Below are 111,000 nucleotides of genomic sequence, written 5' to 3'. Positions count from 1 at the left end.
GTACGGGGCCGCCAGGGATGGGGCCGCCAGGGATGGGGCCGCCAGGGATGGGGCCGCCAGGGATGGGGCCGCCAGGGATGGGGCCGCCAGGGATGGGGCCGCCAGGGATGGGGCCACCAGCGATGGGGCCACCAGAGACGGGGCCACCAGAGACGAGACCACCAAGGACGAGACCACCGAGATTCTCGCCACCGCCGTCGCCGGGGTGATCGCCGCCGTGATCGCCCTCGCCGATCCTCAGGAGCTAGTGATCGGCGGCTCCTGGGGCCTGGCCCTGGCCGACGCCATCCGCACAGCGGCCGCCCGCCTGCCCCGCCAAGTCTCCCTCCGCACCGCCGCCGTGACCGAGGACCCGGTCCTCGCAGGAGTCCGAGCCGAGGCCCTCACCCGCCTGCGCACCCAAATAGCCGCCACCGACTGAGACCCGACAAAGGAGGCCACGAATTGACAAAACTCCCCCAATAAAACAAAAGTGACCAAAAGGCTAACCGGGCGAGGTGGCCAGCGCCGCCACCATCTCGTACATCCGCTCCGACTCAGCCGCGGACGGCAACGCCACCGGCCGTCCCCGTCGCAGCGCCGTGACCGGCGCGTCAGGCGGCGACTCGACCAGGCTCACCAACGGAGCCGCTGCCCGAGCCGTCGAATGCCCGAACAGCGCCGCCGCAGCCCCGATCACCGCCCGCCGGGGCTGCGGAAAGTTCCGGTGCATCCCGCTGTTCACGAGCAGTGGGTTGTACAGCACATAGCGAACCGGACTCCCCGGATACCGAGCCGGATATCCCACTCCCAACAGGTCGACGGCCCGCGCACCCTGCATCGTCGCGGCGAACAGCGAATAACCCCGCTCCAGCGACGGATCCTCCCAGTGGATCCGCCCCGCCCTGATCCCGCCCACACCGCAGAGATTGAGGACCACCGGCGACGCCGACCGCTCCAGCGCGGGGCGCAACCCGTCGACGAGTAGATGCCGCGCCAGCACATTCACCGCGAACGATCGCTCCAGTCCGTCCGGGGTCATCACCCGGCGGTGCGAGAACCAGCCCGCCGACAGCACCAGCGCGTCGATCGACGACGGGAGCCGGGAGATTAGAGCGGTGGTGGCGGGCACCGAACTGAGATCACCGTCCGCGCTGCCGAGCGCCACGACGCGCCAGCCACGAGCTTCCAGCAGTGAGGCCAGGGCGCCACCGATGCCCCGCGTACCTCCTGCGATCACCACGGTTCGCATGGTTTCATCGTGGTCACCGTCCGGCGCCGGCCGAAAGAAGGCACATTCATGTCACCGGTGATCCCGCTGCCCGTCACCGCGGCCGATCGCGAGTCGTGCACGGCGTCCGAGATCCTCGCCCGGGTGGGGGAGAAGTGGAGCGTGCTGATCCTCGTGATCCTTCGCGACGGCCCGCGCGGTTTCAACGAGATCGACCGGACAGTGCACGGACTGAGTCGGCGCATTCTTACCCGTACGCTGCGAATTTTGGCATCTGACGGACTGATCAGCCGGCGGCGGACCGCTCAGCGGGTGGAATACGCCCTGACCGATCTCGGCAGCTCCTTGCTGCCGCTCGTCATCGCCCTAGGCGAATGGGCCGTGGCGCACGAGTCCGAGATCGCCGAGGCCCGCCGGAGATCCTAAGGTTCGCCTCCTTCCGACCGACAAGCTTGCTCAGCAGACGGAGGCAGGCAGAGGCAGGCGGAGGCGGACGGAGGGGACGGAGGGTGACCGCGTTGGACGAGCACGACAACGGCGATCATTCCGCCACCCGCTGGATGCGGGGAGCCTTCGCCGCGTTCTACGTGGCGCTGTCGATCACGAACTTCCTGACGCTGACCGGTTTCGCCCGCCCCGTGATGACGCTGCTCACCACGGTCACCGCGGCGCTGCTCGCCCTGGCCGCCGTGCGCCCGTGCTCGCGCAGCGGGAGCGCGGTCGCCTTCCTTCCGGTGATCGACGCCGTGACGCAGGTCGCGATGACCGGCCGGCTGCACTTCACCACGCTGCTGATGCTCGCCCTGGTCGGCATCGGCGCCGTGGTTCCCTCGCGGCGCATCGCCGCGGCCGCCGGCCTCCTCGGCTGTACCGGATGGCTGGCCACCGTCCTCGCCCGGGACGAGCTGCGCACCGCGGAGCTGAGCCACTACGCCGGCCAGCTGATCATCTCCGCCGCGCTCGGCGCGATCCTGCACGAGGCCGTCCGGCGCAGGCAGACCCAGCTCCGGGTGGCCCGCGACGAGGTCGCCGCCGTCGCCGAGCGCTTCACCAGCCTCTTCGAGGCCTCGCCCTCCGGTGTCGCCATCGCCGACCGCGACGGCGTGTTCGTCGCGGTCAACGCCGCCTTCGTCGAGCTGGTCGGCCTGACCGAAAGCGATCTCATCGGTTCCTCCAGCGGCGAGTTCCTGGGCGCCGGTGACGGCGACGAGCGCCGCATCACGCGCCCCGACGGCACCGAACGTTGGGTCTGGCTCACCGTCGGCCACAGCCGCTCCTCGTGGACGTTGCTGCAGCTGCAGGACATCACCGACCGTCACCTGGCCGAGGCCGCCGTCCGCGAGTCCGACCGGCTCCTGGCCGCGGTCTCCGCCGCCGCCCGCCGCATCCGCACCGGCGAGGACGCCCGCAACACGATTATCGACGCGATCCGCGACCTGGCCGAGGCGGACAACGTCACCCTCCTGGAACCGTCCGGCCCCACCGAACTGGTCGCCACCGGGGTGGCCGGCGCCGAGGTTCTCGGCACCCGCGTACCGCTCGACGGCACATCGATGATCGCGACCGTCTATCGCAGCGGCGATCCGATCTTCCTGTCCGATCCTGCCCAGGACCCGCGCGTCTCCCCGGCATTGCTCAAGCTCGTCGAGGGCCGTTCCATGCTGTGGCAGCCGGTGGTCGTCGACGGCCGCGCCATCGCCGTCCTCGTGGTCGGCTGGAAGCGCCGCGTCACCTCGGTCAGCGACCATCGCGCCCGGGCCGTGGCCCTGCTCGGCGACGAGACCGCCCTGGCCCTGGAACACGAGCGCCTGCTGCGCCGCCTCGAACAAATGGCATTCACCGATTCGCTGACCGGCCTGCCCAATCGCCGCGCCTGGCAGACTCAGCTGGCCGAACTGATGTCACGCGCGCCGCGCCTCACCGTGGCCATCGTCGACCTCGACCATTTCAAACGCTACAACGACACCTATGGCCATCCCGCCGGCGACGATTTGCTGAGCCGTTCCGCAACCGCCTTCTTCAACGAACTCGCCGACGGCGATCTGATCGCCCGATGGGGCGGCGAGGAATTCGTCATCGCACTTCCGGGCCGCACTCCCGCCGAGGCCGCGGCGCTTCTGGACCGCATTCGCCAGGCCACCCCCGACAGTGAGACGTGCAGCATCGGTTACGCCGAGTGGGACACGATCGAGAGCGCGGAGGCATTGCTGGAACGCGCCGACAACGCGCTTTACACCGCGAAGCAGGACCGGGATTCGATTGCTGCGGCGGAGAGCGTCATTCTCTTTTAAAGGGTACGCGACTCGCGCTCTACCGTTCCGAGACCCGCGACCACCTGCCACCCAAGGCCGCAACGCGCCTGACGCGCCACGTCGAACTCACGCGAAGAGCCGGCTCACTGGGTGACGAACGCCGTGAAGTAGACGTCGACGACCGCGTCCTGGTACGCCTGCACGATGTCCTCGCGGAGCTTCTCCTTGGCCGAGATCCGGCCCTGCTCGGTGGAGAGCTCGGCGATCGACCGCCCGGTGTAGTTCTCCACCGCCAGGTTGGTCGCGGTGCTCGTGTCCAGCTGCGCGGGCTGCCCGGGTGCCAGCTGGAGCGCGAGTCCCAGCTTCAGGTAGTGGTCGTCGGCGAGGTTCACGGTCAGCGTGTTCTCCAGCGGGACCACGGGACCTCTGGCAGCCGGGTCCTCGACCTGCTCGGATGTCCGGGAGGAGAGCGACGAGACCGGCGTCATCAGGGCGCCGATCCCGCCCACGATCATGATCACCGCGATGATCACGGCCGGGACGAGGCCCAGTACGAGGCCGGCGATCGCCATGCCCCGGCCGCTGCGGGTGCCGTCGCGGGTCTGGCTCAGTCCGACGCAGCCGAAGATGATCGCGAGGACGCAGGGCACGGCGAACGTGCACCAGCCGCCCAGGACGCCGACGATGCCGAGTACGAGCGCCGCCACCGCCATCCCGGAGGTCGGCGGTCGCACCGAGACGAGGAGCGGCTGCGGCGCACCGTACGGGTTCTGGCTCACCCCAGTCTGTTCGGCATGCCCGGCCCGGGCGCTTAGCGCCGCATACGACCGACCGGCCCCGGCGATCACCGCCGGAGCCGGTCCGTGAGAAACCGGAGAATCAGCCGCCGAGGCTGGTGGCCGCCGAGCGGATCGCCGACGAGAAGTAGCTGACCTGGGTGTACACGCCCGGCTTGTTCGGGCGGGCGCATCCGTCACCCCAGCTGACGATGCCGACCTGGATCCAGGCGTTGCTGGCGTCCCGGCGGAACATCGGGCCGCCGGAGTCACCCTGGCAGGTGTCCACCCCACCGGACGTGTAACCCGCGCAGATCTCCTCGGCCGCGATGACCTGGCCCGCGTACATGCTGCTGGAGTTGCAGGTGGAGTCGCTGACGAACGGCACGGTGGCCTTCAGCAGGTAGCGCTGCTGCGATCCGCCCTCGCTCGCCGCGCCCCAGCCGGCGATCGTGAACGTGCCCGAGTCGTACGCCGTCGACGTCGCGATGGGCAGCGTGGCGATGCCGGTCACCGCGCTGGCGAGGCGGATGAACGCCCAGTCGTCACCGTTGCCGTTGTATCCGGGTGCCCGGTATACGTAGTTGGAGCGGCGGGTGACGCGGCTGCTGGACTGCAGGTCGACGACGCCGAAGGTGGCGGTGATCGACGTGTTGGAGCCGGTCCGGCTCACGCAGTGCGCGGCGGTGAGCACGAGGGTGGGGCTGTAGAGGGCGCCGCCGCAGCCCATCGAGAGGCGCACCATCCAGGGGAATTCACCGAGGGCGGCGCGGGTGCCGCCTACGACGTACGGGGTGACCGGCTCGTCGGCCGACGCCGCGGCCGGTGCGATCAGCACGCCCATTGTCGCCGCGGTGATGGCCGCGGCGGCGGTCGCCAGAAGGGATCGCCATCTGCGCATTCTGGGTCCTCCTCAGTCGGGGCGTGCCCGGTGGGGAACGCCTCTCTGAGGAGGAGCTTGGCATTAACAGATTGAAATATGTATATCTCAGGTCGCTCATACCGTGCACAGGTGCCGCCGGTAACTTGCTCGTCATGAGCACCGACTTCTCGCCGGTTCCGGAACTGAACCAGCTCAAGGAGTTCCAGGACCGCACCGGCTACGAGCAGTACGCCGACGGCTTCGGCCTGGACGCATGGAACGACACATCCGGCCTGGAGGCCGGCTGGTCGAAGGATCCCGAATTCCTCTCCCGCCTGCTGCCGTTCGCCCGCGCCACCGGCGGCGGCTCCTTCTACGCCCTGTGGCGCGTCGACGACCGCGACGACCTGTCCACGCTGCCGGTGGCCGCCTTCGGCGACGAGGGCGGCGAGTACGTCGTCGCCCGCGACGTCCGTGAACTGTTCCAGCTGTTGGCCTTCGACAGCGAGATCAGCGTCTCCTGGGACAGCGTCTACTTCTACCGTGACGAAGAGGACGAGCACTCGGCGTACCACGACGAGTTCGTGGCCTGGCTCGACGAGCAGTTCGGCCTGGCACCCGCCGACGACCCCGACGCGGTGCTGGAAGCGGCCCGGGACGAGTTCGGCGAGCGGTTCGAGACGTTCAAGAACGCGTTCCTGAACGCGTAGGGGAGAGGATGCGCGACAGGGTGCGGCGCCCGATCCGGCTCATCACCGGGTTGCTGGTCTCGTAGTACCAGACCAGGCCGAGCGACTGCTCGAGGGCCCACGCCCTGCCGCGCTCCCATTCGAGGTCGTCGCAGCCGAGTTCCGCGCGCAGCACGCGCCGCGGACCGGGTTCGAGCAGGTGCCAGGCGCAGGTGAGGTCCAGCGCCGGGTCGGCCGGTCCGTAGCCGCCGACGTCGAGCACGCCGGTCAGGCGGCCTCCGGCCACCAGGAGATTGCCCGGCATGAGGTCACCGTGGGTCATCACGTCCGGGTCACTGCCGCGGGGCAACTCACGCATGCGGTCCCAGAGCTTTTCCAGCAACGGTACGGGCAAAAGCCGCTCGCTCTTACGCAGGCACGTCCGCACCCACTCGTCGTGGCTCGCGATCACACCGCCACGGCCGCGCCCGTCGAACGTCCGCCCGCCGGTGCCGGCCGATCGCATCCCGGCGATCAGCTCGGCGAGGTCGCGGGCGAACGCGTCGGACTCGCCGGGATCGTCGTCGGTGGCGATCGTGCCGGGCAGCCACGTCTGCACCGACCAGGGCAGGGGGAAGCCCTCGCCGGGTTCACCGATCGCGATCGGCTCAGGCGTCGGGAAACGGGTCAGCCCGAACAGCAGGCGCGCCGCGTACATCTCCTTGTGAAGTTGAATTTCACCGTCGGCGAGCGGAAAGCGCGCCGCCATGCCGGACCCGATCCGGAAGATCGCGTTGACGGTGCCGGCGGAGCGGACCTGTCGCACGGACAGGTCCGCCCACTGCGGGAACTGAGCCGCCACCAGCTCCCGAACCGCCTGCTCGGTGATGCGCACGCGGCAGAGTATCGCTCAGCAGTACTGCGCCTGCTTTCCAATTACCTTGTAGGGGCAGTCGGCCACCTCGGCCAGCAACAGCGCGGCCTCACGGTTGCGCGAGGTCTCGCGGGTGATGACGCTGCCCGGCGGGTAGAAGCCGCCGCCCGACGCGCTGCCGGGGTAGAGCTCGAAGGTGTAGGCGAAGATCTTGTACGTGCCCCACAGCCAGTCGAGCGAGTCGCCGTCGGTGATGTAGAGGTCGCTGGACTGCTGCGGCGTGTAGCCGTTGGTCGCGGCCATCTGCCGGCCGAACGTGGCGAGCGCGTTCGCGTCGTCCGCGGTCATGCCGGTGCTGGTGTTCGCGGTGGTGTGCCCGTACGGCCAGAGCACCAGCTGCGAGTACGAGTGGAAGTCGATCGCGGCCTTGATCTGCTGGACGCCGCCGACGACCCGGCTGTTGACGAAGTCGCGGATGACGCGGGTCTCCGGAGCGGAGAACGCCGACGGGCCGCGGTACGTCGCCGAGGACGTGCTGCCGGACGAGCCGCCGCAGCAGCCCCACCGGTATCCGTAGTTGCGGTTGAGGTCGGTGCCGACGTAGCTGGATCCGCTGTTGGGCTGGCGGTTCTTGCGCCACGACCGGTAGCTGCCGGAGGCGATGTCGTACTCGACACCGTCCGGGTTGACCATCGGGATGATCCAGATCTCGCGGCTGTTGACGATGTTGCGCACCCGGGTGTCGCCGGCGTACCCGCTGGTGAACTGGTTGAGCAGGTAGAGCGCCTGCTCCACGGTCAGGTGCTCGCGGGCGTGGTGGTTGGCGTCGAACAGGACCTCCGGCTCGGCCTCGTCGGTGGCGACGTTGTCGGAGATCTTGACGGCGGCGATGTCGCGTCCCTCGTACGACCTGCCGAGGACCCGCTTGCTCGCGATCGCCGGGTACGCGGCGACCACGCGGTTGATCTCGGCGATCGTCTCCGCATAGTTGTGGTACGCCGCGTCGGCGGACGGGAAGTCGAGTGTTCCGACGAGGGCCTCGACGGTGAAGCCCAGCTTACGAAGACGGCTGACCTCGGCCCCGGTGGCCGTGACGGTCGCGACGCCGTGCTCGATGTCCTCGATCGCCACACCGGTACGCGTGATCAGATTGCGCTGTGCGGATGTGCGTACGTCGTAGATCTCGTATTCCGCCGCGGGATCCGGCGTTGGTCCCGCTCCGGCGGGTGACGATGCCGCGAAAGCCGAGGTCACGCAGAGCGCGACCGCGGTGAACACGGCGAGGGAACGTCGTCTCATGAACGACCTCCGGCTGTCGGGGAATGGTCCCCTCACCCCACCACCGCAAATCGAAGAACAGCAATGCACCGGAGCATGTCAATACACCCCTGATGCCGGTGTGATGACGCCGGTCAGAAGACCGGCGGCCACGTATGCCGCGGGCTGCCGCGCCGTGCGGCGACGGCGGCCCGTAGTGCCGGCCACAACCGCAGTCTGCGGCTGCTGTCCGCCGCCGCGAGCAGCATTGCCAGCTCGCGGCGCTCGGCGTGCGGCACCAAAGTGATCACGATGATCAAAGGAAGGGTCGCCGTGATCAGTTCGACCACCAGGAAGAAGGCGACCAGCATGGCTACCAGGCCGACGATGGCGAGGGTGGACACGGGTTACCTCCTCCGTCAGTGATTGATCATGGCGGCCAGCACCAGGACGAGGGCTGTACCGAGTGTAGGGAACGGCGGGCCGACCGATTCACCGATCGCACCAATTGGTCCGAGGTTGATCACTGGGGAGCGGCAACTCCGAAAGCGACTTTCGACCATGAGAACCACCAAGGGCGTGATGGACTTGTCCCTGCATAGTCATATGCGCCCGGCGTGAATTTCCATGTCTATTCACAGGATGCGAATTTTTCGCGGATAACCCCTGATCAGCCACCTGGCACTCGGCTAGGCTGCAGTTCGCTCGGTGGCTTCGATGAGAGGGGTTTTGTCAGGGAATATCCAGACTTGGGACTTGCGAATGCGGCGTGAGTGAATAGTATGCACGCGTGACTTCAGACACTCTAGAGCTGCGCCCGATAGCCAACCAGTGCGCCGCCGGTTCTTGTCCCACGGTCTACGAGTTCGACGCCGACTCCGGCCGGCTCATCATTCAGGGCTTCACCGTGACCGCCGCGCGGGCGGGCATCGACGTGCCCGCCGGTGAGGCCCTGGTCGAAGTGCCCATCGAGCTCCTCAAAGAAGCTTTGCAAAAACTGTCCTGACCGACCGACGATGGGGGGGTGCCGATCATCGTGAATGGCGGGACCCCCTCCGACCAGGAGCCGGTCGGCGCCGTCCTGGCGCGCATGCGACGTGCCAAGGGATACACCGGCGCGGCCCTCGCCGAGATCGTCGGCATGTCTCAGCCCAAGATCTCGAGGATCGAGCGCGGCCGCGGGCTCGCCGATCCCGAGGACATCGCGATCATCGCCCGGGCACTCGGCGCCGATGAGCCTCTCGTGCGGTCGCTGATGGAGCGCGCCGAGCGCTCCCACGACCGGATGACCGACTGGCGGCCCACCTCCACCGGCCTCGCCAGCCGCCAGGAGAGCCTGGCCGACTGGGAGCGGGCCGCGCAGACCATCCGTGACTTCCAGCCCGCCGTCCTCAACGGACTGCTGCAGACCAGTGAGTATGCGAGGGCCGCCCTGCTCTCCTTCCAGCAGCTGGCGAACACGCCCACCGACGACAGTGCCGAGACCGCCATCCTGAGTGCCGTCACCGCCCGGATCCGCCGTCAGGAGATCCTCGCCGACCCGGCCAAGTCGTTCCGGTTCGTCATCACCGAGGCCGTGCTGCGCAACCAGATCTGTTCACCGGCGGAGATGCTCGCCCAGATGGGGAAGCTGCGCAATCTCGCCCTGCGCCCCAACGTGGAGCTCAGCGTGATCCCGGAGGACCGTCCGCTCGTCATGCCGCCGCTGCACGGCTTCATGCTGCTCGACGACTCGCTCGTGGTCATCGACGTCTACAACACCGGGCTCACCACCCGGGGCCGCAACGACGTGGACCGCTACCGCCAGGTGTTCGAACTGTTCCGGGACGCCGCCTCCGACGACGTGGGCCCGCTGCTGGACAGGTATCAGACCCTCTACAAGGACCGGCTCTGAGGGGTGCCGGCGAAGCCGCGCACCAGGGGCAGGAACACCTCGTCAACGATCTCCACCAGTACCTCGTCGTGGACCGACGGGACGCCGCGCATCGCGTACTCGGCACGCAGCAGCATCATCGGCGTCGTCGCGACCCGGTGACGCGCGGCCGCCGCCGGCGCCTCGCCCCGGCCGGCCGCCCGTTCGAGCATGGTGAGCCAGGCGTTGTCCATGGTGTCCGCCCCGGACCGCTCCCGCATGAGCGTGAGCAGTTCCGGGTCGTCGGCCGCGGCGGCGAGCAGCCCGCGCAGCACAGCACCGTACGGCGAGGACCACGTCTCGTTCGCCCGCCGCAGCATCTCCAGCGCGTCGCCGCGCAGCGTGCCGGTGTCCGGGTCGGGCATCGCGGCGTCGGACAGCCGCCGGTACGCCGCGATGCCCAGTGCCGCTCGGTTGGGCCATCGGCGGTAGATGGCGTTCTTGTTGGTCCCGGCCCGGGCGGCGACGCGGTCCATGGTCATCCCCGGGTAGCCCGACTCGCGCAGCTCCTCCGCCGCCGCGTGCAGGATCGCCTGTTCCAGCTCCGCGCCCCGGCGCCTCGTGCTCATTCGTTGTAGGGTACGCGTCGTACCTTAATGGGAGGGGGGCCTTCATGCGCGTCTTCGGCATGAACTACGACACCGGCTTCGTGAGCGCCGGCTCCACGACACACGAGCCGTTCGACCCGGAGACCGTGCGGCGTGACATGCGCGTCATCCGCGAGGAGCTGCACTGCGACGCGGTGCGGATCACCGGCGGGATCCAGGACCGGCTGGAGCAGGCCTCGCGGTTCGCCGCCGAGATCGGGCTCGAGGTCTGGTACTGCCCGTTCACCAACGGCCTCGACCGCGACCAGCTCATGGCTTTCGTGCTCGACGGCGCCGAACGGGCCGAGCGCCTGCGGCTCGACGGCGCCTCGGTCGTCTACCTCACCGGCTCCGAGATCTCGATGTTCACCGACGGCTTCCTGCCCGGCCGGGACCTGGCCGAGCGGATGGCGCTGTTCAGCGACCCGATGCGGATGCGGGAGGCGATCCCGGCCGCCCGCGCCGCGGTGCGCGACTTCCTCGCCGAGGCGGTGCCCGCGGTGCGCGAGCGGTTCGGCGGGCCCGTCGGTTACGCCTCGATCCCCCTGGAGGACGTCGACTGGGCGCCGTTCGACATCATCGCCAGCGATGCCGGATACCGCGACGCCACCAACGCCGCGGCGTTCCCGCAGACCCTCGCGGCGGCCGTCGGGCAGGGCAGGCCGTACGCCGCGACCGAGTTCGGCTGCTGCACCTACCGCGGCGCGGCCGACGTCGCGGGCGGGGCGGAGCCGGTGACGTACGACGAGCACGGCCGCGCCGAGAAGCTCACCGCGGTGCTGGAGCGCGACGAGCCGGGCCAGGCCCGCTACCTGATCGATCTGCTGCGCGACTACGAGGCCGGCGGGGTGGAGGCGGCGTTCGTCTACACGTTCGCGAACCGCCACCTGCCCACCACCGGCGACCCGGAGCGCGACTTCGACCTGGCCGCGCGCGGAATCGTCCGGGTTCTGCCGGACGGCTCATGGACACCGAAGGCCGCGTTCCACGCCCTCGCCGAGTACGGCCGCGCCCGAGCGTCTAGGTGAGATCCTTGCGCATCTGCTGGGTGGTGACCCGGTACCCGGACGTCTCGTAGAGGTGCACGGCCGTCCGGTTCGCGCCGAAGACGTTGAGTTCGAGCGCGGTGGCCCCGTGCGCGCGGGCCGCCTCCTCGGCCGCCGCGAGCAGCGCCCGGCCCAGCCCTCGGCCACGATGGCCGGGGAAGACCTCGATGTCGTTGAGCCAGGCGCAGCCGGGCACCCCGCGCGGATGGGTCAGCCCGATCCACAGCCGGCCGACCGGGGTGCCGTCCGGCGTCTCGCCGATCAAAAAGAGCATGGCGGACGTCGCCAGCAGCGCCTCCTGTTGTTCGCGAGCCTTCGCGAACGCGCCCTCGCCGGCCCAGGTGCCCGCCGCGACCTGTTCCCGGGCGAACTCCGCGGCCGCCTCGTCCAGCCATCGGCGGACCTCGTCGTCGCGTGCCGGCCGCACCGTCATCTCGGTCACGCCCGACATTCTGCCCGGCGTGGAATCATCGGGCCATGATCGCGCATCCGGGGCTGCGGTTCGCCGACCACACCGTCACCGTCCCGCTCGACCACCGGCGGCCGGACGGGCCCACCATCGAGGTGTTCGCGCGGGAGGTGGTGGCCGCGGACCGGGCCGGCGACGACCTGCCGTGGCTGCTGTTCCTGCAGGGCGGGCCGGGTGGCAAGTCGCCGCGGCCGCTGCGCTCGGAGAGCTGGATCGGCTACGCCGTGCGTACCCATCGGGTGTTGTTGCTCGACCAGCGCGGCACCGGCCGCAGCACGCCGATCACCGCGCGCACCGTGCGTGGCATGCCCGCCGGCCAGCTCGCCGGATACCTCAAGCTGTTCCGCGCGGACAGCATCGTTGCCGACGCCGAGGTGCTGCGTTCACGGCTGGCAGGTGGCGACCGATGGGACACGCTCGGGCAGAGCTACGGCGGTTTCGTGACGCTGACCTATCTGTCGCTGGCGCCGCGGGGTCTGCGGAACTGCTTCATCACCGGCGGGCTGCCGGGTCTCACCGCGACCGCCGACGACGTCTACGCGCGGACCTATCCGCGGGTGGCGGCGAAGAACGCCGCGTTCTACCGGGCCTTTCCGGGTGACGCCGCGATCGTGCGCGGCATCGCCGACCATCTGTCGGCCGAGGACGTCCGGCTCCCGGACGGGGACCGGCTCACCGCGCGCAGGCTGCGCCTGCTGGGCAACGGATTCGGGATGAGCACGGGGTACGCCCAGACGCACTGGCTCCTCGATGAGGCCTGGCACGGCGCCGAGCTGTCCGACACGTTCCGGCACGAGGTGATGCGCCTGACCGCGTTCACCGACATGCCGCTGTTCGCGCTGCAGGAGTACACGTACGGGCAGGGTCACCGCCCCACCGCCTGGGCCGCCGCCCGCGCGATCGGCCGGCACCCGGGTTTCGCCGAGGACGCCGACCCGCTGCTGTTCACCGGCGAGATGATGTACCCCTGGATGTTCTCCGAGATCGCCGCGCTGCGCCCGTTCGCCGGTGCCGCCGACATCCTCGCCGCCACCGACGACTGGCCGGTGCTGTTCGACCTCGACCGGCTCGCCGCCAACGAGGTCCCGGTCTCCGCCGTGGTCTACGCCGACGACATGTACGTGGACGCCGGCCTGTCGATGGAGACGGCCGCCGCGGTCGGGAACGTACGGGTGTGGCTGACCAACGAGTACGAGCACGACGGTCTGCGCGTCGGCGGCCCGGCCGTGCTGGACCGGCTGATGGGCATGGCGGCCGGCCTCACATGACGACAACCGGCTTGCCGACCGTGTGTTCGCGCGCGATCGACGCACCGCCACCGGCGGCCGGTGCTTGCCTCCCGCATTGACCGCATTGTTTCGACAGTCGATTGCGCTATCGTTAGCCCGCCTCTGTCCGTCTGCACCCGATGTGACCGCGAGGAGTGGCTTGTTGGCCGCTAATACATCGATCAGCATCGAGGTGTTCGGGCCGCTTCGCGCCTCTGTCGGCGGCATCGAGGTGGATCTGGGGCCGCCCAAGCAACGGGCGGTCTTCGCGGTGCTCGCGCTCTGCACGGAGTCGACCGTCACCCGGGACGAGATGATCGAGCGGGTGTGGGGGGAGTTGGCGCCGGCCACCGCGGCGGGGAGTCTGCACACCTACGTCAGCGGGCTGCGCAGATCGCTCGGACCGGTGCTGGAGCGCCTCACCAGCGATCGATCCGGTTACCGCCTGCGGCTCGACCGGGAGATGATCGACGTGGCCCGGGCCGAGGACCTGGCCGCGCGGGCCCGAGCCGGCAAAGACCTTGATGTGTACGAGCAGGCGATCGCCCTGTGGCCGTCGGGAACCCTCTTTCCGGGGCTGCCCGGCCCCTTCCTGGCGCAGGCCCGCGAGCGCTTCGTGGCGCTGCGCCTCCGGCTGCTGATCGAGCAGGCCGAGCTCGCCGGTCCCGGCCGGCTCACCGGCGCCGCCGAGCGCCTGCTGGCCGAGGTGCCCGCGCATCCGATCGACGAGCGGCTGCGTGGCGTGCTGATGCGTGTGCTGCACCGCGACGGGCGGACCGCCGAAGCCCTCGCCCAGTACGCGGACCTTCGTCACGAACTCGCCTCCGATCTGGGCATCAGCCCGTCCGCGGCGGTGCAGGCGATTCACGCCGAGATCCTCGCCGACGACCGCCGTTCGGGGGAGCAGGCCCCGCCCGAGGTGGTCCGTCCCGCGCAGCTGCCCTACGACAACGACTCGTTCGTCGGGCGCGGCGGTGAACTGCTCACGCTCATGAACAGCGCCGGCGGAGGTGGCCGTCGGCACATCGTCACGATCGTCGGGGCCGGGGGGATCGGTAAGACCACGCTGGCGGTCCGGGCCGGGCACCTGCTGCGCGACCGTCATCCGGACGGGCAGATCTATCTCAACCTGCGCGGGTTCGACCCGTCGCACGCCGAGCTGACCCCGGATGTCGCACTGCATCGCCTGCTGACCTCGGTCGGCGCCCGGCACGTGCCGAGTGGCCATGAGGACCGGATCGCGCTGTGGCGCAGCATGCTGGCCGACAAGCGGATGCTCATCATCCTGGACAACGCCGCCTCGGCCGAGCAGGTCGGTGATCTGCTGCCCGGCGGCGGCGCCTGCTTCGTCATCGTGACCAGCCGGAACCTGCTCTCCGGGCTGACCGTCCGGCACGCCGCCCGCCGGATCACGCTCGGCAGGCTGACCGAGCGGGAGTCGCTGCGCCTGCTCGGCGCCACGGTCGGCGCTGACCGGGTCGTCGCCGAGCCGGAGTCGGCGCGGCGCCTCGCCGAACTCTGCGACCGCTCACCACTGGCCTTGCAGATCGCTGCCGAGCAGGTGGTGTCGACGGCGAGCTCGCGGATCGGTGACCTGGTCGGACAGCTCGAGGACGTACGCCACCGGCTGGACGCGCTGCAACTGCCGGACGATCCGCTCTGCTCGGTCCGCGGCGTCCTGTCGTGGTCGTTCGCCGCACTGGGGCCCGGCGAGGCGCGCGCCTTCCGGTTGCTCGGCGTCTTCCCCGGCACGAGCCTCACACGGCACTCCGCCGCCGCGCTGTTCGGCGCCGACCCCGCCCGCGCCGACGGACTGCTCGCCGGGCTCTCCGCGCTCTCGCTGGTGAACCGCTCCGGCGACCGGATCACCCTGCACGACCTGGTCCGGTTGTACGCCACCGAGCTTGCCGGCGAGCTGGATCATGGCGAGCGCCACGCCGCGCTGGCCCGGGTCCTGGACTGGTACCGCCTGACGCTCTCCCGGTCCGGCACCGGCATGACAGGCCGGGGCTGGCCGATCGAACCGGCCCGCAGCGACGTCCCGCCGGTGGCACTCGACGGGCAGCGGGACCGTCTGCTGTGGTGCATCGGCGAGTCGGAGAACATCTCCGCGCTCATCCCGGCGGCGGGCCCGGCCGGGGAACACGGTCCGGGCTGGCACCTGGCGTGCCTGATGTTCGACTACTTCTACACCTCCGGCCACCCGCGGCAGTGGCTGGAGCTGCTGGGTGTCGCGATGCGTGACGCCGAGGCCGAGGGCAACCGGCTGGCCCGCGCGATCCTGCACAACCACACGAGCGTCGCCTGGTCCCGGCTCGGGCTGAACGGAACCGCCGTGCGGCACCTGCGACAGGGCCTGGCCCTGCTGCACGAGCCGGACGACTGGCGGTACCGCATCAGCCTGCTCGGCAATCTGGCGTCCACCCTGCGCGAGGCCAAGCTGTACGGCGCCGCGCTCAACCCCGCCCTGGAGGCGCTGGAACTGGCGCGGCGGGAGGGCATCGACTACTACCTGGCGACCACCCACGACGTGCTCTGCGAGCTCCACGCCGAACTCGGGCAATGGGCGGAGGCGATGCGGCAGGGCCTGCCGGGACTGGAGTACGCCCGGCGGTCACACAGTCATATCGTCGAGGCCAACCTGCTGATCAACATCGGTCTGGCCCGGCACGGGCTCGGGAACCGTGAGGACGCCGAGGTGACGTTCGGCGAGGCGCTGCGGATCAGCGCCGAGGCCGGCGACCGGTACCACGAGGCGCTCGCGTTGTTCGGCCTCGCCAGGGTTCGGGCGGCGGGTGGCGTACCCGAGGAGGCCGCCGCCGCGCTGGCCCGGCGGGCCCTGGCCCACCTGGAGGAACTGAACGCCGAAGACGCCGGCGAGGTCCGCGCTTTTCTGGCCGGTGCCTGACCCCGATCAGGTCACCGCGGTGCGGGTCCGCTGCCAGATCAGCACCGCCTCGACGCGGCTGCCCGCGCCGAGCTTGGTGAAAATGCGGTTGACGTGGTTCTTCACGGTCTTCGGCCGGACCTGGAGCAGGTCGGCGATGTCGGCGTTGCGCATGCCGCGGCAGATCGAGTCCATCACCTCGGCCTCGCGGGGCGACAGCGGCTGATGCTCGGCCTGGCCCGCTCCGGCGTCCGGGACCAGCCTCGGCCGGCTGTGCGGCACGAGCGCGAGCCGGTACCGGGCGGTGGCCGGGTCCCGGTGGCGCGTGTGCGGTCCGGCCAGGCCGCTGAGGGCGTCGGCGAGCGCGCTGCCGGCCGGCCGGGCGCCGGTCGTCCCCGGAGTGACGGTCACGTCGACGGCGGGCAGGCCGTCGATCATCACGTCCAGGCCCTTGCTCGCGAACTCGTGACGGATGTGGGCGAGGATCTCGGGACTGGAGATCGCGATGCGCACCCGCCCGCCGGAAACCGTGGACATGGCGGACAGTGTGCAAGGGCGCGCTTCAGACTCCCTTCACGAACGCTTCATGCCCGGCCGATCAGGCACGCAGGTGCACCGGCTCGGCGAACAGCCCGGTGTCGACCGTGCCGTCCAGCCGTAGCGTGAACCGCCACGCCGCGTTCTCCGCGCCGACGGCCACCACCGACCAGCGCCGGACCGGCTCGGCCAGCAGGCGGTCGACCTGGTAGAGGTCGCGTCCCTGCGGCCGGCCGGCGAAGAGCAGCACCCCGCCGTCCGGCGCGTCCAGCACCGGCGCTGCCTCGGCGAGCCGGGAGACGTCCCATCCGCTGAAGTCCGGGTCGGGCTCGAAGCCCACCCGGACCACCCGTGTCGCGGACCCCCACGGCGCGCTGGTCAGCCGGCGAGACCACGATCGGGCCATCCCGTATGCCAGGGCGTCGTCGCCCTCCAGGCTGATCATCCCGTCCGCCCGCGCGAGGTTCAGCAACACGCGCCCGTCGCCGGTCGCGCCGAGCGAGACGAGCAGGGGGAAGGGATCCGGGAGCCGGTCGTTGACCGGTGCGGTGCTCAGCCACTGCAGCGGCGCCCGCCAGGCGCGGCCGGACTGCTCGGCGGTCCAGCCCGGCAGGGCCGTCACATCCGGTGTGGTCAGCCGCAGGACCACCGAGGCGGGCTCCAGGATCACCGCGCCTACCTCGGAAGTCGCGCGCCGCGACTCGAAGCATCCTGTGGTCAGGACGCGGACGGCGTGGTCGACGGCCCAGGCGCCGGATCGCTCGTGGGAAACCTGCACCTGGCTGTTCATCGCACGATCGTCCGCACCGGCGCCGACGGCTGTCAACGAGGGCCTTGGGCCTCTGGGCCCAGGAACGGGCCCGGCGATCTGGACCAATTCAGGACGCACTTCCTACGTTGGTCGACGTTGCCGATCGCCGGGCCGGGCGTGCAGCACGGCTCGCAGCCGGGCGTGCAGAGCGCGGCTCGCACATTCGAAAGGGACGACCCGATGGCGAACCTCAACATCACCTACACGGAGATGTCGGACAGCGCGACCCGGATGCGCAACAACAAGAACGAGATCGACTCCCGGCTGACCGAGTGCAAGTCGATCGTGGACAACCTGACCGGGTCCGGCTTCGTGACCGACCAGGCGTCCGGCAAGTTCGACGAGGTGCACACCGAGTTCGTGAACGCGGCGAACGAGCTGATGGAGAACCTCGACCTGCTCTCCGAGTGGCTGGACAAGGCCGTTCAGGCGCTGCGCGACATGGACACCCAGCTCGCCGGATCGCTGAACAAGTAACCAGGGGAACGCCGTGCGCATGCTGATCACCCTGGCATCGCCGCAGGCGTGGTCGGCGGACGTGGTCGTCGACGCCGATCCCGCCACTCCGGTGCGGGACATCGTCAAGAACCTGCTCGACTCCCTCGCGCACGGCCGGCTCCCGGCATCCGACCGGGTCTACCTCGACCATCGGCCGCTCGACCTCGGCCTGCCGCTGTCCGCCAGCGGGATCCACGACGGTTCGGTGCTCTGGGTCGGCGGCCCGGGCCCGGTTCCGTCCGTCCCGGCCGGCGGCCTGGTCACGGTTCGGGCGGTGACCGGCGCCGGCGCCGGCCGGATCTGGTCGCTCGGTCCGGGCGAGCACCGGATCGGATCGGTCGAGGGCAGCCCGGTGCGGCTGGACGGCGTGCCCCCGGTGGCCGCGGTCGTCCGGGTCACCTTCGACGCCGAGGTGCACGTCCGTGGCGTCGCGGGCGCCCTGCTGCTCGACCGTGAACAACTGCCCGCCGACGAGGTCCACTGGCGGGAGACGGCGCAGCTGACCGTGGGGGAGACCACCCTGGAGGCCCATCCGGTGCTGTGCCCGGACGCGGTGGTCGAGCCGTCGCCGGAGAGCGAGTATCTCGACTACAACCGCCCTCCGCGGCTGCTGCCGCCGGTCCGGCCGGACCGGTTCAAGATCCCGGCGGCGCCCAGGCCACCCGCGCCCAACGCCCTGCCGTGGCTGGCCGCCGCGCTGCCGGCCGTCTTCGGCGCCGTCATGGCCACGCTGCTGCGCAACCCGATCTATCTGATGTTCGCGGCGATGTCGCCGATCATGGTGCTGGCCAACTGGTGGACCGGGCGGCGCCAGGGCAAGACCAGCCACCGTACGCAGGTCGCCGAGCACGAGGCGCGGGTCGCCGCCATCGAGGACGACATCGCCGAGACGCTGGTCCTGGAGCGGCACGACCGCCGGGTCGCCGCCCCCGACCCGGCCGAGCTGCTGATCGTCGCGACCGGGCCGAGGGCCCGGCTGTGGGAGCGGCGCCGCACGGACCCGGACCATCTGGTGGTCCGGATCGGCATCGCCGACCAGCCCAGCAAGATCACCGTGGAGGCAGCCGGCCAGGACCGGCAGACCGACCGCCGGCTCTACGACGTGCCGGTCTCGTTCTCGATCGTGCACGCGGGAGTTGTCGGCGTCGCGGGCCGCGGCGAGTGGCCACGCCGCCTGGCACGCTGGATGACCGGTCAGCTCGCCGTCGCGCAGAGCCCCCGCGACCTCCAGCTCTACGTGCTCACCGACCCGGCGGGCGGCCCGCTGTGGGAGTGGGCCGCCTGGCTGCCGCACACCCGCCCGCTGCTCGGGCAGCAGACCCTGACCCTGCTCGGCACCGACACCGAGACCATCGCCCGCCGGATCGCCGAGCTGATCGAGCTGATCGAGGCACGCCGGCAGGCCCGCATCAACGCCGGTTCGGGCGCGGCGTTCGCCGATCCGGACGTGGTCGTCGTGCTGGACGGTGCCCGGCGGCTGCGCGCGCTGCCGGGTGTGGTCTCCATCCTGCTCGGCGGCCCGGCCGTCGGCGTCTACTTCATCTGTGTCGACAGCGACGAGCTCACGCTGCCGGAGGAGTGCACGACCGTCGTCTCCGGCGGCGACGGCCTGCCCACGACCCTGCGCCGCCAGCGGTCCGCCGAGGTCGAGGGCATCCGCGTCGACGAGGTGATCGACGACTGGTTCCCGGCCACCGGGCGGCGGCTGGCACCGATCCGCGACGTCAGCGACACCCACGGCGACGCCGCGCTCCCGGCCGCCGCCCGCCTGCTCGAGGTGATCGGGATGGAGGATCCCTCGGTCGCCGCGATCACCGCCCGGTGGAACGCGTCGCCGCGGAGCACCCGGGCGGTCGTCGGGTACAGCCTCGACGGCCCGTTCGCGCTGGACCTGGTCCGGCACGGCCCGCACGGCCTGGTCGCGGGCACCACCGGTTCCGGCAAGTCGGAGTTCCTCCAGACGGTGGTGGCCTCGCTCGCGGTGGCGAACCGGCCGGACGCGATGAATTTCGTGCTCGTGGACTACAAGGGCGGAGCCGCGTTCAAGGACTGCGTCGATCTGCCGCACACCGTCGGCATGGTCACCGACCTGGACACCCACCTCGTCGAGCGCGCCCTCACCTCGCTCGGCGCCGAACTGACCCACCGGGAGCACCTGCTCGCCGCGGTCGGCGCGAAGGATCTCGAGGACTACGTCGACTACGCGACCAGGAGGCCGGTACCGGCGCCGATACCGCGGCTGTTGATCGTCATCGACGAGTTCGCCTCGATGGCCCGTGAGCTGCCGGACTTCGTCACCGGCCTGGTCAACATCGCCCAGCGGGGCCGGTCGCTCGGCATCCACCTGATCCTCGCCACCCAGCGCCCGAACGGCGTGGTCTCCGCCGAGATCCGGGCCAACACCAACCTCCGGGTCGCGTTGCGGGTCACCGACGCCGCGGAGAGCGCCGACGTGATCGACGCCCGGGAGGCGGCGAACATCTCGGCGGTCAACCCGGGACGCGCCTACGCCCGGCTCGGCCACAGTTCGCTCATCCCGTTCCAGACCGGCCGGGTCGGCGGCCGGCGTCCGCAGCAGAACGCCGCCGCCGCGGTGGCCGAGCCGTTCCTGCATCCGGTCGGCTGGCTGGATCTGGGCCGTCCGGTGCCGCAGCGGCCCCGCGCGGCCTCCGAGGTCGAGGAGGCCACCGACCTGTCGGTGCTGGTGTCGGCGATCCGGCGGGCCAACGACATGCTGGGCGTGCCCGAGCAGCGCCGTCCCTGGCTGCCCGCGCTGCCGACCGTCTCGGTGGTGGACCTGCCCGCCGACCCGGCCCGCGACGAGCGCGGCGAGCCGTCGTTCGCCTGGGCCGTGCAGGACCTGCCGCGCAGCCAGCGGCAGGTGCCGATGACCATCGACCTGCACACCTTCGGGCACCTGCACATCATCGGCGCGCCCCGGTCGGGCCGATCGCAGGCGCTGCGCACGATCGCGACCGCAGCGGCGTCCGCCGCGAGCGTGGCGGACCTGCATCTGTACGGCCTGGACTGCGGCAACGGCGCGCTCCTGCCGATCACCCGGTTCCCGCACTGCGGTGCGGTCGCCCAGCGCACCGAGGTTGAGCGTGCCGAGCGACTGCTGCGCCGGCTGTACGAGCAGGTGCAGCACCGTCAGCGGATCCTCGGCCAGGGCGGGTTCGCCGACGTCACCGAGCAGCGCTCAGCCGTCCCGGCAGCCGAGCGCCTGCCGCACATCCTGCTGTTGCTCGACCGCTGGGAGGGCTTCCTCGGCACCCTCGGCGAGCACGACAACGGAGCGCTGACCGACCTGGTGCACACGCTCATGCGGGAGGGTGCCAGTGCGGGTGTGCACCTGATCGTCGCCGGTGACCACAGCCTGCTCAGCGGCCGGATGGCCGGGCTCTGCGAGGAGAAACTCGTGTTGCGGCTCTCGGACCGCAGCGACGCCACGCTGGCCGGGCTCAACCCGCGCAAGATCCCGGAGAGCATCCCGGCCGGCCGCGGCTACCGGTCGAACACCGCGATCGAGGTGCAGGTCGCCCTGGTCGCCGCCGACCCGAGCGGGCCGGCGCAGATCGCCGCGATGCGCGAACTGGCGGAGCGGTTCACCGAGCGCGACGCGGGCGTGTCCCGCGAGCAGCGGCCCGGGAAGATCGCCACGATGCCCAGCAGCCTCACCTTCGACCAGGCCTGGGCGGCCATCGGCGTCCCGAAGCCGGGATGGGCGCTGGTCGGTGTGGGTGGCGACGAGCTGACGCCGGTCGGCACGAACCTGCTCGACGAGGCGCCGACCTTCCTGATCGCGGGACCGTCGCGGTCGGGACGGAGCACGGCGCTGCGGGTGATGGCGGAGTCGCTGCTGCGCTCGGGCGTCGAGCTGGTCCTCGGCGCGCCGATGCGGACGCCGCTGCTGGATCTGGCCGGCCGGCCCGGCGTCCGCGGCGTGATCAGCGGGGAGAACCCGGCCGAGGAGGAGTTCGCCGCGCTGCTGGACGCGGGGGACGGGCCGGTCGCGCTGCTGGTGGACGACGCGGAGGCGTGGCGGGACATCGCGTGCCGGGACTATCTGCGGCAGGTGATCCGGACCGCGTCCGGCAAGCGCCGCGCCGTCGTCATCGCCGGCGAGGTCAACTCGGTGGCGATGGGTTTCTCGGGCTGGCAGGTGGAGGTCAAGAAGAACCGGCGCGGAGCGCTGCTCTCGCCGCCGAGCCTGGGTGCCGGCGACCTGATCGGCGTACGGCTGAGCCGGGCCGCCCTGGCCGAGAAGGTGGTGCCCGGCGCCGCCCGGGTGCACCTCGGTGACGGAACCCTGCTGGCCGTACAGATCCCCCTGGTGGACGCGTGAACACGACGACTGGGAAAGCGGTGAATTGATGGCCGACATCGTGGTCAAGGGACTGGCCGATCTGGCGCGCAACCTCAGCGAGCTGATCAGCCAGTTCGAGGGCGCGCTGGACTTCCAGAACGAGCAGAAGGGCCGGTGGGGGCAGCTCAACGCGAACCTGTCGATGGGTGACTTCGCGGACAACTGGACGGGGAGCCGGGACAAGATGGTCGAGGCGATGAAGGAGTTCCGGGAGCGGATCGAGGCCGCCGACCAGGCCTGGACCGAGGCCGAACTGGAGCTGTTCAAGAGCCTCGAGGAGGGCGGCAAGTGAGCGACGGCCGCCTCCACACGCTCCGCAAGGCCGACCCGGCCGAGATCGAGGCGGCGCAGAAGCGCTACCAGCTCATCTCCGACACCATCGACGACACGGTCAGCAAACTCCAGAAGATCGTCAGCGCCGGCGAGGAGGCGCTCCGCGGTGAGTGGGTCAAGAAGACCAAGGAGGACGCGGAGTCGCTTCAGGAGAGTCTCGGCAAGGCCGCGGTGCGCTACCGCGACGTCGCGACCGAGATCAAGAAGTACGAGCCGGACCTCGATCGCGCCATCGCCGAGGTGGACGCGGCCGAGCGCGCCGAGGAGGACGGGTCCTCGTCGCTGAACCGGGCGAACGCCATGCCGGACCCGCAGAAGGACGCGGAGGGCAACATCTCGCCGGAGGAGCAGCAGAAGGCCACCGACAAGCAGCGTGCCCAGGACGACGCGAACGCGCAGATCACCGCGGCGAAGAACCGCCTGACCGGCGCGCTGGACGCGCTGGACGTGGCGGGTAAGCGGCTGGGCGACGCGGTCAACTGCAAGAACTACGACGACGGCCTGACCGACAAGATCAACTGGCGGGTGATGGCCATCTTCAAGATGATCAGCAAGATCTTCGGCATCATCGCCATGGTCCTGACCGCGCTGGCCATTCTGATCCCGGGCGTGGGGTGGCTCGCCCTGGCGGGAGTGGTGGCCGGGGCGGTGACACTGATCGCCGACAGCGTGCTGCTGGGCGGCGGCGACGGGAGTGTGCTCGCCGTCGTCCTGGGCGCCCTCGGGCTCGGCTTCGCCGGTCTGGGCGCGGCGTTCGGCGCCTTCGGCAAGACGATCGAGTCGATCGGCAAGTTCGTGAAGACGATGTCGAAGATCAAGTTCAACCCGAACTGGCGGCCGGGCCAGTCCATCGAGCTGTTCGACTTCAGCCGCCCGCTGGCCATCGGCAGCGGACGGCCCGGCTGGTTCGACGCCCTCAGCGGCTCGATGAACAAGTGGTTCGGCAACGGGTTCGGCGGAATGATGAAGACCTGGTGGGACGGATTCATCGGGATGGGCCCGATCAAGGATCTCAGCTTCCTCAAGAACATCCCGTTGTTCGGCGGCGCGTTCGGCAGGTTCGGCGGCGGGCTGCAGGGGATCTTCGCCACCTGGGGTGGCCTCAACCAGGGATTCGCGTTCGCCGCCGGCCTACTGATCGCCGGTCTGCAGGCGACCGAGCACCACTCGCTCGAGGGCGCCTGATGTCCGAGATCTCCTGGGCCTGGGACCTGGTGCCGGCCGCCGGGCCGGACCGGGCCGGCTGGACCGACTTCATGGCGAAACTGCTCGACGAGTGGGTGGGTGAGCAGGTGGCGGCGGCCCGTGCCGCCTGGCCGGCCGACGCCACCGAGGCGTTCCCGTTCAGCCCCGGCGCGGTGGGCTCGGCGGTCGCGCGTGACCTGCTGGAGCGCGCCGACGGCCTGCCTCGCAACTGCCGGCTGATCTGGGGCGCCGGGTTCGTCGACGACCGGGTGCGCTGGCTGCCGCTGCTCGTGCTGGCCGAGTTCCGCGAGCCGCGCCCGGGGGACTCCGGCTACCTGATGGCGCTGGTCGGAGCGGAGGGAATGCCCGGCGACGTACGGGAACCGCACGTCGAGTACGTCTCCACCGAGCACGGCGACGGAGTCCGGGTGCTCGCGCTCGCCGAGGACGACGAGGGACTGCACGGACGGGTTCACGCCGCGCTGCGCCTGGAGCGCCCGGACGGCGACGTGGACGTGCTGTTCGAGACGCGGGCCAACGGCCTGGAACAGCTCGCGGTGATCGGTGCCGGAGTGGAAGCGGTCATGCATCTGATCGCCGAGCGGTCCACCGAGCTGAACCTCGTCCCGTCCGTCGCGGGGAGCCCGGCGTGATCGACTTCGAGCTCATCGTCCCGGACGGCTGGGTACACATCCCGACCACGCCGGGCCTCACCCGGCTGCGCGAACGCACCATCGACGAGATCGTCCGCAGCGCGCTGCCCGACACGCTGCCGCGGGACAAGGCCGGGCCCTGGCGGCGGATGCTGCGCAAGGACCTCAGCGACGCGACCGCCGACGCGCAGCGCCAGGGCGCGCGCGGGGTGGTGCTGCCGGTGAGCGAGATGCAGGGCATGCGGCTGCCGGGCACGCTGGTGCTGACCGTCCTCGACGGGGACGACGACCCGCAGGACCCCGCGTCGGTGCTGACGTCGATCCTCGCCGACGCCGGGCCGGACGGGACGGCGCTGGAGGTCGGCGGCTGCCCCGCCGCGCGGGTCCGCCAGATCGTCGACAGCGGCACGCTCAACCGCAAGGCGCCCTCGGTACGGGTCAGCTACTTCGTCGCGGCTCCCGGTGCACCAGGCGTGTGGGGTCTGCTCACCTTCACGGTGCTGACCGACGGCGACGTCGAGGCCGATGCGGTCCAGGCCGTCGTGCTGCTGTTCGACATGGTCGTCAGCACGCTGCGGTGGTCCGATCGCGTCGACGTGCCGACCGAGGACGAACTGCTGGCCGGAAGGACCGCACCATGAAGGTCCGGAGGTTGCGGCTGAGCCGTCCGGTGCTGCTGGGCTCCGCCCTGGCCCTGATCGTCCTGCTGGGAGCGGGCGCGTTCATGGCGGGGCGGGCCGCCGACGCCGCGGAGCCGGTGCGGGCGGACAGGTTCAGCGCGTCCGACGTACGGATTCTGGCGAGCGCGGCGGAGTCCTGCCCGGCGCTGACCCCGGCCCGGCTCGCCGGGCAGGTCATGGCCACCCCGGCGGGGGCGCCGCTGCTGACACCGCAGCAGTTCCGGGAGAACGTCCCGTGGGACGGCGCGCAGCAGGGTGACCGGGAGGCCGCCGTCACCGCGCTGGCGCACCTGATGTGCCGGTTCGCCGGCCAGGCCCGGACCGTCGGCATCGGCGAGGATCCATGGCGGGTCGCGCTCGCCGCGCACCGGCTCGGCCCGGATCAGGTGATCAAGTCCGGTGCCGTCCCGGGCGACGCCAAGGAGTACGTGGACACGGTCGAGCGGTACGCCGCCTGGTACGCCCTCCAGCCCGAGTTCGGCGGAGGTGTGGCCGCACCGTCACCCACGGCCGGCTATCCGGCCGTCACCACCGCGATCCCGGTGCCCGACGCGTACGTGGGTGAGGTCGTCGCCGCCGGCAGGGTCTGCGCCGAGATGCCACCGGCCCTGGTCGCTGCTCAGATCATGGCGACCTCCGGTTTCGACGCGGGCAAGCTCGGCCCGGCCGGTGAGCAGGGCATCGCCCAGTTCCTGCCGCAGGTGTGGACCGCCAACGTCAAAGCCGCGGCGAGCCGGACACCGTGGCAGCCCGAGGTGGCCATTCCCGCGCTCGGCCGCACGATGTGCAAGCTGATCAAGCGATCCGGTGGCCAGTACGCCGCCGCGCTTGCCGCCTTCACCCGCGGCAGCGCCACGGCCGCGGTGACCGCGCTGGCGGAGACGATCACCAAGGCTCAGGCGGAGTACGCCAAGGACACGAGGCTTGGCGTGGTGAAGGCGCCGGCCCCGGCGACGTCGAAGCCGCCGAAGCCGGGAAGTGCCGCGCCCACCACGCCGGCGCCGGCGCCGACCGACCAGCCGGCGATCAAGGCGGCCGACGCCTCGGGCGGTGACTACGGGCCGTACTTCATCGTCAACCTCGCCACCGAGATGTGCGTCGACCTGCCCGGCACCGGCCCGGGACCACGGGACGGACCGGTCACCCAGTTCACCTGCGTCAAGAGCGGCGACGACAACCAGGAGTGGACGTTCGAGCCGCGCGCGGTGGACGGCCAGGGCAACCAGCTCTACTGGATCCGTAACGCCGACGACGGCTTCTGCATCGACCCGCCGGGCGTCGAGGGTGTCGCCTCGGGTACGGCGCTCAACGAGACGGGCTGCTTCGACGACGACAACCAGTACTTCCGTCTGGAGTCGAAGCGGTCGGCCGGCGGCCTCGTCTACTACTGGCTGCGCAACACCGTGACCGACATGTGCGTCGACGTTCCCGGAGCCGGCGACGGCGGTCCCGACGTCCAGCTGACCGTGGTTCCCTGCCTGGCGAACGACGACCACGACTGGGCCCTGGTGGAGAGGTCGAAGTGGTGAGGTTCCGCGTCGCTGCGCTGCTGACGGTCGCGCTGATCGGTGTGCCGGTCTCGCCGGCGCGGGCCGAACCGCCCCCGGCCGCCCCGGTGAACCAGTACTACTACACGGTCAAGGCCTCCCATCAGGGCGCGCCGGAGAACCTGTGGGAGATCGCCTCGCGTTTCCTGGGCGACACCGGCCGGGTCGGCGAGATCCTCGACCTCAACGCCGGGCGGGTTCAGCCCGGCGGCGGGCGCCTGTCCGACCCGAGCAGGCTGACCGCGGGCTGGCACCTGGTCCTGCCGTGGGACGCGGTCGGTGCCGACCTGCGCCACGGCCCGCTGCCGCAGAACGAGGCCGGGGCGGCGGCCTGCGCGTGGCCCACCGACATCCCCGCGACCGCGAGCTGGGGGCAGGCGCTGCTGAATCCCGGTGGGGACCGGGACGGCACGTCCGGCTCCGGTGTGAAGGTGGCGGTGATCAGTTCCGGTGTGGACGGGTCCGCGCCGGAACTGGCCGGGCGAGTCACCCCGGGCGCCGACATCGTCGCCGGCGCGGGGCGCGGTGACCTCGGCTGCAAGAGTGCCGGCACCGGGCTGGCGGGCATCGTTGCCGGCGACGACGGCCGGGGTGGGTCGGGCTTCGGTGTGGCGCCCGGCGCGCGGATCGTGCCGATCAAGGCGGGCGCCGAACCGTCGGCGGCGATCGTGACGGCCGGAATCGGCGTCGCCACCTCGGCGGGCGCCCAGGTCGTCCTGATCGGCACGGGCATCGACACCACGGACCCCGGCGTGCTCGCCGCCGTCAACGACGCGATCAGCCGGGACGTGGTGATCGTGGTGCCGGCCACGTCGACGGCCGAGGCGGCCGACGGGATGCTGCGCGTCGGTGCGGTGGGCGAGGACCGGAGCCCGGCCGGCGACTTCGCCGGTGACGCGGCCGACCTGCTGGCGCCGGGAGTGGGCGTGGCGACCATCGGCCAGGTCGTCAGCGGTTCGGAGTTCGCTGCCGCGTACGTGGCCGGCACTGTCGCACTGGTCCGCTCGGCCCATCCCGGCCTGCATGCCGCCGACGTGACCAGGCGCGTGCTGGCGACCGCGGCCGACGGACTGGTCAGCCCGGTCACCGCCGTCACCAGTCCGGTGCAGCCGGCGCCGGCAGCCACCGCGGCAGCGCCGGACAACCCGATGAGCACCCTGAGCCGCGTGCTGACCTGGCTCGCGGCCGGCCTCGCCGTCGCCCTGCTGCTGTCGTACCTGGTGAAGCCGTCGGCGCGGGCACTGGCCGGCATCGCGGCCCGCCGCCGTGACCTGCGGCTGGCCGAACAGACCCGGGCCAGACTGGCCACCGACACCGATGATCCGTTCTGGGACGCTCCGGCCGGCGGCGGTCGCCCGGCCCGTGAACACGTGACCGAGACGATCGACCTGCGTGGCTCGCCGAGATCATTTTCGTGAGCGGTGTCGAGCCCGAGCCTATGACGCGGCTGTGAATTGCCCGTCCTTCGACTGATCCGATCCGGTCTTCGGTCCGTATCTCCGGGTGCCAGTGCGTGACCGCGGATCGCCGTACCCGATGGCGGGCCACGGTGCGGCACGCAGTCGTCAAGGAGGTTCGCGTGGTGAAGTCCGTGTGGCGCCGTCTATGGAGCGTGGCGGTTCTCTCGGCGACGCTGATCGTGTTCTCCCCGGACATGGCGCGAGCCGCCGCGGATGTTCCGGTCCCGCCGGAGAACCTCCTCAGTGACCAGGGCGAGGGCGATCTCTCCGACGCCGACATCGACTTCGTGACCAAGGTGCGCCTCGCCGGGCTGTGGGAGATCCCGGCCGGTGAGATGGCACAGGAGAAGTCCAACAGCGCCCGGGTCAAGCGGATCGGCCGCAACATCGCCGACCAGCACAAAGTGCTCGACGAACTCACCCGCAACGCCGCGAAGAAGCTCGACATCGACCTGCCGAACGAGCCCAACAAGGACCAGAAGGGCTGGCTCAACGAGATGGAGGAGGCGGAGTCCGCCAAGGACTTCGACGAGATCTACATCGACCGGCTCCGGGCGGCGCACGGCAAGATCTTCCCGGCGGTCGCGACGATCCGCGCGAGCACCCGCAACGACACCGTCCGCAAGCTCGCGCAGCAGGCCAACCAGTTCGTCATGACGCACATGACGCTGCTGGAGAGCAGCGCCCTCGTCGACTTCGAGGCGCTGCCGACCGCGCCCGCGCCGAACGCGGCCACCTCGGCGCCGGCCCGCGTGCTCTCCTCGGCCGAGCAGGCCCCGGCCTCCGAGACGAACGTGCCGCTGATCCTCGCCGCGCTCGCCGGCGGGCTCGCCGCGGGTGCCTTCGCCACCCGCCAGATCGTCGGCAACCGTCGTGGTGGCTACCGCAACCGCCGAACGCGCTATTACAACGGCTGATCCGCGCCGCTAGGGTGGCGCCGTGACCGGCGTGATCATCACTGATTGGCTGCTCGCGGCGCTGCATCCGCGGCGCGGGGGTATCGCCACCGCCATCCGGCCGCCGGCCGGGCTCGACGACTCGTGGACGGCCCTGCGCCGCGCGATCTGGGCGCAGGACCGGGCGATCCGGGACGCGTCCGCGGAGTCCTCGCGGGTCTGGCAGCTGATGACCTCGCACCTGTCCGCCGACCGCGCCCTGGGCGAGCGGCTGCTCGATCCGGCGGCGCGGGCCGGCACCGCGGACGACGACCACGCGCTGGTCCGGGCGGTCCGCGAGCGTTTCCAGTACGTCGACCACGGCGCCGACGAGTGGCTGGCCGACTTCCTGGTCGCCTCGGCCGGGCTGCCCGAGGCGTGCCGCCGGGTCCTCGGCGGATTCCACGTCGACCTGCCGTACGTCGGCGTCGGTGTCTTCGGGCGACTACGGGAACTGCTCGTCGCCGCCGACGACGTCACGTACGCCCAGGCCCGTGACGTGCTGCTCGACGTGCGGGACCGGATGGCGCACGACCTCAGCGGCAGCCTGCGGGCCGACCTGTTCTGGGCGGTCAGCTACCTGTTGCCGCTCGGACCGCACGCCGGAGACGCGGAACGCGACGCGCACGCCCTGGCGATGCGGCACGTCGGTGAGTTCGGCAACGCCCCGGTGCACGCGTCCGGGCTGGCCAGTGGCGACCTGGACACCCTCGACCGCTTCCTGCGGGCCAACAAGCGCGTACGCCACGAGTTCTTCGGCACCTCCGGCGGGCGCCTCTATCTGGCGGGCATGCTGGACATCGCCGGTGCGGCGGCCGCCCCGGTGCTCGCGCGGATGCGGCCCGCGTACCCGTTCGAGGACGACCCGCACTACAACGGCCTGTGGTGCACCCTCCTCATGCACCTCGACGACGACACGGCGAGAAACGCGCTGGAGGAGCAGCGGGAAGCCGGGCACGCGTGGGCGACCGGGTTCACGCCGACTGCGGACGAGGCACCATCGGTTTCGGACGGAACGCCGTGCGCCTACGAGCCGCCGCCCGCGGCACGGCCCGCCCGGCTGGACGTCGCCGTGCCGGTCGAACCGGTGCTGCGGTTCCGCGACGAGGAACGCGAGCGGGCCGAGCAGGCGGGCGTCTACGAGGACGCCGAGCAGTGGGAGGGCGTGGCGATCGGCCGCTGCGACACCGGCGCGGTGACGGCCTGGCTCGAGCACCGGGAACGCTGGGCGCTTCCGACGACGTTGCCCGCGCTGACCCTCGCGCCCCGGTGGACCCACGAGCGGCTGATGGCGCTCGGTTTCACCTGCCACCACTACTGGGTGCGCTCGCTCGTCCCGCTGCTGCTGGTGCGGCACGGGGCCGGTCACGTCGCGGCGCTGCTGGCGGCGTTCGAGGACCGGGACAGCGTCGAGGCGGCGCTGGAGGCCGCGCAGCCGGTCGGGCACGTCGCGCTGGCCGCTCCGGTGGTGCGCGCCTTCGCCGGCAAGAAGCTGCGCCGTCCCGCCCGGTCCTGGCTGCTGCGGCATCCGGAGCACGCGGCGGCCGGCGTCGTCGCACTGTGGACGGCGGATCCCGGTGACGCGGCGACCGCGCGGGTGCTGCGCTATCTCGACGCGCAGGGCCACCGCTCGCTGCTCACGGCGCAGGCCGGTGATCGGGCCGCGGACCTGCTCACGCTGCTCGCTCAGGATCCGCTCGACGCGCCGCGGGCCAGACTGCCCAAGATCCCCGACTATCTCGTCTCGGATCCGCTGCCGACTCTGACCACCGCTTCCGGAGATCGGGCGACAATCGAGGATCAAAACCACTTTTTGGTACGCCTGGCGAGCTGCGACGCCGACGAGGTGCACCCGGCCGTGCCCGCCGCCCGCGAGCGCTGGACCGCCGAGTCGCGGGCGCTGTTCGCCGTCGCCCTCTTCGACCGCTGGGTGTCCGCCGGCGCACCGGCCTCCGAGGGCTGGTGCATGCAGGCGGTCGGCCTGATCGGCGACGACGCCGGCGCCCGCCGGGTCGCCGCGCACGCCCGTCAGTGGGCCGGCACGAACGCCGCAGCCCGCGCCCAGTCCGCCCTCGACGCGCTGCGGCACCGCGGCACCGACGCCGCCCTGATCGAGCTGAGCCTGCTGGCCGAGCGGTCCCGCTTCCCCGTCTTCAAGAGCGTCGCCCGCCGCCATATCGAGGCGATCGCCGACCTGCGCGGGCTCACCTCCGACGAACTGGCCGATCGTCTCGTACCCTCGCTGGGTCTTGATCTTGACGACACTGTCGGCGAATTCCGCGTCATCTTCGACGAACGACTCATGCCCGTTCTGCGCGACGCGACCGGCCGCCACCACGCCGACCTGCCGAAACCCACCCGCGGCGCCGACCGGGAGCAGCACCGGACCGCCAAGGCCCGGCTCACCGCGCTGCGCAAGGAGGCCCGCGCCTCCGCCTCACTGCACGTGGCCCGCCTGGAACGAGCCATGTGCGCCGAACGCCGCATCCCGGCCGCCGTCTTCCTGGACCGGTTCGCCACCCACCCGTGGATGACCCACCTGACCCAGCGCCTGATCTGGGGCGTCCACGACGGCGACACCCTGCTGACCACGATCCGCATAGCCGAGGACGGCAGCGCCACCACCGTGAACGACGAGCCCGCCGCGCTGCCCGCCGACGCGACCGTCAGCATCCCGCACCCGCTGAACTTCCCACCCGGCACCCTGGCCGCCTGGACCGAGCTCTTCACCGACTACGCCCTGCTCCAGCCGTTCCCCCAGCTCACCCGCCCGGTCCACCACCCGGACCCGGCTGCCGGCCGCTCCCTGGACCTGTTCACCGGCCGCAAGACCACCTACGCGACACTGCGCGGCCTGGAACGCCACGGCTGGACCCGCTGGTACGACGCCGCCGTCCAGATGGCCAAACCGGTCGGCGCCGGCGCCTACGCCCTCCTGCAAACCGACCCCGGCTGGCACCCCTCCGACACCGTCGACTCAGCCCCACCCCAGACCGTCACAGCCCTGACCCTGACCCGAACCACCACCCAGACCTTCCACAACCTCCCCCCGGTCACCTACTCCGAACTCCTCCACGACCTCCGCCTCCTGGACTGACTTCCCTGCTCACCTGGCACTCACACAGGTCGTGCGGGTCGTCGAGGTTGAGCCAGTGCCAGCCGGCCGCAACCACCACCTGCCGCAAGCGGGGCCCGGTCGCGACCAGGCGGCCTGGCCGCTGGCCAGCGCTCACCGCAGGCACGCCGCACCGGGCCGGCCGCGATCGGCCGCGTTCGGTCAGGGGTTGCGTCAGTGGGATTCGCGGGAGACCTGGTCGCCGCTGGAGCCTAGGAGGAAGGTCTGGTCGGCGCCGGTGTTGGCCTGGTTGACGGTGTCGATGTAGAGGCGTTCCCAGCCTCGCTGCGGGCGGGCGAAGGCCTTGACGGCCTCGGGGGCGGGTTCGCGGGCGGTGAGTTCGGCGTCGGGGATGTCGACGTCGAGGCGGCGGGCGGCCACGTCGAGGATGATGATGTCGCCGGTGCGGACCTTGGCGAGGGGGCCGCCGGCTGCGGCTTCCGGGGTGACGTGCAGAACCACTGTTCCGTACGCGGTGCCGGACATGCGCCCGTCGCAGATGCGGACCATGTCGCGGACGCCCTCGGCGAGCAGTTTCGCCGGCAGGGGCATGTTGGATACCTCGGGCATGCCGGGGTAGCCCTTGGGGCCGCAGCCGCGCAGGATCAGCACCGAGTCGGGGGTGACCTCGAGGGCGGGGTCGTCGAGGCGGGCGTGCAGGTCCTCGATCGAGTCGAAGACGACCGCCGGGCCGCGGTGGGTGAGCAGTTCGGGTGAGGCGGCCGCGGGCTTGATGACGGCGCCGTCCGGAGCCAGGTTGCCGTAGAGCACGGCGATCCCGGCTTCGGGCTGCAGTGGGCGCTCGCGTGGGCGGATGACCTCGCGGTCGTAGATCTGGGCGGTGTCCAGGTGATCGACCAGCGGGCTGCCGGTGACGGTGATCGCGGCCGGGTCCAGCAGGTCGCGGATCTCGGCGAGGACGGCGTGCAGGCCGCCCGCCCGGTACAGGTCGTCCATCAGGAAGCGGCCGGCCGGCTGCAGGTCGACCAGCAGCGGCACGTGTGAGCCGGTGCGGTCGAAGTCGTCCTGGGTGAGCTCGACGCCGAGGCGGCCGGCGATGGCGAGCAGGTGCACGACCGCGTTGGTGGAGCCGCCGAGCGCGGCCAGGGCGACGACGGCGTTGAGGAACGAGCCACGGGTCATCACCGCGCTCGGCCGCAGGTCCCGGTCGACGAGGTCGACGGCGAGCACGCCGGTGGCGTGTGCCGCTTCGAGCAGGCGGCTGTCGGGTGCCGGGGTGCCGGCCACTCCGGGCAGCGTCATGCCGAGCACCTCGGCGAGCAGGCCCATCGTGGACGCCGTACCCATGGTGTTGCAGTGGCCCTTGCTTCTGATCATCGAAGACTCGGAGCGGGTGAACTCGGTCGCGCTCAGGGTGCCGGCCCGGACCTCCTCGCTCAGTTGCCAGACGCCGGTGCCGCAGCCCAGCGGCACGCCGCGGAAGGTGCCGGTCAGCATCGGCCCGCCGGGCACCACGACCGCGGGCAGGTCGACCGAGGCGGCGCCCATCAGCAGCGCGGGGATGGTCTTGTCACAGCCGCCGAGCAGCACGACGCCGTCGATCGGGTTGGCGCGCAGCATCTCCTCGATCGCCATCGCGGCCATGTTGCGCCACAGCATCGCGGTCGGGCGTACCTGTGTCTCGCCCAGCGAGACCACCGGCAGATTCAGTGGGATGCCACCGGCCTGGTGGATGCCGTCGGAGACGCTGCGCGCGACCTCGTCGAGGTGCTTGTTGCACGGGGTCAGATCCGAGGCGGTGTTGGCGATCGCGATGTGCGGCCGGCCCTGGAACGCGTCGGCGGGCAGGCCCCGGCGCATCCAGGCTCGATGGATGTAGCTGTTGCGAACGTCGCCCTCGTACCACTGCGCGCTCCGGCGTGACGGCATCGGCACTCTCCTCAGGATTCCGGTTGCCGAAATTCTCGCCCAGTTTCCGGAATAATGCTCCCATGCCGGCGAGACTTACATCGTTCACCGCTCACCCGGCCGGTGCCGGCCGCTACACCCTCGGCGAAGGCCCCGTCTGGGACGCGGCCCGGCAGCGGCTGCTCTGGGTCGACATCGACGGCCATGCCGTGCACGAGGGTCGGCTCGACACCGGGACCGGCGCGATCACCCCGACCGGCCGATGGGACTTCGCCGCCGAGGTCGGTGCCGTCGCCGTGGCGGCCTCCGGGGAGTTGCTCGTCGCCGAGCGCGAGACGCTGACCCGGGTCGGGCTCGACGGATCCCGCACCGAGCTCGCCCGTGTGCTGGCGCCGGCCGCCACCAGCCGGCTCAACGACGGCGCCGTCGACCCGGCCGGGAGGTTCCTGGTCGGCAGCCTCGACCCCGCGTACCGTTCCGGCACCGAGGTTCTCGTGCGCCTGGACCGGGGTGGGCTGACCACGATCGACGCCGACCTGATCCTCTCCAACGGTCTGGCGTGGAGCCCGGCCGGCGACCGGTTCTACAGCATCGACACGATCGCCCGTGCCGTCCGGGTCCGCGACTACGATCCGGTCACCGGTGCCACCGGCCCGCGCCGGACCGCGTTCGAGATCGCCGACGGTCACCCCGACGGCATGTGCGCCGACGCCGACGGCAATCTGTGGATCGCGGTCTGGGGCGGCGGGCGCGTCGAGTGCCGTACCCCTGAAGGTGTTCTGCTCGCGACGGTGGCCGTCGCCGCACCGCACACCTCGAGTGTCGCCTTCGCCGGCCCCGACCTCGACGTGCTGGTCATCACGACCGCGACCGCCGACCTCACCCCCGAGGAACTGGAGCGGCATCCCGGCTCGGGCCTGCTGTTCACCGCCCGCGTCGGCGTCGTGGGCCGGCCCGCCGCGTATTGGGAACCCATCGAACACGATCAATGAAATCCATAGCCTGTGGAGCATGAAGACTCTGCCGTGGGCGGCCGCCCTGCTGATCCTCCTGACCCCTGTTCCCGCCGCGGCGACGCCGCCCGTCAACGGTCAGGCCTGTGACGGCGTCCCGATCGACGAGACCGATCCCACGCGGCCCGCGCCGTTGACCATCGACCTCAGCGGGGGAGTGACCCTGCGCTGGCCCGCGTCGACGGACGACAGGCGGCTGCGGCACTACGAGGTCTACGAGGGTGGCACGCTGCTGGCCACGACAACGGCCACGAGCCACGTCTATCGCACCGGCACCACGCTGCCGCCCCGGGTCTACGTCTTCCGGGTCCGCGCGATCGACGCTTCCGGCAACTACTCGGCCGGCGCCTACGCGTCGCTCGGCGGGCAGCAGCTCCCGGTGCCGCCGGGTCCCGGCCGGCTCGCGGTCGCCGGCACGGGTCCCGGCACTCAGCGGCTGACCTGGGAGCAGCCGACCCCTCCGCCGGTCTTCCCGGCCCCGGTGGTCGCCGGCTTCGAGGTGTCGCTGGACGGCGAGGTGGTGGCCGTCACCGGTGCGACCCGATATGTCGGACCCGTCCCGCCGGCCGGGGAGCATGTGTGGTCGGTGCGCGCCATTGACGCGCTGGAGCGCCGCTCGGTGGCCGGTGAGCTGACCCAGGTGGTCGATTGATCCGGGTGCGCCGCCCGTGATCGTTTCGTCACAGGTTCCGGAAAGGACTTTCCGAGCATTCTCTGAGGTTCGGGCCGTGGTTTGCAGCGCTGCAAGCGGTTACGGTGACATCGAAGTTCATCGATACGTAACCTGTGGGTCGGAGATCGTTCACCACTCCGGCCGGACGGCTCGGGAGGTCGCACCACTATGCCCAGGATCGCACTGTTCGCGATAGATCTCGTCGCGGTGACCCTGTTGGTGTTCGGCCTCTACTTCCCGCGCCACCGGCGCCGCGACCTGGTGGTGGCGTACCTCGGGGTCAACGTCGGTGTGCTGGCCGTGGCCGGTTCGCTGAGCTCCAGCACGGTCGGCGCGGGACTCGGGCTGGGGCTGTTCGGCGTCCTGTCGATCATCCGGCTGCGCTCGACCGAGCTTGATCAGCACGAGGTGGCGTACTACTTCTCGGCGCTCGCGCTCGGCATCCTCGGGCCGCTCAGTGGTGGGCCCGCGTGGATGAGCCCGGCACTGATGGCGCTGATCCTCGTGGTGATGTATCTCGGGGACCATCCACGGCTGTTCCGCACGTATCGGCGGCAGGTCCTGGTGCTCGACTCGGCGCTGACCGACCACACCGCACTCGTCGCGCAGCTCGAGCGGATCCTCGGGGCGCGGGTGCATGCGGCCACCGTCGAGCGGATCGATCTGGTCAACGAGACGACGGTTGTCGAAGTGCGGTACTCGTACGCTCAGAATCAGCGCACGCATGCACTCGCGGAGGCGCGCTGATGAGCGTGCCCACCCACCTGGCCGCGATTGATCTGGCCGAACTCACCGCGAAGGCCGCGTTGCAGATGCGGGTGGACCGCAAGTACGTGCTGCCTGTGGACGCGGCGCGGAGCGTGCTCGGCCGGCTGGACCCGACCACCCGGGTGCTGGAGATCGACGGGCGGAGACTGTTCCGGTACCGGTCGGTGTACTTCGACACGCCGGACCTGGTCAGTTTCCGGCTCACCGCGCATCGGCGGCGGCGTCGCTTCAAGATCCGGACGCGGACGTATCTGGACTCGGCGCTGTGCTGGCTGGAGGTCAAGACCGAGGGCTACCGCGGTGGCACGGTCAAGGATCGGCTGCCGTACGCGAGCTGCCACGCGGACACGGTCGGCCCGGGCCGCTGGTTCGTCGACGACATCCTCGGCGAGGGTGCCCTCGTGCTCGCGCCGACGCTGGTCACCCACTATCTGCGGACGACGCTCTACCAGCCCGCCGGCGACTCCCGGGCGACCGTCGACACGTCGCTGACCTGGACCGGTGTCGATGGTCGCGTCATCAGCCTGCCGGGGATGGCGGTGATCGAGACGAAGACCGGGTCGGCTGTGTCGCCGGTCGATCGGTTGCTCTGGTCGTGCGGTCATCGCCCGGTCAGCATCTCCAAGTACGCCACCGGGATGGCCGCGCTGAACCCTGATCTGCCGGCGACGCCATGGCGCCGGCTGCTCCGCCGGCACTTCATCGCCATTCCCTGATTTTTTCCGACATCCCCCGAACAAAAGGACGGATCATGCCCAAAATCCCCCGGCTCGCTGTGCCCGCCGTGCTCACCGCCACGGCCCTGGCGACCTGGATCGCGCCGGCGCCCGCTCTCGCCGCCGGGCCCGCCGGCGCGGCCGCGCTCGCCGCCAACCAGGCCTCCCACCTGCAGGCCGCCGACCTCACCTGGAACGAGTCCGACGTCACCGCGGTCACGCTGACCGGCAGCAGCGCCACCACCAGCAGCCCGAACGTGACCGTTTCCGGCAGCACGGTGACCGTCACGGCGGCCGGTGCCTACCGATTCACCGGCTCGCTCACGAACGGCCAGATCGTGGTGAACAGCACCGGCACCGGTCTGGTCCGGCTGATCCTCAACGGCGTCACCGTCACCGGGAGCACCGGCGCGGTCAACGTGGTCGCCGCCGACGAGGTGCTGCTGTTCCTGCAGGCCGGCTCCACGAACCGGCTCACCGACGGCACCGCGTCGGCGGACGGGCCGATCGCCTCGGCGGCCGACCTGACCATCGCCGGCACCGGGTCGCTGACCGTGACCGGCAACGCCAACGACGCGATCAACGTGAAGGACGGCCTGGTCATCGCGGGCGGAACGATCACCGCGACGGCGCCGGACGACGCGATCCGCGGCCAGGACTACGTGATCGTCAGCGGTGGCGCGATCACCGCGACGGCCGGCGGCGACGGGCTGAAGTCGGACAACGCGGACGACGCCACCCGCGGATACGTGGCGGTCGCCGGCGGGACGGTGAACGTGACCGCGACCGGCGACGCGATCACCGGTGAGACCGACGTGATCGTCAACGGCGGCACGATCACCGCGAAGGCGGGCGGCGGCAGCACCGTCACCCCGGGCGAGGCCTCGACGAAGGGGCTCAAGGCCGGCGTGCTCCTGGTGATCAGCGACGGCACCACCACCGTGGACTCCTCCGACGACGGCCTGCACTCCAACGCCTCACTCACCGTCGACGGCGGCAGCGCGAGGATCGCGACCGGCGACGACGGCGTGCATGCCGAGACGAACGTCAACATCGCCGGGGGGACGGTCAACGTCACCAAATCGTACGAGGGTGTCGAGGGCCTGAAGGTGCTGGTCACCGGTGGCAGCGTGACGGCGACCGCCTCGGACGACGCGGTCAACGCATCCGACCCGGCGTACGGCGAGATGCAGAACTCGCCGAACGCGCTCATCAGGGTCACCGGCGGCACGGTCGTGGTCGGCGGCGGCACTGACGGCCTCGACTCCAACGGCGCGCTGACCATCGGCGGCGGCACGGTCGTGGTCACCGGCTCGGCCACCCGCGGCGGCGGCGAGGGCGGCCTGGACTCCAACGGGGCGCTCACCATCACCGGCGGAACACTGATCTCCTCCGGCATCAGTGCCACCACCAGCACGCTGCCGAGTTCCGGTCAGGGCTGGGTGTCGGTCACGTTCAGTGCGAACCAGCCGGCCGGCACGGTGGTCCATCTCGCCACCACATCGGGTACGCAGATCGCGTCCTACCAGCCCACGAAGGCGTTCCGGGGCGTCGTGTTCTCGTCCAGCCAGATCACCCGCGGGACGGTGTACGCGATCCGCACCGGCGGCTCGGTCTCGGGTACGGCGGTCGGCGGCGGGCTCTACACGGGCGGAACACTCTCCGGCACGCAGGTCGCAACGGTAACCGCCGGCGTTCGCTGACACCTCAGTGTCGTCCCCGGGGAGATCTTGGAGAGTTGTGGTCCGTATACGGGCGCAACTCTCCAAGATCTCAGGGGGAGCGTCTGCCGTCCGCAGAATGATCTCTGTTTCGCGGGGGTGGGGTGGGAGCCTCGGGCGTATGACGTTCTCGGTGCAGGCGGTTCCGGAAGACGCCACTTCATGGGTAAATTTCGCGAAAAAGTGTGAGCGGGACGGGTTTGAGGCGCTGCTTGTCCCGGATCACCCGGGCACGTGCGCCGCACCGTTCGTGGCTCTCGCCGCCGCGGCCGCCGTCACGTCGAAGATCCGCCTCGCCTCCAACGTCTCCAACGCCGGCGTCCGCGAGGCGATGCACCTCGCCGTCGACGTTGTCACCCTCGACGTCGTCTCGAACGGCCGCGCCGGCATCGGCATCGGCGCCGGCCACACACCCGCGGAGTGGCAGGCCATCGGCCGGGAACGCCCCGACGTCCGCGGCCGCGTCGACCGCTGTCTGGCCGTCGCCGCCGAAGTTCGAGCGCTGCTGTCCAAAGAGAAGCAGGGTCTGGAGAAGCCTCGCCCGGTCCAGGAGCGGATTCCGCTCACTGTTGGTACCGCCAATTCGCGGATGCTGCGCTGGGCCGGCGAGCACGCCGACATAGTCGGCCTCAGCGGTCTCGGGCGCACGCTCGAGGACGGCCACCGCCACGAGGCCCGCTGGCGGACCGCCCAGATCGACCACCAGATCGAGTGCGTCCAAGCCGGCGCCGCCAGCCGCACGACCCCGCCCGCGCTGGAGGCGCTGGTCCAGATCGTCGAGCTGACCGACGACGCCGAGGCCGCGGCCGCCCCGCACGCCGAACGCCTCGGCATGCCTGTCATCGAACTCCTCAATGCCCCATTTGCCCTGATCGGCACCGCCGCGGAGATCCGGGCCGCGATCGCCGGGCACGAGAAGCGGTGGGGGATCACCCGGTACGTGATCCGCGCCGCCGCGGTGGACGCGATCACCAGCGTGAGGTCCGAAAATCGCTAGCCCGGGGTGACCCGAGGCGGTTGGCTCTCACCATGGCACCATCTCGCAGCGCGATAGCCGCCGCCTCCGTCACCGTCGTGCTCTGGGCCTCGGCCTTCGTCGGCATCCGCGCCGCCGCGCCGCACTTCCACCCCGGTTCGCTCGCGCTCGGGCGGTTGCTCGCCGGCTCGATCACGCTGCTGATCTTCCTGGCGATCAGCCGTCAGGGTCTGCCGCCGCGTGCCGCCTGGCCCGGGATCGCGATCTCCGGAGTGATCTGGTTCGGTCTCTACATGGTCGCCCTCAACTGGGGTGAGGAGCTCGTCGACGCCGGCACGGCGGCCATGGTCGTCAACGTCGGCCCGGCCGTGATGGCGCTGCTCGCCGGCTGGCTGCTGCACGAGGGCTTCCCGCCCCGGCTGCTCGCGGGCATCGCCGTGTCGTTCGCCGGCGCGGCCGTCGTCGGGTTCTCGATGTCCGACGGTGGTCAGGCCTCGGTGCTCGGGGTGCTGCTCTGCCTCGTCGCCGCGATCACCTATGCCGGCGGCGTCGTCGCCCAGAAGCCGGCCCTCAAGCACGCGTCCGCGCTGCAGGCCACCACGTTCGGCTGCCTGATCGGCGCGATCGCCTGCCTGCCGTTCGCCGGCCGCCTGGTCACCGACGTCGCCGCCGCGCCGCTGAGCGCCACCCTCAACGTCATCTATCTGGGCGTCTTCCCGACCGCGATCGCGTTCACCACATGGGCGTATGCGTTGGCCCGCACCACCGCCGGCAAGATGGGCTCGACCACCTACGCCGTGCCGGTCGTGGTCATCGTCCTGTCCTGGCTGCTGCTGGGCGAGGTCCCCGGCCTGCTGACGCTCGCCGGCGGTGCGCTCTGCCTGGCCGGCGTCGCCGTCTCCCGCAGCCGCCCGCTGCGCCGCCGCGAGCGTCTGGAAAATTCCGTGCGGTGACTGGGGCAGCGCGCAGCGTAATCGTCGTCTAGTTTTGGGCCTCGTGACGCTTGCGGACTGCCGGTGGTGTGCCCCGGCCCGGCCCGACGAGATCGACCTTGGCATCCGAATATTCGCCGGACAGGTCAGCGACGCCTACTTCGCCCGGCGGTCGTTCGTGCGCGGCTACGCGGTGGTCGTCTGGCGTGGCCGGCACGTCGTCGAGCCGATGGACCTCACCATCGACGAGGCGTCCCGGTTCCACTGCGAGACGCTGATCGTGGCGCGAGCCATCCGTGACTGTTTCCGGCCACCGAAGATGAACTATCTGACGATGGGCAACATCGAGCCGCATCTTCACACGCATGTCACGGCCCGCTATCCGGGCGACCCCGGCGACGGCGGTCCGCTCCCGGCAGGCGAGCCCCCACTCTTGGACGAAACCCGCTTTCGGCGCGATGCCGCAGCGGTGCGAGCTCTTTTATGACGTACGCGTAGAGCTGCTCACTTCCGGTCCAGGAATACTCACTCGCACGGTCAACCCGTCGTGCCCCGAGGATTCAGCGGTGATCACCCCGCCGTGCGCCTGGGTGATCGAGCGCGCGATCGCGAGGCCGAGTCCCGCACCACCGCTGTGGTCGATCCGCGCTGCCGCCCGTCGCCGGAACGGCTCGAACAGCGTGTTCACCGCCTCGGGCGGCACGTCCTCGCCGGTGTTCACGACGAGCAGCGCGGGCTCCTTGCCGACCCGTACATCGATCGTGCCGTCCGGACGGTTGTACTTCAGCGCGTTCTGCACGAGGTTCGTCACGAGTCGTTCGAGCAGCACCTGTTCACCGAGGACAGTTCGTGGCTGCAGGTCGCTGGTGATCGTCACGCCCTGCTCGGCCGCCCGGCCCCGGTGCGCGTCCAGGACCGCGGCGGTGATCTTGTCGAGGCGCAGCGGCGTACGGGCCACCAGGCCTCGGTCGATCTCCGCCATCACGAGCAGCCCCTCGATGAGCCGCTCGTTGCGCTCGTTCGTGGCCAGCAGTTGCGTGGTGAGCAGCTCGCGCTGGTCCGCGGTGAGGTCACCGGCCATGCCCACCTCGATCAGCGTGCGCTGGACCGCGAGCGGGGTGCGCAGCTCGTGGGACGCGTCCGCGGCGAACCTGCGCTGTGCTTCGTAGCCGACGGCGATGCGGTCCATCATCTCGTCGATGGTGCGGCCGAGGACGGCCAGTTCGTCGTTGCCGTCGCCGGGCCGCAGCCGGTATCCGAGGTTCTGCGGCCCGACGCTGGCGATCACGGTGACCAGGTCGCGCAGCGGGCGCAGGCACCAGCGGATCACCGGATACAGCGCGGCCAGCATGCCGGTCAGCACGATCAGCAGCGCGAACATCGCGGGGACGCTCGGGCGCCGGTACAGCTGCACGCAGAGGAACGACGCGTCGGCGTCGGGCGCGAGGCCGATCGGCCGGTCGCACCAGCCGGGTCCGACGCTGTGCCACAGGGCGCGCAACACGTCGGCGGCCGTCGGCGCGGCCTGCGCGACGATCAGGGCCAGTGCGCAGAGCAGCAGGATCCGCCGGGCGGGCGACGGGCCGCTCATGAGCCGAGCCGGTATCCGGCGCCGCGCACGGTGTGCAGGACGGGCGGGTCACCGAGCTTCCGGCGAAGGGTCATGACCGTCATCCGTACCGTATTGGTGAAGGGGTCCGCATGCTCGTCCCATGCCTGCTCGAGCAGATCCTCGGCGCTGACCACCCGGCCCTCGGCGCGCAGGAGAACGTGCAGGACCGCGAACTCCTTCGACGACAGCGACAACAGCTGACCGTCGCGGGTGGCGGTGTGCCGAGTGCTGTCCAGTTCGATGCCGTCCTGCTCCAGCACCGGCGGCCGGGCCGGCCCGGAACGCCGCGCCAGAGCCTGTACGCGCGCGGCGAGCTCGGCGAACGCGAACGGCTTCGTCAGGTAGTCGTCGGCACCGAGCCCGAGCCCCTCGACGCGGTCGCGGATCCCGGCGGCGGCGGTCAGCAGCAGGATCTTGGTGCCCTGGTCGGAGTCGACGACGTGCCGGCACACCTCGTCGCCGGTGCGGCCGGGCATGTCCCGGTCCAGGACCGCCACGTCGTACCGGTTGACGGTCAGCCGTTCGAGGGCGCTCTCGCCGTCGTAGACCACGTCGACGGCCATCGACAGGCGGCGCAGGCCGGTGGCCACCGTGTCGGCGAGAAGCCGCTCGTCGTCCGCCACGAGCACCCGCATCCGTCGTCCTCCCCGTCCCCGCCGGTCCGCTTGCCAGGCTCGCACAGCGTAGGTAAGGCGCATATAAGAACGGTGCTGACGGTGTGCGGACGGCCTCCCGGCGAGGCTGCTCGGCATGCTTCGGTTACTTCTGGTCGTCGTGGCCGTGGTGGTGGCGGTTCCATGGGGAGCACGGCCCGCCGCGGCGATCGCCAACGGTGCGGACGTTCCCGACGGTGCGTACGGTTTCTCGGTCCTGCTGACCATGACGGGGCTGCCGGCCGAGGGCGGTGGCAAACGGGACAGCTCCTGTTCGGGTGCGCTGATCGCTCCCCGCTGGGTGATCACGGCCGGGCACTGTTTCCGGGACGAGGACGGGCAACATGTGAGCCGGACGGTCGCGGAGCGCACGACCGCGACGGTGGGCCGGGCGGACCTGCGCGGCGAGGAAGGGATCGAGGTCGACGTGGTCGCGGTGCACCAGGCCGAGGGCACGGATGTCGCCCTGGTCCGGCTGGCCGCGGACGTGACCGGCGTGACCCCGATCCGGAACGCCACGGTGCCGCCCGAGGTGGGGGAGACGGTACGGCTGACCGGCTTCGGGCTCGCCGGCGATCGCGCGGTGAATCGGCTGCAGACCGGGCAGTTCACCGTCGAGGCGATCGGCGACACCCTGCTGGAGGCGTCGGGCCGGGCGCCTCGTCCGGACACGAGCCCGTGCCCACACGACTCGGGCGGTCCGTACTTCCGTGAATCCGGCGACGGAACGCCGGAGCTGGTCGCGGTCGTCAGCAGCGGCCCTGGGTGCCCCCATCCGGGCCCGGACTTCAGCGCCCGCACGGACACCCTCAACAACTGGATCGCGGACACGATGACCGAGTCGCCGTCGCGGTGGCCGCTGATCCTCGCGGGCGTGGGCCTGGCCGGTCTGATCGTGGTGTGGGCGGCGCGGCCTCGCTCACGGCCGCGCCGGCACGCGGTCCCCGCTCTCAGGCGGTGAAACGCTTGGCCTCGTCGCGGGCGGTGGCGTGTGCCTCGCGGCGGCCCGTCTCGGCGTCGGCGGTGGCGAGGTTCGGCCGGAAGTGGATCGCGCTGATCTCGCCGACGCCGGCCCAGCGCAGCCAGTCCTCCAGGTAGGGCTGCTGGAAGTCGGATCCGAACGCCGGTCCGCGGTCCGGCCCGTACACCGCACTCGTGTAGATCACCGCGGCCCGCTTGCCGCGGAGCAGACCGCTGTAGCCACGCTCCGGGTCGAACCCGAAGACCAGGCCGGGCTGGCTGATCACATCGATGAACTGCTTGAGGATGTACGGGACCCCGCCGTTCCACATCGGGACGCTGAACAGGTACGAGTCGGCGGCGTCGAACCGGCGGAACGTGCTGATCGCGGCGGCCCACGCGTCGGCGGAGGCGCCCTGCGGCTCCTCACCGGCGAAGACGGCCATCTTGCCGGCGACACCGTCCGGCCCGAAGGCGGGAAGCGTCCCGTCCCACAGGTCGTAGTGCTCGACCTCCAGGCCCGGGTTCACCTCCCGCACGGTGTCGAGGAATGTCGTGGCGATCGCCAGTGACTCGGACTTGGGGCCGCGCGGTGACGCCGACAGGTGCAGCAGCTTGCTCATGACTCTCCCTTGTTTAGATGCGTGCGCACGCACATTTCTAATCCTGTGCGTGCGCACGCACAAGAGCTGGGTAGGCTTTGGTGATGAGCGACACCGACGTGAGCGGTTGGGCGGCCCTGCTGAGAGTGCACGCCGCGCTCGTCCCGGTTCTCGACCGCGAGCTCCAGACCGCGTGCGGACTGCCGCTGACCTGGTATGACGTCTTGCTCGAACTCAAGTACGCCCCCGGCGGGCGCCTCAGCATGGGCGAGCTGGGGGAGCGGGCGGTCGTCAGCCGCAGCCGTGTCAGCCGGGTCGTCGACGCCCTCACCGACGCGGGGCTCGTCACGCGCGAAGCGAACCCGGATGACAGGCGCTCCGCGTACGCGAAAATAACCGACGAAGGCCGCAAGCGGCAGGCCGAAGCCGCGCCCACCTACCTGGCCGGCATTCGCCGCCACTTCACCGATCGCATGACCGCGGGCGAGGCGCGCCTCGTGGCGACCGCCCTGGAGAAAGTCCTCAACCCTCGAGCCGGAGAGTCCCATGACCAACCCCACGCCTGACATCGAGGTCCTGCGTGAGATCGCCCGCCGGGTGCTCTGGCTGTCCGCGTCGATCGTCGACGCCGCGAACGCCGGCCGTCCCAACGACTCCGGAGTGAAGGTCGGCGGCCATCAGGCCTCCAGCGCCTCGATGGTCGACATCATGGTCGCCCTCTGGTTCGCCGAGCTGACCGCGCAGGACCGGGTGTCGGTCAAACCGCACGCGTCGCCCGTCCTGCACGCGATCAACTACCTGCTCGGCGACCTCGACGAGTCCTACCTTCCGCTGCTGCGCGCCAAGGGCGGCCTTCAGTCATATCCGTCGCGGCTGAAGGATCCGGACACGGTCGACTTCTCCACCGGGTCGGTCGGCATCGGCGCGACGGCTGCTCTCTGGGCCGCGATGGCACACCGCTACCTGGCCTCTAGATTTTCGGGTACGCCAGAGGGCGGCCGTTTCGTGAGTCTGCTCGGTGACGCGGAACTCGATGAGGGCGCCATCTGGGAAGCCGTGATGGATCCGGCCGTGGCGAAGATGGGTGAGCTGCTCTGGGTCGTGGACCTCAACCGGCAGTCCCTGGACCGGGTCGTCCCGGACATCCAGATCGCCAAACTCCAGGGCATGTTCGCCGCGGCCGGGTGGCAGGTCGTCGTCCTCAAGTGGGGACGGATCATCTCGAGGCTGTTCGAGCGGCCGGGCGGGCAGGCGCTGCGGGCGCGGCTCGAGGCCATGCCGAACGAGGAGTACCAGCGGATGCTGCGCGCGGGTCCGGCGCAGACGGCGGAGCGCATCCTCGCGGGTGGCGCGCCGCAGGTCAAGGAACTGCTGGACGAGGTCGAACCGGGCGAACTCGCCGCTGCTGTCCGCGACCTCGGCGGCCACGACATCGAGCTGCTCGTGGACACATTCCGTTCGGTCGACCCGGATCGCCCGACCGTCGTCTTCGCGTACACGGTCAAGGGCCGCGGGCTGCCGACCGAGGGCCATCCGAACAACCACTCGGCGCTGCTGTCCGGTGTGCAGATGGACGCGCTGGCATCGTCGTCGGGCATGGACCGCGCGGCACCGTGGCAACGGTTCGCGTCCGGCACCGCGGCTTCACAACTGTGTGACGAGCGCGGACGAGTGCTGCGCCGGGAAGCGGTCGCTGCGCCCGCCCCGGTGGCGGTGCCGGTTCAGCTCGGTCACCCGTACCGTAAATCGATCTCCACCCAGGCCGCACTCGGCCGCCTGCTGGCCGACCTCCCGCGCGACGCCCCCGACGCCGCGGCCCGCGTGGTCACCTGCTCGCCGGACGTCGCGTCCTCCACCAACCTCGGCGGCTGGATCAACAAAACCGGCGTCTGGTCGGTGCAGGACCGCCGCGACTGGTTCGCCGACGACGCCGAACGCGTGCTGCGCTGGCAGGAGAACCGCACCGGCCAGCACATCGAACTCGGCATCGCCGAGGTGAACCTCGTGTCACTGCTCGGCGAGCTCGGCGCGACCTGGTCCCGCTGGGGCGAGCGGCTCATCCCCATCGCCACCCTCTACGACCCGTTCGTCTCGCGCGCCCTGGAACCCTGGTCCTACGGCATCTACGCCGGTGGGCAGTCGATCCTGGTCGGCACACCGTCCGGGGTGACGCTGGCACCCGAGGGCGGCGCGCACCAGTCGATCACCACCCCGTCGATCGGGCTGGAACAACCGGGCTGCGTGGCCTGGGAACCAGCATTCCCGCAGGACCTGGAGTGGTGCTTCCTGCACGCGATGAACCAGGTCGGCGTGTCCGGCGGCACGTCGGCATACTTCCGCCTCTCCACCCGCCCGATCGACCCCGAACTCGCCGCCGTCCCCGACGACCCGGCCCTGCGCGAACGCCGCCGGCGCCAGGCGGTGGCGGGTGGTTATCGGCTGCCCGTCTCGCACTCGGGGCCGGTCTCGCACTCGGGGCCGGTCTCGCACTCGGGGCCCGTTTCGCACCCGCTGCCCGTTTCGCACCCGCTGTCCGAGGAGCATGTCACCCTGGTCGGCGTTGGCGCGATCATGCCGGAGGTCGTCGCGGCGGCGCGCGCTCTGGCGGCGCAGGGGGTCAACGCCGGTGTGGTCTGCCTGACCAGCCCGGATCTGGTGTTCCGATCGTTCCAGCAGCGCGGCACCCGGCAGCCGGGGGTGGGCGGATCGATCGTGTCCGAGCTGTTCCCGGCCGAACATCGGTCACCCCTGGTCACCGTGCACGACGGGCATCCGCACACGCTCGCGTTCCTCGGCGCGATCCGCGGCGACCGAATCCGCTGCCTGGGCGTCACCGAGTTCGGCCAGTCATCGAATCTCGCCGACGCCTATCGCCTCCACGGCATCGACACCGCCTCAATCGTGGATGCCGCCCTGACCCTCACCTCCCACTGATTGCGGATCTCCGTCACCAACTCCCGCCGAACGGACCAGTGTCCCAGCGGATCTTGGCTTCTCTTGAATGTCAGGCCGGGGTCCAGTGGGGGTCGCGGCCGATGAAGCCGATCAGCTGGGTCTGCGGGTCGGCGTCTGCGGGGACGGGGACACGCGGGCCGTACTGGCCCGACGAGCGCAGGATCTCGTCCATCGGCTTCATGCCCTCGACGAGGATGGCGCACTGGTCGGGGTCGAGGCGGTCGTCCTGGCCGGTCGCGCGGGCCAGGTCCCACGTGTGCATGAAGACGTCGGTTGTGTAGAAGTTGTCGATCGCCTGGTCGAGGGGCACGTCGCCGATGTGCCGGTTGGCGAGCACCCGCTGCGGCGTCTCCGGGTCGTCGAGCAGGGCCTGGACCGCGGTGACCTGGGAATGCCAGGCGGCGGCCGGATCGTCGTCGACGCTCGGGCCCTTGGGGAGGTCGATGCCGGCGCCGGACGACAGGAAGCCGGGGAACCACTCGACGAGGTGCCGCACGACGTCGCGGGCGTTCCACCCGGCGACTGGTGCGGGAGCCTCCCAGTCCTTGGCGCCCTGAACGCGGGCGGTGAAGTCGGCGGCGATCCTGCGGTGCCGCTCGGCGGGAGCCAGGTCGTGCAGGGACATCGTGTCGTCCTTCCTCGTCTTTAAACCCTTAGGTTGAAACGACCGTAGCTGCTCCCGAACCGGCCGGTCAAGGAAATGCCGGACCGTGAATCCTTCGAGTGAGGGCGCCCGGTGCCGATCCCTGGAAAAGCGCCACCGAGGGCGCGGTGGTGGGGTGTCGTTCGCCACTGAAGTCATCCTTGAAGTTTCAACATCACCGGAGAGAGGATGTTGGTGAAACTTCAACTTCATGGGGGTTGGTATGACGATCACGATCGGGACACCGGTGGCCAGGGTGCGCACCCGGGTCGTCGTACCCCTGCGCTTCCCGGACGGCTACACCACCAGCGCTGAGGTGCACACGTTCACCGGCCTGGCCGACGGCCGTGAACACCTGGCCCTCGCCCTCGGCGACTGGCGAGCCGCTCTCGCCGCCTCCGCCGTCGGCGGCCCCGCCCCGCTGGTCCGCCCGCACAGCGAGTGCCTCACCGGCGACGTCTTCGGCAGCGAGCGCTGCGACTGCGGCCCGCAGCTGCGCGAGGCCGTCGAGCGCATCACCGACACCGGCGGCTTCCTGCTCTACCTCCGCCAGGAGGGCCGCGGCATCGGCCTGTACGCCAAGCTCGACGCGTACGCCCTCCAGGACACCGGCCTCGACACCTACCAGGCGAACCTGGCCCTGGGCCACGCCGAGGACGAACGCGACTACACAGCCGCCGCCCAGATGCTGACCGCCCTCGGCGCCGACCGCATCCGCCTGCTGAGCAACAACCCCGACAAGGCGACCCAGCTGGACGCCCTCGGCATCGAGGTCACCGACCGAGTCCCCACCGGCGTACACCTCTCCGAGGCGAACGCCCGCTACCTGACCACCAAGCGCGACCACACCGCGCACACCCTCAACCTCCCCCTGGCCGGCTGACATGACCACAACTCCACTGGACCGCACCCCCATGTCGGACTGGCCCACCGAGTTGCCGGACGGCTTCCTCCCCGCCCCGGCGGGCGGCTTCCTCCCCGCCCCGGCGGATGGCCTCCTCCCCGCCTCGGCGGACGGCCTCCTCCCCGCCCCGGCGGGTGGCGCCTTCCCTGGCCCGGCGGGGGACGCTCGTCCCGCCGTGCCGGCAGCGGTCCTTTCCGCTCAGCCGGATTGTGTCGACGCTGCGGTGCCGACAGACGTCGCTTCCGCTCAGCCGGATGGCGTCGATGCCGCCGGGTCGGCCGGTACCCTCCTCTCCCCGTATTCCGATGTCCTGCCCGCCGCGCCGGAAGCCTTTCTCCTCCGCGGTGGAGATCCGCTGGTTGAGACGACCGCCACTCTGCTGGACCGAGGGCTTGGCGTCGCCGCAGACTTGCCGGTTGAGATGACTACGACGCTGCTGCCGACTGCCACGCACCGGGACCGGCTGCGTGCCGCGATCGACCTGTCGCGGTCCGCGCCGATCGTGCCGGACCGGTATGCGGTCGGCGCCCTGATCGTGGACCACGACGGCACGGTGCTGGCCACCGGGTACACCGGCGAGACCGACCCGGCGCACCACGCCGAGGAGGTCGCGCTCGCCAAGCTGGCACCCGGCGTCGACCTGTCACGGGCCACTCTCTACACCTCCCTCGAGCCGTGCACGACGCGGCGGTCCCGCCCGGCGTCCTGCACCAACCTCGTCCTGACGGCCGGCGTCGCCCGCGTAGTACTGGCCCTGCGCGAGCCGCTGATTTTCGCGGATTGCGACGGCGTCGAAACGTTGCGGCAGCACGGCGTGCAGATCATTGAGATGCCTGACCTGGCCCAGCAGGTCCGGGACATCAACGCCCACGTGCTCGCGCCCTGACCCTGCGGATCGGCGAGGATGATCCGGTGACCGACGTTCGACCCGAGACCCAACCGCGCTGGCTGACCGACGCGGAACTGCGGACCTGGGTGAACGTCGCCCAGATGCTGATGCTGCTGCCCGCCGCCCTGGACCGGCAGTTGCGCGAGGACACCGGAATTCCCCACGCCTACTACCAGATCCTCGCGATGCTCAGCGCCGAACCAGACCGCTCGATGCGCATGACCGACCTGGCCCGCGTAGTCGGCAGCACCTCCAGCCGCCTGTCCCACGCCGTGGCCAGCCTGGAACAACGCGGCTGGATCGAACGCCAGGCCTGCCATAGCGACAAGCGAGGCCAGGTCGCCTACCTCACCGAGGCGGGTTTGGCCGCCCTGGAAGACGCCGCGCCGGGCCACGTGACGGAGGTACGCCGTCTGGTCTTCGACCACCTGAACGCCGACGACGTAGAACACCTCGAAGCGATCACCGCCAAGCTGCTGCCGGCGCTGAACCGCTGCGCTTGATCCACGCGCGCGGGCCGACCACTTAAGCCCGCCGGTCGTGCCGTGCGTCCGCCAGTCGTGCCGTGCGTCCGCCGGTCGTGCCGTGCGTCCGCTGGTCGGTTCGCGCGTGCGCCCGTCGTGCCGCGCGTGCGCCCGTCGTGCCGCGCGTGCGCCCGTCGTGCCATGGGCCCGTCCGTCGTGCCATGGCCCGCTGGTCGTGCTGTGGGCCCGCTGGTCGTGATTTGCGCGTAGGGGCGGGACGCCGATGCGGACTGCTCAGGTTTGGCGGCGGGTCTCGGAGAACGGGTTCGGGTGGGTGTTCCTCCTTCTACATGTCGGAAAGCGTGAGTTTGTCGATGACGTCGGGGTACAGGCGGGTTTTGATCAGTCGCAACGCGTGACCGGCCTTGCCTGCCTGTGCCTGCGCCAGGGAGATCGCTGTGCTGAGCACGGCGTCCTCGGGGACTGCTTGGTCGACGATGCTCAGCTCAGCGGCCTCGGTGGCGCCGTAGCGGCGAGCGGTCACCATGGCCTCGTGCGCCACCTGAGGCGTGAGACGTGCCTGGATCAGGGCGCTCATGCCGGGGGTGAACGGGAGGCCGATGTCCGCTTCCGGAAGGCACCAGAAGCCGCGGTCAGCGCGCATGACCCGGAAGTCGTGCGCCAGGGAGAGCATGGCGCCGCCGGCGAACGTGTGGCCCTGGAGTGCGGCAACGGTGATCATCGGCAGGCTGAGGAAGCGGGCCAGCAGGTCGTGGATGGACTTGACGTAGGGGACGCGCTGGTCGGGGTTGGCGCCCAGCCAGTCGAGATCGAGGCCGAGGCTGTAATGCTTGCCGGTGGCCGTGGTGACCAGGGCTGACGGGCTCGGCGCCTGCTCGATCTCGTCGAGCAGTTTGTTGAGGGCGGTGATCTGGTCGGGGTGTAGGCGGTTCTCGTTGTCGCCGAGGTTGAGGACGAAGACGTCGTCGTGGCGGTCGAGCGTTGGCATGCGGCACCCTCCTTGGTTACTCGTGAGTAACGTAATGCGTGGAGGGTGGTTCGTCGATAGATCGTTGTCGTGTTCGGCATGCCAAGGATCCTGGCAGCACGGCGCCGAGAGCGAATCCTTCCTTCGATGTACGGCAAAAATCGGCGCCATACATCCTTCTACCGACGACACCGAGGCGCAGGCACGGCAAGGTTGCTTTGCGCGTACCCCCGCTGGCTTTGTCGCAGCGCAGTGCGTGAGCCGCGTCGCGGCCTGGCCGGGCAGGTGATCGCGGTCCTGCCCCGGTTCGTCGATGAGTGCGGGGGCGGGCACAATGGGAGGGTTGGTGTTCTGGTGAATCTAGGAGGAACGGTGGCGCTTCAAGAACGGCCGGAACGGTGCGTGGTGGCCGTCGACGGGCCTTCGGGTTCGGGCAAGTCCACCGTTTCCCGGCGGCTCGCCACTGCCCTGGACGGGGTGTATCTGGACACCGGCGCCATGTATCGGGCGGTGACCTGGTCGGTGCTGCAGGCGGGCGTGGATCTGACCGACCCCGAGGCGATCGCGAAGATCGTGCTGGAGACCGAGCTCTCGATCGGGACCGATCCGGTGGCGCCGCACTTCGCGGCGAACGGCACCAGTGTCGACGAGCCGATTCGCGGCCCGGAGGTCACCGGTGCGGTCTCGGCGGTCGCTGCCGTGCCTGCCGTGCGCAAGCACCTGGTCGCGCTGCAGCAGGCGATCATCGCGGCGCATCCGAGGATCGTGGTCGAGGGCCGTGACATCGCTTCGGTGGTGGCGCCGGACGCCGACCTCAAGGTCTACCTGACGGCGTCGGCGGCTGCGCGTGCCGCACGACGCAGCGCCGAGGACGCCACCGATGTGGCGGCGACCGAGGCCGACCTGGCCCGCCGCGACAAGCTCGACTCCAGCCGGGCGACCGACCCGCTGCGCCAGGCCTCCGACGCCATCGAGGTGGACACCACCGGGATGGGCATCGACGAGGTCGTGGCGCACCTTCGTGAACTGCTGAGCAGCAAGGTAAGTAAGTGACTGAGCTTCCCGCCGGCCTCGATCTGAACGACTTCGAGGGCGGGTTTGATTTATCCGATTCCGCCTCCTCTGCTTCGGCTGAGGAGGAATTCGCGGGGCCCGTGCCGGTCGTCGCCGTCGTCGGGCGTCCCAACGTGGGCAAGTCGACGCTGGTCAACCGGATCATCGGGCGCCGGCAGGCGGTCGTGGAGGACGTTCCCGGTGTGACCCGCGACCGGGTGCCCTACGACGCGCAGTGGAATGGACGGCGGTTCACCGTCGTCGACACCGGCGGCTGGGAGCCGGACGCCAAGGACCGCGCGGCCGCCATCGCCAACCAGGCGGAGATCGCGGTGCAGACCGCCGACGTGGTGATCTTCGTGGTCGACGTGACGGTGGGCCCCACCGACGTGGACGAGGCCGCCGTCAAGATGCTGCGCCGCAGCCACAAGCCGGTGATCCTGGTCGCCAACAAGGCCGACAACCAGAATCTCGAGCTCGAGGCCGTTTCGCTGTGGTCCCTCGGGCTTGGCGAGCCGCACCCGATCTCGGCGCTGCACGGCCGCGGCTCCGGTGACCTGCTGGACGACATCCTGAGCGCTCTGCCGCCCACGCCGCCGGTGACCGAGGGCGGCCCGCGGGGCCCGCGCCGCGTCGCCCTGGTGGGCCGGCCGAACGTCGGCAAGTCGAGCCTGCTCAACCGTCTCGCCAAGGAAGAGCGCGCGGTCGTCGACTCGGTGGCCGGCACCACCGTCGACCCGGTCGACAGCCTGGTGGAGATGGACGGCGACGTCTGGCAGTTCGTCGACACGGCCGGGCTGCGCAAGAGGGTGCATCAGGCTTCGGGTACGGAGTACTACGCGTCGCTGCGCACCGCCGGAGCCGTGGAAGCCGCCGAGGTCGCCGTGGTGCTGCTGGACTCCGGCGACGTGATCAGCGAGCAGGACCAGCGCGTCATCACCCAGGTCATCGAGTCCGGGCGTGCGCTCGTCATCGCGTTCAACAAGTGGGACCTGGTCGACGCCGATCGGCGGTTCTACCTGGACAAGGAGATCGACCGCGATCTGAAGCGGGTCACCTGGGCAGTCCGGGTGAACATCTCCGCCAAGACCGGCCGCGCGGTGGACAAGCTGGCACCGGCGATCCGGCGAGCGCTGACCTCGTGGGAACAGCGAATCCCGACCGGCGCACTGAACCAGTGGCTGACCGCCCTGACGCAGGCCACCCCCCACCCGGTTCGGGGCGGACGCGCACCTCGAGTGCTCTTCGCGACCCAGGCCGGCGTGGCACCGCCGCGTTTCGTGCTGTTCACGACGGGTCCGTTCGACGCGGGTTATCTGCGGTTCATCGAGCGGAAGTTGCGCGAGGAGTTCGGCTTCGAGGGCTCGCCGGTGGAGATCTCGGTGAAGCCGCGGAAGAAGACGGGGCCGGGGGGCCGAGGGAAGGCCCACGGGTAAGGGTTGGTAGTCTTTAGGAGATGTCGCGCCGGGCTGGGGTTCGGGGCGGGATCGGGCTGTAGCGCAGCTTGGTAGCGCACTTGACTGGGGGTCAAGGGGTCGCAGGTTCAAATCCTGTCAGCCCGACAGCGAGAGGGTCTCTGCAGGTCAGAGGCCCTCTTTTGTGATCTTGGTACGTCTTGCCGGGTCGAGCACGCCGCTTGTAGACCCCTTGACTCGGCAGGTGACCAGAGATGCCCCTACTCAACCTCAACTCCCTCCTCAAAGGCCTGGAGGGAACCGACTGGGCGAACTTCATCCGCGACTGGGACCGCACCCTGCGGGCCGCGAATCACCCGGAAACGACCCGCTACAACTATCTTCTGGCCGCAACACAATTGGCCCGGTATCTGCGATCCCCGGAATCGGAGTACGCCGGCTCCGGCGCCGCGACCGACCCGACCGCGGTCAAGAAGCGCCACGTCGAGATGTTCCAGTCCTGGATGATCGAGACCCGGTCCGCGTCGACCGCGCTGAACAAGCACAAGAGCCTGCAGCAGTTCTTCAAATGGCTCGTCGGCGAAGGCGAAATGGACGCCCACCCGATGACCCGGGTCCCGCAGCCGAAGACCGAGAAGAAGCTCATCCCGATCATGAAGGATGAAGAAACCAAGAAGCTGATCCTGCACATCCGGCAGAAGAAGGACTTCTCCGCGATCCGCGACGAAGCCCTCGTGCGGCTCTACTACAACACCGGGGCCCGGCTGTCGGAGATCGGCAACCTGCTGCTCACCGACATCGACATGAACACCCAGTCGATCCACGTGCACGGCAAAGGCGCCAAGGACCGCCGTGTGCGGTTCGGCACCAAGACCGCCCGGGTGCTCAGCCAATACCTGCGGGCCCGGGCGAAGAAGCGGTACGCCGACGAGATCGAGCAGCTGTGGATGGCCGAACGCGGAAAGGTGGCACTGACCCCGAACGGCATCAAGCTGATGCTCAAACGCCGCGGCAAAGAAGCCGGGCTCGGACACGTGCACGCGCACCGGTGGCGGCACAACTACGCCCACGAATGGCACCGGGCCGGCGGCAACACCGGTGACCTGATGCTGCTGCTCGGCTGGTCGTCACCCGACATGCCACGCCACTACGGCGCCAGCGCCGCCGCCGAACGCGCACAGGAACTACAAAGCCAGATGGGCATCGGCGAGAAAGTCTGATCCCAGCACCGCGCAATGTGGTGGGGCCCACCGAACAGGCCCCACCACACCCCCGGATCTGACAACGAACGAACGCCACACACGACGGCCGTCGCGCACCCACAGACACTGCGGTGCGCGACGGCCCGCGGGTGACCGAGCCAGCCCCGGACGGGTACGACGCAACACGGCGGGCCCACACGGGCGTCGAAAGCTTCTATGCTTCGACGGTGGATTACGGAGTATCCATCGAACTGACCCCGCCGTCGGAAACACCACACCTCGACCCACTGCAAGCCGAAGGAGCCGGGTCGCTGCTGGACCGCCTGCTGGAACAACTCGACGGCGCAGACGCCGAAGACGGTGACAGCCAGGTCTTCGTCACCCGCTACTGGGTCGGCGCGCACCCCGAGGGCGCGATCGTGCTGCTGGTCCTGGACGCCGACTCCCTCGACGTCGCCGAGTCCGCGGCCCGCGACATCATGCGCGAGATCCTGGATCACAGCGAGCACCTGGCCGACTGGACGATCGCCAAGTGTGAAGTGGGTTTCAACGAGCGCTTCGTCGACGCCGGTCTGCAGGCCGCCGACGGTCCCGGCGTTCCGCCGGCCGATCCGGCCGAACGCGCCCGCTGGCTCGCCGAGCAGAACCAGCCGGCAGCAGAACCGGCCGATACCGATGAAGAGATCGACTGGCGGCAGTATGTGATCGACCACGCGAGTCAGCTGCGGGCCTTCGACCTCGACGTCTTCGACACCAGCGACCGTGAGAACGACGAGTCCAGTGGTGAAGACGCCGACGATACCGCCAAGCTCGCCGCCGGGGCGCTGATCTACGCCTCCTCGCTGGTCATCGACGAACTGTTCCAGGACATCAAGACGCTGGCGCGGACCAACGGGGCCGTCGCCGACAGCGATGACGTCTTCATGGTTCTCGACGATCTGCCCGAGCGGTTCGCGCAACACTACGACGGCCGGTTCGCCCGCCAGTTTCTCGTCGCCACCGTCATGATCACCGCGCGGCTCACCGCCGACGAGTGGATCCCGCCGGCCAGCGTCGCCGAAGCCCTCGCCCTGCACATCGTCGTCGAGAACGCCAAAGTCCTGCTGGACAGCCACGACCTGCTCGACGATGACATCAGCCTCGAGTACCTGTACAACGGGTTCGACGACGCCGCCTACGAGGACGTCGACCACGAGCTGCTGTACCGGCGCGACCTCGACGGCTTCGAAGACGACCAGGACATCACCTCATCCTTTGGCATGTCCGACATGCGGGTCGAAGCCTGGTTCGACCCGATCGCGGACAGCGACGCCACCGTGCACCCGTTCTCGGTCCACGTCGAGGCACCCAAGGCCGAACCCGCAAACGGATCCGACGGTTAGCCTCCGCCGCCCCGGACCACGTACACGAAGTTCGGGCAGCTCAGGAAGGTTTTGTTCGGCAGCTGGTGTGTTCGCCGGGTTTACTGCGGACAACCGAAGACAACCGCAGACAACTTCACCCGAACGGGTCCGGCGTCCGACGATGATCTCGCGGGCCGCCCGATGTGGTTCGCGCCCTCGTGGCTCCGCCAAGGAGTTCCCGCCTTGTCGGTGAGGGCTTGCCGTCGGTGCGGGGGTGAGCACGGTGCTGGATCTGCAGAAGGTCTGCCGCGGACTCACCCCCGCCTGGTTCGACTACCTACGCGACTGGGACCGCACGCTGCGCGGCGGGAACTACCCGGAGACGACCCGCTACAACTACCTGCTCGCCGCAGCCCAATTCGGCCGGTACCTGATCGACAACGCCGACGAGCTGGAAGCCGGCGAAGCAGCAGCCGACCCAACCGAGGTCGAGCGGGGGCACATCGAGGAATTTCAGGCCTGGATGGTGGCGACCAGGTCCGCGTCGACGGCGTTGAACAAGCACAAGGGGTTGCAGCAGTTCTTCAAATGGCTGGTCGAAGAGGAAGACCTCGAACGATCTCCGCTGGCCCGGGTCAAGCAGCCGAAGACCGCCCAGACGCTGATCCCGATCCTCGGCGACGACGACACCGCCAAGATCCTGGCCACCTGCAAGGACAAGGACTTCCTGGCCCTGCGCGACACGGCGATCATCCGGGTCTTCTACAGCACTGGCGCCCGCCTGTCGGAAGTCGCCGGCCTGCAACTCGACGACATCGACCTCAACACCGACACCCTGCTGTTCCACGGCAAGGGCATGAAAGACCGACGGGTACGGTTCGGCGGCAAAGCCGGCCGAGCCTTGAGCCGCTACCTGCGTGTACGAGCCCGGCGGCGGGCCGCGGATACACCGGCGCTGTGGCTGCCGGAGAAGGGCGAGACACCGCTGTCGTCCAACGGCATCAAGATCATGCTGCGACGACGTGGTGAGCTCGCGAAAGTCCCGAACGTGCACGCGCACCGGTGGCGGCACAACTTCGCCCACGAATGGAAACTGGCCGGCGGTGACACCGGCGACCTGATGCTGGTGCTCGGCTGGGCCTCCGACGACATGCCGCGCCGGTACGGAGCAAGCGCCGCCGCGGAGCGGGCACAGCACGTTCACGCACGGCTGCGGATCGGCGACCGAATCTGACCGTGGGGGAGGGGCAGCCGTGGCATTGACCGAACAACAGCGAGTCCGGCGAGCACGGATCGCGGCGCACGCGTCGTGGGCCAACACCGCGGACCGGCAAGGGCGTACCGCGCCGGCGACCTCGGCGTTCCTGGCCCGGTTCGAGAAACAGGTCGACCCGCTTGGCGTACTCGAGCCGGAGACCCGAACGCAGATGGCGCTTCATGCCCGCCGCGCGTACATGCTGCAACTCGCGGAGCGGTCAGCGAAGAGCCGGGCGCGCAGGGCCAAGGGCAGCGGCTGACGCGGACCTGAACGGGCCGACTTCGGGAGCGGCCCATCGTGACGAGGTAGGACGTGCCAACTGGTTGAAGTGGAGGTTCAGAGTGACCAACTATGCGGTCGATACCAGCAGTGGCACATTGATCCGGACCTGGTCGACAGGCAGAGGACTGTTCGCCGCGGTGGTCAGCGAGCTACCGCCGAACACGCGAACAGAAGAAGGGCTTGCTCTCGCCGCAGAGCTCACCGGCCTGTCGGCGGCGCTGTGGCGCAGCTATACCCATCCCGCGAACGCAACAGTGAGTCAGGGCGAAGGCTCCGAGGGCTGGCGTCGACAGCTGGAACGAGAAGGCTTCGAGAAAGTGCCACAGAACCTGCTCGACCCGCACCTCCCAGACGCGGACGGTGCTGTCCTCACCAGCTACGACCCGATCCAAGAACACAGCCACCGCGCTGGCCGTGCCCTCTACGCGCTCAACGACGAGGAGCTCAGCGATACGGTGCGCGAGGACGTCGAAGCTGAGATCGCGGCCGTCGAACTGGCCGAGCAGGGAGCACTTTCCGGCCGAGCGCAGCAGGCTGTGGCCCTCAGTCGCGCCGACGCGAATCCATTGCACGTGACCGCGGCCAGCGCGGTACTGCAGAAGAATCCGCTCGAACAGCAGCTGCTGTTCGAGACGTTCGATCCCACCGCGGCTGCAGTGGCAGCCGCGCACTGGCTGAAAGCCGCAGTCGACGTGGTAGTCGCGGTGTCGGATCTCGATCCTGCTGACGTGCTGCCCACTGCGGACGACATCGAAAAGGTGCCGTACCAAGCGCCCGCGGAAGTCTTGAACCTGCTCGAGTTCAGCAACACGGTGTACCGGGTGATCGTCGAGATGATCGCTGACGCCATGCTGGTCGCCGACGGGATCGTCTCGGACCTGGAAACCATCCTCTTCCAGCGCGAAGACGACGACGCCGACGAGGATGACTCAGCCGACGACGATGACGATGGCCCCACGCCAGTCCGCGTGACCATGCTCGACCCGATCCGACCAGCCCCTGACCTTCTCGAAGACCTCCTATCAGCAATTACGGCTTGCCGGCTTCTCTACGCCGAATACGTCGACGGCGAACCTGCCGACATTGAAGCGCGATTCTGCGCGGAAGTCCGAGCCGAGGCGGAGGCGCACGCTGACCGACTCGTGTAACCCGATAGTGGGACACCTTGTGGGCTAACTCAGATTCAGAGGTAACCTGGAGCGAGGGTCAGCGGCGTGGGTGAAGGCTGGGCTCGTGCGCCACACTGGCAGTGTGGGGGTCGTTACCGTGCCTGAGCAGCTAGTATAGCTCGACCTCGATGCACGCCTTATGCTGCCAGTAAAGGGCTCCAGCGTTTGCTTGAGGCGCTTGGTAGCACGGCCTCGACCTATTTAATATTAATCTACCGTACTGGATGCGGCCTGTTGCGGCAAATGCTGCGCATGTGCCGTCATGAACGTTCTTGCGCCTCGCCGTGTTGCAGGTAGGCGCTCTTTGTTTCGTGCACTCGAAACCTGTTTATCGAAGGCTTCAGCACATTGCCGCTGCGCGGGTTTCGCCGGAGGTTATTGGGCTATCCTCCTAGGATGGTTGAGGATCTGATACGAAGGACACACGCCGAGAGGCCCCGCACAGCCATCAACCGGTAGCGCGATCGCTGTCTATCCCTCGGCGGTCGCTCGCCTGATCGCTGTGTCCAGCCTGGTACGCACCTGCGCCGAGATGACGGAGTAGTCGTTCAGCGCCACCGACAGCGGCCTTCCTGTGTGGTCGCCGAGCAGATCCTCGAGGACATTCGGCGGGAGGTCGGTTCCGAGGACGTTGGCGATTGCTGCCCAGACCGCGGGGTCGGCCGCGAGAGCGTACAGGGGTGAGTCCAGCGTGAGCGGCGGTGAATCGCTACTGACCGTGTAGCTCCATCGATGTTTTCCGCTGCCGGCGATCAGAGACCGGGGCTGGGGATGGCAGGGCGGCACGACGGTCGCGGTGGTGCCGGGTGGGACGGTGACTTCCAGGTCGATCCGTTCGTGCTCGTGCCGCCAGGTCACCGAGAGCTCGCCCTGCGGGGTGTGACGGGTGGCCCGTGCGTAGGTCAGGCCGCCGCCGGGCTGGGGCGCGATGCGCACGGTGCGGTAGCCGGGGCTGGTCGCCTCGATGCCGCCGACGACGGTGTGCAGCCAGTGGGCGACGGCGCCCAGCGCGTAGTGGTTGAGTGATGTCATCCCGGAGGGATTGACCGTTCCGTCGGGCAGGATGGCGTCCCACCTCTCCCAGACTGTCGTCGCCCCCTGGACGACCGGGTGGAGGAAGGACGGCGCGTCCCGCTGCATCACCAGCGCGTACGCGTCGTCGGTGTGCCCGGTGCGGGTCAGCGCCGAGGCGACGTGGGGTGTGCCGGCGAAGCCGGTGGAGATGCGGTGCCCGTCACGGCGCACCAGCGCGGCCAGCCGGCGTCCAGCGGTGGCCAGCTCGTGTTCCTCCAGAAGACCGAATTCGATGGCCAGCGCGTATGCGGTCACGCTTTCGCCGGCCATCCGGCCGTTGGGGGTGAGGTACTCGGCACGGAAGGCGGCCCGAACCCGGCCGGCGAGGGCGCCGAAGTGATGGGCGTCGCCGGTCTCGCCCAGGACTTCGGCGGCAGCGGCCATCTCTTGGGCGACCTTGACGAAGTAGGCGGTGGCGACCAGATGGGGATCGGTGCGCCCGCCGCGAGGATCAGTCATCGGTGCGGCCGGGTCCAGCCAGTCGCCGAACTGGTAGCCGGAGCTCCAGACGCCGTCGTCGTCCAGCAGCGTCTCGACCGAGCGGGTGAAAGCGGCCATCGACGCGTAGCTGGCCCGCAGGATCTCGGCCTCGCCGTAGTGCTGGTACAGCGTCCACGGGACGCTGACTGCGGCGTCGCTCCACAACGCGGTCGGCGACCGGTAGGTGTGCTGCACGTCGGGGACCACATAGGGCACGTGGCCGAGAGCGTGATGCTCGGCGGCCAGGTCGGCGAGCCAGTTGCGCAGCACGCCGGAGACGTCGTAGAGATACGCGGCGGTTGTCGCGAAGGCGTTGATGTCACCGGTGTAGCCGAGGCGCTCGTCGCGTTGGGGGCAGTCGGTGGGCAGGCCGACGAAGTTGTCGCGCATCGACCAGACGACATTTTCGTGCAGGCGGTTGAGCAGCGGGTCAGAGGTCTCGAACCATCCGGTGCGGGTCATGTCGCTGTGTACGACGACTGCTCGTACCTCGTCGCTGGTCTGCGCGCCTTCGATCTCGGCGTAGCGGAACCCGTGGTAGGTGAATCGTGGCTCGAAGTGCTCGGGTCCGGAGCCGGCGAGCAGGTATTGATCGGTCGCCTGAGCGGTCCGCAACGTGGTGTAGTCCGGTGCCCCGTCGACCAGCACTTCGCTATGCCGGACGGTGATCTGCTGCCCGCGGGTTCCGGTGACGCGCAAGCGTACCCAGCCGGAGATGTTCTGCCCGAAGTCGAAGACAGTGGTTCCCCGGTCCGAGATCCAGACCGCCTGTGGCGCCAGCTCCTCGATGCGCCGGATCGGTGGGGCGATCGGGTCGGTCAGCGTGTCCAGGTCCCAGGCAACCTGCTCCACCGGTGCCCAGGCCCTGTCGTCGAATCCCGGCAAGTCCCAGCCGAGCGGCTCGAGCGGGGCGTCGATGGTGACGCCGTCGTAGAGGCTGTTCGCGCGTACCGAGCCGGTACCGGCCCGGAACCGCTCGTCGGTGCCGATGGTCTCGGTCCGGCCGGGATACCGCAGTTCGATCTCCGCATACAGCATGATCCGGTCCGTGTACTGCCGCCGGCGGGCGATCTGTTCGTAGCCGAGCAGGCCGGTGGCCCAGCCCTCGCCGACGATCGCGCCGAAGACGTTCACGCCGGGCTGCAGCGCGGCGGTGATGTCGTGTCGGCGGGCTACGAGACGATGCCGGTACGACGTCCAGCCCGGTTCGAGCACCTGGTCGCCGACGACGGATCCGTTCAGGTGCGGTTCCACGATCCCGAGCGCGGTCACCCGCAGGGTCGCCGACTCCAGTCCGGGTCCCACCTCGAATTCCCGCCGGAAGTAGATCGCGGGATCGCCGGGCTCGTTGACCGGATGGGCGGTGGATCCGATGAAGGACGGCGCGGTCACAGGCTCGCCCGCCCGGCTGCTAGATCACCGAGCCAGGTGGCCGACGGGCGCGGCTTGCGTTCGAACGTGCTCCGGTCCACCTCCACGAGACCGAACGTCACGTCGTACGCGGAGAACCATTCGAACTCGTCGAGCAGGGTCCAGTGCAGGTAGCCGCGCACGTCGACGCCGTCGGCGATCGCCGTGGCCAGATTCCGCAGCTGGTTGCGGGTGTGTTCCAGGCGCAGGGTGTCGTCCTGGGTGCAGACGCCGTGTTCGGTGATCACCACCGGGCGCCCGGACACCGCTGCGGCGTGCCGCGCGGCGTTGGCGAGCGAGTGCGGATACACCTCCCAGTTCAGGTCGTCGACGGCGACGCCCGGCTTCGGCTTCTGCACGCCGTCCGGGCCGACCAGCCGGCGGGTGTAGTTCTGCACCCCGACGAAGTCGTCCTCGCGGCTCACCTCCAGCCACCGGGTCAGCGCCTGGTCACGGACCTGCGCGGCACGGCCCTCATGCCCGGGTACGGCCTGGTAGTCCACGCAGGCCAGCGACCAGCCGACCGGCACCGGGACGTGCGATTTGATCACCTCGGTGGCGCGCCGGTGCGCGGCCGTGTAGATGCCGAGCTGGTCGCCGTCCCAGAGCATCATCGGTGTGAACGTGCCGTCCGGGCTCGGGTGCCGGCGGGTCGCGTGAGCCAGCGCGTCGGCCAGACTGCCGACCGCCGAGCCGCCGAGGCCGCCGCCGCCGACTGCGGCCACGGTGGCGACGTTGGGCTCGTTGAGCGTCACCGCCCAGTCGATTTCGGAGCCGAGATACCTGGTCACCCGGTCCACGTACCGCTCGAACCGGTTGATCGCCTCCGGGTGGGTCCAGCCGCCGGAGGCCGCGAACCACAGCGGTGTGGTCCAGTGGTTGAAGGTGACGACCGACTGCATGCCCAGGTCGCGGCAGGTGGCGGCGATCCGGCGGTAGTGGTCGAGTTCGGCCAGGGCGAAGCGGCCCGGCTCCGGTTCGACCCGCGACCATTCGACGCTGAACCGCAGCGCTTGCAGGCCGAGCCCGGCCGCCGCCTCGACGTCCTCGGGCCAGCGGTGGTAGAAGTCCACCCCGTCGCCGCTGCGTTCGGCGAACACGGTGTCCGGCACGTTCTCCAGGGCCCAGCAGTCGCTGGCGACGTTGTTGCCCTCGATCTGGTGGCCGGCGGTGGCCGCGCCGATGAAGAAACCGGGCGGGAAGCTCATGGTGGTGCCTTTCCGAAAAAGGGGGGAGGTGGATCAGCCTTTGATCGCGCCGGACGACAGGCCCGGGACGATGCGGCGCTGGACGAACAGGTAGACCAGCATCAAGGGCAGGCTGGTCAGCACGACGTGCGCGAAGATCAGGTTCCAGCGCATGACGGGCTGGTCCGCTGAGGCGGACGCGAAGTGGTAGAGAGCCAGCGGCAGTGTCGAGCGGTCGGTGCCCTGGAGCAGGAACTGGGCGAAGAAGAACTCGTTCCAGGTCGAGATGATCAGGATGACCGAGCCGACGAGCAGCACCGGGACGGCGAGCGGAAAGATGATGCGCAGGAAGATCTGCAGCCGGCTCGCGCCGTCGATCGCGGCGGATTCCTCCAGCTCGCGTGGCACCGATTTGATGAAGCCGGTGGCGAGGAAGACGACGCTGCCCATCCGGGTGCCGGCCATCACCAGGAAGTAGCCGAGCCGGGAGCCGTCGATGCCGAGCACCTGCAGCTCGTAGATGGTGGGCAGGATGGCGGCGGGCAGCACGATCGACAGTACGGTGATGTTGTAGGCGACCTTCGCGCTCATCGCCGTCGAGCGGGCGTACGCCCAGGCCGCCATCGCCCCGAACAGCACCGTCACACCGATGGTGGGGATGACGACGACCATGCTGTTGAGCAGTGCCTGCGGGTAGCCGCCGTCGGTCAGCACGAACCGGTAGTTATCCCACAACGCCCACTCGCGGGGGAGGCCGAGGCCCAGCAGTGACGCCTCGGCCAGCGGTTTCGCTGAGTTGATCAGCAGCATCCAGAGCGGCAGAACCACCCAGAGCAGGGCGATCACACTGAGTGCAGTGACGCGCAGTGCTTTCACGCCTCGACCTCCCGGCGGCGCAGATACGCGATCAGCGGCAGCCCGAGCGCGACGACCAGGACCGTCACCACGAGGCTCAGCGAGCTGGCGACGCCGAAGAAGCCGCTGCCGTACTGGTTGAACATGGCGATGTTCAGGACGGTGGTCGAGGTGCCGGGCCCGCCGCGGGTGGTTGCGGCGACCAGGTCGTAGGCGTTGATCGCGCCGAGCATGGTGACCACGACGGTGAAGGTGAACGCGGGGGCGAGCAGCCGGAACCGGATCCGCCAGAAGCGTTGCCAGGGGTTGGCGCCGTCGACGGTGGCGGCTTCGAGGATCGATTCGGGGATGTTGTTGAGCCCGGCGATGTAGACCAGCGTGATCAGGCCGCTCCACTTCCACGCGTCGATGAATGCCAGGCTCAGCAGGGCGGAGCCCGGGTGCCCGAGCCAGGCGTAGTCGAAGCCGTCGGAGAACAGCGAGAGGAATCCGTTGAGTGGTCCGCCGGGCGCGAGGATGGCGCCCCAGATGTAGCCGGCGGCCACGGGAGCGATCAGGACGGGCAGGAAGAAGAAGGAGCGGAAGAATCCGTTCGTACGGGTGGAGCGTTGCAGTGCCAGGGCCATCCCCAGGCTGAACACGTTCTGCATGATCATGGCGGCCAGCGCGTACAGCAGGGTGACCTTGATGGACTGCCAGAGGATGTCCTGGTCGATCAGGCTGCGGAAGTTGTCCAGGCCGTTGAACGCGATCGCGTCGGAGTAGCCGCTCCAGTCGGTGAACGCGAAGCGCAGATTCAGCAGGAACGGCAGTGTGAAGAACGCGGTGACCAGCGCGAGTGCGGGGATGATGAACGGCCACCAGCCGGGCCGGGGCCCCCGCCCGCGCCGGGATTGCGGTGCGGGCGGCGGCTCGGTCTCACGGCGTGCCGCGAGTGTGGGGGCGGTCATCACCAGCCTGCCAGCTGCGCGGCCGTGGCTCCCTGGGTGAGGGCCTTCTGGGCGAGTTGTCCGGCCTCGACGGGCGTGTACTGGCCGCTGAGCACGCCGGACATCAGGGTGGGGAACTGGGCGCTGAACCCGACCAGGTTCGCGTTCACGGCGAGCGCCTTGTCGGCGTTGTAGGCGTCGGTGAACTCCTTCTCGATGCCGGTCGCGGTGGCGGCCTGCGCACCGGACAGCGCCGGGAAGCGCTTGGTGTCGGTCAGGTAGTCCTGGTAGCCCTCGGTGGTGATCCACTGCAGGAAGGCCAGGGCGGTGCTCTCGCGGTCGCTCTTGCCGGTCTTGGGTACGTACCAGGTGCCGTTGAACGAGGGTGACCATGCGGAGGTCGTGGTGGTGGCCGACGGTGACGCCCAGCCGATGGCCTCGCTGGTCTTGGCGACGTCGTCGCCGTAGACGGCGTTCAGTGACGGCAGGGAGCTGGTCGACTGTGGCAGCAGCGCGGCCTTGCCGTCGGCGAGGACCTGGAACGAGGGCTCGGATTTGGCGGTGGTGGCGTCGGCGTTGAAGCAGCCCATCTTGTTGAGCTTCTGGTACTCGGTGAGTGCGGCGACGAACGGTCCGTCCGGGTCGTCGAGGGTGGCCTTCTTGGTGAGCAGCTGGTTCGAGTAGGTCTGCTGTTTCTCGGTGCCGGCCAGGTTCATCAGGATCTGGATCTGGGTCGGCCATTGGGAGCCGCCGGCCTCGTAGATCGGGGTGACGCCGGGTGCCTTCTGCTTCAGTGTGGTGCAGATGTTTTCGATGTCGGCGTATGTCTTGGGTGCGCTCAGGCCGGCGTCGGCGAGGACCTTCTTGTTGTAGTACATGCCGAACAGGCCGGGGCCGACGGTGATGGCGGCGTAGATCTTGCCGTCCAGCGAGCCGGCACTGTCGTAGATGGCGCCGGAGCGCTGTACGTAGGGCATGTTCGACAGGTCGTACATGTTCTTGGCGGGGTTGAGTGCCCAGAACAGTGACGTGGCGTGGTATTCGAGCAGGTCGGGGCGGTCGCCGCTGGCCCATTTGGTCTGTACCTGGTTCTCCAGGCCGTCGGCGGTGATCTCGACGAGGTTGATCGTGACGCCGAACTTCTTCTCGAAGCCGGTGTAGGCGTTGCGCACGTACGGCTGGTCGGCGGTGCTCGTCCAGATGGTCAGTTCCTTGGCCTTGACGCCGGCCGTCCCGTCGGCCGTCACCGCGTCGCCGGCGGTGGAATTCTCTGGCACTGAGCATGCGGTCAAGACCAGAGTGGCGGCGGCCAACACTCCTATGAATCGTTTCATCACTTCTCCTGGCAGGGGGAGTGGAGCGCGGGGTGAGAGAGGTGGTGCCCAGGGCGCGTAACCGAATGGCCCGCGTCACGCAATACTTACGTAACCGTTTGCGTGGAGTGGAACGTAACACCAAGGGGTAGGGCCGTCAACGATCTATTCAGGGTGCACTTACGCTTGGCAAAATCACGCAATCGACAGCGCAACAGCACGGGAGCGATGGATGATCCAGGGCGATTCGGCCACCATGCAGGACCTCGCTCGGATCGCCGGCGTCTCGGTAGCGACCGTCTCGCGGGCGCTCAGCGGGAAGCCGGGCGTCTCGGCCGCCACCCGCACCGCCATCACCCGCCTCGCCCAGGAGCGCGGTTTCGCGGGCAATCAGCAGGCGCGGGCGTTGTCGACCGGCCAGACCGGGCGCATCGCGGTGACGCTGCCCCGCATCGAGGCGGAATACTTCGCCCGCATCCTGGCCGGCGCCGCGCAGGTCATCCACGACGCCGGACTGAGCCTGATCCTGGAGACCACCCAGCACGAGGCGCCCCGGCAGAGCGACGCCATCCAGCAGTTCCTCAAGCTGGGCGTGGACGGCGCCCTGCTCCTGTTACCGACGGAGTCGAACCGGGAGATCTCCGCCCTGTACGACAGCGGCTTCAAGTTCGTGGTCATCGACCCCACCGACCAGATCACCGCTCCCATGCCGTGGGTCACCGCGACCAACGCCATGGGCGCCCAGCGCGCTGCCGAACACCTACTAGAACTCGGTCATCACCGGATCGCGCTGATCACCGGTGAACCCCACCTGTTCAGCACCAAGGAACGGCTGCACGGCGTCCGGGAAGCACTCGACAACGCCGGGATGAGCCTGGACCCGGCCCTGGTGCGGGCGAGCACCTACAGCGGCCCCTCCTGCGGCTACGAGCAGGCGCTGGACCTGCTGCGCCTCGCTGACCCGCCGACGGCGATCTTCGGGTTCAACGATCGGATCGCCTTCGGCGCGCTGCAGGCAGCCCACACCGCCAAGGTCGCGGTCCCGGACAGCGTGTCCATCGTCGGTTTCGACGACGCCGAGGCGGCGCGGCTGGTGTCGCCAGCACTGACCACGGTCCGCCAGCCACTGTCGACGATGGGCTCGACCGCGGCCACCATGCTCACCCAGCTGATCAGCGGCCAGGAACCGCTCGGCATGCACATCCAGCTGGCGACCGAACTCGTGGTGCGCCGATCCACCGCGGCCCCCGTGTTGCGCTGAGCGGGCCGGCTCAGGCGGTGGTGCCGCCGTCGGCGAGCAGGGTGCTGCCGGTCATGAACGCCGACAGGTCCGAGGCGCAGAAGAGTGCGACCCGGGCGATGTCGTCCGGGACGCCGGGCCTGCCGATCGGGCCGGTCATCATCAGCGCCATCTGGGCGAGTTGCTCGGCGGGGACACCGGCGGCCGTCGCGGCGGCGATGTTGCCTTCCGTGGGGACGTGGCTGGGGGCCACACCGAGGACCCGGATGCCCAGCGGCGCCAGCTCCAGGGCCAGTTCCCGGGTGAGGCCGCGGACGGCGTGCTTGGAGGAGACGTACGCGGCCAGGCCCGGCGCGCTGCCGCGGAACCCGGCGGTGGAGGCGATGTTGACGATGACGCCGCCGCCGGTCATCCGCCGGGCGGCCTCGCGGGAGCCGACGAAGGTGCCGCGGGCGTTGACGTCGAGCACCTTGTCCCACACGTCGTCGCTCATGTCGAGCAGCGGCACGCTGGGGAAGATGCCGGCGTTGTTGACCCAGATCTCCAGGCCGCCGAACTCGGTGATCGCGCGGTCGGCGACCGCGCTCACCGATGCGCTGTCGGTGACGTCGAGGGCGACCCCTACGGCGCGTACGCCGTGCCGCTCGGCGATGTCTTCGGCGGCCTTGACGGCGAGGTCTTCGTCGATGTCGCCGATCACCACGTCGGCGCCGGCTTCGGCCAGGCGCAGGGCGATGGCCTTGCCGAGGCCGCGTGCTCCGCCGGTGACGGCGGCGCGGCGGCCGGCCAGGGAAATGAGGTCGGTCAGGGACTTGTGGGAGACGTCAGCTGTGGACATGGACCGAGGCTAGATCCCGAATCCGCGAATGGCAACACTATGTAAACATTAACGGGCGCGCTAAGGTCCACACCTGATGACCGAACCGAACCGGCCCACCCGTGGCATCCAGCGAGGCCCGCGCAGCATCCAGGTGATCGAGAGCGTCCGCGCCGCGACCCTGGCGGAGCTGTCGAGGACCGGGTTCGCCGGCCTCACCATCGACGCCGTGGCCAAAGCGGCCGGCGTGAGCCGCCCGACGATCTACCGGCGCTGGCCGTCAAAGGCGGCGCTACTGCAGGCGGTGGTCGAACCCTTGCTCGAAACCTACGACGCCGATCCTGACACCGGCTCGGTCACCGGTGACCTGCTCGCGCTGATGATGCTGATCCGGGAGAACGTGGCCCGGCCCGAGGGCCACGCGATGATCACAGCGGCCACCACCGGCGCCACTGAACTACGCGATCTGGTGCGCACCGCGAACGCGCGCACCCTCGCCGCGTTCCACCGCGCACTGCAAAACGCGGTGGAACGCGGCGAGCTCAGCCCCGCCAGCGACGTGCCGGTCATCGCCCATGTGCTGTTTCAGGCTGTGGTCATGTGGGAGCCGGCGCACGGCAACCCGCCGTCGGACCCGGATCTGTCCCGGATCCTGACGGCGGTGCTCACACCTACGGCTTGACCGGCCGATACTCGACGTGTCGCCCCGGACGGGCGTCCAGCCGCTCGCCGTCCGGGAAGACGATCTCCGCGGTGGCGCCCTCGGGCACCTCGACCTCGACGAGCAGTTCCCCGTCCGCCAGCCGCCAGCTCACCGTGATGAGACCCTGTGGGCTATCGAACGTGCCCCGTGCCCAGCCGATCCGCTCGTCCGGCACGGGCGCGACGACGAAACGTTCCCACGCGATGGAGCCGGGCGCCTGCCGCAGACCCAGGGTGTGGGTGTGCAGGAAACGGATCACCGCGCCTTTGCTGTAGTGGTTGAGCGAGGCGGTCGCGGTGCCGTCGGCGCTGACCCCGTCCCAGTCCTCCCAGATCGTGGTGGCGCCGCGGTCCAGCATGCCCAGCCACGACGGTGAAGTGCGTTGCAACAGCAGGTCGTAGGCGACGTCGGCGTGACCGGTGTCGGCCAGCACCGGCAGCAGGTCGGCGGTGGACAGGAACCCGGTGCCCAGATGCGTTCCGGCGGCACGGATCAGCGCGACCAGCTCGCCGGCGAACGTCGCTTGCAGCTCCTGCGGCACCAGGTCGAAGGCGAGCGCCCGGACGTAGAAGGCCTGCCTGCGCTCGCCGCCGTCGAGGAACTCCGTATGCCAGGCAGCGCGAACCTGCTCGGCGATGCCGGCGTACCGGGCAGCCTCCTCGTCGCGACCGAGCACGGCCGCGACCTCGGCCAGGGTCCGCACCGACCGGTACAGGTACGCCGTCCCGACCTCACCCTTGTCCGCCATGAACCACGCCATCGGGTTGGCCGCCGGCCCCGGATCGCCGGGTTCCAGCCACTCACCCCAGTGGAACGACCCGTCCCAGAGATACTGCTCGTGCGGCAGCGGCTCGGCGCTGCGTTCCACCCGCGATGGATGACGGGCGTCGCGGGCCTTGCCCAGCGCCCACTCGACCCACCGGACCATGGCATCGACGTTCTCGGCCAGGACTTGGCGGTCGCCGTACGTCTCGTAGAGCACCCAGGGCACCGTGACGATGGCGTCGCCCCAGCCGGCGGAGCCGGTGATGTGGCCGGCCTCCAGGTTGTCGATCACCTTGAGGCGTGCGTGGTCGGGGGAGGTGTTGACGATGCGGCCGTCGTCGAGCTGGTCGTCGCGCACCGAACGCAGCCATTTACGGCTGAACCCGTCGACGTCGTACAGGCGGGCCGCCGTGGGAGCGAAGACTTGATAGTCGCCGGTCCAGCCGAGACGCTCGCGGGTGGGGCAGTCGGTGGGGACGTCGACGGCGTTGCTGCGGAAACTCCAGTCGGCGATCTCGTGCAGCCGGTTGATGTCGTCGTCGCCGCAGGTGAACGTGGCGGTGCGCGGCAGGTCGGTGTGCACCACCTGCATGACCAGAGCATGCGGGTCCAGGGGCACGTCACCACGGCTGATCCGGGCGTACCGGAAGCCGTGCACGGTGTGCCGGGGCTCGAACACATCCCCGGGTGTTCCGGCGGAGACGACCTGGTCGCGTTGCACGAACGGGCTCGGCGGCTGTCCCGGCTTCGCGCTGTCCAGGTGTGAGGTGGTGAGGTCGCCGGTGGCGTCGAGGTGTTCGCCGTGGTCGATGACGGTACGGGTGCCGGCCGGGCCGAGGTCGGACAGCCGGATCCAGCCGGCGGCGTTCTGGCCGAAGTCGGCGATCCACGAGCCGTTCGCGTGGCGCTGGAGCGAGCGTGGGCGCACCTGCTCGATCCGGCGCACCGGCGGGGCGGGTGAGACGTCGACCGGCGGGGCGGTGACCGCGTCGACGAGCACCGGCGCCGGTGTCGGCGCGGCGTAGGTGAAGTCGGTGGTCTGCCCGTTCATCAGGTCCGCGGCCGTGACGGCGCTGGGCTGGGAGGTCCAGTCACCGCCGGACCGCACGACCTGCGTACGGCCGTCGGTGTAGCGCAGGTGCAGCTCCACGCGGGCGGCGGTGCGCTCGCCCCACGCGCCGGGTTTGCGCCAGGTGCCGTTCATGCCGCGGTACCAGCCGTCGGACAGCAGCACCTCGACGGTGTTGTCGCCGGGATGCAGGGCGGCGGTGACGTCGTAGGCCTGGGCGTACAGGGTGTCGGCGTAGGAGGTGGCGCCGGGGGTGAGCTCGGCGTCACCGGCGCGGTCGCCGTTGACGAAGGCCTCGTAGACGCCGAGCGCGGTGGCGTAGAGCCGGGCGCGTGCCACCTCACCGGTCACCTCGAAACGGCCGTGCAGCGTGTAGGCGGGTCGCTGCCCGAGCGGTGGCGTGGTGGTTTCGGCGGGGGAGATCCAGGATGCGGTCCAGTCCTGGTCGAGCAGACCCACCTCGAAGGTGTGCCAGGGCGAGTCGCCGACCTGCCATTGGACCGTCTGGCCGCTGGTCAGGTCGCGCCAAGGCCAGGCGACGAACAGGTGTTGCGATACGGTGGCGGCCGGCATCGCGACGCCGTCGACGCGGGCGTGCACATGCCAGGTGCTGCCGCGACCGGGTTTCCAGGACAGCTGGGGCCGGGCCGAAGGCACGTCGATGCGCAGGTCGTAGGGGGTGGTCACCGTGAGGTCTCCTCGATCGGTACGGGGGTGCCACGGGTGACGCCGTTGGTGTTGAACGTGTCGACGGCGACCCAGTAGGCGTGTCCCGCATTGAGTGAACGCAGGTCGAGTGCGGTGGCGTCGTCGACCTGCCAGCAGTGGTAGAGCTTGTCGGAGGCAGTCCGTAGCGGACGTTGTAGCAGCGTGCCCCCTTGAGGGCCGGCCAACTGATGTGCGGTGAGCGGGTCGGTACCCCGGCCGAGACCTGTGCCGCGGCGGGCAGTGGGCCGCTGCCGAGGCCGACGACCCGCAGCCCGCAGACGGCGAAGGCGGAAACGGTGCGGGGACATCGCCGGTGTCGATGAACCGGCGTCCGGGCTGCAGATCAGCCGGGTCACGGCAGACCCCTGCGCAGCTGGGTCAGGCAGTCGGTCAGCAGGTCGGCCAGATCCGTGTCGGTGGTGCTCTGCGCCCAGTGGGCCACCGAGGTGCTGATCGCGGTGACAGCCGCGCCGGCGAGCAGGTTCGCGAAGGTGGCGGCGTGCACTTCGGTGCTGGTCCGCTCGCCGATGGCCCGGGCGAGGGAGAGTCGGCTGTGCTCCAGCACCACCAGGTTCTGCGCCAGCATGGCTGGGTTGTCGCTGATGACCCGCATGAGAGTGGCGAAGACGGTGCGGTCGCCGCACATCTGCGCGACCGCCGGCGGCAGTACCGCCAGCAGACAGTCCCAGGTCGGCTCCTGCGCGGGCCGCGCCCGGATCTGGTCGGCCAGAGTCAGATGCTGCTGGGCCAGTTCGTCGAGGATCGCCTCCTCGCGGTTGCGGAAGTGGTACCGGAAGGTTCGCGGCGCCATGTCGGCGGCCGCGGACACCGATTCGGGTGTCACCGCGTCCAGGCCCTGTTCCAGCATCATCGACCATGCGGTGCGGCTCAGCGTCGCCCTGGTCGCCGCCTTCTTGCGTTCCCGAAGTCCCGGCTGGGTCACGGCATCGCCCTTTCTCGCAGGTACCGCACTGACTCCCCGATCGCGGTGAGCGGGTCGGCCGCGTGATCGAACTCGATCACGTGCAGGGGTACGTTGCCAGCCACGTCCAGAGCCGCGGCCACGCCCAGTTCACCGGCACCGACCGGCCGCTGCCCGAGCAGCGCGGCGTCGTAGCTCGCCGCCGACACGAACGGGTCGGCGACAACCGAGCCGTCCTTCACGTGCACCGCGTGGACCCGGGACCCGAGCCGCTGCAGCAGTGCGGGAAGGTCCTGTCCGGCGAGCGCCGCCCAGTAGAGGTCGACCTCGAGCAGCACCGACTCGTCGAGCAGGGAGACGAAGTATTCGTATGCACTGACATCGTCGAAGCGCTGGTGGAACTCGAAGGAATGGTTGTGGTGGCCCACGCGCAGTCCGAAGCCGGCCGCTGTCTCGGCGGCGGCATTGAGCCGGGCGGCGGTGGCCGCCACGTCTGCGGGCGTGCGCCAGCGTTGCGGTGACGTCATCGGGTCGAAGACGACATGGGCACCTACGGCCCGCACCGCCGCGAAGGTGATCGCGGGTGGCGGAAGCGGCACGAGATGCCCCTGGTACTCGATCTCATCGGACAGCAGCGGCGCGTGCGCGGTGGGTGCCGCGAGGCCGTGCCGGGCGAGGGCAGCCGCCAGTTCGTCGGGCCGGTCGAACACCGTGTAGGGCTCGACAGCGTCGATGCCGAGAGCCGCCAGCCGGGCGAGTGTGCCGTCGAGGTCGGCGGCGAGCTGGTCGCGCACGCTGTAGAGCTGCACTGACAGCCGAGGGCCGCGGGCAGCGTGTTCTGTCATGCCCCCACCATCGCTCTTGGTTGCAAAATTTGCAACATTGCCGTGGAGGCAAGCATTATCGGGTGATGGTCGACAACAAGCGGCAACCGATTGACCGGCTCGCCGGCGCACGGCTCAGATGAACGCCATGAGCCCCCTTCTCTCCCGAACCACGCCGGGTGATCGGCCGGAGCGGATCGTGCACCTTGGTCTCGGCGCGTTCCACCGCGCTCACCAGGCCTGGTATACCGACCGCGCCGCAAACGCCGCCGACTGGGGCATCGTCGCGTTCACCGGCCGTAGCGTCGGGCTCGCCGAGCGGTTGACCGCGCAGCAGGGCGTCTACACGCTCGTCGAACGCGCGCCGGAGGGCGACCGGTTCGCCACCGTCGCCAGCATCGTGCGGGCCGTTCCCGGCACCGACACCCTGGAGCTCACCCGGATGCTGGGCCAGCCGCGGACGGCGCTGCTCACCCTCACCGTCACCGAGGCCGCCTACCGGCTGGCGCCGGGCGGCGGCCCCGACCTGTCCGATCCCGCGGTGGTCGCCGACATCGAGCTACTGAGAGCTTTCTTCCGGGTACGGGTGGGGCATGGCGCCACGGTTCCCGGCACGGTGCTCGGCCGTACCCTGATGGGTTTGGAAGCGCGCCGCCGGGCCGCCGCGCCGCCGCTCGCGATCGTGCCGTGCGACAACCTCGCCGCGAATGGCGAAGCCGTGCGGCTCGCCCTGGAGACGCTCGCCGAACAGGTCTCACCCGAACTGCGCGACTGGCTGCCCACCGGCATCTCGGTGGTCTCCACGTCGGTCGACCGGATCACCCCGCGCATCACCGCGGAGGAGACCGGCCGGGTGCAAGCCGCTACCGGCCGGCGTGACGAAGCGCCGGTGGTCACCGAACCGTTCGCCGACTGGGTGCTCTGCGGCGACTTCCCGTCCGGCCGTCCGGCGTGGGAGAGCGCCGGCGCCCGGTTCGTCGACGACATCGGACCGTGGGAGACCCGCAAGTTGTGGCTGCTCAACGGCGCGCACACCCTGCTCGCCGCCACCGGGCTCGGGCGGGGACACAGCACGGTCGCGCAGGCGTTCACCGACCCGGCCTGCCGCGTGCAGGTGGAGGCGCTGTGGGACGAGGCCTGCCGGCACCTGCCCGACCTTCAGCTCGACGACTACCGCTCCGCGCTCGCCGACCGGTTCAGCAATCCCCGTATCGAGCACCGCCTGGCACAGATCGCCGAGGACGCGCTCACCAAGCTGCGCCTGCGCATCGTCCCGGTCGCCCGGCTCGAACGCGCCGCCGGCCGACCCGCCACCGGGTGCGCGACAGCGATCGCCGCCTCCGGTTTCGACCTGACCGAGATCGACCCGCGGCTCGCCGCGGACGACGCCTTCCGCACCACCGTGCAACAGATGAGGACCCTGCGATGACCACCTTTCCCGACGGCTTCCTCTGGGGCGCGGCCACCGCGCCGCACCAGATCGAAGGCAACAACGTCAACAACGACTTCTGGGCGGCCGAGGGCGCGATGCCCGGCATGGAACGCAGCGGCGACGCCTGCGACAGCTACCACCGCTACGCCGAGGACATGCGCCTGCTCGCCGACGCCGGCCTGAACTCCTACCGGTTCGGTATCGAATGGGCGCGCATCGAACCCGAGCCCGGCCTGATCTCCCGGGCCGAACTCGCCCACTACCGGCGCATGATCGACACCGCCCTCGACCTCGGGCTGACGCCGGTCGTCACCCTGCACCACTTCACCAACCCGCGCTGGTTCGCCGCCGAGGGCGGCTGGATGGGGGAGCGGGCGATCGACCGGTTCCGCGCCTACACCGAGACCGTCACCGGCATCCTCGACGGGGTGCCGTGGGTCTGCACCATGAACGAACCCAACATGCTCGCCATCATGACGATGATGGCCCGGCTCGCCGCCTCCGGCGAGTGGCAGAGCCCGACCGTCGACACCGGCGAGCGCCCGGTGCTGCCCAGCCCGGACCCGGCGATCGGCCGCCGGCTGGTCGAGGCCCACCATGCCGTCCGCGACATCGTCCGGGAGCGGACCGGCGCCAAGGTCGGCTGGACCATCGCCAACCAGGCCCTGGTGGCCCGGCCCGGTGGTGAGGAGAAACTGCGCGAGGTCCGGTACGCTCGGGAGGACCTGTACCTGGACGGCGCCAAGGGCGACGACTTCGTCGGCGTGCAGTCCTACTCCAGCATGTGGGTGAACGAGAACGGCATCGAGCCGCACCCGGTGCACCCGGACAACACCCTGGTCGGCACCGCATACCGGCCGGACGCGCTCGCCATGGCGGTCCGTCACACCTGGGAGCGCGCCGAAGGCGTGCCGATCGTGGTCACCGAGAACGGCATGGCCACCAATGACGACGAGCGCCGCATCGCGTACACGAAGGCAGCTCTGGAAGGCCTCGCCGAGACCGTCGCCGATGGTGTGGACGTGCGCGGCTACCTGCACTGGAGCCTGCTCGACAACTACGAATGGGGCCACTGGGCGCCCACCTTCGGGCTGATCGCCGTCGACCGCGAGACGTTCGTGCGCACCCCCAAGCCGAGCCTGGCCTGGCTCGGATCCATCGCCCGCCGGAACGGAATCTGACATGCTCAAGCCCCGCCCCACCGCCACCCGCGAGCAGATCAGCCTCGACGGACTCTGGCACTTCTCGGTCGGCGACGCGTTCGACCCGGACACCACGCTCGAAGCGGCCGTCCCGGCCAGCTACAACGACCTTTTCACCGACCCGGCGATCCGCGACCATGTCGGCTGGGCCTGGTACCGGCGCACCGTCCGGGTGCCGCGCGGCTGGACCGGTGAGCGGATCCTGGTACGCGTGGAGGCCGCCACCCACCACGGCCGCGTCTACGTCGGCGACACCTTGGTGGCCGAACACGTCGGCGGATACACGCCATTCGACGCCGACATCACCGACCTGGTCGCCGCCGGCGCCGAGTTCGCACTCACCATCGCCGTGAACAACGAGCTCACCGAGACCACCATCCCGCCCGGCACGATCACCGTCGACCAGGCAGGCCGCAAGCGGCAGCAGTACCAGCACGACTTCTACAACTACGCAGGCCTGCACCGGTCGGTGTGGCTGCACAGCATCCCGCGGTTGCACGTCACCGACGTGACCGTGACGACCGCGCTCGACGGGAGCGTCTCCTACGAGGTCCTCACCAGCGAGCCTGCCGACGTGCGGGTGCGGATTCTGGACGCCTCCGGCGCGGTCGTCGCCACCGGCGTGGACGGGGTCGCCACGATCGACAGCCCGACCCTGTGGAAACCGGGTGCCGGATACCTCTACACCCTGGAAGCCTCGATCGACGGCCACGACGTCTACCTCCAGCCGTTCGGTGTGCGAACCGTCGAGGTACGCGGGACCGATTTCCTGATCAACGGGGAGCCGTTCTACTTCACCGGGTTCGGCAAGCACGAGGACACCGCCGTGCGCGGCAAGGGCCACGACGACGCGTATCTCGTCCACGACTTCCAGCTGCTCGACTGGATCGGCGCGAACTCGTTCCGAACCTCGCATTACCCGTACGCCGAAGAGGTCATGGACTTCGCCGACCGGCACGGCATCGTCGTCATCGACGAGACGGCCGCCGTCGGCCTCAACCTGGCCGTCGTCTCCGGGCTGACCGGCGCCCCGCCACGACCCACCTTCTCCGCCGAGACGTTCGGTGACGACACCCGGGCCGCGCACGCCCAAGCCATCACCGAGCTGATCGCCCGGGACAAGAACCACCCGAGTGTCGTCATGTGGTCGCTGACCAACGAGCCCGCCTCCAACGAGGACGGGGCCCGCGAGTATTTCGAGCCGCTGGTGAAGCTGGCACGCACCCTCGATCCGACCCGGCCGCTGACCTATTCGGCGGTCATGTTCGCTACCGCAGCCAACGATCAGATCGCCGACCTGTTCGACGTGCTGTCGATCAACCGCTACTACGGCTGGTACATCGCCACCGGTGACCTGGCCACCGCCGAGCAGTACCTCGAGCAGGATCTGCGGGGCTGGCTGGCCCGCTTCGGTAAACCGATCATGATGAGTGAGTACGGCGCCGACACCCAGGCAGGCCTGCACTCGATCTGGGACACCCCGTGGACCGAGGAATACCAGTCGGCGTTCCTGGCCATGCACCACCGCGTCTTCGACCGCATCGACGGGTTCGTCGGCGAACACGTCTGGAACTTTGCCGACTTCCAGACCTCACACGGCATCCACCGCGTCGACGGCAACAAGAAGGGCGTGTTCACCCGCGACCGCCGCCCCAAGGCCGCCGCCCAGGAGCTGCGCCGCCGCTGGCGCGAACTGGGCCACCGCAAACCGGCCTGATCGATCCACCGGCGGCGCGGGACCCCCTCGCCCGTGCCGCCGGCCCGCCACCTGATCAAGGAGCTATTCATGTCGCAGGCCATCGTGGTGATGGGAGTGTCCGGGAGCGGCAAGTCCACCATCGGAACCCTGCTCGCCGCAGCCATCCCCGGTGCTGTCTTCATCGACGCCGACGACCTGCACCCGGCGGCCAACAAGACCATGATGGCGGCCGGTATACCTCTCACCGACCAGGACCGGGAGCCGTGGCTGCACACGTGCGCCGTCACGGTCGCCGCCGAACGCGCGGCCGGCCGTCCGGTCGTGCTGGCCTGCTCGGCGCTGCGCCGCCGCTACCGCGACCTGCTCACCGCGGGTGCCGGCCCGCTGCACTTCGTCCACCTGCGCGCCGGCACCGAGTTGCTCACCGACCGGCTGACCGCCCGGCAGGGGCACTTCATGCCGGCCGGGCTGCTGAACTCACAGCTGGAGACATTGGAAGAGCTCGAACCCGATGAGACGGGCATCGTCGTCGACGTCCACGCCGCGCCCGCAGAAGTGGTCCAACGGCTGCTCGCACGATGGGACCGCCGTCAGCCAAGCGCCAGCTTGCCGCCGGGGGCATAACCCGCGGCAGCCGCGGCTGACAGGGCTTCCTGCAACACCACACGCTCGGGCAGCCCCAAGCCACGGGCGAGCTCGGCGACGTCGTCGAACTCGGGCATGGCCTGGACGATCACACCGTGCCGGTGGCCCACCTTGACCGGGATCGATCCGTCGCGGATCTGCACCGTCACGAAGAGCCGGTCCAGCGCGGTCTTGCGCCTCGGTGATGCGCGGATGCCGAGCGTGCTGGTGTGCTCGAACATGTGGTCCCGCAGGCGATCCGCCCGGTCCGGCGCGCAGAGCACGCTGAGGGTGTGCGCGGGGCGGCCCTTCTTCATCACGATCGGCGCCAGCCACGCGTCTGCGGCGCCGTGCTCCATCAGGCCGGTGAGCACACCCGGCCACAGCCGCGGATCGAGGTCATCGACGTTGCACTCCAGCAGCACGGCCTGCTCAGTCCCGGCATCGGCCGCCATTCCCACGCCGGTCAGGGGCGCAACGCTGATCAGGACGCGTACGACGTTGGCCCGGTCCGGGCGGTCCCGTCCGCCGGCGCCGACGCCGACGGTGTCGAGCGTCATCGGGGGAAGGTCCTCGCACACCGGGGCGAGGGCCCGGATCAGCGCCATGCCGGTTGGGGTGGCCAGTTCACCCGGGCCGCCGGCCGACACCTGCCAGCCGCGCGCGAGTTCCGCGACGGCAGGCACCGGCACGGGCAACCGGCCGTGGGCTCCCCGGACGTGGCCGGAGCCGACGGCGACCGGACCGCAGGAGACCGAGGTGACATCGAGGTCGTGCAGCGCCGCGCACACGCCGACCACATCGGCGATGGCGTCGAGCGCACCCACCTCATGAAAGTGCACATCGCCGGCGGTGACGCCGTGCACTCGCGCTTCGGCCTCGGCCAGGCGGGCGAAGACGGCTGTGGCCCGCTCACGTACCGCGGTGGGAAGGTCGGCGCCGGCCAGCAGGGTCCGGATCGACGCCCATGTGCGGTGCGGCGGGCTCTCGGCGTGAGCGTCGACGTGAGCCTTGCAGGCGCGCAGACCCGCCCGGGTGACCTCAGTCGTGCTGACGCGCACCGATTCCGGCACCACCACGTCGATCGCTGACTGCACCGCGCCGATGTGGGCGCCCGCGTCGAGCAGCGCTGCGAGCAGCATGTCACCGGCAACCCCGGCGGACGCGTCGATCCAGGCGTGCCGGGTCACGATGCTGGGTCCGCGGCGATCTGGGCGGCCAGGTGACCGGCCCCGTAGCCGTTGTCGATGTTCACCACGGCGACCCCCGGCGCGCAGGCGTTCAGCATGGTCAGCAGCGGCGCGAGACCGCCGAACGCGGCGCCGTAGCCGACCGAGGTCGGCAGGCCCACGACAGGTGCTGCGACCAGGCCCGCGACGACGCTGGGCAGAGCCCCGTCCATCCCGGCGGCCACCACCACCGCCCGGGCCCGGCGCAGCAGGTCGACACGGGCCAGGATGCGGTGCAGCCCGGCCACTCCGACGTCGACCACCAGTTCGGTGGGGCGGCCCAGGTAACGGGCGGTCAGTTCGGCCTCCCGGGCGGCGCGCAGGTCGGAAGTTCCGGCGGCGACCACCACGACCAGGCCACCGGTGGCCGGTGGGACAGTAGGCGGCCAGGCCAGCAGGGCGGCGTCGGGTTCATGGCGGGCGTCCGGCAGCTCGGCCAGGACCGCGGCGGCATGGTCCTGGTCGGCCCGGGTGAACAGGGTGACCACGTCGGGGCGCTCGCGGACCGCGGCGGCGATGCCGGCGACCTGGGCCGGGGTCTTGCCCGCGCAGTAGACGGCTTCCGGGTAGCCGCGCCGGGCGGTCCGGTCCCAGTCGAGATCGGCGTAGCCGAGGCTGTCAGACACCGGCGATCTGCACCAGCGGCAGGGTGAACGCGCCGGATTGGATGCCGGCGACGTCCAGCGCGGCGAACCGGAACCCCGCGTCGAGGACGGCGGCGTGCACGGCATCACGCAGCGGGCCGCTGACCGCTGTGGGCAGGTCGTCCGGTGGTAGTTCGATGCGGGCGACGTCGCCGTGGTGTCGCACGCGCAGGTCGGTGAAGCCGAGCCGCCGCAGGCCGGCTTCGGCCCGCTCGATCTGCGCGAGCTTCGCCGGAGTCACGTCGCTGAAGTGCGGTATCCGCGACGCCAGGCACGGCGCGGCGGGCTTGGCGGCGCTGGAAAGACCACAGGCGGCGGCGAGGCGGCGCACGTCCGTCTTGGCGAGGCCGAGTTCGGCCAATGGCCGCAGCACCCGGTGTGCGGTCGCCGCTCGGGCGCCGGGCCGGTCGGGGCGGCGCGCGTCGTCGGCGTTCTCCCCGTACGCGACCGCGTCCACCCGGTACTCGGCGAGAACGTCGTCGCTGATGCGCGTGAACAGCTCGTCCTTGCAGTGGAAACATCGGTCCGGGCCGTTGCGCTGGTAAGCGGCCCGGTCACCTTCGTAGGTCACCACTTCGACAACCGGAACCCCGATATGCCGGGCGGTGTCGTGCGCGACGGCCCGTTCGTGTCCCGGCAGACTCGGCGAGACCCCGAGCACAGCGATCACCCGATCCCGGCCCAGCGCCCGTGCCGCGAGCGCCAGCAACAGCGATGAGTCGACACCACCGGAAAAGGCCACCGCCAGCCTGTCGACTCCGGTCAGCAGCTCGCCGAGCCGGCCGACCATGACCTCGACCTCCGTGCCGCCCATTCTTGATCCTCCTCCGTCGCCGGTTCCCAGCTCACCGCACTCACCGCAGGCTGGCAAGCGGTTGCCAAATGTTGCGCTGCGAGATAGCGTCCCGCTCCCGGGAAACAAGGGGGAAACATGGCGGATGCGGCGGCGAAGTCTCCGACCATCTACGACGTGGCCCGTGCCGCGGGTGTCGCTTCCTCCACGGTGTCGCGGGCGTTCGCCCGGCCCGGCCGGGTCAACGCCGAAACCGCCGAACGTATCCGGGTGGTCGCCGCGGAACTCGGCTACCGCACTAACCCACTCGCCCGCGCCCTGCCCACGGGCCGCACGTCGATGATCAGCCTGGTCATCTCGGACGTGACCAATCCGTTCTACAACGAAATCATCCGCGGCGCGCAGGCGGCGGCGACCGAGGCCGGTTACACGATGATGCTCACCGACGCGCAGGAGTCCGGCGCGAAGGAACGCGAAGCCTTGGAACGGGCCGTCTCTCTGGTGGATGGGATCGTGCTGGCCACCTCACGGATGTCGGACTCGGCGATCCGGATGATCGCCAAGCAGCGGCCGGTGATCGTGCTCAACCGGGCTGTCGCCGATGTGCCGAGCGTGGTCACCGACAACCCTCGCGGTATGCGCCGGGCCGTGGAACACCTGGGCGAACTCGGTCATGAGCGGATCACCTACGTGGCCGGGCCGGAAGCGTCCTGGGCCGACGGCACCCGCTGGCGCTCGCTGCGCGAAGCCGTCCACGAACTCGATATGCACGCGCACCGCATCGGCCCGTACGAGCCCACCGTGGCCGGCGGCGTAGCGGCAGCCGCCGAACTGGCCCGGCATCCCACCTCCGCGGTGATCGCCTACAACGACCTGATGGCGATCGGCCTGATCCGCGCGCTGACCGTGGCCGGCGCGCGGGTGCCCGAGGACGTCAGCGTCGTCGGTTTCGACAACATCTTCGCCGCCGAGCTCGTCACCCCGGCCCTGACCACGGTCGCCGCGCCGCTACACGCGATGGGGCAGACCGCGGTGCGTAACCTGCTGGCCCTCACCCGCGGCGCGCGACCGACCTCGCACGCGCCGGTCAGCCTGCCCGCTCAGCTTGTGGTGCGGGCGTCGACCGCTCACCGCAGGCGGAACAACACCTCCCCGGCCTGGGGCACCACGAAGGTCTCCGGGTCGCCGGCCAGAGCCTCCACGTCGACCGCCGCCGGATCGAGGTAGTCGAGGTTCGCCGCCCGGACCACCGGCTCGGGGATGCCGGTGGCGAAGGTGACGGTGACGCGGGGACGTTCACCGTGTTCCGGATCCCAGGTGCCGGCGCCGCGAAGGTGGGTGGAGTGCGCGAGGACTCCCCAGTGGTGGCCGGCGAATCGGTCCCACTGCTTCACGAAGTAGTCGCGGCAGTGGTAGCCGAGCTGCTCGATCTCCGGGTGCATCTGCGAGATCCGGGTGATGTGCGGCGCATAGATGATCACCTGGCCGCCGTCGGCGACGATCGGCTCGACCTTGTAGAAGCCTTTCGCCCCGGTCCACATGTCGTCGTATTTCTCCGGGATGATCGACAGCACCCGCCGCACCGGCGTGTCCAGGTAGCGGACGTGAGTCTGCGCCGAAACGTCCGCGCAGGCAGCCCACGCCTGCTCGGGCGGCCCGAACGCCGCCGCGTGCAGGGCACCCGTGCCGGACTGCACGACCAGGCACAACGCCAGCCGGCGGGCCGGGATCAGAGCGGCGGCCTCGTCGATCAGCGCCCGGACCGGGGTGAGCCCGCGGGTGCCGATGATCGCGGCGCTGCTGATCAGCGCGCCCAGCCAATGCGAGAAGTCGATGATCTCCTGCCCGGCGACCCCCGGAAAGAAATACTTGTTGCCGCCGGAGAAGCCGACCACCTCGTGCGGGAACACCGGCCCGATCACCAGGCACACGTCGTGCTCCACCACGGCCCGGTTCAGGGTGACGTCGACCGGCTGCCGCATCCGGCCCTCGGACAGCTGCGCCACCCGCTCGGCGGTGATGCCGCCGAGCGAGACCAGCGTCTCGGGCACCCACCACTCGTGGTTGCGCACCTCAAAGCCCGGATAGGGGCCACCGAGGTGCCGGTCCAGATGTTCCGGTGTCATCGGTGCGTGCGTGCCGAGCGCGATCAGGACCGTGACCGCTGCGGCTCGACCGTGCAGTGCCTCGTGCACAGCGCCCAGCAATAGCGGGAGCGGGCAGCTCCGGGTGGCATCCGGCACGATCACGCATACCCGCTGGCCGTCGAGGTCCTCGTCCGCGAGGCGGGCCAGCACGAACGCGCGTACCTGCGCGTCGGTGAGGACCTGCCCGGCGGCACCGATGATGTTCTCCATGAGCGCACCGTGCGCTCACCACCGGTCCGGCCGCAACAACGCCGTGCAACAGATGGCAACTCTTTGCCACGCGGCCGAAACAATCCGCACGCTCAGCGGCATGGCAACGGACCCCACCCTGAACCCGCACCCCGACCGGCTGCTGCCCGCCGCGGAGCCGGCCCGGTCGATCGCGCGGCGTCTCTACCAGACGGTCCGCGACCTGCCGATCATCTCCCCGCACGGCCACGTCGACCCCCGCATCCTCGCCGAGAACACCCCGTTCACCGACCCCACCGCCCTGTTCCTGCAGCCCGACCACTATGTGACCCGGCTGTTGCATGCCGGCGGTGTGCCGCTCAGCGACCTCGGCGTCGGGCAGGGACCACTGCCCGAACCGCAGGCCCGCGCGGCGTGGCGGCTGCTCTGCGCCAACTGGCGGTTGCTGGCCGGCACCCCTGTGCGGTACTGGCTGGAGACCGAGCTCTCCGAGGTCTTCGGAATCACCCGCCGGCCCAGCGTGGCCACCGCCGACGCCATCTACGACCAGATCGCCACCGTGCTGACTCGCGACAGCCACCGCCCCCGGGCGCTGCTCGACCACTTCAAGATCGACTTTCTGGCGACCACCGACGACCCCGCCGACTCCCTCGATGCGCACGCCACGCTGGCCGCCGCCCCGGACCTGACCACGCGCATCGTCCCGACGTTCCGGCCCGACCGCTTCCTGGAGCCGGCCCGCCCCGACTGGATCGCCGCCGTGAAGGAACTCGGGGAAGCCGCCGACCTCGACACCGGCTCCTATCCCGGCTTCCTCGCCGCCCTCGAGCATCGGCGGCGGGTATTCCGGGCGCACGGGGCGGTGTCCACCGACCACAGCCACGCCGACGCGGTCGCCGAACCCGCCGACGATGCCGCCGGCCTCTATCGCAGGGCATTGACCGGCGAGATCACCGCAGCCGAGGCGACCGCATTCCGCCGCCACATGATCTTCGAGATGGCCCGCATGTCCTGCGACGACGGCCTGGTCATGACCCTGCACCCGGCCATCCGCCGCAACCACCACCCGCCCACTCTCGCCGCGTTCGGCGCCGACACCGGCCACGACATCCCCACCACCGTCGAGTTCACCCGGGCGCTGCAGCCGCTGCTGGCCCGGTACGGCACCCACCCGGGTTTCCACCTCGTGCTATTCACGACCGACGCCAGCGTCTACAGCCGGGAGATCGCCCCGCTCGCCGGGTTCTACCCCTCGGTGTACGCCGGCGCGCCGTGGTGGTTCCTCGACAACCCGTCCGCCATCCGCGGATTCCAGCAGGCGGTCACCGAGATCGCCGGCTTCTCCCGGCTGTCCGGCTTCATCGACGACACCAGAGCGTTCTGCTCCGTCCCGGCCCGCCACGACATGGCCCGCCGCCTCGACGCCGGCCACCTCGCCGAACTCGTAGCCGCCCACCGGCTCGACGAGGACGAGGCCCACGACATTCTCACCAGCCTGGTGACCAAGCAGCCCACGCACGTCTTCAAGCTCTGAAATCGCAGGAGACACATATGAAAATAGCCGCCAAGACGGTGGTGGTCACCGGTGCCGGCAGTGGCATCGGCCGAGAGGTCGCGCTCGAAGCGGTACGCCGCGGAGCACGGGTCGCCGCCGTCGACCTCAACCCGGACACCCTGGCCGACACCGCCCGGCTCGCCGACGGCCACCTGTCCACGCACGTCGCCGACATCACCGACCGCGCCGCCGTGCAGGAACTACCCGCGAAGGTGGAAGCCGAGCACGGTGGTCCCGCCGATGCTCTGGTGCACTGCGCCGGCATCATCCAGCCATTCGTCACGCTCACCGATCTCGACTACGACGCGATCGACCGGGTCTTCGCCGTCAACTGGCAAGGCACACTGCACCTGGCCAAGACGTTCCTGCCCGTGCTGCACGACCGGCCCGAGGCCCACCTGGTCAACATCTCCAGCATGGGCGGTTTCCTGCCCGTGCCCGGACAGATCATCTACGGGGCCTCCAAAGCAGCGGTCAAACTGCTCACCGAAGGCCTGCACGCTGAATGCGCCGGCACGAACGTCCACGTCACCGTGGCCTTCCCCGGAGCTGTGGCCACCAACATCTCCGCCAACTCCGGCGTGGCACTCCCCGGGGCCGGCGGTGACTCCACAGCCGCAAACCACACCATCACCACACCCCAGCGCGCCGCCCGCGAGATCCTCGACGGGGTCGAGGCCAATGCCTACCGCGTACTGGTCGGCCGGGACGCCCGGCTGATGGACCGGATGTACCGCCTGAGCCCGCAGCGGGCCGCACGCCTCATCACCAGCAAGATGCAGGAGTTGATCAAAGGATGACCGTGGAATCAGCACCCAGCGGACCCGCCGGCGTCGACGAGCCGCAGCCGCTGACCAAGGTCAGCGGCCGCTACATCTTCTGGATGATGGCCGCCAACTTCGGCGTCTCCATGGCCTTCATCGTGCCGATCGCGTTCTCCCTCGCGGTCCGTATCGACGAACTGGCCCCCGGGCGAGAAGAGGTCCTCGGCTACGTCACCGGCACGGCCCAGGCCGTGTTCCTGATCCTCAGCCCGCTGGTCGGTGTATGGAGTGACCGGACCCGCAGCCGGTTCGGCCGCCGCCGGCCCCTCATGCTCGCCGGCGCGGTACTCGGCCTGGCCGCCCTGGTCGCCATCGCGGTCGCACCAACCCTGCTGCTCGTGGGCGCCGCCTGGATCCTGGCGATGCTCGGCTGGGCCACCGTCTCGCAGCTCATCCTCAGCATGCAGGCCGACCGCATCCCGGAGGAGCAACGGGGCAGAATCTCCGGCTTCACCGGCCTGACCGGCCAGATCGCCCCGATCCTCGGTGTCGGCGTGACATCGCTGGTCAGCGGCAGCACGTTCCTCGTCTTCGTCCTGCCCGGCCTGATCGGCGCGGCCCTGCTCGCCGGTTTCCTCGTCGCGGGCAAGGAACCGGACAGCCGTTCCCTGCCCGCCCCCGCCCCGGTGTCGGCACGCAGCCTGCTGTCCAGCTACGTCTTCGACCCCCGCAAACACCCCGACTTCGGGTGGAACTGGCTGGGCCGCCTCACCTTCTTCATGGGCCTCTACTTCAACACCACGTTCAGCACCTTCTTCTACGCCCAGCGACTCGACCTGCCCGTGCGGGAGGTGGCCGGCACCGTCGCCCTGATCGGCGTGATCGGTGTCCTCGCCGCGGCCGCCGGAGCGCTCGGCGGTGGCTACCTCTCCGACAAACTGCGGCGCCGGCGGCTGTTCGCCCTCATCGGCTCACTGTTCTTCGTCGTCGGCGCGGTCGTCGAAGCGTTCGCCTACTCGTTCCCCATGCTGCTCATCGGATCGGTGCTCATGCAGCTGGCCATCGCCTTCTTCAGCGCCGTCGACCAGGCGATCGTGCTGGCCGTGCTGCCCAGCCGCGAGGAGGCCGGCCGCTACATCGCCGTGGTCCAGTTCGCGCACAAGCTGCCCAGCGCCATAGCGCCCCTGCTGGCCCCGTTCATCATCGCCATCGGCGCCAGCGGCGGCGAGAAGAACTACACCCTGCTCTACCTGACCGGTGCGGTCCTCGCGCTGATCGGCGGGCTGATCGTTTTCACCCGTATCAAGTCCGTGCGCTGACATCGACGCCCGACAGTGGCGTGGCCGGGACGACCCCGGCCACGCCACTGTCGGCATGGTGTTCAGTCGTCCTGGATGGTGATCGCCAGCGCGGGACAGACCGCAGCAGCCTGATGCACATCACCGGCCAGCGCGGCGGGCGGTTGCGCATCCAGCAGAACGGCGATGCCGTCCTCATCCCGCTGATCGAACACGTCTTCGGCGGCGACGACGCACTGGCCGGACGCTACACACTTCTCCTGGTCGAGAACGACCTTCATGAGTTCCTCTTCTCTCGATGTGCCGGTGCCGTCGGGCTACCAGGTGACGGGCAGTTCGTAGACGCCGTAGACCGCGCCGTCGTGCTTGAACGGGATCTCGTCCACCGGGGTGGCCAGGCGAAGGCCCGGAATCCGGCGGTAGAGGGTGCCGAAGACGACCTGCAGCTCCATCCGCGCGAGCGGCTGTCCGAGACACTGATGCACGCCGAAGCCGAAGGCGATGTGGTGCCGGGCGTCCCGGTCGACGTCCAGCCGGTCCGGATCGGTGAAGACCGCCGGATCCCGGTTGCCGATCTCGGTAGGCATCAGGATGCCGTCACCGGCACGGATCGTCTGCCCGTTGATCTCGATGTCGGCGGTGGCGACCCGGCTACGGCCGTTGTGCGTGATGTTGAGGTAGCGCAGCAGTTCTTCCACTGCGGAGGCGACGACCTTCGGGTCGCCGGCGTCGCGGATCCGGGCGAGCTGGTCGGGGTGTTCCAGCAGGGCCACGGTGCCGAGGGCGATCATGTTCGCCGTCGTCTCGTGCCCGGCCAGCAGCAGCAGTGTCGCGATGCCGGCGGCATCGGAACGGGTGAGCTCACCTGCGGCTATCCGCGGCACCAGACCCGACAGCACATCCCCGGCCGGTTCGGCGATCTTCTGCTCGATGAGGGCGTGCAGGTATTCGTAGAGTGCCTTGAAGGCGGCGCCCCGCTGTTGCGGTGTGACCGCGAGGCTGATCAGGTCTTTGCTGTTCTGCTGGAAGAAGCCGTGGTCGTCGTAGGGCACACCGAGCAGGTCCGAGATCACCAGAGACGGCACCGGCAACGCGAACGACTCGACCAGGTCGACCGGCTTCGGCCCGGCGAGCATGTCGTCGATCAGCGTGTCGACGATGCGCTGCACCGCCGGGCGCATCGCCTCGATCCGTTTCACCATGAACGGGGCGGTGACCATGCGCCGCAGCCGGGCGTGTTCGGGATCGTCCATCAGGATGAACCCGAACGACGCGTTGCCCTGATCGGCGCTGCGGGTCGGGCTGGGGTAGCCGGGACGGCTCGCGTCGGCGCTGACCCGAGGGTCGGCGAGCAGGCGCCGCTGGTCGTCGTAGCGGGTGACCACCCAGGGAGTGGACCCGTCCCAGATCCTACGTCGCGCCAGGGGTCCTTGCTGCTGAAGGTCCTTGAGGCCGGGTGCGGGGTCGAAGGGGCATCCAGCGGCGCGGGGCATGGGGAATTCGGGTTCCGCCGCCGGTGTCGTGGTGCCGTCGGAGAAAGCTGTGGTCATGGTTTCCTTTCCAGGGTGGCGCGCCCTGCTGTGCACGGCGTCGTTCAGGTAAGGGCGGCTGGGGTGTGCACGCTGTGCCCGGGGCCGAGAAGCTGCCGGTGCAGGCGGGTCTGTTTGGGCATGTTCCAGCCGAGGACCGCTTCGGGCTCGCCGTTCCGCTGATAGAGCACGACGAAACGGCCACCGGCCAGATCACCGTCGAGGACGGTCACGTCCGCGTCGGGTGCCGGTGTCCCGTACACCTGGATCTTGATGCCGAACTGGTCGGTCCAGAAATAGGGCACCGGAGTGTATGCCGCCTCAGCGCCGAGAATGTTCGCCGCCACCAGGTCGGCCTGTTCGCCGGCGTTGGTCCGGTTCTCCAGCCGTACCGTCGCCGCCAGCGTTTCGTGGTACCAGCGGCACACATCTCCGACGGCGTAGATGCCGTCGGCCGCCCGGCATCGCGCGTCGCAGACAACGCCGTCGTCGAGAACGAGGCCGCTGCCGGCCAGCCAGCCGGTCGCCGGAGCCGCACCGAAGGCGACGACGGCCACATCCGCCGGCAGAACCTCACCGGACTCCAGGCGCACTCCCGTCAACCGGGCCGACTCGGATGTCAGCGCGCTGACCGCGGCGCCGGACCGCATCCGAACCCCGCGACCGGTATGCAACTCGCCGAGGAGCCGGCCGACCAGCGGACCCAGCTGCGCGGCCATCGGCGTCGTCTGCGGCCCGACCAGGGTGACCTCGTGACCCATCTCCCGCGCGGTGGCCGCCACCTCCGTGCCGAGCACCCCGTCACCCACGATGGCCACCTGCCGCACGCCCGCAAGCTCCGCGCGCAACGCCAGGGCGTCATCGAGGGTTCGCAGAACGTGTGCTCCGCTGGTGGTGGCCTGTCCCGGCAACGTCCGCGGCTGAGCACCCGTCGCCAGAACGATCGCCTCGGCGCTCAGACTTCGCCCCGAAGCAGTCACGACGCGCCGTTCGGCGGTGTCGAGCGTCACGGCGGGATCGTCGAGCAGGAACGTCGCATCAAGCGTGGACAGCGCTTCTCCGGGACGCAGATGGGATCGGGCCGGCTCCCAGGCGCCGGAGAGGATTTGCTTCGACAGGGGCGGGCGATCGTACGGCGGATGTCGCTCCGCGCCGAGCACGGTCACCGGTCCCGTGTACCCACGCCGCCGCAGGCTGGCCAGGGTGGAGAGTCCCGCCGCGGAAGCGCCGACCACCAGAACGTCGGCGGGGCTACTCACGTGTCAATCCAGCAGATGCCGACCGCAGCCTGCGCGGGCGCCGGATCCACTAGTGACTCGTCAACGGGCCATGCCCGGACCGCGGGCCACCGCGGATCAGCGATCAAGGCCGAACCAAGTTGATCCGTTGTCATGTACCCAGCGTCCAGTTCGCCGGAACTGTCGGGCAAAGGGTTGCCATGTGTTGCACTGCGAAGTTCCGCAAGCCGGGCCGAGGCGATGAGTGGCGGTTCTACCCGCGATGGGAGAATCGGCGCCGTGCCGGACCGGGACATGGGGGACAAGCAGACGCGCCGTCGCGGGCTGGTACTCGAGGAGGCGATCCTGGAAGCCGCCTGGTCCGAATTGGCCGAACGTGGGTGGTCCGGCTTCACCGTCGAGGGCGTTGCGACGCGATCCGGTGCCGCGAAGTCGGTGATCTACCGGCGGTGGAGTGGGCGTGTCGAGCTGGCTCAGGCTCTGCTGGCCCGAGCGCAGGCGACAGCTCTGGGCACCCTGGAATCCCGCGGCGATCTGCGCACCGACCTGCTGACGATTCTGCAGGACATGACCCGGTTCATGCGAGGGCCGTTCGGTGACGCCTCCCGCGGGATCGCCATCGAAGGCGACCCGAGTCACCATGCCAGTGTCTTCAGCGGCAAGATCCTGGTAGCGGCTGTCGGTGAGTTGATCGAGCAGGCACGCACCCGCGGCGAGGTCACCGGATCGCCGTCTTCGCTGGCGCTCAACATCGGCCATGCCGTCGTGATGTGGGAGTTCACCCATACCCGCCGGGCACCGACGAGCGACGACCTCGCGCAGTTCGTCGACACGATATGGCTGCCGGCGATCCGGCACTCATCGACCTGACGAACCGTGGGCGCCGTGACCCTCGCGGGTCCGGCGCCCACGGTTCGCCGGGCAACTATGGCCGTAGCACCGTATCCCGGTACGGCGTCAGCACGACCGGACCCAGCAGGCCGGCGCGCTGCCAGTCCGGCGTCTGATAGTTGCTGTCCCCGGTCGTGCGGACCGCGTTGAACATCGTCGTCGCCACCCGCACGGCGATCGTGTTGGTACCCGGCCGCAGCAACCGGCACAGATCGATCCGGCCGCGGTCGGACTGGTTGACCGCGACGGGAATCCCGTTGACGGTGACCGTGACGGTGTCCAGGGCGTCGCCGAGGGCTAGGTAGGCGCCGTCGGTGCTTCGCCAGGTGGCCGGCAGTTCGACCGTCGCGGTGTAGGTACCGATACCGGAGGACCGGCTGAGGTCGACCGCCCCGGTGATCTCCCGCCAGGACGGCAGTCTGCCGTCCGCGTCGGCGGTCAGCGCGACACTCGGCTGGTCGGTCTTCACTGTCGTGTACTGGTTCTCGCCCGGCGTCCAGGTCTGCGCCCGCAGGTTCCAGGAGTTCAGCGCCTGGCTGGGGGTCAACCCGGTGACATCGGTGTCCCGGGTGGTCCCGTCACTCAGTTTGGTCGTGTACCGGCCGTTGCGGTCGGCGCGGACCGTCACGGGGCCGGCGCCGGCCGCGAAGATCTCGCCGGTGCTGGTCAGCGCATGCACCCCGGGAGCGGCGCCCAGTCGGGCCGATGGAGCGGCGAGCGCGAGGATGACCTTGTCGTACGCCGGGATCCGCACGCGCACCGTGACGCCGGTCCGGGTGCTCGTGTACCCGCCCACTGCGGTGATCTTGCCGGTCCACGTGTCGAGCAGGTAGGGCGTGCCGCTCCCGGTCAGGGTCAGCTCGGTGACGACCGTGCTCGCCGACCGGTTGTACACGTAGTCATAGGTGGCGTTGTGCGCCGCCCGGCGCACGAGCCCGAGTGCCGCGGTCGGCTCCGTCGGAGTGACAGCCGGCCGGATCCCGGCGGCCGCGAGCACGGCAGGCAGACTGATCTCCTGGGCGACCTGGGTCACCGTGCGCTGCGCGAGCAGGTCGGCGACGGCCCTGGGGAGCTGGGCACGGTCGGGATCTGCTCCGGTGGTGGTGCTCGGCGCGGCACCGACCACGAAGATCCGCAGACCCTTCTTCGCCAACGCGAGCAGCCGCCTGACGTCAGCAACCGCCATCGTCTTCTGGTTGTTGAGCACCAGGGCGCGGTAGCCGAAGTCGCGGGCGGACAGATCGTTGAGGATTCCCGGCGTCAGGTACTCGTAGGTGTAGCCGGCGCTCGATGTCGCGGAGTCTGTCCCAAGAAGGTGCTGCGTGGGCTGCTGGGCGCCGACGCTGCTGCCGGCAAGTCCGAGGTCCTCGTAGTAGACGGCCAGATCCGACACACTGCGCCCCTGGCGCAAGACCAACTGCGTACGAGCCAGGGAGGCGTTGATCGCGGCGTAGTCGGGCCAATTGGCCTGCCGCGGACCGAACTCGTCATTGACGTTGAGGACACCGAAGATGTCCCACGGGTGGTAGCCGGGCCATGATCCGTCACGGCCGGCCGCGCCGACCCCGGCGGGCGCGTCCCGATAGGGATATCCGTGCCAGACGAGCTGGTTCACACCGCCGGCGTAGGCCTTGTTGATGCTGTCGAGCAGCCCTTGGGAGTACTTACCGCCGACCTGGGTCTCGTCACCGCCCTGACCGTATTGGCCGCCGATGTTCGGACCGGCCACGCTGGAGCGGTAGTTGCCGAAGAACGCCGCGCAGCACTCGGTCGAGATGATGTTCTTTCCGGCGGCATGAGCACCACCGGCGAGGACGCGATAGTCCTGCTCGGCGCCGACCGGGTTCGGGCTACCGAAGTTGAGGGACTCGCCCTCGGCGATACCGGCGGCCGCGGCCGCGTCCCCGGACGCGATCGGAGTACCGTACGACTGGACCCGGAACTGCAGGCCGTGGCTCTGTGCCCAGCGCTGCATCGCAGCGACGTACTCGGTGGTGTACAGATCGCTGAGCGTCTGACGGTAATCCTCACGAAGCTGAGGGCCGACGCCCACCAGTTCGAAAGCCGGCGTCCCGGTCCCCTGCAGGCCTGCTCCGGCGAGGGCCGGCAGCAGCAGCGTCGGGTCGTAGCCGCGCAGCTTCTCGAACGACCGCAGGAAATCCCACGTCCACTTCTGAGAGCTTCCGAGCTCGAGGGAATCCTCGAAAATCGCCCCACCGCCGATGCGCTCAAGATTGCGTCGAACCTCGCGGGTAAGAACCTTGTCGTCCCAGAACCTCGTCTGGATCTGTACGCCGCCGCGGCTCCAGTGGTCGACCACGTAGTTCGGCTGCGTCGCCGTGTAGCCGCCGCTCTGCGCGATGAGCCCCGAGGCCGTCTGGAGCAGGTCGATGACAACCCACGGGTTCCCGTTGCCCGCGGGGAAGGTGTAGGTGAGTCCACCGCCGCCGGACACCCGGCCGGTCACATCCGCTACGGACGACTGGTCGAGCGACACCGGCCCGGAGCCACCGGCGGCGCATGCAGTCGTGCACTGCGCGACGAGTGTCTTGATGCGGTTGGTGCGCGCCACGTCGACCACGGTTGCGGCGATCGCATGAGCGGCCGCCACTGGGGAGATCGTGAGGGTGCCGCAGTCGGCTGTTCGGTCTCCGAGGCCGATGACGGTCACCTTCTCGGCGGAGGAGCCGGTGCCGACGGTGATGGTGTCGCCGGCCGCGAACCCCCCGAGAGTCTGTACGCGCAGGACTCGGTCACCGGCAGCCGCGGGGCCACAGAGCTTCGTTGTCACCGACGGCGGCGCCGACACGGGGGCGGGCAGCACCCCGGTACGGGTGCTGCCCGCGTCGTTGAACTCCCGCCCGAAGATCAGCTGCTGCTCTGCCTGCGGCTGGTTGAAGCTGTTCAGCGTCGGCACGGTCGGGGGGTAGGCAGGGCCGAGGTTCTGGTCGACGGTGAGCCCCAAGTCGGCGGCCTCGTCGGTGATGACCTCCATCTTGTGCGCCCACGAAGGGGTACCCCAGCCGTACTGCGCCAGAAAGGCGTTCGTCTGGTTACCGGCGCCCGGAACGATGAACGGCGACACCTCGACACCGCCGGCCCCGCCGGCTGCGATGTCGCGGAGTTCTCGGCGCAGTTCGTTGTCGTCGGTGTAGGCAAGCGGCATCCACCAGCGGTACATCGGTTTCACGCTCATCGGGGGCGCCGCGAAGGTATCCGCCGACAGCGGGGCAGTACGGCCGAAAGCCTGGGGGGTCGATACAGCTGCGGCTTGAGCGCCCGGCCCGCTGGCGACGAGGACGGCGGACGCCATCAAAGCAGCGGTCGCGAGCACCGCTCTACCGCACTGTGGTAGCTGACGCCTATTTCGATTCGGAGACATGCCGCTCCTTGAATGAAAGGTTTCAAGTGATCGAGGTCACACACTAAGGCGGCGGGCGGCGCGAAGCAACGGTGAGTTGCTTATGCGAGATGCGGGGGCAGCCGAAATGTCCGTACCTCGGCTCTGAGGTGAGTGTCCATCGGGTCCCACCACTGCTCGACGCGCAGGAGCGGCAGGGTTCCCGCCGGCCGGTCATCGTCCCCTGATCTATTGCCGTACCGGTCTGGCGGCGCGATTGTCAGCCGAAGACAGCGTCTGTGCAGGGACGCCGCCCGCACTGCCGGTTCGTTGCCGTATCGCCGGAACCCTGGACGTGGGCTGACCGCCGGGATCGCCGATGAGCGCGATCGTGGGCTTGAATCCCAGATTCGCGACCTTACGGGACTCGTAGACGAGGCTGATACGGGAGAACAGCGGAAAGCTGGTGATGGTGCGGCCACGCCAGTCGCCGAGGAAACCGAAGACGACCTCCAACCCGCGACCCTCCATCTGAGCGTTGTGCACCTGCGCGATCTGGTGCGCCAGAACAGCGGTCTGGGCCTTCTGCAGGACCAGGTCTGCGAAGATACGGCGGGCCTCGACGTTGCGGCGCAGTAACTCACAGCTGTTCGCCGCTTGCAGGAACAAGTGACTCAACGTCGACGACTTGCCCTTACGTTTGAGATGGATCAGCGCGCCGGACGCTGCGACCAGGTCGCTGGCCTCCACACCGCTCTCGCCGTCGAGGTGGATCAGTTCCCGGTCGAGGACCACGAACCGGTCAGCGTATTGATCCCCGATCAGCGCGATGTACTGCGGCTCGGTGACGCCCTTGTACGCCGGAAAAGCAATGGCAGAGGTCTCCAACTGCCGTAACTCAGTGTCGATCCTCTCGGCGAAGGTGCGGTCGACCTTGTAGAAGTCACCGTCGTAAGCGAGGTACTGCTGATCCCCGATCGTCAGGTCGGCACAGATGCAGTCGAGCAACCGCACCTTCCCGATCACCTCGTCGTAGTCGTCGAGGAACCGCAGCTCGGTCGCAAGTTCAGCAACCGGATCACCACTACGGCAGATCCGGCGCGCGATCGTCTCGATGGTCAGGTTGAGCCGGCTGGCGTTGTCACGGCGTTCCCTGGGAAACAGGATGCACCGGATCGCACGCTCGTCTTCGACGTCGAGCAGATCATCGGGCAGAAGCGCATCAACCGTCGCCGGCAACGGGTCGGTCCTCAGCTGCTCGATCAGGTGCTCGTGAAGCTCAGCGATCAGATCGTCGTCCTCCACCAACTGGATGTTGTCCACCCACGGCAGCGCCTGGGCATATGACGTCGACCGCGACCACCGCACGAGCGTCGCCGACAGCGCCGTCAACTCGCCCAGCGACGACAGACTCTTGCGGAAGCGCAGGCTCCGTGCACCGGCCACAGAGCCGGCCAGCATCGCCTGCTGCGCCCGGCCTCCGACCGAGGCGAGCAGATCACTTGCCCGATCCATCCGGAAACCATCCGTCGGAATGCTCCGGGCCGCGCGATGACGTGCGGACTGGAAATACGGCGCCGTCGTCCTGAACCCCATCTCACGTACCTTGAGACCGAGCCGCGTACGTCGGGATATACGGCCGTTGTCATTTCGGTTTGTCTCATCCGAACCGAGGACGTTAAGCGCAATTTTCAGTCCGAATCGAGGATCTTGCGACGACCGCAGCAGAAGACGCGAACCGCTGCCGAAACACCACGCTATCCAGCGCAGCAACTGGCTGTCGATGCTGTCCTCGATGGCACAGAACGCAATGACACCGTAAGACATGGGCGGCTCGCTGAACACGAGGTGCGGCACCTCTCGGCTGAGAAGTTCCTGCCAGCTCGGGGCCGACCGCTCCCGGCCAACCGCGACGACGAAAATGTCTCCGGCCTGCGCGGCACTCACATCGTGCCGATCAGACCACGACATGGCATCCCACTTCCCGTTGCTCCAGTACGCCAATTGCGGCTCCGGATCATCGGGAACATCCGCCAAAGCGGCGATCGGATCGAACGTTTGTTCCAACAGGAACGCGCTGAGAGGAATCATCGCCCGGCACCCCAAACGATCCACTTTTCCCGCGGTCGCTCATCGTAACGCGATTGCACGGTACGTGGAACACGTGCCGAGTTCACCCTCAAACCAAGATCAGTACATTTGTGCTAAGAGCTATCCGTTAGTGCTCAAAGAATCGCTCTGGCTATTTGTTACTGTGCGTGCTTCTCTGTGAGGGGCGGATCATCGGCCTCGGCGCGGTCACCGATGATTGCCGAACGGGCCAGTAAGCATGCCGCAACAAGCCCCGCCTCTGCCCCCTGCTCCAGGGTTACCGGGCGGCGAAGGAACCACACGAGATAGCCCAGCGTAGTGGTCGGACCAGCGGTGGCGAACCCGCACGACGCCATGTAGAACTTCCTAATTGATCTAAATCAGGCGGTGTATGCCGCATCGGCAGCAACCTGTAAGCACGACCAATCGCCAGCACTCTTCCGACGATGCCGGCGAGGCACCGTTGGCGATACTGCGCTGGGCCGAGCACGGCAGCACCAGCCCGGCACTGGCGTCCCTGACGGCATCAACTGCAGGCGGGCCACCGCCGGCAGCGCGGGCGTCGACGAGTTCCGCCGTAGCCTCGCCGCGAGTCATCGCTCCGAGCGGACGGACCGGACGATGGCCGCCGCCGCGCTGTCACGCGCCAACGGATCGCTCGCCGGCTGAACCCTGTTCGTGCCGCTCCAACCGCTGCAGGACGCGTTGCGCGAGGTCACGGAAGTACCCCATCAGTTCGGGCTCGTAGGCCAGATAAGGCCGCGCGGCGGCCAGTGGATTGAGCCGAATCACCGCAGCCAGCCACGTCAGCAAGGCGGAAAAGGATTGCTCGACAGCCGCGGAGCCGATACGACCGCGGTGCTCGCCATCGGCCCGGCACGTCACGAGCCGCTCAGCGTGGGCCTGCAGGACCAGCGACCAGCGACTCAGCCTGACAAGCGTCTGGGGGCAGGCCGGCGCCGGTAACGCCACAGCGGGGCCGGGCGCCGCCGGTGCCAACCTGCCGCAGGATCCGCAGGCCGGTCTATCTACGGCGTGGCCCGAGCGTGCCCAGCACGTCGGTGACGTCCGGGGCGAGCCTGGGCTTGGCGATGTAGTACGCCTTGGTCACCTCTTCATTGGCATGCCCCAGCTGGCGTGACGCCTCCCTGGTCTTGCCGGCATCGCTCAACACCGTCGCCACCGTCTTGCGGAACGTATGCAGCGTCACCACATTCAACTCGGCGCTTTCGCGTACTTCACGCCACTGCCGGCCGACGTTGTAAGGCGACAGCCACGTATCGTTGCGGCTCTTGAAGACGGCGTCGAGGCGGTGAACGCCACGTTCCGGGTGCTCACGGTCGTTGAAGCGCCGCCACAACACGTTAACGGCGAACTCGGGCAAGATCACGGTCCGGAAGCCTGCGTCGGTCTTCGTCCGATCCTGCCGCGAGAAGCCCTGTCCCTTGACGAAGACGATCGTCCCGCTGATCGTCGCGGTCGGACGGTCGTCGTCAAGGTCGATGTCCTGCCACCGCAACGCCAGGATCTCGCCGATCCGAGCGCCGGTAGCGACCAGCAACTCGACGATGTCGGCCAGATCGCCGCTCCTGCGCGGCCCAGCGGCCCGTCAACGCTGCCGGCTCTCGATAGCCGCTCGAATCCTGTCCAGCTCGTCGAGCGAGAGCACACTGATTGGCTGCCGGGCGCGGGGAAGCTGCCCGACTTCACGCACGGGATTCGCCGGAATCGCGCCGTGCCGGACCGCCATCGACAGCATCTGCTTCAGCACCACCTTCGCATTACGTGCCTGCGACGGCTTGCTCTTGGCCAGCACCTTGAGGAACCGATCCAGCCGGCCCACCGTCAGCTCGTCGATCAAGAGATCACCGAACGCCGGCAGGACCGTTTGACGCAGGCACCCGGTATAACGGTCGACGGTCTGCGCCAGGATGCGCTGCTCAAGCCGGAGCTCTTCGAGCCATAGATCAGCCAGGCTGCTCACCCGCGTCGCGGCAGTGAGTTCGTGCTGGGCGCGGTCGCCGAGCTTGGCGATCAGCCGGATCTCCGCCCGCTGCCGGCTGCTCTCGTGCGCCTGCACGACACGAGCCACCTCGTCGGTGTCCCGGAACGTCGCCCATGCCCGCCACCTGCCCGGACCCAGCTCGACATGACGGATGACACCCCAACTCCCGACGGGAATGCGAGACCTCGACACTTACATCGCGCCCATCGTGTGCCACACCGCGACATCACGCGGCGTACCCGCCAGCGCCGCCCGTGCTGCGGGGAAAGCCAGCGGCCGCGGGTCTTCTCCGGCGATGCGAACAACGAACCTGCCGGCCGTCGGGTTGAATAAACCCTCCAGGCGAAGAGCCTTGGCGGGCTCACCTATCAAGATCATCATCGGTGTACTGTGCCGGGCACCCTGGTAGGCCATGAGAAGCACCGAAAGCGCCAGCCTCACCTCCGCGGCCACTGCCAGATGTCTTCCAATTCGACCGAGATCACGGACCAACTGCCGGAGGACTCCGCGAACTCTTCGAAATGGCCGAGCTGTTCACCCGAGAGATCAACGACCTGGTCTGGTGAGCCCGAGCACGGCGGCTCCGAGCTGCCTCTACCAAGGGCAGTCCGTAGCGGACACGGCGCCGGAATTCCGGCACTCACCCTCCCCACCCCGACACAGTGGCGGCACTGACCACGCGAGAGCACGCTCTCGTGGGCGAAGTTCGCGGGTCAGAACCGCCATCCGTGGCGACGATCCTTCAGCGTGACGATCGTGGCCGTGCCGTCGCCATGACGTCGGCTCGAAGCGATCGATACTGCTCAGCGTGGGCCGCCCGAAGGCGGTAACTGTTCGTCCAGCCACTCCAGCCGGTCGGATTCCCCATGCGGCAGCAAGTGCCCGTACGTGTCGAAGGTGGTCCTGATGGACGCGTGCCCGAGCCGGAGCTGGATCATGTAGAAGTCCCAGCCGGCGGCGATCAGGTACGCCACATGCGAGTGCCGCAGATCATGGAACCGCGGACTGCCATGCAGGCGGCCCCGACAGCGGCACGTCGACACCGACAGCCGGCTCACCCAATCCGCTGGCGGATGCTCCGGGCAGCGCTGCGCCGCGATCACCGCGGTCTGCCAGTAGCGCCGGCGCAAGTTGTTGGCGTCCCACGGTCCGCCGTCCGGAGCGGTAAACACCAACTCGTCAGGCCGTTTCTCGCAGGTCAGTCCGGCGAACAACTCGGCCGTGCTCGGCGCCAGCAGGATCGTGCGCCGCGACAGCCGGGTCTTCACCGGCCCGAAACTGCCGTCACGCAGCAACGCCTGCACCACATGAACCGCCGCACCACTCGTGTCGAGGCGGACATCCCTGACCCGCAGCCCGAGCAACTCGCCCAGCCGCATCCCGGTTCCGAGCGCGGCCAGCACCAGCGGCTTGGCCGGCTCCCGGCACGCGGTGACGAGGATGCCGGCCTCCTCACCGGTGAGCAGACACACCGGATACGCGACCGGGCGGGGCAGCCCGTTACCGCGCCGCCCGCGCGGACGCTCCATCGGGTTGTCCGGCCGCAGGTGGGGGACCGCATCACGCATCACCTGGCTCAGCACCTGCCAGTGCTTGACCACCCCGGCCGGCATCAACTCCCGCGACAGCGCCGCCTTCCACGGATCCAGGTGCTCATGACGGGTGATGTCACCGACACGCAGATCACCCAGATCCCGCACGACGCGCCGCCGCAGCAGGCGCGCGTACTCGGCATGCGTGCCGGGGGAGACGTCGACCTTCTGCGCCACCCACGTCTCGATCCAGTCCCGCAGCAACGGCGTCGGCTCCCGATGCGGCGCTTTACGCGAATCCGGATCGATCGCCGCGTACACCTGACTCGCGGTGACCTGATGATGCTGGGCTTCGATGTACTGCTTGGCGGCAATCGCTTTCACGTCCGACGGGCCGCGGAACGTGCAGCATGGCTGCAGACCCGCGAACCGCCACCGCAAACAGAACGATGCGCCTCGCTTCGTCAAATGTGCCATGACCCGAGCGTTTCTCGGATTCAGGTTTCCCGTGTACCTCGATCGGGGGCTATCACTCGATGTGATGACCGTTACCGCGACAGGCGCGGACCACGATATCCATCGATCGGGTGACTCTGCTCGTGCGGTTGGGGCGAGTCTCGTCGCCCTCCGGGATATCGATCTGTCCCACCGGATCGAAGATCCAAGGCCGCCCTTTACGAGATAGACCTTCGTCCGGTACTAAGAGTGGCAGCGCAGCGGAGCCGGGAGGCTACTCTGCGCTGTCCAATCTCTGGGGAGGCCAGCTTGGGCAGTCAGCAGGACGCGCTACCGCTCATGCAAGACATCGCGGACGCACCCGAGGATGATGGTGCTGAAGCCCAAGCAAACTTCCGGTTCCAGTGCGAGGTCATCGCCCGATGGTGCTATGCGCTATTCGAGCCCCACGGCCCACTCGCGGTGGTCTGCGAGCACCACGAAGACTTCGTCGTCGTGCTTGCTGACGGCAGCCTCGACCTCGCATCCGTCAAACACCGCGGACGCAACCGCGGCACCTGGTCCGTCGCCGAACTCTGCGACGACGGTGGCCTCACCCATCTCTTCGACCGATGGCTTGCCGTCAGCGCCTCCGGCCGCACCATCCGCGTCCTGCATGTCAGCAACGCCGGCCTGACTCAAGGCCAGGGCCAAACCGCGGAGCTGTCGCAACTTTGCGACAGTCGTCAGCGGTCTACCGAAGGTCTGCTCATGTGGGCCAAGAAGCTGACCAGACAGTTCCTCATGGTCGCGCAGCACAAACGGATGCCATCCATCCCCAAACTCAAGCCACCTGCCCGCCCCGAACATCTCCCGGACGGCGACGCCTTGGTGGCTGCGGTCCAAAGGTTCATCACCCTGCTCACCTTCGTGGCAGTGCCCCACCGCGATGACATAGCGGCCAGCACGATCATCGACAAACTGCTTCCCCTGCACCAGAACAGAGGGTGGGGCACCCGCGAAGGGCAGCTCTATCACGAAGGCATCGTCGCCCTTGTCGAAAAAACCGCCCGATCATTCGGCAAACGACGACTCGACCTTGCCCAGCAACTCATCGACACAGCCATGTGGCCAGTCGGCATCGAACGCGAAGAACGTCTCGCCGCCCGCCTGCTCGACCAGCGCCGCCTTGAGACCGTGACCTTCAGCGGAGCCGACATTCCGCTCTTCCCGCCCGGGGAGTCCCCTCTCCCAGCACCGGGCGGCGCCCAACTGCACCGCAAGATGACCGACGCCCACCTGCCCGCCAGCGCCCACCACCTCGCCGAACGATGGCGCTCAGCCTGGTACACCACCCGGCGCTCCCGCCTGCCGGACCTACCCGGCGACGCAGCCGTCGTCTTCCAGATCGAAACCGAAGTCCTCGAGCAAGTCCTCAACGCTCAGGACGAAGTCGCGCAAGCCGGCACCACACCTTACGGACCGGCATTCTTCCGTCACCTGCGCGACAACATCCGAGTCTCCGCGTTCCGGGACACGCCGCCGCTGCGAATCAACGACCAACACGCGCTCGGCGTCGCCTTCGAACTCAGCGAAGAATGCACCTTCGACTTCATGCCACCCGGCACACCAGGCGGCGCCGGCCATGCCTGACCGCGACGCACGAGCACGACTACTGGCCCGCCGCCAACGAGCGGCCGGGCAGGCCATCGCTGCCGAAGCGGTATTCCACCAAGCCCGCGTCCTGCTGCTCATCGTCGCTTTCTCCGGCCGCACTCGAGGCCTGCGCAGTCTGGCACGTTTGTCACGCCTTGACTTCCTCCTGCGTTTCCCGCCCATCCTGGAATTCATGAACATCGACGGGCACCCCACCTGGCCGCCATCGGCGGCCACCGTCCCCGCCGAACGTCACGCCACCGACATTGCCTTCGCAGGCTCCCGCTACGGCCCCTGGACCGACCGCTACACCCTCATCATCGGAGCCCTGCTCGGGAAACAGCTCATCCGCGAGGTCCCCGGCCGAACCCTCGAAGTCATCGCCACATCCGCCGGCCGCGCAGCAGCCACCGAACTCGCCGCCGCAACGGAATGGACGAGAACCAAGGACCGCGCCGAGTTCCTGCACCAGCAGCTCGACATAACGGCAGCCCGTCTCGACCAGCTCCTGCGCCCGGCAATCCGGCGCATGGAGAAGGACCTCCTCAAGGACAACGCATGAGCAAACGCATGCGCGTGCTGTCCATCGAGGTCTTCACCGCTGCCACCAGCCGCACCTTCACCTTCGACCGGCCACTGACCGCGCTGATCGGGCCCGTCGGCTCCGGCAAGTCAAGCCTGCTGATGCTCCTCAAACACGCCACCGGGGGCCGAGCCGCGCTCACTCCCGCCGTTCGCGCCAACGTGATCCGAGTGATCCTCGACCTCCAGATCGAGAACACCCGCCTCGCCCTCGCCCGCAGCGTCCCCGACCCCAGCGGCAACGTCGAGATACTCGACCCCTACACCCACGACACCGAAGAAGTCCTACCCGTCAAGAGCCGCGACGGCGCGGAAACCATCTCCGACCGCCTGCTCGAACTGCTCGAAATCCCCCGCGAACGAATCCCCACCCGCCGTCGCGGCGCCACCGCCGACACCGTAGCCATCACCTTCCAAAACCTGATGGCCTACCTCTACGTCGAAGCCGTCGACATCGACCGCGCCATCGCCGGCCACACCGAGACCTACAAAGACCGCGCCCGCCGCGCTCTTTTCGAGTTCATGTTCGGCCTCAACGACGCCGAACTCGTGGCCCTCGAACGCCGCGAAGGACAACTCACTACCGACATCACCAACTACAAAGCCGAAGTCGCCGCCGTACGCACCTTCCTGGAACAGATGCAGACACCCGAACAAGAACCCATCGACCAGGAACGACGCAACACCCTCACCCGACTCGCCGCAATCCGAACCGAACTCGACAACCTCACCGCCGGATCAGCCGCCACCGGCACCTCCGCCGACGCTCTCTACACCGAAATCGATCGCGCCGCCGCCAACGAACGTGACCTGCACCTCGACGCAGCACGCCGTGCCGACGCCGTCGCCGCTCGCAAATCCGTACTCGCCCAACTGGAACTCGACCACCTCCGAGCCCAGCAGTCACACGTCGCAGCTCGCATCCTCGGCGCGCTCGAGTTCACTGTGTGTCCCCGCTGCCTGCAAGGCCTCAACGACCGCCCGGTCCCCGAGGACCACTGTCACGTCTGCCTCCAGCCCGACCCACCCAGCCTCGCCGCCGCACCCACCGACGACGAAACCCGCAACCGTCTGCAAACACAGATCGACGAGACCCGGGCCCTGCTCGCCGCAGACCAGGCAGCAGCGGACCGAGCAGCCGACCTGGCGCGCACGGCGCGACTGCACCTACACGCCGTCCGTCAGCGCATCGACGCGATCACCCGCGACCGCGCGGCCCCCCTGCTCACCCAGACCGCCGCGCTCAGCGGGCAGCACGCCACGTTACTCGCCCGGCTCGGCCGACTCGACGAGATGACCAACGCCCGGGAACGGTTCAAGGACCTCGAAACGCGGCTACGCACCGCAGAAGACGACCGCAAAGCGGTCCGAGCCGACATCAGGCAACGTAAGCACTCGATGACCGAAGCCCGAGCCCGAGTCGCGAAGTTCAACGAGGCATTCCAACGCGAAATCAGCATGATCGGTGTTCCCGGCGTCCAAGAGGCCTACATCCACACAGACGACTATCTGCCGCGAGTCAATGGATCAGTCTTCGAAGAAATGCAGGCCTCCGGCGGAGGCGTAGCCACCGCCGTACACGTCGCCTACTGCCTCGCACTGATCACCGTGGCCCTGGACGACAACGCCATCACGGTCCCGTCATTCCTCATGATCGACTCTCCGCAGAATGCCATCGGTCAAAGCCCCAGCGACGTGGAACTCAGCCAGCGCATCTATGAACGCCTCATCACCATTGCCGACGCTGCGGCCACAGCGCCCACCAGAGCGCTACAGCTGCTCATCGCTGACAACAGCCTTCCCGAGCCCCCCGAGCATGCCAACTGGGGCAGCATCTACGCCATCACCTTCGGATACGGGAACGAAGCCATGATCCCGGGCGTCTGGCATCCAGGCCCCTCCGCAGTCACCAGACGAGTCGAGAACTCCGCCACCGACGAAGACTGAAGCCCTGAGCAACTCCCGGTTGGAGAAGGCGACGGGGCATGACAGCCAGCTCATCAACGCTCGGGCGATACCGGCCACCGCGGGCAGGTCGTCGGTGGTGATCAGTTCCGGTTGTGGCCCGGTCCGGACGCAGACCGCTGTGCCGTAGCCGGCGCCGACGATGACGACCGCGAAACTCGTCGGAGGTAGCCGCGCACGGGCCAAGCCGGACCGAACCGGCGTGGACCAGCGTTCCAGGTCGATGCCACACTCTTGCCGAATGCCCTCGACTGGAGGTGGATCCTGCGCTGAAGGCGTGAATGGCAGATATCTGTTTTCGGCGTCCGTGTTGGCTCGTGCGGCTGGGCCGGTGAGATCCGGTCAGGCGCTGCAATAGACATCGAATGTGGCTTGTGCGGTTTCGTAGACGTAGACCTCGGCGCAGGCAAGGAGCTGCAGCTGTGGCTGGCTGACTTTCGCGGCCGACAGGCCGGGTTGCACGACCGCTATCTCTAGACGATGGCGCAAGTACCGGGCACGGTGTTGGAGAGCGCGGAGTGTGGTTTCATTGCCGACTTCGAAGCCGGTGCGGTTGTGTTCGGAGCGGCGGTGTCGTTCGCGGCGGGTGAGATGGTCGATGAGTTCGGTGCCGCGTTTCCAGTGCACGGACTTGTGAGCCTGACCGCACAGTTCGTAGAGGTCTGCGACGCGGGCGCCCGGTTGCGGTTCGGACGAGTATTTGCAGTGCACGAGACGGATGAGCAGGGTGTTGTCGTCGAGGATCGCGAGGGCGACGATGTCGGCTGCTTCGCCGGCGCCGTCGTCGTCGATGACGAGGTCCCATTCGCGTTCGGCTCGGACCATTTGGATGATCTTGTACTGGATGGAGTCTGGCTGGCGGTGGGGACCTTGGGACTCCTTCTTGATATCGGTGCCCGCCCAGTTGAGGACATGAAGCTTGGTGGGGGAGAACGGCGGGGTGTTTCGGGGTGGGCGGAGCAGGAATCCACCGTGTTCGACGGTGGTCTCTTCCTCGAAGTAGAACTTGACGCCGCGGTCGTCGAAGAGGTCGGTGAGTGTTGTCCGGCTGCGTGGGGCGATCACGGCGACATCGCCGTCGAGGGCCCGAATGCTGAGTCCATCGGTATGGAACGTCGCCTGGTAAGGGGCGCGCCAATGCGGTGTGGTGGCTTCGAACAGGATCGGCCCGGTGGTGTTGTGGTCGGTGACCTGTAGCTCGGTGTCGAGCAGGGGATATGTCTTGCCGTCGTACAGCAGCATCGTCTCGTCGCTGGTGTTGAGGTAGACGTTCAGCGGCCAGTCGACGGCGAGGACAGCCAGCGGGGGTCGTTCGCGGACGAGCTGAGGGCGGATGAAGCCCTTCATAACCTCGTCGACGGAAATGGTGTCGTCGGTCAGTTTCGTACCGACGTGATCGCACCATTGGACCCACTCGTGGAGGGAGCCGACGGTCTTGGCGCTCCAGATGCGGCCCTTGAGCGAGGCACCGAAGCCGACGTGGGAGCCTTGCTCGTAGCCGCGGGCGAAGATGTTGGTCTTCGATTTGGTTTGGGCTTCGGCGGTGGGGAAGCCCTCGGTGACGTCAGCGCCGACGTGCATGGAGAACCGGCGTGCTCGGCTGCGGACGTCGATGAGGCCGACGTTGGTCGGTACGAGCCGGTTGACGTGGGCCATGACACGGTAGACCGCTTCGCCTTGGATGATTTCGGCGTCTGAGCCGCTGACTGCCTTAGCGAGCTCCTTGTGGACACTGTCGGTGTTGGAGCTGTTGAGGTACAGCAGGTTGCGGTCGCGGTCCCAGTACATGATGTACAGGTCGTGGTGGATGTCCTCGACTGTCTTGAGGTTGCCCCACTTGACTTCGGTGTGGTCTTTGATGACGAACCAGGCGAGGTTGCGCTGCTGGTTGAGCGCGATCGGGTGGGTCAGCATCCGCTCTTTGCCGAAGACGTGTTCGGCGGCTTCGGGAGTCCAGTCGGTAAACCGCGTCTGGTAGACGACCGTGCTGAGTTTCGGTTCGAGCGCTCGGAGGGGGATCTCCTCAGGCAGTGAGGATCCGAACCCGGCCTCGAACTCGCTGATCTCCTGCTGCAGGCCGACCGCTGTCTGGGCCAGCTCGCGGATGACGTGGTTCCAGTCCGCGTCGTCGGCATAGAGCTGGCGAAGGCTGGGGTCGTATTCGGGGTCGGGCCGGTTGACCACGGCGCACGCCGTTGCCAGGTTGTCGGCCCCGGGCCGGGCGAACCGGCCGATGAACTGCAACGTGATGGGCAAGGTCTTGTGCGCGTCGTGAATGGCGGCGATTTTGAGGGCGGGCAGGTCGTAGCCCTCGCCGAGCATGTCGACACAGACGATGATCTTGCTGTCGCGGTTGTGGATGGCCTGCAGCGCGGCTGTGCGCTGCTTCTTGGTCTCGCCGCTGTGGATCTTCACCGGTGCCAGGTCGGGAGCAAGCTCCTGGTAGAGGGTGATGAGATCGTCAGCTCGGACCTTGGTCTTAACCCGGGCCATCAGCAGGTGATCGTAGCCGCCATCGAGGTCCTGTCGCAGGCGTTCGATAGCGGTGACGGCGATGGCCCGGTCGGGGTCGGCGTAGTCGGTGACGGGAATGTAGTCAATCTTCGAGAAATACCCCTGCCGCTGGGCCTCGCGAAGGGGGAAGGCGAAGATAAGTCGGCCGCCGAGGTGCTTGCCGTCCGCGCGGAAGGGTGTGGCGGTGAACTGGACGACGTGTCGGTCGTCGAAGTAGCCGCGAATCTGATCCCATTGCGCGGCGGCGACGTGGTGAGCCTCGTCGATGAAAAGATGACTGCACTCGTCGACAAGTGCTCGCCGAATCGGCTCGGCGGAAGCCATGAGCGCGCTGACCGTGGAGACGATGATGTTGCAGCGGCCGGCAAAGTCGACTGCGGCATACTTCGAGGAGAATCCGTGCTCGATCGTCCCGACCACGGGCCGCAGCACAGGTTCTTCGAGGACCCCGAGTTCGGGCAAGACACCGTAGGTTTCGAGCCGCCGGCCGAGCTGAGCGCGCAGCGCATCGGTCGGCACGATCACGAGAAGCCGGCCGAGGCGTTTCGCGGCGAAGATGGCGTTCATCGTGTCGGTCTTGCCGGTCGCCGTAGGCATCACCACGGTTGCCGGTTGTGTGGGAGCGGTGGCCCAGTAGCCTGCGACGGCGTGCACGGCACCGAGTTACGGTATACGTAGACCATCGCGGGAGCCGGGCCCGCTGGCTTCGATATAACGGAACCGCCCGTGCAACGATTCGAGAACCTCAGCCGGATCAGGCAGCGCCGGAACTGGCCCCTTCCACTCGACACGTTCATCAGTGCCGATATGCAGGTGGATGCCTTCGACGGTCGTTCGTGTAAGCGGCCACAAGCCATGGACAGACGCTGCGCTCTCGGCGGAGTCACGCGTCGCGGTGTGAGCGGGCACGGCGAGATGGCGAATGTGGTTGTCGTCGATGACGACGGGCTGCGCCCACAGCTGCGGGACCTCGATAGCCGCGATGATGACCAGTGCTCCTTGCCCGCCGGGGCGGTAGACCTGGAGAAGTAGAGGTAGAAGAAGGCCGATCGTGCTACACGCTGGCATGTGCCGAGCGGCGCCGATCACGGCAGAGCAGCATATTGCCTACCTCCGCAGATACCGAGGAAACGCCGACAAGATCGCCCGAACGTGTTATCGCTGATCAGCCCATCGTCGAGCGCAAGCAGTCCTTCATGCCGGACTGCTCGTGATTCATGCGGTCGGGCATCTCGTAGGCCGATGAGGACGAACGACCTCCTTAATCGTCGACGCATGCAACATCTCCTGTGATCGGTCGCCGCTGAGTGTCGTACCTGTGAGGCATCCTTCTACCGACCGCGATGGAGGGCATGACGCATGGACTGGGCTACCCGGCTGAGCCGGCGGGAGATCGCGGCAATCGAGTCGCAGCGCGACGACGAGGAACTGCGGGAGAATTTGCTGAAGAACCTCGACGAGCGCGGCGCCGCGCAGGAAATGGTCCGTCAGCAGTATTCCGGCCGGTACCCGTTCGAGTTGCTGCAGAACGCGAACGACGCGGCGGCCGAGGCCGGGGTGCGCGGCCGCGCATTCTTCCTCCTTACCGAGGACGCCTTGATCGTGGCCGATGACGGATCAGGATTCGGCGACCAGCAGGTGAAGGGCATCAGTTCGCTGGGCCGATCGCCGAAACATCCGGGTGCCGCAGTCGGGCAAAAGGGCCTGGGCTTCAAATCGGTCGGCGAGATCACCGACCGGCCGCAGATCATCTCCGAGAACACAGCCTTCCAATTCGACAGCGACCGGCTCCGCCGCGAGGTGATCGCACTGCTCGGCCCACTTCCGGCCGGTCAGCGCCTGCCGGCGTACGCGTTCCCCTTCCCGGTGACAGGTGAGGACCTCGGCGCGGACGCTGAAGTGGTAGGGCGACTGCGTGCGGACGGGTTCCGGACCGTGATCCGCCTGCCGCTGCGTGACGGCGTGGACCGGCAGGCCGTCGCCGAGCGCCTCACGGCTAATCTCCGCCCACGCCTGCTGCTCTTCCTGCCAGGCGTCGAAAAGCTCGAACTGCGCGGGACTGACGCCGACTTTGTGGCGTCGGTCCGGCCCAGCGGAGCCGACGCCGACCACGTCATCCTTGAGACCGAGGACAAGACCGAGCGGTGGCTGCTCTACTGCGGCGAGGAGGAGCCTGACCCGGAGACGCTCGTTCCGCTGGGCGACGCCTGGTCGGATCTCAAGAAGGTCCGGTGGGCGGTGGCTGTTCCGCTTGGCGAGACCGGGCTCCCGCGGGCCGACGAGACCTTCCCGCTGCACGTCTACTTCCCCACCGAGGAGAGCCCGGGGCTGCACGTCCTGGTGCACGCCGAGTGGGTTCTCACGATGGACCGCAAGCAGGTCGCCGCGAGCCCGGAGGCCCAGCCGTACAACGACCGTCTCCAGAGCCTGGTGGCGAATTTCTTGGCAGACCGGGTCGTCGCCGATCTGGTCCAGCGCAGTAATGCTGATGCGGCCGCAGTCGCGGTGATCGTACCCGCATCGGCCGCGCCGGTCGGGGAGGCGGCTACCCGGCTGCGCGTTCTCTGGGCTGCGGCGCTGGCTCGTGCCCGGTTCCTTCCGGTCCTCGACGGCACGCTGGCCCGGCCTGCCGAGGTGTGCCTTCTCCCCAACCGCCTGCCCGATCTGAGGGCCGCCCATCGGCTGGCTACCTTCGACCGCGCCCGAACGCTGCGTTCCGACATCGAGCAGGCCGCTGCCACGAGAGCATTCCTGTCAAACGGGGCGACCGTCGAGATCATGCCCTTCGCTGAACTCCTGGGCCGGCTGCGGCCGCCCACTCAGGAGACGGTGACCGACTACTACAGGTTCCTGCTCAGCTGCTGGCAGAAGCTGCCCGATCAGCTGGCGGTGCTACGAAAGACGGCACGGGTACTTACCACCGGCGGACAGACCTTAATCCCCGCCGAACAGCCGGTGTTCCTCCCCCGCAAGCGCGACGACACCTCGATCCCCGACGACATCCCGGTGCCCATCGCCGACATCCCGGCGATCGATAGAGCCGAGGCACTGCTGCGAGAACTGGGGGTCCGGCCATTCGAGTGGCGCGACCTAATCCGCGACTATCTGATCAAGATCCTGACGGATGCGGCGGCTGATCCCGGAGAACGGGAGCGGGCGATGGCCGGGTTGAGCGCCTACCACCAGACCCGCCTGGGCGGCAGCGGCGACCTGGCAGCCGTACTGGGCCGCGTCCTGCTACCGGTCCGGTCCGCCGACGGCACCCGTCGAGGGCTCCAGGCCGGCGCGACGGTGTACTTCGGCTCCGAGTGGACCGGGTCAGCCGATCTGGAGATCCTCTACGGGCCATTCGGCAAAGCCGAGTTCCTCGACATCCCTGTGCCGGACGACCCGGACCAACGGCGGACCGCCCTCGACTTCTACCGGATGCTCGGCGTCTGTGACCATCCCCGCATCGACGAGGCCACACCGTCGGACTGGTACGGCTACCTGCTCAACGGCCTGCACCGCCATCCCCACGCCGGCATCGTCTTTCATCAGTGGCGGGCGGCACCGCCGGCCAGCCAAGCGGCAGAGTGCCCACAGGGCCATCCGCAAACGCAGCAGCTGCGAGTCTCCTACCGGCTGGACCGCCACCAGGAGCTGGTGGCCAGCGGGGATCCACAGCGGATGCTCGCGCTCTGGCGTCAGCTCGCCCGGCGGTGGGCGACGGTGTACGAGCCGGCCACCAAGGCTGTGTTCCGGTGCGTCAACAAAGTGCACTCCGGTGAGCGAGATCGTCCTGTCGAGTCGCTGTTCGCCTATCTGTTGCGGACCCGCACGTGGGTGCCGGTGGTCCGGGGAACCGAGGCGGCTCTGGTCCGGCCGGGCGGGGCCTGGGTGGAGGCCACCGGTACGCCCCGGCACGTGCGCGACCGCATTCCGCACATCACCGAGACGATGTACCGGATGGCGGGTGGCAGCACCCTCGTCGCCGCGCTCAAGCTCACCGACGCCGGGCGCCCGCGCGTTGCGGACCTGCTCGGCCTGCTCGCCTCCATCGCGGAAGAGGCCGACGGGCTCGGCCACACCACCCGCGACATCGAACTCGCCGCCCGCTACA

The 111,000-nt window shown here is 69.3% G+C and carries 97 protein-coding genes and 1 tRNA gene (1 of these 98 only partly in view); 56 read left to right on the top strand and 42 right to left on the bottom strand.

Features of this window, described 5'->3' with window-relative positions; translation table 11 throughout:
* The first annotated feature begins 205 nt into the window (after positions 1-205).
* On the top strand, positions 206-421 hold the full coding sequence (locus AB0M02_RS18325) for a hypothetical protein (RefSeq protein WP_364228163.1): 216 nt from the start codon (positions 206-208) through the stop codon (positions 419-421).
* Positions 422-484: 63 nt separating this feature from the next.
* On the opposite strand, the gene AB0M02_RS18320 is transcribed toward AB0M02_RS18325, so the two are convergent.
* Positions 485-1,231: a hypothetical protein gene (locus tag AB0M02_RS18320; RefSeq protein WP_364228162.1), complete on the bottom strand. Its 747-nt coding sequence runs from the start codon at positions 1,229-1,231 to the stop codon at positions 485-487.
* 9 nt (positions 1,232-1,240) lie between these two features.
* On the opposite strand from AB0M02_RS18320, the gene AB0M02_RS18315 reads away from it, so the two are divergent.
* The gene (locus AB0M02_RS18315; RefSeq protein ID WP_364228161.1) at positions 1,241-1,636 is read left to right on the top strand and encodes a helix-turn-helix domain-containing protein; all 396 of its coding nucleotides are present in this window, start codon (positions 1,241-1,243) and stop codon (positions 1,634-1,636) included.
* Between the two features lie 83 nt (positions 1,637-1,719).
* Positions 1,720-3,501 (top strand): diguanylate cyclase, encoded by a 1,782-nt coding sequence (locus AB0M02_RS18310; protein ID WP_364228160.1) that lies wholly within the window; start codon positions 1,720-1,722, stop codon positions 3,499-3,501.
* A 104-nt stretch (positions 3,502-3,605) separates the two neighbouring features.
* Here AB0M02_RS18310 and AB0M02_RS18305 read toward each other — a convergent pair whose 3' ends face one another.
* Both AB0M02_RS18305 and AB0M02_RS18300 read right to left on the bottom strand, forming a co-directional pair.
* On the bottom strand, positions 3,606-4,241 hold the full coding sequence (locus tag AB0M02_RS18305; protein ID WP_364228159.1) for a flagellar basal body-associated FliL family protein: 636 nt from the start codon (positions 4,239-4,241) through the stop codon (positions 3,606-3,608).
* 100 nt (positions 4,242-4,341) lie between these two features.
* Positions 4,342-5,139, bottom strand: coding sequence for a serine protease (locus AB0M02_RS18300; RefSeq protein WP_364228158.1), 798 nt, complete (start codon positions 5,137-5,139; stop codon positions 4,342-4,344).
* Positions 5,140-5,273: 134 nt separating this feature from the next.
* Here AB0M02_RS18300 and AB0M02_RS18295 point away from each other — a divergent pair, with 134 nt between their 5' ends.
* Positions 5,274-5,810 carry a hypothetical protein gene (locus tag AB0M02_RS18295; RefSeq protein WP_364228157.1) on the top strand — a complete coding sequence of 179 codons (537 nt, stop codon included), beginning with the start codon at positions 5,274-5,276 and terminating at the stop codon, positions 5,808-5,810.
* Here the strand turns inward: AB0M02_RS18295 and AB0M02_RS18290 are convergent.
* From AB0M02_RS18290 to AB0M02_RS18280, 3 genes are all read right to left on the bottom strand, one after another.
* On the bottom strand, positions 5,785-6,663 hold the full coding sequence (locus AB0M02_RS18290; protein WP_364228155.1) for an aminoglycoside phosphotransferase family protein: 879 nt from the start codon (positions 6,661-6,663) through the stop codon (positions 5,785-5,787). The two genes, AB0M02_RS18295 and AB0M02_RS18290, sit on opposite strands and share 26 nt — an antisense overlap.
* Positions 6,664-6,678: 15 nt before the next feature.
* Positions 6,679-7,941 carry a M14 family metallopeptidase gene (locus tag AB0M02_RS18285; protein ID WP_364228154.1) on the bottom strand — a complete coding sequence of 421 codons (1,263 nt, stop codon included), beginning with the start codon at positions 7,939-7,941 and terminating at the stop codon, positions 6,679-6,681.
* Between the two features lie 113 nt (positions 7,942-8,054).
* Complete coding sequence (locus AB0M02_RS18280) at positions 8,055-8,303, bottom strand: hypothetical protein (RefSeq protein WP_364228152.1); 249 nt, start codon at positions 8,301-8,303, stop codon at positions 8,055-8,057.
* A gap of 386 nt (positions 8,304-8,689) precedes the next feature.
* On the opposite strand from AB0M02_RS18280, the gene AB0M02_RS18275 reads away from it, so the two are divergent.
* On the top strand, positions 8,690-8,905 hold the full coding sequence (locus AB0M02_RS18275; RefSeq protein WP_364228151.1) for a hypothetical protein: 216 nt from the start codon (positions 8,690-8,692) through the stop codon (positions 8,903-8,905).
* 18 nt (positions 8,906-8,923) lie between these two features.
* The gene (locus tag AB0M02_RS18270; RefSeq protein WP_364228150.1) at positions 8,924-9,793 is read left to right on the top strand and encodes a helix-turn-helix transcriptional regulator; all 870 of its coding nucleotides are present in this window, start codon (positions 8,924-8,926) and stop codon (positions 9,791-9,793) included.
* On the opposite strand, the gene AB0M02_RS18265 is transcribed toward AB0M02_RS18270, so the two are convergent.
* Complete coding sequence (locus AB0M02_RS18265; RefSeq protein ID WP_364228148.1) at positions 9,775-10,380, bottom strand: TetR/AcrR family transcriptional regulator; 606 nt, start codon at positions 10,378-10,380, stop codon at positions 9,775-9,777. The genes AB0M02_RS18270 and AB0M02_RS18265 overlap by 19 nt on opposite strands.
* A gap of 44 nt (positions 10,381-10,424) precedes the next feature.
* Here AB0M02_RS18265 and AB0M02_RS18260 point away from each other — a divergent pair, with 44 nt between their 5' ends.
* A complete protein-coding gene (locus tag AB0M02_RS18260) occupies positions 10,425-11,426 on the top strand; it encodes a hypothetical protein (RefSeq protein WP_364228147.1) in 1,002 nt (333 codons plus the stop codon).
* Here the strand turns inward: AB0M02_RS18260 and AB0M02_RS18255 are convergent.
* Positions 11,419-11,877, bottom strand: coding sequence for a GNAT family N-acetyltransferase (locus AB0M02_RS18255; RefSeq protein ID WP_364228287.1), 459 nt, complete (start codon positions 11,875-11,877; stop codon positions 11,419-11,421). The genes AB0M02_RS18260 and AB0M02_RS18255 overlap by 8 nt on opposite strands.
* 44 nt (positions 11,878-11,921) lie before the next feature.
* Here AB0M02_RS18255 and AB0M02_RS18250 point away from each other — a divergent pair, with 44 nt between their 5' ends.
* A complete protein-coding gene (locus AB0M02_RS18250) occupies positions 11,922-13,181 on the top strand; it encodes an alpha/beta fold hydrolase (RefSeq protein WP_364228146.1) in 1,260 nt (419 codons plus the stop codon).
* 163 nt (positions 13,182-13,344) lie between these two features.
* Entirely contained in the window at positions 13,345-16,089 is a 2,745-nt protein-coding gene (locus AB0M02_RS18245; protein WP_364228144.1) for a BTAD domain-containing putative transcriptional regulator, read from the top strand.
* A gap of 6 nt (positions 16,090-16,095) precedes the next feature.
* On the opposite strand, the gene AB0M02_RS18240 is transcribed toward AB0M02_RS18245, so the two are convergent.
* Together AB0M02_RS18240 and AB0M02_RS18235 are read right to left on the bottom strand one after the other, a co-directional pair.
* Positions 16,096-16,605, bottom strand: a complete 510-nt coding sequence (locus AB0M02_RS18240) for a helix-turn-helix transcriptional regulator (RefSeq protein ID WP_364228143.1) — start codon at positions 16,603-16,605, stop codon at positions 16,096-16,098.
* A gap of 61 nt (positions 16,606-16,666) precedes the next feature.
* The gene (locus AB0M02_RS18235) at positions 16,667-17,395 is read right to left on the bottom strand and encodes a hypothetical protein (RefSeq protein ID WP_364228141.1); all 729 of its coding nucleotides are present in this window, start codon (positions 17,393-17,395) and stop codon (positions 16,667-16,669) included.
* 117 nt (positions 17,396-17,512) lie between these two features.
* On the opposite strand from AB0M02_RS18235, the gene AB0M02_RS18230 reads away from it, so the two are divergent.
* The 10 genes from AB0M02_RS18230 (at position 17,513) to AB0M02_RS18185 (ending at position 32,170) form a co-directional block, all read left to right on the top strand.
* On the top strand, positions 17,513-17,893 hold the full coding sequence (locus AB0M02_RS18230) for a WXG100 family type VII secretion target (RefSeq protein ID WP_364228139.1): 381 nt from the start codon (positions 17,513-17,515) through the stop codon (positions 17,891-17,893).
* A 19-nt stretch (positions 17,894-17,912) separates the two neighbouring features.
* On the top strand, positions 17,913-22,259 hold the full coding sequence (locus AB0M02_RS18225) for an FtsK/SpoIIIE domain-containing protein (RefSeq protein ID WP_364228285.1): 4,347 nt from the start codon (positions 17,913-17,915) through the stop codon (positions 22,257-22,259).
* Between the two features lie 28 nt (positions 22,260-22,287).
* Positions 22,288-22,572 (top strand): hypothetical protein, encoded by a 285-nt coding sequence (locus tag AB0M02_RS18220; protein ID WP_364228137.1) that lies wholly within the window; start codon positions 22,288-22,290, stop codon positions 22,570-22,572.
* Positions 22,569-23,798 (top strand): hypothetical protein, encoded by a 1,230-nt coding sequence (locus AB0M02_RS18215; RefSeq protein WP_364228135.1) that lies wholly within the window; start codon positions 22,569-22,571, stop codon positions 23,796-23,798. The genes AB0M02_RS18220 and AB0M02_RS18215 overlap by 4 nt, the downstream gene beginning before the upstream one ends.
* Positions 23,798-24,451 carry a hypothetical protein gene (locus AB0M02_RS18210; RefSeq protein WP_364228133.1) on the top strand — a complete coding sequence of 218 codons (654 nt, stop codon included), beginning with the start codon at positions 23,798-23,800 and terminating at the stop codon, positions 24,449-24,451. Before AB0M02_RS18215 ends, AB0M02_RS18210 begins: the two co-directional genes overlap by 1 nt.
* Positions 24,448-25,092, top strand: a complete 645-nt coding sequence (locus AB0M02_RS18205; RefSeq protein WP_364228131.1) for a hypothetical protein — start codon at positions 24,448-24,450, stop codon at positions 25,090-25,092. The genes AB0M02_RS18210 and AB0M02_RS18205 overlap by 4 nt, the downstream gene beginning before the upstream one ends.
* Positions 25,089-26,660, top strand: coding sequence for an RICIN domain-containing protein (locus AB0M02_RS18200; protein WP_364228129.1), 1,572 nt, complete (start codon positions 25,089-25,091; stop codon positions 26,658-26,660). Before AB0M02_RS18205 ends, AB0M02_RS18200 begins: the two co-directional genes overlap by 4 nt.
* A complete protein-coding gene (locus AB0M02_RS18195) occupies positions 26,657-28,096 on the top strand; it encodes a S8 family serine peptidase (RefSeq protein WP_364228127.1) in 1,440 nt (479 codons plus the stop codon). Before AB0M02_RS18200 ends, AB0M02_RS18195 begins: the two co-directional genes overlap by 4 nt.
* A 161-nt stretch (positions 28,097-28,257) precedes the next feature.
* Positions 28,258-29,055 carry a DUF4142 domain-containing protein gene (locus AB0M02_RS18190; protein WP_364228126.1) on the top strand — a complete coding sequence of 266 codons (798 nt, stop codon included), beginning with the start codon at positions 28,258-28,260 and terminating at the stop codon, positions 29,053-29,055.
* A 22-nt stretch (positions 29,056-29,077) separates the two neighbouring features.
* Positions 29,078-32,170, top strand: coding sequence for a DUF4132 domain-containing protein (locus tag AB0M02_RS18185; RefSeq protein WP_364228125.1), 3,093 nt, complete (start codon positions 29,078-29,080; stop codon positions 32,168-32,170).
* Between the two features lie 192 nt (positions 32,171-32,362).
* Here the strand turns inward: AB0M02_RS18185 and AB0M02_RS18180 are convergent, their stop codons facing one another.
* Positions 32,363-34,078, bottom strand: a complete 1,716-nt coding sequence (locus AB0M02_RS18180; protein ID WP_364228124.1) for an IlvD/Edd family dehydratase — start codon at positions 34,076-34,078, stop codon at positions 32,363-32,365.
* 62 nt (positions 34,079-34,140) lie between these two features.
* On the opposite strand from AB0M02_RS18180, the gene AB0M02_RS18175 reads away from it, so the two are divergent.
* From AB0M02_RS18175 to AB0M02_RS18140, 8 genes are all read left to right on the top strand, one after another.
* Positions 34,141-35,049 carry an SMP-30/gluconolactonase/LRE family protein gene (locus AB0M02_RS18175; RefSeq protein ID WP_364228123.1) on the top strand — a complete coding sequence of 303 codons (909 nt, stop codon included), beginning with the start codon at positions 34,141-34,143 and terminating at the stop codon, positions 35,047-35,049.
* Positions 35,050-35,068: 19 nt separating this feature from the next.
* Complete coding sequence (locus tag AB0M02_RS18170) at positions 35,069-35,722, top strand: hypothetical protein (RefSeq protein ID WP_364228121.1); 654 nt, start codon at positions 35,069-35,071, stop codon at positions 35,720-35,722.
* Between the two features lie 189 nt (positions 35,723-35,911).
* Positions 35,912-36,490: a DUF4956 domain-containing protein gene (locus AB0M02_RS18165; protein ID WP_364228119.1), complete on the top strand. Its 579-nt coding sequence runs from the start codon at positions 35,912-35,914 to the stop codon at positions 36,488-36,490.
* A complete protein-coding gene (locus tag AB0M02_RS18160) occupies positions 36,490-37,227 on the top strand; it encodes a polyphosphate polymerase domain-containing protein (RefSeq protein ID WP_364228117.1) in 738 nt (245 codons plus the stop codon). The genes AB0M02_RS18165 and AB0M02_RS18160 overlap by 1 nt, the downstream gene beginning before the upstream one ends.
* Positions 37,228-37,262: 35 nt before the next feature.
* A complete protein-coding gene (locus tag AB0M02_RS18155) occupies positions 37,263-38,930 on the top strand; it encodes a carbohydrate-binding domain-containing protein (protein ID WP_364228116.1) in 1,668 nt (555 codons plus the stop codon).
* Positions 38,931-39,027: 97 nt separating this feature from the next.
* Positions 39,028-39,945 (top strand): LLM class flavin-dependent oxidoreductase, encoded by a 918-nt coding sequence (locus tag AB0M02_RS18150; RefSeq protein WP_364228114.1) that lies wholly within the window; start codon positions 39,028-39,030, stop codon positions 39,943-39,945.
* A gap of 32 nt (positions 39,946-39,977) precedes the next feature.
* Positions 39,978-40,877, top strand: coding sequence for a DMT family transporter (locus AB0M02_RS18145; protein WP_364228112.1), 900 nt, complete (start codon positions 39,978-39,980; stop codon positions 40,875-40,877).
* A 34-nt stretch (positions 40,878-40,911) separates the two neighbouring features.
* Entirely contained in the window at positions 40,912-41,343 is a 432-nt protein-coding gene (locus tag AB0M02_RS18140) for a hypothetical protein (protein ID WP_364228111.1), read from the top strand.
* On the opposite strand, the gene AB0M02_RS18135 is transcribed toward AB0M02_RS18140, so the two are convergent.
* Positions 41,338-42,447, bottom strand: coding sequence for a HAMP domain-containing sensor histidine kinase (locus tag AB0M02_RS18135; RefSeq protein ID WP_364228110.1), 1,110 nt, complete (start codon positions 42,445-42,447; stop codon positions 41,338-41,340). The genes AB0M02_RS18140 and AB0M02_RS18135 overlap by 6 nt on opposite strands.
* On the bottom strand, positions 42,444-43,103 hold the full coding sequence (locus tag AB0M02_RS18130; protein WP_364228108.1) for a response regulator transcription factor: 660 nt from the start codon (positions 43,101-43,103) through the stop codon (positions 42,444-42,446). The genes AB0M02_RS18135 and AB0M02_RS18130 overlap by 4 nt, the downstream gene beginning before the upstream one ends.
* Positions 43,104-43,218: 115 nt before the next feature.
* Between AB0M02_RS18130 and AB0M02_RS18125 the strand changes: the two genes are divergently transcribed.
* The gene (locus AB0M02_RS18125) at positions 43,219-44,082 is read left to right on the top strand and encodes a S1 family peptidase (protein ID WP_364228107.1); all 864 of its coding nucleotides are present in this window, start codon (positions 43,219-43,221) and stop codon (positions 44,080-44,082) included.
* On the opposite strand, the gene AB0M02_RS18120 is transcribed toward AB0M02_RS18125, so the two are convergent.
* Positions 44,072-44,704, bottom strand: coding sequence for an NAD(P)H-dependent oxidoreductase (locus AB0M02_RS18120; protein ID WP_364228106.1), 633 nt, complete (start codon positions 44,702-44,704; stop codon positions 44,072-44,074). The genes AB0M02_RS18125 and AB0M02_RS18120 overlap by 11 nt on opposite strands.
* A gap of 83 nt (positions 44,705-44,787) precedes the next feature.
* Between AB0M02_RS18120 and AB0M02_RS18115 the strand changes: the two genes are divergently transcribed.
* Entirely contained in the window at positions 44,788-45,249 is a 462-nt protein-coding gene (locus tag AB0M02_RS18115; RefSeq protein WP_364228104.1) for a MarR family transcriptional regulator, read from the top strand.
* A complete protein-coding gene (locus AB0M02_RS18110; protein WP_364228102.1) occupies positions 45,230-47,617 on the top strand; it encodes a pyruvate dehydrogenase in 2,388 nt (795 codons plus the stop codon). Before AB0M02_RS18115 ends, AB0M02_RS18110 begins: the two co-directional genes overlap by 20 nt.
* Positions 47,618-47,687: 70 nt before the next feature.
* Here AB0M02_RS18110 and AB0M02_RS18105 read toward each other — a convergent pair whose 3' ends face one another.
* The gene (locus AB0M02_RS18105; protein WP_364228101.1) at positions 47,688-48,263 is read right to left on the bottom strand and encodes a TIGR03086 family metal-binding protein; all 576 of its coding nucleotides are present in this window, start codon (positions 48,261-48,263) and stop codon (positions 47,688-47,690) included.
* Positions 48,264-48,504: 241 nt separating this feature from the next.
* Here AB0M02_RS18105 and ribA point away from each other — a divergent pair, with 241 nt between their 5' ends.
* From ribA to AB0M02_RS18090, 3 genes are all read left to right on the top strand, one after another.
* Complete coding sequence (ribA, locus tag AB0M02_RS18100; protein ID WP_364228100.1) at positions 48,505-49,164, top strand: GTP cyclohydrolase II; 660 nt, start codon at positions 48,505-48,507, stop codon at positions 49,162-49,164.
* Between the two features lie 442 nt (positions 49,165-49,606).
* Positions 49,607-50,071, top strand: coding sequence for a deaminase (locus AB0M02_RS18095; protein WP_364228098.1), 465 nt, complete (start codon positions 49,607-49,609; stop codon positions 50,069-50,071).
* 26 nt (positions 50,072-50,097) lie between these two features.
* The gene (locus tag AB0M02_RS18090; RefSeq protein WP_364228096.1) at positions 50,098-50,577 is read left to right on the top strand and encodes a MarR family transcriptional regulator; all 480 of its coding nucleotides are present in this window, start codon (positions 50,098-50,100) and stop codon (positions 50,575-50,577) included.
* Positions 50,578-50,884: 307 nt separating this feature from the next.
* Here AB0M02_RS18090 and AB0M02_RS18085 read toward each other — a convergent pair whose 3' ends face one another.
* Entirely contained in the window at positions 50,885-51,547 is a 663-nt protein-coding gene (locus AB0M02_RS18085; RefSeq protein WP_364228095.1) for an enoyl-CoA hydratase-related protein, read from the bottom strand.
* 351 nt (positions 51,548-51,898) lie between these two features.
* Between AB0M02_RS18085 and cmk the strand changes: the two genes are divergently transcribed.
* The 8 genes from cmk (at position 51,899) to AB0M02_RS18045 (ending at position 59,227) form a co-directional block, all read left to right on the top strand.
* Positions 51,899-52,579, top strand: coding sequence for a (d)CMP kinase (gene cmk, locus AB0M02_RS18080; protein WP_364228093.1), 681 nt, complete (start codon positions 51,899-51,901; stop codon positions 52,577-52,579).
* On the top strand, positions 52,576-54,015 hold the full coding sequence (gene der, locus AB0M02_RS18075) for a ribosome biogenesis GTPase Der (protein WP_364228092.1): 1,440 nt from the start codon (positions 52,576-52,578) through the stop codon (positions 54,013-54,015). The genes cmk and der overlap by 4 nt, the downstream gene beginning before the upstream one ends.
* 52 nt (positions 54,016-54,067) lie before the next feature.
* Positions 54,068-54,141: transfer RNA gene (locus AB0M02_RS18070), tRNA-Pro, on the top strand.
* A gap of 107 nt (positions 54,142-54,248) precedes the next feature.
* Complete coding sequence (locus AB0M02_RS18065) at positions 54,249-55,214, top strand: tyrosine-type recombinase/integrase (protein ID WP_364228090.1); 966 nt, start codon at positions 54,249-54,251, stop codon at positions 55,212-55,214.
* A gap of 113 nt (positions 55,215-55,327) precedes the next feature.
* Complete coding sequence (locus tag AB0M02_RS18060; protein ID WP_364228089.1) at positions 55,328-56,578, top strand: hypothetical protein; 1,251 nt, start codon at positions 55,328-55,330, stop codon at positions 56,576-56,578.
* Positions 56,579-56,813: 235 nt separating this feature from the next.
* Positions 56,814-57,773 carry a tyrosine-type recombinase/integrase gene (locus AB0M02_RS18055; protein WP_364228088.1) on the top strand — a complete coding sequence of 320 codons (960 nt, stop codon included), beginning with the start codon at positions 56,814-56,816 and terminating at the stop codon, positions 57,771-57,773.
* A 19-nt stretch (positions 57,774-57,792) separates the two neighbouring features.
* Positions 57,793-58,056 carry a hypothetical protein gene (locus AB0M02_RS18050; protein WP_364228087.1) on the top strand — a complete coding sequence of 88 codons (264 nt, stop codon included), beginning with the start codon at positions 57,793-57,795 and terminating at the stop codon, positions 58,054-58,056.
* Between the two features lie 82 nt (positions 58,057-58,138).
* Positions 58,139-59,227 carry a hypothetical protein gene (locus AB0M02_RS18045; protein WP_364228086.1) on the top strand — a complete coding sequence of 363 codons (1,089 nt, stop codon included), beginning with the start codon at positions 58,139-58,141 and terminating at the stop codon, positions 59,225-59,227.
* 492 nt (positions 59,228-59,719) lie between these two features.
* Here the strand turns inward: AB0M02_RS18045 and AB0M02_RS18040 are convergent, their stop codons facing one another.
* The 5 genes from AB0M02_RS18040 to AB0M02_RS18020 are packed head-to-tail and all read right to left on the bottom strand — an operon-like array spanning position 59,720 to position 66,460.
* Positions 59,720-62,194, bottom strand: coding sequence for a family 78 glycoside hydrolase catalytic domain (locus AB0M02_RS18040; RefSeq protein ID WP_364228085.1), 2,475 nt, complete (start codon positions 62,192-62,194; stop codon positions 59,720-59,722).
* On the bottom strand, positions 62,191-63,420 hold the full coding sequence (locus tag AB0M02_RS18035) for a family 1 glycosylhydrolase (protein WP_364228084.1): 1,230 nt from the start codon (positions 63,418-63,420) through the stop codon (positions 62,191-62,193). The genes AB0M02_RS18040 and AB0M02_RS18035 overlap by 4 nt, the downstream gene beginning before the upstream one ends.
* A 33-nt stretch (positions 63,421-63,453) precedes the next feature.
* Positions 63,454-64,275 (bottom strand): carbohydrate ABC transporter permease, encoded by an 822-nt coding sequence (locus AB0M02_RS18030; protein WP_364228083.1) that lies wholly within the window; start codon positions 64,273-64,275, stop codon positions 63,454-63,456.
* Entirely contained in the window at positions 64,272-65,204 is a 933-nt protein-coding gene (locus tag AB0M02_RS18025) for a sugar ABC transporter permease (protein ID WP_364228081.1), read from the bottom strand. Before AB0M02_RS18025 ends, AB0M02_RS18030 begins: the two co-directional genes overlap by 4 nt.
* Positions 65,204-66,460: an extracellular solute-binding protein gene (locus tag AB0M02_RS18020; RefSeq protein WP_364228079.1), complete on the bottom strand. Its 1,257-nt coding sequence runs from the start codon at positions 66,458-66,460 to the stop codon at positions 65,204-65,206. Before AB0M02_RS18020 ends, AB0M02_RS18025 begins: the two co-directional genes overlap by 1 nt.
* A gap of 268 nt (positions 66,461-66,728) precedes the next feature.
* Here AB0M02_RS18020 and AB0M02_RS18015 point away from each other — a divergent pair, with 268 nt between their 5' ends.
* Entirely contained in the window at positions 66,729-67,757 is a 1,029-nt protein-coding gene (locus tag AB0M02_RS18015) for a LacI family DNA-binding transcriptional regulator (protein ID WP_364228077.1), read from the top strand.
* Positions 67,758-67,767: 10 nt separating this feature from the next.
* Here the strand turns inward: AB0M02_RS18015 and AB0M02_RS18010 are convergent, their stop codons facing one another.
* Positions 67,768-68,574, bottom strand: a complete 807-nt coding sequence (locus tag AB0M02_RS18010) for an SDR family NAD(P)-dependent oxidoreductase (RefSeq protein WP_364228076.1) — start codon at positions 68,572-68,574, stop codon at positions 67,768-67,770.
* A 76-nt stretch (positions 68,575-68,650) separates the two neighbouring features.
* Here AB0M02_RS18010 and AB0M02_RS18005 point away from each other — a divergent pair, with 76 nt between their 5' ends.
* Positions 68,651-69,235 carry a TetR/AcrR family transcriptional regulator gene (locus AB0M02_RS18005; RefSeq protein WP_364228074.1) on the top strand — a complete coding sequence of 195 codons (585 nt, stop codon included), beginning with the start codon at positions 68,651-68,653 and terminating at the stop codon, positions 69,233-69,235.
* Here AB0M02_RS18005 and AB0M02_RS18000 read toward each other — a convergent pair.
* From AB0M02_RS18000 to AB0M02_RS17985, 4 genes are all read right to left on the bottom strand, one after another.
* Positions 69,225-71,777, bottom strand: coding sequence for a family 78 glycoside hydrolase catalytic domain (locus AB0M02_RS18000; RefSeq protein WP_364228072.1), 2,553 nt, complete (start codon positions 71,775-71,777; stop codon positions 69,225-69,227). The two genes, AB0M02_RS18005 and AB0M02_RS18000, sit on opposite strands and share 11 nt — an antisense overlap.
* Positions 71,774-71,983, bottom strand: a complete 210-nt coding sequence (locus AB0M02_RS17995; RefSeq protein ID WP_364228070.1) for a hypothetical protein — start codon at positions 71,981-71,983, stop codon at positions 71,774-71,776. Before AB0M02_RS17995 ends, AB0M02_RS18000 begins: the two co-directional genes overlap by 4 nt.
* Positions 71,984-72,150: 167 nt before the next feature.
* On the bottom strand, positions 72,151-72,741 hold the full coding sequence (locus AB0M02_RS17990) for a TetR/AcrR family transcriptional regulator (RefSeq protein ID WP_364228069.1): 591 nt from the start codon (positions 72,739-72,741) through the stop codon (positions 72,151-72,153).
* A complete protein-coding gene (locus tag AB0M02_RS17985; RefSeq protein ID WP_364228067.1) occupies positions 72,738-73,565 on the bottom strand; it encodes a sugar phosphate isomerase/epimerase in 828 nt (275 codons plus the stop codon). Before AB0M02_RS17985 ends, AB0M02_RS17990 begins: the two co-directional genes overlap by 4 nt.
* Before the next feature lie 127 nt (positions 73,566-73,692).
* Between AB0M02_RS17985 and AB0M02_RS17980 the strand changes: the two genes are divergently transcribed.
* The 4 genes from AB0M02_RS17980 (at position 73,693) to AB0M02_RS17965 (ending at position 78,501) form a co-directional block, all read left to right on the top strand.
* A complete protein-coding gene (locus AB0M02_RS17980; protein ID WP_364228065.1) occupies positions 73,693-74,973 on the top strand; it encodes a mannitol dehydrogenase family protein in 1,281 nt (426 codons plus the stop codon).
* Positions 74,970-76,157 (top strand): family 1 glycosylhydrolase, encoded by a 1,188-nt coding sequence (locus tag AB0M02_RS17975; protein ID WP_364228063.1) that lies wholly within the window; start codon positions 74,970-74,972, stop codon positions 76,155-76,157. The genes AB0M02_RS17980 and AB0M02_RS17975 overlap by 4 nt, the downstream gene beginning before the upstream one ends.
* A 1-nt stretch (position 76,158) precedes the next feature.
* Positions 76,159-77,895 carry a beta-glucuronidase gene (gene uidA, locus AB0M02_RS17970; protein ID WP_364228061.1) on the top strand — a complete coding sequence of 579 codons (1,737 nt, stop codon included), beginning with the start codon at positions 76,159-76,161 and terminating at the stop codon, positions 77,893-77,895.
* 69 nt (positions 77,896-77,964) lie between these two features.
* Entirely contained in the window at positions 77,965-78,501 is a 537-nt protein-coding gene (locus AB0M02_RS17965) for a gluconokinase (protein ID WP_364228059.1), read from the top strand.
* On the opposite strand, the gene larC is transcribed toward AB0M02_RS17965, so the two are convergent.
* Genes larC through AB0M02_RS17950 form a run of 3 tightly spaced genes read right to left on the bottom strand, consistent with a single transcriptional unit; the run spans position 78,468 to position 81,188 of the window.
* Positions 78,468-79,691 (bottom strand): nickel pincer cofactor biosynthesis protein LarC, encoded by a 1,224-nt coding sequence (gene larC, locus AB0M02_RS17960; RefSeq protein ID WP_364228057.1) that lies wholly within the window; start codon positions 79,689-79,691, stop codon positions 78,468-78,470. The genes AB0M02_RS17965 and larC overlap by 34 nt on opposite strands.
* Entirely contained in the window at positions 79,688-80,356 is a 669-nt protein-coding gene (larB, locus tag AB0M02_RS17955; protein WP_364228055.1) for a nickel pincer cofactor biosynthesis protein LarB, read from the bottom strand. Before larB ends, larC begins: the two co-directional genes overlap by 4 nt.
* On the bottom strand, positions 80,349-81,188 hold the full coding sequence (locus AB0M02_RS17950) for an ATP-dependent sacrificial sulfur transferase LarE (protein ID WP_364228053.1): 840 nt from the start codon (positions 81,186-81,188) through the stop codon (positions 80,349-80,351). The genes larB and AB0M02_RS17950 overlap by 8 nt, the downstream gene beginning before the upstream one ends.
* A gap of 117 nt (positions 81,189-81,305) precedes the next feature.
* On the opposite strand from AB0M02_RS17950, the gene AB0M02_RS17945 reads away from it, so the two are divergent.
* Positions 81,306-82,394 carry a LacI family DNA-binding transcriptional regulator gene (locus tag AB0M02_RS17945; RefSeq protein WP_364228051.1) on the top strand — a complete coding sequence of 363 codons (1,089 nt, stop codon included), beginning with the start codon at positions 81,306-81,308 and terminating at the stop codon, positions 82,392-82,394.
* Here AB0M02_RS17945 and AB0M02_RS17940 read toward each other — a convergent pair.
* Complete coding sequence (locus AB0M02_RS17940) at positions 82,295-83,524, bottom strand: lactate racemase domain-containing protein (protein WP_364228049.1); 1,230 nt, start codon at positions 83,522-83,524, stop codon at positions 82,295-82,297. The genes AB0M02_RS17945 and AB0M02_RS17940 overlap by 100 nt on opposite strands.
* A gap of 100 nt (positions 83,525-83,624) precedes the next feature.
* Between AB0M02_RS17940 and uxaC the strand changes: the two genes are divergently transcribed.
* Genes uxaC through AB0M02_RS17925 form a run of 3 tightly spaced genes read left to right on the top strand, consistent with a single transcriptional unit; the run spans position 83,625 to position 87,141 of the window.
* The gene (uxaC, locus tag AB0M02_RS17935; RefSeq protein WP_364228048.1) at positions 83,625-85,037 is read left to right on the top strand and encodes a glucuronate isomerase; all 1,413 of its coding nucleotides are present in this window, start codon (positions 83,625-83,627) and stop codon (positions 85,035-85,037) included.
* 17 nt (positions 85,038-85,054) lie between these two features.
* On the top strand, positions 85,055-85,858 hold the full coding sequence (locus AB0M02_RS17930; protein ID WP_364228045.1) for an SDR family NAD(P)-dependent oxidoreductase: 804 nt from the start codon (positions 85,055-85,057) through the stop codon (positions 85,856-85,858).
* Complete coding sequence (locus AB0M02_RS17925; protein ID WP_364228042.1) at positions 85,855-87,141, top strand: MFS transporter; 1,287 nt, start codon at positions 85,855-85,857, stop codon at positions 87,139-87,141. The genes AB0M02_RS17930 and AB0M02_RS17925 overlap by 4 nt, the downstream gene beginning before the upstream one ends.
* Positions 87,142-87,203: 62 nt before the next feature.
* On the opposite strand, the gene AB0M02_RS17920 is transcribed toward AB0M02_RS17925, so the two are convergent.
* From AB0M02_RS17920 to AB0M02_RS17910, 3 genes are read right to left on the bottom strand one after another with little or no spacing between them, the layout of a single operon-like run.
* The gene (locus AB0M02_RS17920; RefSeq protein WP_364228040.1) at positions 87,204-87,401 is read right to left on the bottom strand and encodes a ferredoxin; all 198 of its coding nucleotides are present in this window, start codon (positions 87,399-87,401) and stop codon (positions 87,204-87,206) included.
* 36 nt (positions 87,402-87,437) lie between these two features.
* On the bottom strand, positions 87,438-88,670 hold the full coding sequence (locus AB0M02_RS17915; RefSeq protein WP_364228037.1) for a cytochrome P450: 1,233 nt from the start codon (positions 88,668-88,670) through the stop codon (positions 87,438-87,440).
* A 44-nt stretch (positions 88,671-88,714) separates the two neighbouring features.
* Positions 88,715-89,908 (bottom strand): FAD-dependent oxidoreductase, encoded by a 1,194-nt coding sequence (locus tag AB0M02_RS17910; RefSeq protein WP_364228035.1) that lies wholly within the window; start codon positions 89,906-89,908, stop codon positions 88,715-88,717.
* Positions 89,909-90,040: 132 nt separating this feature from the next.
* Here AB0M02_RS17910 and AB0M02_RS17905 point away from each other — a divergent pair, with 132 nt between their 5' ends.
* A complete protein-coding gene (locus AB0M02_RS17905) occupies positions 90,041-90,757 on the top strand; it encodes a TetR/AcrR family transcriptional regulator (protein ID WP_364228032.1) in 717 nt (238 codons plus the stop codon).
* A gap of 55 nt (positions 90,758-90,812) precedes the next feature.
* On the opposite strand, the gene AB0M02_RS17900 is transcribed toward AB0M02_RS17905, so the two are convergent.
* The 7 genes from AB0M02_RS17900 to AB0M02_RS17870 all read right to left on the bottom strand — a co-directional run bounded on the left by AB0M02_RS17900 (position 90,813) and on the right by AB0M02_RS17870 (position 100,187).
* Positions 90,813-93,974, bottom strand: coding sequence for a glycosyl hydrolase (locus tag AB0M02_RS17900; RefSeq protein WP_364228029.1), 3,162 nt, complete (start codon positions 93,972-93,974; stop codon positions 90,813-90,815).
* Between the two features lie 393 nt (positions 93,975-94,367).
* Positions 94,368-96,209, bottom strand: coding sequence for a DUF6119 family protein (locus AB0M02_RS17895; protein ID WP_364228026.1), 1,842 nt, complete (start codon positions 96,207-96,209; stop codon positions 94,368-94,370).
* 639 nt (positions 96,210-96,848) lie between these two features.
* Positions 96,849-97,022 carry a hypothetical protein gene (locus AB0M02_RS17890; protein ID WP_364228023.1) on the bottom strand — a complete coding sequence of 58 codons (174 nt, stop codon included), beginning with the start codon at positions 97,020-97,022 and terminating at the stop codon, positions 96,849-96,851.
* Positions 97,023-97,233: 211 nt separating this feature from the next.
* Positions 97,234-97,770, bottom strand: coding sequence for a site-specific integrase (locus tag AB0M02_RS17885; protein WP_364228021.1), 537 nt, complete (start codon positions 97,768-97,770; stop codon positions 97,234-97,236).
* Between the two features lie 48 nt (positions 97,771-97,818).
* A complete protein-coding gene (locus AB0M02_RS17880; RefSeq protein WP_364228019.1) occupies positions 97,819-98,289 on the bottom strand; it encodes a hypothetical protein in 471 nt (156 codons plus the stop codon).
* A 117-nt stretch (positions 98,290-98,406) separates the two neighbouring features.
* Positions 98,407-98,628: a hypothetical protein gene (locus AB0M02_RS17875; RefSeq protein WP_364228016.1), complete on the bottom strand. Its 222-nt coding sequence runs from the start codon at positions 98,626-98,628 to the stop codon at positions 98,407-98,409.
* A gap of 389 nt (positions 98,629-99,017) precedes the next feature.
* Entirely contained in the window at positions 99,018-100,187 is a 1,170-nt protein-coding gene (locus AB0M02_RS17870; RefSeq protein ID WP_364228013.1) for a site-specific integrase, read from the bottom strand.
* Between the two features lie 324 nt (positions 100,188-100,511).
* Between AB0M02_RS17870 and AB0M02_RS17865 the strand changes: the two genes are divergently transcribed.
* The 3 genes from AB0M02_RS17865 to AB0M02_RS17855 are packed head-to-tail and all read left to right on the top strand — an operon-like array spanning position 100,512 to position 104,366.
* Positions 100,512-101,834 (top strand): dsDNA nuclease domain-containing protein, encoded by a 1,323-nt coding sequence (locus tag AB0M02_RS17865; RefSeq protein WP_364228010.1) that lies wholly within the window; start codon positions 100,512-100,514, stop codon positions 101,832-101,834.
* On the top strand, positions 101,827-102,399 hold the full coding sequence (locus AB0M02_RS17860; protein WP_364228007.1) for a hypothetical protein: 573 nt from the start codon (positions 101,827-101,829) through the stop codon (positions 102,397-102,399). Before AB0M02_RS17865 ends, AB0M02_RS17860 begins: the two co-directional genes overlap by 8 nt.
* A complete protein-coding gene (locus tag AB0M02_RS17855; RefSeq protein ID WP_364228005.1) occupies positions 102,396-104,366 on the top strand; it encodes an AAA family ATPase in 1,971 nt (656 codons plus the stop codon). Before AB0M02_RS17860 ends, AB0M02_RS17855 begins: the two co-directional genes overlap by 4 nt.
* A 360-nt stretch (positions 104,367-104,726) precedes the next feature.
* On the opposite strand, the gene AB0M02_RS17850 is transcribed toward AB0M02_RS17855, so the two are convergent.
* Positions 104,727-107,552, bottom strand: coding sequence for a DEAD/DEAH box helicase family protein (locus tag AB0M02_RS17850; protein WP_364228002.1), 2,826 nt, complete (start codon positions 107,550-107,552; stop codon positions 104,727-104,729).
* 9 nt (positions 107,553-107,561) lie between these two features.
* Complete coding sequence (locus AB0M02_RS17845) at positions 107,562-107,987, bottom strand: hypothetical protein (protein ID WP_364227999.1); 426 nt, start codon at positions 107,985-107,987, stop codon at positions 107,562-107,564.
* Between the two features lie 270 nt (positions 107,988-108,257).
* Here AB0M02_RS17845 and AB0M02_RS17840 point away from each other — a divergent pair, with 270 nt between their 5' ends.
* A protein-coding gene (locus AB0M02_RS17840; RefSeq protein WP_364227997.1) for a DUF3883 domain-containing protein crosses the window boundary here: on the top strand, positions 108,258-111,000 show its 5' portion. The gene runs 1,472 nt beyond the window's last position; the window shows 2,743 of its 4,215 coding nt (coding positions 1-2,743); the start codon lies at positions 108,258-108,260; its stop codon lies beyond the right edge, outside the window.

This window comes from Actinoplanes sp. NPDC051861 (assembly GCF_040681145.1).
GTDB lineage: Bacteria > Actinomycetota > Actinomycetes > Mycobacteriales > Micromonosporaceae > Actinoplanes.
The sequence above is the reverse complement of the archived record's forward strand: the minus strand, read 5'-3'. Positions and strand labels throughout refer to the sequence as shown.

What these genes read in the sequence shown, in the direction of transcription:
- AB0M02_RS18320 (WP_364228162.1), bottom strand. Translation starts at nt 1,231, where the DNA reads ATGCGAACCGTGGTGATCGCAGGAGGTACGCGGGGCATCGGTGGCGCC.
- AB0M02_RS18300 (WP_364228158.1), bottom strand. Translation starts at nt 5,139, where the DNA reads ATGCGCAGATGGCGATCCCTTCTGGCGACCGCCGCCGCGGCCATCACC.
- AB0M02_RS18295 (WP_364228157.1), top strand. Translation starts at nt 5,274, where the DNA reads ATGAGCACCGACTTCTCGCCGGTTCCGGAACTGAACCAGCTCAAGGAG.
- AB0M02_RS18285 (WP_364228154.1), bottom strand. Translation starts at nt 7,941, where the DNA reads ATGAGACGACGTTCCCTCGCCGTGTTCACCGCGGTCGCGCTCTGCGTG.
- AB0M02_RS18265 (WP_364228148.1), bottom strand. Translation starts at nt 10,380, where the DNA reads ATGAGCACGAGGCGCCGGGGCGCGGAGCTGGAACAGGCGATCCTGCAC.
- AB0M02_RS18260 (WP_364228147.1), top strand. Translation starts at nt 10,425, where the DNA reads ATGCGCGTCTTCGGCATGAACTACGACACCGGCTTCGTGAGCGCCGGC.
- AB0M02_RS18255 (WP_364228287.1), bottom strand. Translation starts at nt 11,877, where the DNA reads ATGACGGTGCGGCCGGCACGCGACGACGAGGTCCGCCGATGGCTGGAC.
- AB0M02_RS18250 (WP_364228146.1), top strand. Translation starts at nt 11,922, where the DNA reads ATGATCGCGCATCCGGGGCTGCGGTTCGCCGACCACACCGTCACCGTC.
- AB0M02_RS18240 (WP_364228143.1), bottom strand. Translation starts at nt 16,605, where the DNA reads ATGTCCACGGTTTCCGGCGGGCGGGTGCGCATCGCGATCTCCAGTCCC.
- AB0M02_RS18235 (WP_364228141.1), bottom strand. Translation starts at nt 17,395, where the DNA reads ATGAACAGCCAGGTGCAGGTTTCCCACGAGCGATCCGGCGCCTGGGCC.
- AB0M02_RS18225 (WP_364228285.1), top strand. Translation starts at nt 17,913, where the DNA reads ATGCTGATCACCCTGGCATCGCCGCAGGCGTGGTCGGCGGACGTGGTC.
- AB0M02_RS18220 (WP_364228137.1), top strand. Translation starts at nt 22,288, where the DNA reads ATGGCCGACATCGTGGTCAAGGGACTGGCCGATCTGGCGCGCAACCTC.
- AB0M02_RS18210 (WP_364228133.1), top strand. Translation starts at nt 23,798, where the DNA reads ATGTCCGAGATCTCCTGGGCCTGGGACCTGGTGCCGGCCGCCGGGCCG.
- AB0M02_RS18200 (WP_364228129.1), top strand. Translation starts at nt 25,089, where the DNA reads ATGAAGGTCCGGAGGTTGCGGCTGAGCCGTCCGGTGCTGCTGGGCTCC.
- AB0M02_RS18180 (WP_364228124.1), bottom strand. Translation starts at nt 34,078, where the DNA reads ATGCCGTCACGCCGGAGCGCGCAGTGGTACGAGGGCGACGTTCGCAAC.
- AB0M02_RS18175 (WP_364228123.1), top strand. Translation starts at nt 34,141, where the DNA reads ATGCCGGCGAGACTTACATCGTTCACCGCTCACCCGGCCGGTGCCGGC.
- AB0M02_RS18170 (WP_364228121.1), top strand. Translation starts at nt 35,069, where the DNA reads ATGAAGACTCTGCCGTGGGCGGCCGCCCTGCTGATCCTCCTGACCCCT.
- AB0M02_RS18165 (WP_364228119.1), top strand. Translation starts at nt 35,912, where the DNA reads ATGCCCAGGATCGCACTGTTCGCGATAGATCTCGTCGCGGTGACCCTG.
- AB0M02_RS18160 (WP_364228117.1), top strand. Translation starts at nt 36,490, where the DNA reads ATGAGCGTGCCCACCCACCTGGCCGCGATTGATCTGGCCGAACTCACC.
- AB0M02_RS18155 (WP_364228116.1), top strand. Translation starts at nt 37,263, where the DNA reads ATGCCCAAAATCCCCCGGCTCGCTGTGCCCGCCGTGCTCACCGCCACG.
- AB0M02_RS18150 (WP_364228114.1), top strand. Translation starts at nt 39,028, where the DNA reads ATGATCTCTGTTTCGCGGGGGTGGGGTGGGAGCCTCGGGCGTATGACG.
- AB0M02_RS18145 (WP_364228112.1), top strand. Translation starts at nt 39,978, where the DNA reads ATGGCACCATCTCGCAGCGCGATAGCCGCCGCCTCCGTCACCGTCGTG.
- AB0M02_RS18135 (WP_364228110.1), bottom strand. Translation starts at nt 42,447, where the DNA reads ATGAGCGGCCCGTCGCCCGCCCGGCGGATCCTGCTGCTCTGCGCACTG.
- AB0M02_RS18130 (WP_364228108.1), bottom strand. Translation starts at nt 43,103, where the DNA reads ATGCGGGTGCTCGTGGCGGACGACGAGCGGCTTCTCGCCGACACGGTG.
- AB0M02_RS18125 (WP_364228107.1), top strand. Translation starts at nt 43,219, where the DNA reads ATGCTTCGGTTACTTCTGGTCGTCGTGGCCGTGGTGGTGGCGGTTCCA.
- AB0M02_RS18120 (WP_364228106.1), bottom strand. Translation starts at nt 44,704, where the DNA reads ATGAGCAAGCTGCTGCACCTGTCGGCGTCACCGCGCGGCCCCAAGTCC.
- AB0M02_RS18115 (WP_364228104.1), top strand. Translation starts at nt 44,788, where the DNA reads ATGAGCGACACCGACGTGAGCGGTTGGGCGGCCCTGCTGAGAGTGCAC.
- AB0M02_RS18110 (WP_364228102.1), top strand. Translation starts at nt 45,230, where the DNA reads ATGACCAACCCCACGCCTGACATCGAGGTCCTGCGTGAGATCGCCCGC.
- AB0M02_RS18105 (WP_364228101.1), bottom strand. Translation starts at nt 48,263, where the DNA reads ATGTCCCTGCACGACCTGGCTCCCGCCGAGCGGCACCGCAGGATCGCC.
- ribA (WP_364228100.1), top strand. Translation starts at nt 48,505, where the DNA reads ATGACGATCACGATCGGGACACCGGTGGCCAGGGTGCGCACCCGGGTC.
- AB0M02_RS18095 (WP_364228098.1), top strand. Translation starts at nt 49,607, where the DNA reads ATGACTACGACGCTGCTGCCGACTGCCACGCACCGGGACCGGCTGCGT.
- AB0M02_RS18085 (WP_364228095.1), bottom strand. Translation starts at nt 51,547, where the DNA reads ATGCCAACGCTCGACCGCCACGACGACGTCTTCGTCCTCAACCTCGGC.
- AB0M02_RS18065 (WP_364228090.1), top strand. Translation starts at nt 54,249, where the DNA reads ATGCCCCTACTCAACCTCAACTCCCTCCTCAAAGGCCTGGAGGGAACC.
- AB0M02_RS18035 (WP_364228084.1), bottom strand. Translation starts at nt 63,420, where the DNA reads ATGAGCTTCCCGCCCGGTTTCTTCATCGGCGCGGCCACCGCCGGCCAC.
- AB0M02_RS18025 (WP_364228081.1), bottom strand. Translation starts at nt 65,204, where the DNA reads ATGACCGCCCCCACACTCGCGGCACGCCGTGAGACCGAGCCGCCGCCC.
- AB0M02_RS18015 (WP_364228077.1), top strand. Translation starts at nt 66,729, where the DNA reads ATGATCCAGGGCGATTCGGCCACCATGCAGGACCTCGCTCGGATCGCC.
- AB0M02_RS18010 (WP_364228076.1), bottom strand. Translation starts at nt 68,574, where the DNA reads ATGTCCACAGCTGACGTCTCCCACAAGTCCCTGACCGACCTCATTTCC.
- AB0M02_RS18005 (WP_364228074.1), top strand. Translation starts at nt 68,651, where the DNA reads ATGACCGAACCGAACCGGCCCACCCGTGGCATCCAGCGAGGCCCGCGC.
- AB0M02_RS17985 (WP_364228067.1), bottom strand. Translation starts at nt 73,565, where the DNA reads ATGACAGAACACGCTGCCCGCGGCCCTCGGCTGTCAGTGCAGCTCTAC.
- AB0M02_RS17980 (WP_364228065.1), top strand. Translation starts at nt 73,693, where the DNA reads ATGAGCCCCCTTCTCTCCCGAACCACGCCGGGTGATCGGCCGGAGCGG.
- AB0M02_RS17975 (WP_364228063.1), top strand. Translation starts at nt 74,970, where the DNA reads ATGACCACCTTTCCCGACGGCTTCCTCTGGGGCGCGGCCACCGCGCCG.
- uidA (WP_364228061.1), top strand. Translation starts at nt 76,159, where the DNA reads ATGCTCAAGCCCCGCCCCACCGCCACCCGCGAGCAGATCAGCCTCGAC.
- AB0M02_RS17965 (WP_364228059.1), top strand. Translation starts at nt 77,965, where the DNA reads ATGTCGCAGGCCATCGTGGTGATGGGAGTGTCCGGGAGCGGCAAGTCC.
- AB0M02_RS17950 (WP_364228053.1), bottom strand. Translation starts at nt 81,188, where the DNA reads ATGGGCGGCACGGAGGTCGAGGTCATGGTCGGCCGGCTCGGCGAGCTG.
- AB0M02_RS17945 (WP_364228051.1), top strand. Translation starts at nt 81,306, where the DNA reads ATGGCGGATGCGGCGGCGAAGTCTCCGACCATCTACGACGTGGCCCGT.
- AB0M02_RS17940 (WP_364228049.1), bottom strand. Translation starts at nt 83,524, where the DNA reads ATGGAGAACATCATCGGTGCCGCCGGGCAGGTCCTCACCGACGCGCAG.
- uxaC (WP_364228048.1), top strand. Translation starts at nt 83,625, where the DNA reads ATGGCAACGGACCCCACCCTGAACCCGCACCCCGACCGGCTGCTGCCC.
- AB0M02_RS17930 (WP_364228045.1), top strand. Translation starts at nt 85,055, where the DNA reads ATGAAAATAGCCGCCAAGACGGTGGTGGTCACCGGTGCCGGCAGTGGC.
- AB0M02_RS17925 (WP_364228042.1), top strand. Translation starts at nt 85,855, where the DNA reads ATGACCGTGGAATCAGCACCCAGCGGACCCGCCGGCGTCGACGAGCCG.
- AB0M02_RS17920 (WP_364228040.1), bottom strand. Translation starts at nt 87,401, where the DNA reads ATGAAGGTCGTTCTCGACCAGGAGAAGTGTGTAGCGTCCGGCCAGTGC.
- AB0M02_RS17915 (WP_364228037.1), bottom strand. Translation starts at nt 88,670, where the DNA reads ATGACCACAGCTTTCTCCGACGGCACCACGACACCGGCGGCGGAACCC.
- AB0M02_RS17905 (WP_364228032.1), top strand. Translation starts at nt 90,041, where the DNA reads ATGTACCCAGCGTCCAGTTCGCCGGAACTGTCGGGCAAAGGGTTGCCA.
- AB0M02_RS17900 (WP_364228029.1), bottom strand. Translation starts at nt 93,974, where the DNA reads ATGAGCGTGAAACCGATGTACCGCTGGTGGATGCCGCTTGCCTACACC.
- AB0M02_RS17895 (WP_364228026.1), bottom strand. Translation starts at nt 96,209, where the DNA reads ATGATTCCTCTCAGCGCGTTCCTGTTGGAACAAACGTTCGATCCGATC.
- AB0M02_RS17875 (WP_364228016.1), bottom strand. Translation starts at nt 98,628, where the DNA reads ATGGCCTACCAGGGTGCCCGGCACAGTACACCGATGATGATCTTGATA.
- AB0M02_RS17860 (WP_364228007.1), top strand. Translation starts at nt 101,827, where the DNA reads ATGCCTGACCGCGACGCACGAGCACGACTACTGGCCCGCCGCCAACGA.
- AB0M02_RS17855 (WP_364228005.1), top strand. Translation starts at nt 102,396, where the DNA reads ATGAGCAAACGCATGCGCGTGCTGTCCATCGAGGTCTTCACCGCTGCC.